General features: G+C 68.7%; 112 protein-coding genes, 4 tRNA genes and 5 pseudogenes (2 of these 121 cut by a window edge). 41 read left to right on the top strand and 80 right to left on the bottom strand.

The genetic code is table 11. The features are described 5' to 3' along the window. The 8 genes from OG972_RS17215 to OG972_RS17250 all read left to right on the top strand — a co-directional run. Window positions 1–406: the final stretch of an ABC transporter permease gene (locus OG972_RS17215; RefSeq protein ID WP_266982558.1), read on the top strand. 554 nt of this gene lie to the left of the window's left edge; the window shows 406 of its 960 coding nt (coding positions 555–960); its start codon lies off the left edge, out of view; it ends in the stop codon at window positions 404–406. Continuing rightward, a complete protein-coding gene (locus tag OG972_RS17220) occupies window positions 403–1,314 on the top strand; it encodes an ABC transporter permease (RefSeq protein WP_266982560.1) in 912 nt (303 codons plus the stop codon). The genes OG972_RS17215 and OG972_RS17220 overlap by 4 nt, the downstream gene beginning before the upstream one ends. Next, the gene (locus OG972_RS17225) at window positions 1,311–3,020 is read left to right on the top strand and encodes an ABC transporter ATP-binding protein (protein WP_266982562.1); all 1,710 of its coding nucleotides are present in this window, start codon (window positions 1,311–1,313) and stop codon (window positions 3,018–3,020) included. The genes OG972_RS17220 and OG972_RS17225 overlap by 4 nt, the downstream gene beginning before the upstream one ends. Next, a complete protein-coding gene (locus OG972_RS17230; protein WP_266982564.1) occupies window positions 3,017–3,952 on the top strand; it encodes an ROK family protein in 936 nt (311 codons plus the stop codon). Before OG972_RS17225 ends, OG972_RS17230 begins: the two co-directional genes overlap by 4 nt. Before the next feature lie 475 nt (window positions 3,953–4,427). Continuing rightward, window positions 4,428–5,039, top strand: a complete 612-nt coding sequence (locus tag OG972_RS17235; RefSeq protein WP_266982566.1) for an RNA polymerase sigma factor — start codon at window positions 4,428–4,430, stop codon at window positions 5,037–5,039. Beyond that, window positions 5,027–6,001 (top strand): CU044_5270 family protein, encoded by a 975-nt coding sequence (locus OG972_RS17240; RefSeq protein ID WP_266982568.1) that lies wholly within the window; start codon window positions 5,027–5,029, stop codon window positions 5,999–6,001. The genes OG972_RS17235 and OG972_RS17240 overlap by 13 nt, the downstream gene beginning before the upstream one ends. Window positions 6,002–6,120: 119 nt before the next feature. Next, a complete protein-coding gene (coaA, locus tag OG972_RS17245; protein ID WP_266982570.1) occupies window positions 6,121–7,116 on the top strand; it encodes a type I pantothenate kinase in 996 nt (331 codons plus the stop codon). A 29-nt stretch (window positions 7,117–7,145) separates the two neighbouring features. Then, window positions 7,146–8,084: a DUF389 domain-containing protein gene (locus tag OG972_RS17250; RefSeq protein WP_266982572.1), complete on the top strand. Its 939-nt coding sequence runs from the start codon at window positions 7,146–7,148 to the stop codon at window positions 8,082–8,084. Between the two features lie 121 nt (window positions 8,085–8,205). On the opposite strand, the gene glmM is transcribed toward OG972_RS17250, so the two are convergent. The 4 genes from glmM to OG972_RS17270 all read right to left on the bottom strand — a co-directional run bounded on the left by glmM (window position 8,206) and on the right by OG972_RS17270 (window position 12,812). After that, complete coding sequence (gene glmM / locus OG972_RS17255) at window positions 8,206–9,564, bottom strand: phosphoglucosamine mutase (protein WP_266982574.1); 1,359 nt, start codon at window positions 9,562–9,564, stop codon at window positions 8,206–8,208. Window positions 9,565–9,786: 222 nt separating this feature from the next. After that, window positions 9,787–10,314, bottom strand: coding sequence for a 30S ribosomal protein S9 (rpsI, locus tag OG972_RS17260; protein ID WP_037688031.1), 528 nt, complete (start codon window positions 10,312–10,314; stop codon window positions 9,787–9,789). A 44-nt stretch (window positions 10,315–10,358) separates the two neighbouring features. Next, the gene (gene rplM / locus OG972_RS17265) at window positions 10,359–10,802 is read right to left on the bottom strand and encodes a 50S ribosomal protein L13 (protein ID WP_037688030.1); all 444 of its coding nucleotides are present in this window, start codon (window positions 10,800–10,802) and stop codon (window positions 10,359–10,361) included. A 381-nt stretch (window positions 10,803–11,183) separates the two neighbouring features. Continuing rightward, complete coding sequence (locus OG972_RS17270) at window positions 11,184–12,812, bottom strand: ABC-F family ATP-binding cassette domain-containing protein (RefSeq protein WP_266990540.1); 1,629 nt, start codon at window positions 12,810–12,812, stop codon at window positions 11,184–11,186. A 58-nt stretch (window positions 12,813–12,870) separates the two neighbouring features. Between OG972_RS17270 and OG972_RS17275 the strand changes: the two genes are divergently transcribed. Next, on the top strand, window positions 12,871–13,725 hold the full coding sequence (locus OG972_RS17275; protein WP_266982577.1) for a hypothetical protein: 855 nt from the start codon (window positions 12,871–12,873) through the stop codon (window positions 13,723–13,725). A gap of 17 nt (window positions 13,726–13,742) precedes the next feature. Then, complete coding sequence (locus OG972_RS17280; RefSeq protein ID WP_266982579.1) at window positions 13,743–15,653, top strand: hypothetical protein; 1,911 nt, start codon at window positions 13,743–13,745, stop codon at window positions 15,651–15,653. Window positions 15,654–15,667: 14 nt separating this feature from the next. Here OG972_RS17280 and truA read toward each other — a convergent pair whose 3' ends face one another. From truA to rpsJ, 32 genes are all read right to left on the bottom strand, one after another. Continuing rightward, a complete protein-coding gene (gene truA / locus OG972_RS17285) occupies window positions 15,668–16,522 on the bottom strand; it encodes a tRNA pseudouridine(38-40) synthase TruA (protein ID WP_266982581.1) in 855 nt (284 codons plus the stop codon). A gap of 87 nt (window positions 16,523–16,609) precedes the next feature. Further along, a complete protein-coding gene (gene rplQ, locus OG972_RS17290; protein ID WP_266982582.1) occupies window positions 16,610–17,110 on the bottom strand; it encodes a 50S ribosomal protein L17 in 501 nt (166 codons plus the stop codon). A 214-nt stretch (window positions 17,111–17,324) separates the two neighbouring features. Next, entirely contained in the window at window positions 17,325–18,347 is a 1,023-nt protein-coding gene (locus OG972_RS17295) for a DNA-directed RNA polymerase subunit alpha (RefSeq protein WP_024755423.1), read from the bottom strand. Window positions 18,348–18,456: 109 nt separating this feature from the next. Further along, window positions 18,457–19,083: a 30S ribosomal protein S4 gene (gene rpsD, locus OG972_RS17300; RefSeq protein WP_266982584.1), complete on the bottom strand. Its 627-nt coding sequence runs from the start codon at window positions 19,081–19,083 to the stop codon at window positions 18,457–18,459. 29 nt (window positions 19,084–19,112) lie between these two features. Continuing rightward, window positions 19,113–19,517 carry a 30S ribosomal protein S11 gene (gene rpsK / locus OG972_RS17305; protein WP_006376016.1) on the bottom strand — a complete coding sequence of 135 codons (405 nt, stop codon included), beginning with the start codon at window positions 19,515–19,517 and terminating at the stop codon, window positions 19,113–19,115. 105 nt (window positions 19,518–19,622) lie between these two features. After that, window positions 19,623–20,003, bottom strand: coding sequence for a 30S ribosomal protein S13 (gene rpsM, locus OG972_RS17310; RefSeq protein ID WP_014047799.1), 381 nt, complete (start codon window positions 20,001–20,003; stop codon window positions 19,623–19,625). 197 nt (window positions 20,004–20,200) lie between these two features. After that, window positions 20,201–20,314 (bottom strand): 50S ribosomal protein L36, encoded by a 114-nt coding sequence (gene rpmJ / locus OG972_RS17315; protein WP_003956441.1) that lies wholly within the window; start codon window positions 20,312–20,314, stop codon window positions 20,201–20,203. Window positions 20,315–20,374: 60 nt separating this feature from the next. Continuing rightward, window positions 20,375–20,596 (bottom strand): translation initiation factor IF-1, encoded by a 222-nt coding sequence (gene infA / locus OG972_RS17320; protein ID WP_003956442.1) that lies wholly within the window; start codon window positions 20,594–20,596, stop codon window positions 20,375–20,377. A gap of 181 nt (window positions 20,597–20,777) precedes the next feature. After that, on the bottom strand, window positions 20,778–21,614 hold the full coding sequence (gene map, locus OG972_RS17325) for a type I methionyl aminopeptidase (protein WP_266982586.1): 837 nt from the start codon (window positions 21,612–21,614) through the stop codon (window positions 20,778–20,780). Between the two features lie 122 nt (window positions 21,615–21,736). Next, window positions 21,737–22,396, bottom strand: coding sequence for an adenylate kinase (locus OG972_RS17330; protein WP_266982588.1), 660 nt, complete (start codon window positions 22,394–22,396; stop codon window positions 21,737–21,739). After that, entirely contained in the window at window positions 22,396–23,715 is a 1,320-nt protein-coding gene (gene secY / locus OG972_RS17335; protein ID WP_037688019.1) for a preprotein translocase subunit SecY, read from the bottom strand. The genes OG972_RS17330 and secY overlap by 1 nt, the downstream gene beginning before the upstream one ends. A 223-nt stretch (window positions 23,716–23,938) precedes the next feature. Next, the gene (gene rplO, locus OG972_RS17340; protein WP_018550610.1) at window positions 23,939–24,394 is read right to left on the bottom strand and encodes a 50S ribosomal protein L15; all 456 of its coding nucleotides are present in this window, start codon (window positions 24,392–24,394) and stop codon (window positions 23,939–23,941) included. 1 nt (window position 24,395) lies between these two features. Then, window positions 24,396–24,578, bottom strand: a complete 183-nt coding sequence (gene rpmD, locus OG972_RS17345) for a 50S ribosomal protein L30 (protein ID WP_266982592.1) — start codon at window positions 24,576–24,578, stop codon at window positions 24,396–24,398. Beyond that, window positions 24,578–25,183: a 30S ribosomal protein S5 gene (gene rpsE, locus OG972_RS17350; RefSeq protein ID WP_030977962.1), complete on the bottom strand. Its 606-nt coding sequence runs from the start codon at window positions 25,181–25,183 to the stop codon at window positions 24,578–24,580. Before rpsE ends, rpmD begins: the two co-directional genes overlap by 1 nt. A gap of 47 nt (window positions 25,184–25,230) precedes the next feature. After that, window positions 25,231–25,614, bottom strand: coding sequence for a 50S ribosomal protein L18 (rplR, locus tag OG972_RS17355; protein ID WP_266982593.1), 384 nt, complete (start codon window positions 25,612–25,614; stop codon window positions 25,231–25,233). A gap of 2 nt (window positions 25,615–25,616) precedes the next feature. Continuing rightward, the gene (gene rplF / locus OG972_RS17360) at window positions 25,617–26,156 is read right to left on the bottom strand and encodes a 50S ribosomal protein L6 (RefSeq protein ID WP_266982594.1); all 540 of its coding nucleotides are present in this window, start codon (window positions 26,154–26,156) and stop codon (window positions 25,617–25,619) included. A gap of 21 nt (window positions 26,157–26,177) precedes the next feature. After that, complete coding sequence (rpsH, locus tag OG972_RS17365; protein ID WP_030977958.1) at window positions 26,178–26,576, bottom strand: 30S ribosomal protein S8; 399 nt, start codon at window positions 26,574–26,576, stop codon at window positions 26,178–26,180. A 224-nt stretch (window positions 26,577–26,800) separates the two neighbouring features. Next, entirely contained in the window at window positions 26,801–26,986 is a 186-nt protein-coding gene (locus tag OG972_RS17370) for a type Z 30S ribosomal protein S14 (protein WP_003948630.1), read from the bottom strand. A gap of 2 nt (window positions 26,987–26,988) precedes the next feature. Beyond that, window positions 26,989–27,546, bottom strand: a complete 558-nt coding sequence (gene rplE / locus OG972_RS17375; protein ID WP_006126888.1) for a 50S ribosomal protein L5 — start codon at window positions 27,544–27,546, stop codon at window positions 26,989–26,991. Then, window positions 27,546–27,869 (bottom strand): 50S ribosomal protein L24, encoded by a 324-nt coding sequence (rplX, locus tag OG972_RS17380; RefSeq protein WP_266982596.1) that lies wholly within the window; start codon window positions 27,867–27,869, stop codon window positions 27,546–27,548. Before rplX ends, rplE begins: the two co-directional genes overlap by 1 nt. Window positions 27,870–27,871: 2 nt before the next feature. Beyond that, window positions 27,872–28,240, bottom strand: a complete 369-nt coding sequence (gene rplN / locus OG972_RS17385; RefSeq protein WP_003966950.1) for a 50S ribosomal protein L14 — start codon at window positions 28,238–28,240, stop codon at window positions 27,872–27,874. Window positions 28,241–28,346: 106 nt separating this feature from the next. Beyond that, window positions 28,347–28,631, bottom strand: coding sequence for a 30S ribosomal protein S17 (gene rpsQ, locus OG972_RS17390; protein ID WP_030977953.1), 285 nt, complete (start codon window positions 28,629–28,631; stop codon window positions 28,347–28,349). Continuing rightward, a complete protein-coding gene (gene rpmC, locus OG972_RS17395) occupies window positions 28,631–28,855 on the bottom strand; it encodes a 50S ribosomal protein L29 (protein ID WP_015035581.1) in 225 nt (74 codons plus the stop codon). Before rpmC ends, rpsQ begins: the two co-directional genes overlap by 1 nt. Next, window positions 28,855–29,274, bottom strand: a complete 420-nt coding sequence (rplP, locus tag OG972_RS17400) for a 50S ribosomal protein L16 (RefSeq protein WP_014047785.1) — start codon at window positions 29,272–29,274, stop codon at window positions 28,855–28,857. The genes rpmC and rplP overlap by 1 nt, the downstream gene beginning before the upstream one ends. A gap of 5 nt (window positions 29,275–29,279) precedes the next feature. Then, on the bottom strand, window positions 29,280–30,116 hold the full coding sequence (rpsC, locus tag OG972_RS17405; RefSeq protein ID WP_030914139.1) for a 30S ribosomal protein S3: 837 nt from the start codon (window positions 30,114–30,116) through the stop codon (window positions 29,280–29,282). Next, the gene (gene rplV, locus OG972_RS17410) at window positions 30,116–30,463 is read right to left on the bottom strand and encodes a 50S ribosomal protein L22 (protein WP_004571827.1); all 348 of its coding nucleotides are present in this window, start codon (window positions 30,461–30,463) and stop codon (window positions 30,116–30,118) included. The genes rpsC and rplV overlap by 1 nt, the downstream gene beginning before the upstream one ends. Before the next feature lie 40 nt (window positions 30,464–30,503). Then, window positions 30,504–30,785: a 30S ribosomal protein S19 gene (gene rpsS, locus OG972_RS17415; RefSeq protein WP_003966956.1), complete on the bottom strand. Its 282-nt coding sequence runs from the start codon at window positions 30,783–30,785 to the stop codon at window positions 30,504–30,506. Between the two features lie 12 nt (window positions 30,786–30,797). Next, complete coding sequence (gene rplB, locus OG972_RS17420) at window positions 30,798–31,634, bottom strand: 50S ribosomal protein L2 (protein ID WP_266982598.1); 837 nt, start codon at window positions 31,632–31,634, stop codon at window positions 30,798–30,800. 40 nt (window positions 31,635–31,674) lie between these two features. Next, on the bottom strand, window positions 31,675–31,998 hold the full coding sequence (gene rplW, locus OG972_RS17425) for a 50S ribosomal protein L23 (protein ID WP_030914135.1): 324 nt from the start codon (window positions 31,996–31,998) through the stop codon (window positions 31,675–31,677). Then, the gene (gene rplD, locus OG972_RS17430) at window positions 31,998–32,648 is read right to left on the bottom strand and encodes a 50S ribosomal protein L4 (RefSeq protein ID WP_266982601.1); all 651 of its coding nucleotides are present in this window, start codon (window positions 32,646–32,648) and stop codon (window positions 31,998–32,000) included. Before rplD ends, rplW begins: the two co-directional genes overlap by 1 nt. Before the next feature lie 4 nt (window positions 32,649–32,652). Continuing rightward, window positions 32,653–33,297, bottom strand: coding sequence for a 50S ribosomal protein L3 (rplC, locus tag OG972_RS17435; RefSeq protein WP_030914132.1), 645 nt, complete (start codon window positions 33,295–33,297; stop codon window positions 32,653–32,655). A 13-nt stretch (window positions 33,298–33,310) separates the two neighbouring features. Beyond that, a complete protein-coding gene (gene rpsJ / locus OG972_RS17440) occupies window positions 33,311–33,619 on the bottom strand; it encodes a 30S ribosomal protein S10 (protein WP_003948644.1) in 309 nt (102 codons plus the stop codon). Between the two features lie 537 nt (window positions 33,620–34,156). Here rpsJ and OG972_RS17445 point away from each other — a divergent pair. The 4 genes from OG972_RS17445 to OG972_RS17460 all read left to right on the top strand — a co-directional run bounded on the left by OG972_RS17445 (window position 34,157) and on the right by OG972_RS17460 (window position 41,505). Then, window positions 34,157–35,806, top strand: coding sequence for an RNA ligase family protein (locus OG972_RS17445; protein WP_266982602.1), 1,650 nt, complete (start codon window positions 34,157–34,159; stop codon window positions 35,804–35,806). Window positions 35,807–35,808: 2 nt separating this feature from the next. Beyond that, the gene (locus OG972_RS17450) at window positions 35,809–38,628 is read left to right on the top strand and encodes a poly(A) polymerase (protein WP_266982604.1); all 2,820 of its coding nucleotides are present in this window, start codon (window positions 35,809–35,811) and stop codon (window positions 38,626–38,628) included. A 254-nt stretch (window positions 38,629–38,882) separates the two neighbouring features. After that, window positions 38,883–39,341 (top strand): GNAT family N-acetyltransferase, encoded by a 459-nt coding sequence (locus tag OG972_RS17455; protein WP_266982606.1) that lies wholly within the window; start codon window positions 38,883–38,885, stop codon window positions 39,339–39,341. A gap of 184 nt (window positions 39,342–39,525) precedes the next feature. Next, entirely contained in the window at window positions 39,526–41,505 is a 1,980-nt protein-coding gene (locus tag OG972_RS17460; protein WP_266990541.1) for a PIG-L family deacetylase, read from the top strand. A gap of 105 nt (window positions 41,506–41,610) precedes the next feature. Here the strand turns inward: OG972_RS17460 and tuf are convergent, their stop codons facing one another. The 4 genes from tuf to rpsL form a co-directional block, all read right to left on the bottom strand. Further along, entirely contained in the window at window positions 41,611–42,804 is a 1,194-nt protein-coding gene (tuf, locus tag OG972_RS17465) for an elongation factor Tu (protein ID WP_266358734.1), read from the bottom strand. 160 nt (window positions 42,805–42,964) lie between these two features. Then, entirely contained in the window at window positions 42,965–45,094 is a 2,130-nt protein-coding gene (fusA, locus tag OG972_RS17470) for an elongation factor G (RefSeq protein WP_030914122.1), read from the bottom strand. 38 nt (window positions 45,095–45,132) lie between these two features. Further along, on the bottom strand, window positions 45,133–45,603 hold the full coding sequence (gene rpsG / locus OG972_RS17475; protein WP_030977935.1) for a 30S ribosomal protein S7: 471 nt from the start codon (window positions 45,601–45,603) through the stop codon (window positions 45,133–45,135). 2 nt (window positions 45,604–45,605) lie between these two features. Continuing rightward, window positions 45,606–45,977, bottom strand: a complete 372-nt coding sequence (gene rpsL / locus OG972_RS17480) for a 30S ribosomal protein S12 (protein ID WP_003948652.1) — start codon at window positions 45,975–45,977, stop codon at window positions 45,606–45,608. 480 nt (window positions 45,978–46,457) lie between these two features. Between rpsL and OG972_RS17485 the strand changes: the two genes are divergently transcribed. After that, window positions 46,458–46,589 carry a hypothetical protein gene (locus OG972_RS17485; protein ID WP_266982610.1) on the top strand — a complete coding sequence of 44 codons (132 nt, stop codon included), beginning with the start codon at window positions 46,458–46,460 and terminating at the stop codon, window positions 46,587–46,589. 233 nt (window positions 46,590–46,822) lie between these two features. Here OG972_RS17485 and OG972_RS17490 read toward each other — a convergent pair whose 3' ends face one another. From OG972_RS17490 to OG972_RS17535, 10 genes and pseudogenes are all read right to left on the bottom strand, one after another. Next, a complete protein-coding gene (locus OG972_RS17490; protein ID WP_266982612.1) occupies window positions 46,823–50,722 on the bottom strand; it encodes a DNA-directed RNA polymerase subunit beta' in 3,900 nt (1,299 codons plus the stop codon). 98 nt (window positions 50,723–50,820) lie between these two features. Further along, a complete protein-coding gene (gene rpoB / locus OG972_RS17495; RefSeq protein ID WP_266982614.1) occupies window positions 50,821–54,306 on the bottom strand; it encodes a DNA-directed RNA polymerase subunit beta in 3,486 nt (1,161 codons plus the stop codon). A 598-nt stretch (window positions 54,307–54,904) separates the two neighbouring features. Continuing rightward, window positions 54,905–55,288, bottom strand: a complete 384-nt coding sequence (gene rplL, locus OG972_RS17500) for a 50S ribosomal protein L7/L12 (protein WP_266982616.1) — start codon at window positions 55,286–55,288, stop codon at window positions 54,905–54,907. An 85-nt stretch (window positions 55,289–55,373) separates the two neighbouring features. Continuing rightward, window positions 55,374–55,934, bottom strand: a complete 561-nt coding sequence (rplJ, locus tag OG972_RS17505; protein WP_037687992.1) for a 50S ribosomal protein L10 — start codon at window positions 55,932–55,934, stop codon at window positions 55,374–55,376. A 275-nt stretch (window positions 55,935–56,209) separates the two neighbouring features. After that, window positions 56,210–56,440 (bottom strand): annotated as a pseudogene (locus OG972_RS17510) (hypothetical protein); the annotation flags it as partial. Between the two features lie 303 nt (window positions 56,441–56,743). Beyond that, on the bottom strand, window positions 56,744–57,466 hold the full coding sequence (gene rplA / locus OG972_RS17515) for a 50S ribosomal protein L1 (RefSeq protein ID WP_037687990.1): 723 nt from the start codon (window positions 57,464–57,466) through the stop codon (window positions 56,744–56,746). 79 nt (window positions 57,467–57,545) lie between these two features. Further along, window positions 57,546–57,980, bottom strand: a complete 435-nt coding sequence (gene rplK / locus OG972_RS17520) for a 50S ribosomal protein L11 (protein ID WP_030914099.1) — start codon at window positions 57,978–57,980, stop codon at window positions 57,546–57,548. A gap of 176 nt (window positions 57,981–58,156) precedes the next feature. Beyond that, on the bottom strand, window positions 58,157–59,029 hold the full coding sequence (gene nusG, locus OG972_RS17525; RefSeq protein WP_266982619.1) for a transcription termination/antitermination protein NusG: 873 nt from the start codon (window positions 59,027–59,029) through the stop codon (window positions 58,157–58,159). A gap of 73 nt (window positions 59,030–59,102) precedes the next feature. Then, the gene (secE, locus tag OG972_RS17530; RefSeq protein WP_037687986.1) at window positions 59,103–59,390 is read right to left on the bottom strand and encodes a preprotein translocase subunit SecE; all 288 of its coding nucleotides are present in this window, start codon (window positions 59,388–59,390) and stop codon (window positions 59,103–59,105) included. 106 nt (window positions 59,391–59,496) lie between these two features. Continuing rightward, window positions 59,497–59,569: transfer RNA gene (locus OG972_RS17535), tRNA-Trp, on the bottom strand. A gap of 225 nt (window positions 59,570–59,794) precedes the next feature. Here OG972_RS17535 and OG972_RS17540 point away from each other — a divergent pair. After that, complete coding sequence (locus OG972_RS17540) at window positions 59,795–61,021, top strand: pyridoxal phosphate-dependent aminotransferase (RefSeq protein ID WP_266982621.1); 1,227 nt, start codon at window positions 59,795–59,797, stop codon at window positions 61,019–61,021. Between the two features lie 121 nt (window positions 61,022–61,142). Then, window positions 61,143–62,162, top strand: a complete 1,020-nt coding sequence (locus OG972_RS17545; protein ID WP_266982623.1) for an adenosine deaminase — start codon at window positions 61,143–61,145, stop codon at window positions 62,160–62,162. 244 nt (window positions 62,163–62,406) lie between these two features. On the opposite strand, the pseudogene OG972_RS17550 reads toward OG972_RS17545, so the two are convergent. Further along, window positions 62,407–63,845: pseudogene (locus tag OG972_RS17550) on the bottom strand (NF041680 family putative transposase). 123 nt (window positions 63,846–63,968) lie between these two features. Beyond that, window positions 63,969–64,574 (bottom strand): TetR/AcrR family transcriptional regulator, encoded by a 606-nt coding sequence (locus OG972_RS17555; RefSeq protein WP_266982625.1) that lies wholly within the window; start codon window positions 64,572–64,574, stop codon window positions 63,969–63,971. An 86-nt stretch (window positions 64,575–64,660) separates the two neighbouring features. Here OG972_RS17555 and OG972_RS17560 point away from each other — a divergent pair, with 86 nt between their 5' ends. Continuing rightward, window positions 64,661–65,296: an NAD(P)-dependent oxidoreductase gene (locus OG972_RS17560; RefSeq protein WP_266982627.1), complete on the top strand. Its 636-nt coding sequence runs from the start codon at window positions 64,661–64,663 to the stop codon at window positions 65,294–65,296. Window positions 65,297–65,309: 13 nt separating this feature from the next. Here OG972_RS17560 and OG972_RS17565 read toward each other — a convergent pair whose 3' ends face one another. From OG972_RS17565 to OG972_RS17600, 8 genes are all read right to left on the bottom strand, one after another. Beyond that, window positions 65,310–66,365, bottom strand: coding sequence for a UDP-N-acetylmuramate dehydrogenase (locus OG972_RS17565; RefSeq protein ID WP_266982629.1), 1,056 nt, complete (start codon window positions 66,363–66,365; stop codon window positions 65,310–65,312). Between the two features lie 93 nt (window positions 66,366–66,458). Further along, complete coding sequence (locus OG972_RS17570; protein ID WP_266982630.1) at window positions 66,459–67,889, bottom strand: MFS transporter; 1,431 nt, start codon at window positions 67,887–67,889, stop codon at window positions 66,459–66,461. A gap of 91 nt (window positions 67,890–67,980) precedes the next feature. After that, on the bottom strand, window positions 67,981–68,529 hold the full coding sequence (locus tag OG972_RS17575) for a TetR/AcrR family transcriptional regulator (RefSeq protein WP_266982631.1): 549 nt from the start codon (window positions 68,527–68,529) through the stop codon (window positions 67,981–67,983). Between the two features lie 155 nt (window positions 68,530–68,684). Beyond that, window positions 68,685–69,113, bottom strand: a complete 429-nt coding sequence (locus OG972_RS17580; protein ID WP_266982632.1) for a MaoC family dehydratase — start codon at window positions 69,111–69,113, stop codon at window positions 68,685–68,687. Further along, complete coding sequence (locus tag OG972_RS17585; RefSeq protein WP_266982633.1) at window positions 69,113–69,565, bottom strand: MaoC family dehydratase N-terminal domain-containing protein; 453 nt, start codon at window positions 69,563–69,565, stop codon at window positions 69,113–69,115. The genes OG972_RS17580 and OG972_RS17585 overlap by 1 nt, the downstream gene beginning before the upstream one ends. Window positions 69,566–69,682: 117 nt before the next feature. Then, window positions 69,683–69,847, bottom strand: a complete 165-nt coding sequence (gene rpmG, locus OG972_RS17590) for a 50S ribosomal protein L33 (protein WP_003956487.1) — start codon at window positions 69,845–69,847, stop codon at window positions 69,683–69,685. A gap of 89 nt (window positions 69,848–69,936) precedes the next feature. Then, window positions 69,937–70,009: transfer RNA gene (locus OG972_RS17595), tRNA-Met, on the bottom strand. A 47-nt stretch (window positions 70,010–70,056) separates the two neighbouring features. Beyond that, window positions 70,057–70,129 (bottom strand) — tRNA-Thr (locus OG972_RS17600). A gap of 371 nt (window positions 70,130–70,500) precedes the next feature. On the opposite strand from OG972_RS17600, the gene OG972_RS17605 reads away from it, so the two are divergent. The 3 genes from OG972_RS17605 to OG972_RS17615 all read left to right on the top strand — a co-directional run bounded on the left by OG972_RS17605 (window position 70,501) and on the right by OG972_RS17615 (window position 72,850). Further along, window positions 70,501–71,772 (top strand): amidohydrolase family protein, encoded by a 1,272-nt coding sequence (locus tag OG972_RS17605; protein WP_266982634.1) that lies wholly within the window; start codon window positions 70,501–70,503, stop codon window positions 71,770–71,772. A gap of 34 nt (window positions 71,773–71,806) precedes the next feature. Beyond that, the gene (locus OG972_RS17610) at window positions 71,807–72,463 is read left to right on the top strand and encodes an SDR family oxidoreductase (protein WP_266982635.1); all 657 of its coding nucleotides are present in this window, start codon (window positions 71,807–71,809) and stop codon (window positions 72,461–72,463) included. Window positions 72,464–72,610: 147 nt separating this feature from the next. Further along, window positions 72,611–72,850: a hypothetical protein gene (locus OG972_RS17615; protein ID WP_266982636.1), complete on the top strand. Its 240-nt coding sequence runs from the start codon at window positions 72,611–72,613 to the stop codon at window positions 72,848–72,850. Window positions 72,851–73,612: 762 nt separating this feature from the next. On the opposite strand, the gene OG972_RS17620 is transcribed toward OG972_RS17615, so the two are convergent. After that, window positions 73,613–73,828: a hypothetical protein gene (locus tag OG972_RS17620; RefSeq protein WP_266982637.1), complete on the bottom strand. Its 216-nt coding sequence runs from the start codon at window positions 73,826–73,828 to the stop codon at window positions 73,613–73,615. Window positions 73,829–75,407: 1,579 nt separating this feature from the next. On the opposite strand from OG972_RS17620, the gene OG972_RS17625 reads away from it, so the two are divergent. Both OG972_RS17625 and OG972_RS17630 read left to right on the top strand, forming a co-directional pair. Beyond that, complete coding sequence (locus tag OG972_RS17625; protein WP_266982638.1) at window positions 75,408–76,007, top strand: hypothetical protein; 600 nt, start codon at window positions 75,408–75,410, stop codon at window positions 76,005–76,007. 191 nt (window positions 76,008–76,198) lie between these two features. Further along, window positions 76,199–76,930 carry a hypothetical protein gene (locus OG972_RS17630; protein WP_266982639.1) on the top strand — a complete coding sequence of 244 codons (732 nt, stop codon included), beginning with the start codon at window positions 76,199–76,201 and terminating at the stop codon, window positions 76,928–76,930. 468 nt (window positions 76,931–77,398) lie between these two features. Here OG972_RS17630 and OG972_RS17635 read toward each other — a convergent pair whose 3' ends face one another. Further along, entirely contained in the window at window positions 77,399–77,833 is a 435-nt protein-coding gene (locus OG972_RS17635; RefSeq protein ID WP_266982641.1) for a DUF5959 family protein, read from the bottom strand. Window positions 77,834–78,267: 434 nt separating this feature from the next. On the opposite strand from OG972_RS17635, the pseudogene OG972_RS17640 reads away from it, so the two are divergent. The 5 genes and pseudogenes from OG972_RS17640 to OG972_RS17660 form a co-directional block, all read left to right on the top strand. Continuing rightward, a pseudogene (locus OG972_RS17640) lies at window positions 78,268–78,663 on the top strand (site-specific integrase); the annotation flags it as partial. Window positions 78,664–79,698: 1,035 nt separating this feature from the next. Continuing rightward, window positions 79,699–79,896 carry a hypothetical protein gene (locus OG972_RS17645; protein WP_266982642.1) on the top strand — a complete coding sequence of 66 codons (198 nt, stop codon included), beginning with the start codon at window positions 79,699–79,701 and terminating at the stop codon, window positions 79,894–79,896. A gap of 113 nt (window positions 79,897–80,009) precedes the next feature. Next, a complete protein-coding gene (locus OG972_RS17650; protein ID WP_266982643.1) occupies window positions 80,010–80,441 on the top strand; it encodes a hypothetical protein in 432 nt (143 codons plus the stop codon). Between the two features lie 107 nt (window positions 80,442–80,548). Next, a complete protein-coding gene (locus OG972_RS17655; RefSeq protein WP_266982644.1) occupies window positions 80,549–80,986 on the top strand; it encodes a hypothetical protein in 438 nt (145 codons plus the stop codon). A 20-nt stretch (window positions 80,987–81,006) separates the two neighbouring features. Beyond that, window positions 81,007–81,618, top strand: a pseudogene (locus tag OG972_RS17660) (site-specific integrase); the annotation flags it as partial. A 178-nt stretch (window positions 81,619–81,796) separates the two neighbouring features. On the opposite strand, the gene OG972_RS17665 reads toward OG972_RS17660, so the two are convergent. Continuing rightward, window positions 81,797–81,878: transfer RNA gene (locus OG972_RS17665), tRNA-Tyr, on the bottom strand. 169 nt (window positions 81,879–82,047) lie between these two features. Between OG972_RS17665 and OG972_RS17670 the strand changes: the two genes are divergently transcribed. From OG972_RS17670 to OG972_RS17680, 3 genes are all read left to right on the top strand, one after another. After that, window positions 82,048–82,536: a YajQ family cyclic di-GMP-binding protein gene (locus OG972_RS17670; RefSeq protein WP_030926258.1), complete on the top strand. Its 489-nt coding sequence runs from the start codon at window positions 82,048–82,050 to the stop codon at window positions 82,534–82,536. A 190-nt stretch (window positions 82,537–82,726) separates the two neighbouring features. Further along, window positions 82,727–83,236, top strand: a complete 510-nt coding sequence (locus OG972_RS17675) for a methylated-DNA--[protein]-cysteine S-methyltransferase (protein ID WP_266982645.1) — start codon at window positions 82,727–82,729, stop codon at window positions 83,234–83,236. Window positions 83,237–83,297: 61 nt separating this feature from the next. Beyond that, the gene (locus tag OG972_RS17680) at window positions 83,298–83,957 is read left to right on the top strand and encodes an alpha-ketoglutarate-dependent dioxygenase AlkB (RefSeq protein ID WP_266982647.1); all 660 of its coding nucleotides are present in this window, start codon (window positions 83,298–83,300) and stop codon (window positions 83,955–83,957) included. A 16-nt stretch (window positions 83,958–83,973) separates the two neighbouring features. On the opposite strand, the gene OG972_RS17685 is transcribed toward OG972_RS17680, so the two are convergent. From OG972_RS17685 to OG972_RS17755, 15 genes are all read right to left on the bottom strand, one after another. After that, window positions 83,974–84,246: a GlsB/YeaQ/YmgE family stress response membrane protein gene (locus tag OG972_RS17685; RefSeq protein WP_266982649.1), complete on the bottom strand. Its 273-nt coding sequence runs from the start codon at window positions 84,244–84,246 to the stop codon at window positions 83,974–83,976. A gap of 99 nt (window positions 84,247–84,345) precedes the next feature. Beyond that, on the bottom strand, window positions 84,346–84,906 hold the full coding sequence (locus OG972_RS17690; RefSeq protein WP_266982650.1) for an SMI1/KNR4 family protein: 561 nt from the start codon (window positions 84,904–84,906) through the stop codon (window positions 84,346–84,348). A 123-nt stretch (window positions 84,907–85,029) separates the two neighbouring features. Further along, a complete protein-coding gene (locus OG972_RS17695; protein WP_266982651.1) occupies window positions 85,030–85,422 on the bottom strand; it encodes a YccF domain-containing protein in 393 nt (130 codons plus the stop codon). Then, entirely contained in the window at window positions 85,419–86,282 is an 864-nt protein-coding gene (htpX, locus tag OG972_RS17700) for a zinc metalloprotease HtpX (RefSeq protein ID WP_266982653.1), read from the bottom strand. The genes OG972_RS17695 and htpX overlap by 4 nt, the downstream gene beginning before the upstream one ends. Before the next feature lie 212 nt (window positions 86,283–86,494). Beyond that, on the bottom strand, window positions 86,495–86,956 hold the full coding sequence (gene mscL / locus OG972_RS17705) for a large conductance mechanosensitive channel protein MscL (RefSeq protein ID WP_266982655.1): 462 nt from the start codon (window positions 86,954–86,956) through the stop codon (window positions 86,495–86,497). A 104-nt stretch (window positions 86,957–87,060) separates the two neighbouring features. Beyond that, window positions 87,061–88,611 (bottom strand): NADH-quinone oxidoreductase subunit N, encoded by a 1,551-nt coding sequence (locus OG972_RS17710; protein WP_266982657.1) that lies wholly within the window; start codon window positions 88,609–88,611, stop codon window positions 87,061–87,063. Continuing rightward, window positions 88,608–90,158 carry a NuoM family protein gene (locus OG972_RS17715; RefSeq protein WP_266990542.1) on the bottom strand — a complete coding sequence of 517 codons (1,551 nt, stop codon included), beginning with the start codon at window positions 90,156–90,158 and terminating at the stop codon, window positions 88,608–88,610. The genes OG972_RS17710 and OG972_RS17715 overlap by 4 nt, the downstream gene beginning before the upstream one ends. A gap of 27 nt (window positions 90,159–90,185) precedes the next feature. Beyond that, a complete protein-coding gene (locus OG972_RS17720; protein ID WP_266982659.1) occupies window positions 90,186–92,186 on the bottom strand; it encodes an NADH-quinone oxidoreductase subunit L in 2,001 nt (666 codons plus the stop codon). Beyond that, window positions 92,183–92,593: an NADH-quinone oxidoreductase subunit NuoK gene (gene nuoK, locus OG972_RS17725; RefSeq protein WP_266982661.1), complete on the bottom strand. Its 411-nt coding sequence runs from the start codon at window positions 92,591–92,593 to the stop codon at window positions 92,183–92,185. Before nuoK ends, OG972_RS17720 begins: the two co-directional genes overlap by 4 nt. After that, on the bottom strand, window positions 92,593–93,147 hold the full coding sequence (locus OG972_RS17730; RefSeq protein ID WP_266982662.1) for an NADH-quinone oxidoreductase subunit J: 555 nt from the start codon (window positions 93,145–93,147) through the stop codon (window positions 92,593–92,595). The genes nuoK and OG972_RS17730 overlap by 1 nt, the downstream gene beginning before the upstream one ends. After that, window positions 93,144–93,731, bottom strand: a complete 588-nt coding sequence (locus OG972_RS17735; protein WP_266982664.1) for an NADH-quinone oxidoreductase subunit I — start codon at window positions 93,729–93,731, stop codon at window positions 93,144–93,146. Before OG972_RS17735 ends, OG972_RS17730 begins: the two co-directional genes overlap by 4 nt. Continuing rightward, window positions 93,731–94,699, bottom strand: coding sequence for a complex I subunit 1 family protein (locus OG972_RS17740; RefSeq protein WP_266982666.1), 969 nt, complete (start codon window positions 94,697–94,699; stop codon window positions 93,731–93,733). Before OG972_RS17740 ends, OG972_RS17735 begins: the two co-directional genes overlap by 1 nt. Next, window positions 94,696–95,967, bottom strand: coding sequence for an NADH-quinone oxidoreductase subunit C (locus tag OG972_RS17745; protein WP_323135875.1), 1,272 nt, complete (start codon window positions 95,965–95,967; stop codon window positions 94,696–94,698). Before OG972_RS17745 ends, OG972_RS17740 begins: the two co-directional genes overlap by 4 nt. Next, entirely contained in the window at window positions 95,964–96,593 is a 630-nt protein-coding gene (locus tag OG972_RS49260) for an NADH-quinone oxidoreductase subunit B family protein (protein WP_323135876.1), read from the bottom strand. The genes OG972_RS17745 and OG972_RS49260 overlap by 4 nt, the downstream gene beginning before the upstream one ends. Continuing rightward, window positions 96,584–96,985 carry an NADH-quinone oxidoreductase subunit A gene (locus OG972_RS17755; protein WP_266990544.1) on the bottom strand — a complete coding sequence of 134 codons (402 nt, stop codon included), beginning with the start codon at window positions 96,983–96,985 and terminating at the stop codon, window positions 96,584–96,586. Before OG972_RS17755 ends, OG972_RS49260 begins: the two co-directional genes overlap by 10 nt. A 178-nt stretch (window positions 96,986–97,163) precedes the next feature. On the opposite strand from OG972_RS17755, the gene OG972_RS17760 reads away from it, so the two are divergent. From OG972_RS17760 to OG972_RS17785, 6 genes are all read left to right on the top strand, one after another. Beyond that, window positions 97,164–98,363, top strand: a complete 1,200-nt coding sequence (locus tag OG972_RS17760; RefSeq protein ID WP_266982668.1) for a sensor histidine kinase — start codon at window positions 97,164–97,166, stop codon at window positions 98,361–98,363. Between the two features lie 249 nt (window positions 98,364–98,612). Further along, window positions 98,613–99,968 (top strand): sensor histidine kinase, encoded by a 1,356-nt coding sequence (locus tag OG972_RS17765; protein ID WP_266982670.1) that lies wholly within the window; start codon window positions 98,613–98,615, stop codon window positions 99,966–99,968. Window positions 99,969–100,174: 206 nt separating this feature from the next. Then, on the top strand, window positions 100,175–100,834 hold the full coding sequence (locus OG972_RS17770; protein WP_037693221.1) for a response regulator transcription factor: 660 nt from the start codon (window positions 100,175–100,177) through the stop codon (window positions 100,832–100,834). Window positions 100,835–101,095: 261 nt separating this feature from the next. Next, window positions 101,096–103,069, top strand: coding sequence for a 2-oxoacid:acceptor oxidoreductase subunit alpha (locus tag OG972_RS17775; RefSeq protein WP_266982672.1), 1,974 nt, complete (start codon window positions 101,096–101,098; stop codon window positions 103,067–103,069). Further along, window positions 103,062–104,141 carry a 2-oxoacid:ferredoxin oxidoreductase subunit beta gene (locus OG972_RS17780; protein WP_266982674.1) on the top strand — a complete coding sequence of 360 codons (1,080 nt, stop codon included), beginning with the start codon at window positions 103,062–103,064 and terminating at the stop codon, window positions 104,139–104,141. Before OG972_RS17775 ends, OG972_RS17780 begins: the two co-directional genes overlap by 8 nt. Window positions 104,142–104,303: 162 nt before the next feature. Next, the gene (locus OG972_RS17785; protein ID WP_266982676.1) at window positions 104,304–106,259 is read left to right on the top strand and encodes an APC family permease; all 1,956 of its coding nucleotides are present in this window, start codon (window positions 104,304–104,306) and stop codon (window positions 106,257–106,259) included. Here the strand turns inward: OG972_RS17785 and OG972_RS17790 are convergent. Further along, window positions 106,247–106,630, bottom strand: a complete 384-nt coding sequence (locus tag OG972_RS17790) for a helix-turn-helix domain-containing protein (RefSeq protein WP_266982678.1) — start codon at window positions 106,628–106,630, stop codon at window positions 106,247–106,249. The two genes, OG972_RS17785 and OG972_RS17790, sit on opposite strands and share 13 nt — an antisense overlap. A 110-nt stretch (window positions 106,631–106,740) precedes the next feature. On the opposite strand from OG972_RS17790, the gene OG972_RS17795 reads away from it, so the two are divergent. Continuing rightward, window positions 106,741–107,601, top strand: a complete 861-nt coding sequence (locus OG972_RS17795) for an SDR family oxidoreductase (RefSeq protein WP_266982680.1) — start codon at window positions 106,741–106,743, stop codon at window positions 107,599–107,601. A 184-nt stretch (window positions 107,602–107,785) separates the two neighbouring features. Next, window positions 107,786–108,778 (top strand): EamA family transporter RarD, encoded by a 993-nt coding sequence (rarD, locus tag OG972_RS17800; RefSeq protein ID WP_266982682.1) that lies wholly within the window; start codon window positions 107,786–107,788, stop codon window positions 108,776–108,778. On the opposite strand, the pseudogene OG972_RS17805 reads toward rarD, so the two are convergent. Continuing rightward, window positions 108,753–110,117 (bottom strand): annotated as a pseudogene (locus tag OG972_RS17805) (MFS transporter); the annotation flags it as partial. The gene rarD and the pseudogene OG972_RS17805 sit on opposite strands and share 26 nt — an antisense overlap. A 105-nt stretch (window positions 110,118–110,222) precedes the next feature. Here OG972_RS17805 and OG972_RS17810 point away from each other — a divergent pair. Next, window positions 110,223–110,672 (top strand): helix-turn-helix domain-containing protein, encoded by a 450-nt coding sequence (locus tag OG972_RS17810; protein ID WP_266982684.1) that lies wholly within the window; start codon window positions 110,223–110,225, stop codon window positions 110,670–110,672. A gap of 72 nt (window positions 110,673–110,744) precedes the next feature. Then, on the top strand, window positions 110,745–112,135 hold the 5' portion of the coding sequence (locus OG972_RS17815) for an FAD-dependent monooxygenase (protein WP_266982686.1). Its footprint extends 169 nt past the window's final position; only the first 1,391 of its 1,560 coding nucleotides appear in the window; it begins with the start codon at window positions 110,745–110,747; its stop codon lies beyond the right edge, outside the window.

Genomic DNA, 112,135 nt, shown 5'->3' on the forward strand with positions numbered 1-112,135 from the left:
GCTGCCGGTCGTCGCCGGTGCCGCCTCGATGATCGCGGTGTTCAGCCGCTACATGCGGGCGGCCACCCTGGAGAACCTCTCCGAGGACTACGTCAGGACGGCGCGGGCCGGCGGCTCCCGCTCCCGCTCCATCCTGTGGCGGCATGTGTTCCGCAACTCGCTGACACCGGTGATCGCCATGCTCGGCTACTACGTGCCGGTGCTGTTCGGCGGCGCCCTGGTGGTCGAGCAGCTCTTCAACTACCCCGGCATGGGCCTGCTCTTCTGGACCGCCGCGCAGTCCTCCGACTACCCGGTGCTGCTGGGCTGTGTGCTGGTCATCGCGATCGCCACGGTGGTCGGCACGCTGCTCGCCGACATCGTCCAGCGGATCATCGACCCCCGAGTGAAGGCAGGTCGGGCATGAGCGCCGTCATCCAGCCGGGTCAGGCGCCCGGCACGACCACCGCCACCGCCATCGCCACCGGTGCGGTGTCCGGCTCCCGGCTCGCCGTCCGGCGCTTCCTGCGCAACCGGCTCGCCGTGGTCGGGCTCGGCGTCGTGGTCTTCTTCTTCCTGTTCTGCTTCCTCGGTCCGCTGGTGTACTCCACCGACCAGACCCACACGATGCTCCAGCAGGTCAACCTCGGCCCCAGCGGTTCGCACTGGCTCGGCACCGACGCGGTCGGCCACGACGAGCTGGGCCGGCTGATGTACGGCGGCAAGGTGTCGCTGATCGTCGGCCTCGCCGCGGGCATCCTGGCCACCGTGATCGGCACCCTGTGGGGCGCCGCCGCCGGCTACGCGGGCGGCTGGATCGACGCGGTCATGATGCGGATCGTGGACGCGGGGATCGCCATCCCGGCGCTCTTCATCCTGCTCGTGGTTTCGGCCATCACCACCCCGGGCCTGACCGGGCTGATCGTCATCCTGGGCTTCGTCTCCTGGCTGGTGCCTTCCCGGCTGATCAGGGCCGAGACGCTGACCCTGAAGAACCGCGACTACGTCCTGACCCTGCGGGCCATCGGCGGGACGCACTCCCGGGCGATCACCCGGCACATCCTGCCGAACTCGGTCTCGACCATCATCGTTGCGACCACCTTCCAGATCGCCGACGCCATCCTGCTGGTCGCCTACGTCTCCTACCTGGGCCTGGGCGTCCAGCCGCCGGCCACCGACTGGGGCGGCATGCTCTCGGCCGGTCTCACCGCCGCCTACTCCGGCTACTGGTGGCTCATCCTGCCGCCGGGCCTGGCCATCATCCTGGTGGTGTGGGCGTTCAACGCGATCGGGGACGGGCTCCGCGACGCATTCGATGTGAGGGGACGCGGATGACCGCCACCCAGGGCACCGCCGCCCCGTCGGCCGGGCCGATTCTCGAACTCGACGACCTCGGCGTCATCTTCACCACCGAGACCGGCGAGGTGCCGGCCGTCCGGGGCGTCTCCCTGCACGTCAGCCCCGGCGAGACGCTCGCCCTGGTCGGCGAGTCGGGCTCCGGCAAGTCCACCATCGCGCTGGCCGCGATGGGCCTGCTGGCCGGCAACGCCCGTGCCACCGGCTGCGCCACCATCGCCGGCACCCAGGTGGTCGGTGCCCATGAGGCCGACCTGGTGGCGCTGCGCGGCCGGACCGTCTCCATGGTGTTCCAGGAGCCGGCCACCGCGCTGGACCCGCTGACCCGGATCGGCAAGCAGATCGCCGAAGTGATCCGCAACCACCGCGAGGTGTCCGCCAAGGACGCCGCCACCGAGGCCGTCGAACTCCTCCGCAGGGTCGGCATCCCCGAGCCGGAGATGCGGGCCACTGCCTACCCCTTCCAGCTCTCCGGCGGACAGCGCCAGCGGGTGGTCATCGCCATGGCCATCGCCAACGAGCCCGCCCTGCTGATCGCCGACGAGCCGACCACCGCGCTGGACGTCACGGTGCAGGCCGAGATCCTCGACCTGCTGCGCCGGCTCGCCGTCGAGACCGGCACCGGCGTCCTGCTGGTCACCCACAACATGGGCGTGGTCGCGGACTTCGCCGACCGGGTCGCCGTGATGTACCACGGCGAGATCGTGGAGACAGGAGCGGTCGAGGACGTGCTGCTCCGCCCGTCCCACGACTACACCAAGCGGCTGCTGGCCGCGGTGCCCCGGCTGTCGGTCGCCGAGGCGGGCCGGCCGGCGGCGCCGGCCGCCACCACCCGCCCGGACACCGAGCCAGTGGTCGAACTCCGCGACATCTCCGTGGTGTTCGGCCGTGGCAAGGGCGCCGTTCGGGCTCTGGACGGGGTCTCGCTCGCCGTCCACGCCGGGGAGACCCTGGGCCTGGTGGGCGAGTCGGGCTCCGGCAAGTCCACCGCGTCCCGGGTCGCGCTCGGTCTGATCCCGCCGACTTCCGGCACCGTCTCGCTGTTCGGCACCGACCTGGCCGGCACCCGGTCCCGGGCCCGCCGGGCGCTGCGGGCCGGTATCGGCGTGGTCCTCCAGGACCCGGTGGCGTCGCTGGACGCCCGGATGACGGTCGGCGAGTGCATCGCCGAGCCGCTCAGGGTGCACCGCCGCAAGCTCTCCGCCAAGGACCGCCAGAGCAAGGTCGCCGCCGTACTCGACCGGGTCCGGCTGCCGCGTGAACTCGCCCGGCGCGCCCCCCGGGAGCTGTCCGGCGGTCAGCGCCAGCGGGTCAGCCTGGCCCGCGCCCTGGTCCTGGAGCCCCGGCTGCTGGTCGCCGACGAGCCCACCAGCGCGCTCGACGTGAGCGTGCAGGAGGCGGTGCTCGACGTGATCTCCGAGCTCCAGGACGAGCTGGGCTTCGCCTGTCTCTTCGTCTCCCACGACCTGGCCGTCGTACAGCACTTCGCCCAGCGCGTCGTGGTGATGCGGGCCGGCCGGGTCGAGGAGCAGGGCGCCACCGGCGCGACCCTGCTGCACCCGGAGACCGACTACACCCGCCGGCTGCTGGCCGCCGTGCCGGTGCCCGACCCGGTGATCCAGCGCGGCCGCAGAGCCGAACGCCTGGCCACCCTCGCGGCCGGCCGGACGGGGGCCCAGGGATGAGCTCCCATGACCGTACGCTCTTCGCCGGAGTGGACATCGGCGGCACCACCACCCAGGTGGTGCTCTGCGCCGAGGACCTGACCGTGCTGGACCGCGCCGAGGTGGCGACCCCGGCGACCGACGGCGGCCAGGCCATGATCGGCGCGGCCCTGGGCGCGCTGGCCCCGCTGCTGGAGCGCACCCCCGGCCGCCTCGCCGGTTGCGGGGTCGGCGCAGCCGGTGTGGTGGACTCCGCCACCGGCCGCATCCTGGTGGCCAGCGACTCCTTCACCGGCTGGGCCGGCTTCGCGGTGACGGACGCCGTCGAGGAGGCGCTGGGCGTCCCGGCCTTCCTGGACAACGACGTCAACGCCTTCCTCTACGGGGAGGTGTTCGGCGGCGCCGTGCGCGGCGAGTCGGACGTCCTCGGGATGACCCTGGGCACCGGGGTCGGCGGCGCGCTGTGGACCGGCGGAGCGCTGTTCGCCGGGCCGCACGGCGCGGCCGGCGAGATCGGGCACATCCCCGGCTTCGGTGATCTGCTCTGCTCGTGCGGCGGCCGGGGCCATCTGGAGACCCTGGCCTCCGGCCGTTCCATCGGCGCCCGTTACGCGGACCGCACCGGCCACCGGCTGACCGCCCGCGAGGTCGCACAGGCCGCCGACCGCGGTGACCAGGACGCCCTCGATGTGTACCGGGCCGCCGGTGCCGGGATCGCCCGGGCGATCGTGATGACGGCCGGCGTCGTGGACATCACCACGGTGGTGGTCGGCGGCGGGGTCAGCCGCGCCTGGCCCCTGCTGGAACCCCTCATCCTGGCGTCGCTGGCCGCCGACCCGCCGGTCAGCGGTCACCCGGTCCGGCTGGTCAGGGCAGCCCTGGCTGCCGACGCGGTACCGGTCGGCGCCGCGGCCCGGGCCCGACGGGAGCTGGCGGCGAAGGTCGGGGTCTGAGGAAGCCCGGTCGAAGGCGCCACGAGTGCGCTCCGATGCTACGAGCCCCTGTGCGTCGTAGCGTCGGAGCAGGCTCTTCACCGACCCTCCTCCGACGCAGGACGATCACCGTGTCGTCCAGGAGATCGAGGCCTTCCGTGCCGAGTTCCGGACATCAGCTTGCCCGCCCAGCCGACCGGCTCTGAGGTTGATCGACGCGGGGGTACCGGCCACCGCGGTGGTACGGATGCCGGAGCGCGACGCCGACTCCATCCCCGGTCGGCGTCCTCGCCGGGAGCGGGGGGGCTGAAGAGCCGGACCGGGTCCGTGCTGAGGTTGCTGCGGATCGGCCGCCGCGGCTGATACCGGGCTCGTACAGGGGCTGAGGGCGCCCGCCCGGCGGCCTGCGCCCTCAGCCCCTGCGCACCGTGAACCTTTGTGCGCCCTGCGGGGAACAAGGGGTGACACGCTCACCGACCGAGCCCCAGGAGCCCCTGTGACCGGACCCCCGACCGGACGGCCCATCAGCGAAGTCGACGACGCCGAGATCGTCGCCCAGTCGCTGGAGCAGCCGGAGATCTTCGCCGGGCTCTACGACCGCCACGCGCCCGACATCCACCGGTACGCCGCCCGCCGCCTCGGGGAGGGTGCGGCGGACGACATCACGGCGGAGACGTTCCTCATCGCGTTCCGGTCCCGGCGCCGCTACGACACCACCCGCCGGGGCGCCCGGCCCTGGCTGTACGGCATCGCCGCCAACCTCATCGGCAAGCACCGGCGCGGCGAGGAGCGGAGTCTGCGGGCCCTGGCCCGTACCGGACAGGACACGGTCGCCGCGTCCTGGAGCGACCGCTCCGACGACCGGATCGCCGCCCAGGTGCCGCTGGCCGGAGCGCTCGCCGCGCTCTCCCCCGGCGACCGCCATGTGCTGCTGCTCGTCGCCTGGGCGGACCTCGGGTACGAGGAGGTCGCGCAGGCACTGGGCATCCCGCTCGGCACCGTACGGTCCCGCCTCAACCGCGCCCGTCGCAAGGTCCGCGAGGCGTTGCACACCGACCCCGCGTTCACATCCGACGTCATGGAGCTGAGCCCGTCATGGACGAAATGACCCGGCTGCGCGAGCTGCGCGCAGATGCCCCCGTCCCCGACCGTGCCGCGCTCGCTCCCGGCCGGCAGCGGCTGACGGACTCCCTTGCGGGCGGCCGGCGCACCCGCCGGCTGCGTGCCGACTGGCGGATCGCGTCGATCGGCGCCGCGGCGGCGATCACCGCGGCCGCTCTGCTGACCACGCAGATCGGCGCGGACGGTCCCACCCACGGGGCGACCGCGGCGGCCCCCCTGACCCTGGACAGCCCGGCCGAGGTACTGAACCGGGCCGCCGACGAGCTGGCGAAGCAGCAGGCCGCGCCGGAGCCGCGCGACGACCAGTGGATCTACACCCGGACAAAGATCGCCCAGCGGGAGCCCAAGGCGGGCTCGGCCGCCGTGGGGCGGTTCTCGTACGACCCGGATTCCTGGGTTCCGTACGACAACTCCGCGGCGGCGAAGAACGGCAAGGACAGCGACTACCGCACGGCCCGCCAGGTCTACCGGGCCGCCGATGAGCTGCCCGACGATCCGGCGCGTCTCCTGGCGAAGGTCCGCTCGTTCTATCCGACGGGCAGCACCGCCGAGAGCCCTCCCGAGGCCGAGGCCCAGCACAGCTTCCGCGCCATGGGTCTGATGGTCGAGACGTACCCGATCGCCCCGGACGCCCTCGCCCGGATCTACCGTGCGCTGGCCACCGTCCCGGGGGTGAAGGTCACCGACCACCTCGTGAAGGACGCCGCCGGGCGCGATGCCATTGCCATCACACGGAAGGAGGACGGCTCGCACGAGCAGCGCGAGATCCTCATCAACCCCCGCGACTACAGCTACGCGGGCATGCGCTTCGTGGCCGCCGAGGACTACGAGATGAAGGCTCCCGCCGGGATGAAAGTACCCACCGAGAAGTACAAGGCCGGGGAGGTCCTCACCAGCGAGGCGCGGATCAGGGCCGCCGTCGTCGACGCCGAGGGCCAGAAGTCCTGACCGCAGGGTGGTACGAAACGGGCCGGTGTCCGCTACAGGGGTGCGGACACCGGCCCGCAGCCCTTCCACGTGACCGACCCCACCCCCCACTGCGTCAAAACTCCCGCAACAATGAACTCGTGATCACTTCGCCGCCACGGAGCACCCACCGACGCGCCGAGCACGCTTCGACGCCGTACGTCGACCTGTCGCGCGCCGAGTGGAGCGCCCTGCGCGACAAGACGCCGCTGCCGCTGACCGCCGACGAGGTGGAGCAGTTGCGCGGGCTCGGGGACGTCATCGACCTCGACGAGGTACGCGACGTCTACCTGCCGCTCTCCCGCCTCCTCAATCTCTACGTCCAGGCCACCTCCGGCCTGCGCGGCGCCCTGAACACCTTCCTCGGGGACGCGGGCAACGGCCATGGCGCGCAGCGGGGCACCCCGTTCGTCATCGGGGTCGCCGGCAGTGTCGCCGTAGGCAAGTCCACCAGTGCCCGAATCCTCCAGGCGCTGCTCGCCCGCTGGCCCGAGCACCCCCGGGTGGAGCTCGTCACCACGGACGGGTTCCTGCTGCCGATGAAGGAGCTCCGGGCGCGCGGGCTGATGTCGCGCAAGGGGTTCCCCGAGTCGTACGACCGGCGTGCCCTGACCCGTTTCGTCGCCGACATCAAGGCCGGCAAGGACGAGGTGACGGCGCCCGTCTACTCGCACCTGATCTACGACATCGTGCCGGGCGAGCGGCTCACCGTCCGCCGCCCCGACATCCTGATCGTCGAGGGCCTCAACGTGCTGCAGCCCGCGCTCCCCGGCAAGGACGGCCGCACCCGGGTCGGGCTCGCCGACTACTTCGACTTCAGTGTGTACGTGGACGCGCGGGCCGAGGACATCGAGACCTGGTACCTCAACCGCTTCCGCAAGCTGCGCGAGACGGCCTTCCAGAACCCGTTCTCGTACTTCCGCAAGTACACCCAGGTCTCCGAGGAGGAGGCCATGGAGTACGCCCGCACCATGTGGCGGACCATCAACAAGCCCAATCTGCTGGAAAATGTGGCACCCACACGCGGCCGTGCCACTCTGGTGCTGCGCAAGGGCCCGGACCACAAGGTCCAGCGTCTCTCGCTGCGCAAGCTCTGAGTCCCCCGAGCCTCCCCGGGAGTATCCGCGTGCTGCATCTGCGCCTGATCGTCCCTCAGGACCGCACGGACGAGGTGGTGCACCTCGTGCGGCACACCGTCGGCACCACGCATCTGGTGGTCATGCCCGGTGTCGCCCTTGACCCCGCGGGCGATGTCGTGACGTGCGACGTGGCGCGCGAGGCGGGCGACGAGCTGATCACATCACTGCGCGAGCTCGGCATCGACGAGTCCGGCTCGATCACCGTCGAGGAAACCGACCTGACGCTCTCCGCGCATGCCGACCGGGCCGAGGAGGAGGCGCCGGGCGAGGGCGCGGACGCGGTGCTGTGGGAGGAGCTGGCGGACGCGACCCACGAGGAGTCGACGTTCAGCGTCACCTACCTGGCGTTCCTCTCGATCGCCACGATGCTCGCGGCCTGCGGTGTGATGCTGGACAACGCGATCCTGATCGTGGGGGCGATGGCGGTGGGCCCGGAGTTCGGGCCACTGGCCGGCATTTCCACGGCGCTGGTGCAGCGCGTCCCGCGCCTGGTGTGGCGGTCGCTGTGGGCGCTGGTCGGCGGGTTCGCCGTAGCGATGGTGCTGACGGCCGGATTCGCCTGGATGATGAACGGCCTCGGGCTGTTCACGGGGGCAATGATCGAGGCGGAGCGGCCCAACACGGCGTTCATCTGGCAGCCGGACTGGATGTCGTTCGTGGTGGCGTTCCTGGCGGGCATCGGTGGCACGCTCTCCCTCACCTCGGCGAAGTCGGGGGCGCTGATCGGCGTCGCGATCTCGGTGACGACGGTGCCCGCGGCCGCCAATGCGGCCGTGGCCTTCAGCTACCAGGACCTTGCGCAGACGTGGGGTTCGGTGGGCCAGCTGGCGGCGAACCTCGGCGGGATCGTGCTCGCCGGCACGCTGACACTGCTGGTCCAGAAGGCGCTGTGGGCGATGCACCGCCGCCGGATCCGGGCTGCCTGACACGATGGCCCGGGGCCGGCGACGGTCCTCCGGCTGTCGCCCGGCACCACCCGCACACGACGCCGCCCGGCGCCCCTCCAGGAGGAACACCGGGCGGCACCTCACCCTCGTACGGCGATGGTCACCCCAGGGCGGACTTCACCACGTCGGCCAGCCGCCCGGCCACCGACCGTGCCTGCTCGATGTCGGCCGCCTCGACCATGACCCGAACCAACGGCTCGGTGCCCGACTGGCGCAGCAGTACGCGCCCGGTGTCGCCCAGCTCGCGCTCGGCCTCCTCGACCGCGGCGGCCAGCTCCGGGGAGGTGGAGACCCGGGACTTGTCGACGTCCCGGACGTTGACCAGGATCTGCGGGAGCCGCTGCATGACACCGGCCAGCTCGGCGAGCGTACGGCCGGTGGCGACGACCCGGGCCGCCAGCAGCAGGCCGGTCAGCGTGCCGTCACCGGTCGTGGCGTGGTCGAGGACGATGACATGGCCGGACTGCTCGCCGCCCAGCGCGTAGCCCTCCGCCTTCATCGACTCCAGGACGTACCGGTCACCGACGGCGGTCTGGACGAGGTGGATGCCCTCCCGCTCCATGGCGATCTTGAAGCCGAGGTTGGACATGACCGTGCCGACCACGGTGTCCTTGCGCAGCTGCCCGGCCTCGCGCATGGCGAGGGCCAGCACGGCCAGGATCTGGTCGCCGTCGATCTCCTCGCCCGAGGCGTCCACGGCGAGGCAGCGGTCGGCGTCGCCGTCGTGCGCGATGCCGAAGTCGGCGCCGTGTTCGACGACGGCGGCCTTCAGCAGGTCCAGGTGGGTGGAGCCGCAGCCGTCGTTGATGTTCAGGCCGTTCGGATCGGCCCCGATGGTGACGACCTCGGCGCCGGCCCGGGCGAATGCCTCGGGCGAGACCCGGGCGGCCGCGCCGTGCGCCTCGTCGAGGACGACCTTCAGCCCGTCGAGCCGGTTCGGCAGGACCGCGACGAGGTGGGCCACGTACCGGTCGAAGCCCTCGGTGTAATCGGTGACCCGTCCCACCCCGGCGCCCGTCGGACGCGCCCAGGGCTCACCGGTGCGGTGCTGCTCGTAGACCGTCTCGATCCGGTCCTCCAACTCGTCGGCGAGCTTGTGACCGCCGCGGGCGAAGAACTTGACACCGTTGTCCGGCATGGCGTTGTGGCTGGCGGAGAGCATCACGCCGAGGTCGGCGCCCAGCACGCCGGTGAGGTACGCCACCGCGGGGGTGGGCAGCACACCGACCCGCAGGACGTCCACGCCCGCGCTCGCCAGACCGGCCACCACGGCGGCCTCCAGGAACTCTCCGGACGCACGTGGGTCGCGTCCCACCACGGCGGTCGGCCGATGCCCCTCAAAGGTGCCCGCCTCGGCAAGCACATGCGCCGCAGCGACCGACAGACCGAGCGCGAGCTCGGCCGTCAGGTCCGCATTGGCGACGCCGCGCACACCGTCCGTGCCGAAGAGTCGTCCCACTGGTGTCCTCCGAAGATGCTCCGAAACCGAACTGCAAAAACAAAACAAGTCATGACAGGCATGACCCAGAACGACGCAAGGCAACATAAAGAGCCATGCCGAGCCACGGCGGGCCTATGAACGTCTGATGCCGTTATACGCCCGAGGGTGCCAATAAACGAACGCCCCGGGGGCACAGGGAGTGCCTCCGGGGCGAACGTGTACAGCAGGTGAGCAGGCGGATTAGCGCTTGCTGTACTGCGGGGCCTTACGGGCCTTCTTGAGACCGGCCTTCTTGCGCTCGACCGCACGGTCGTCGCGGGAGAGGAAGCCGGCCTTCTTCAGCGGGGCGCGGTTGTTGTCCACGTCCGCCTCGTTCAGCGCACGGGCGACACCGAGGCGCAGGGCACCGGCCTGACCCGAGACGCCGCCACCCGAGATACGGGCGATGACGTCGTAGCGGTTGTCGAGCTCGAGCACCTTGAAGGGCTCGTTGACTTCCTGCTGGTGCACCTTGTTGGGGAAGTAGTCCTCAAGGGTGCGACCGTTGATCTTCCACTTGCCGGTGCCCGGAACGATCCGGACGCGGGCAATGGCGTTCTTGCGACGGCCAAGGCCGGCGGCAGGCTGCGGCTCGCCGAAGCGGGACGCCAGCGACTCGCTGGTGTACTCGCCCTCGACGGGAACCTCGGACTCGAAGGTGGTCACCTCGGCGAAGACCTCTTCGCCCTCGGTGCCCTCGATGGGGTTCTCAACAGTGGTCTCGGCCACGATTCTCCTCAGATCTTTCTTTACGTCTTAGGGGGAGGCCGGAACTACTGCGCGACCTGGGTGATCTCGAACGGGACCGGCTGCTGCGCAGCGTGCGGGTGCTGGTCGCCCGCGTAGACCTTGAGCTTCGAGAGCATCTGACGGCCCAGGGTGTTCTTGGGAATCATGCCCTTGATGGCCTTCTCGACAGCCTTCTCCGGGTTCTTGGAGAGGAGCTCGTCGTAACGCACGGAGCGCAGACCACCCGGGAACCCGGAGTGGCGGTACGCCATCTTCTGGGTCTTCTTGTTGCCGGAGAGGTGAACCTTCTCGGCGTTGATGATGATGACGAAGTCGCCCATGTCCATGTGGGGGGCGTAAATCGCCTTGTGCTTGCCTCGGAGGAGGTTCGCAGCCGTGGTGGCCAGACGACCCAGGACGATGTCCTGCGCGTCAATGATGTGCCACTGGCGCGTCACATCGCCGGGCTTGGGGCTGTACGTACGCACGGTCGTAGCCTTCGCTTCTTCAGTGAGTGAGTCCTGACAAGGCCACCCGGACGATCGCACCAGCCCTGGCGGCGCTACGGGGACGCAACCCGAGTGCCTGCCGCTGGTCATCGGCCCGGTGGACCGGCGTAAGGGCCCCTCGCGTGAGAACGACCAAGCCAATACGCATAACAAACCAGAAGAATACCGTTGCTCCCCCGCGCGGGTCAAAACGCGCCGCAGACCCCGCCTGTCAGGGCGCCGATCGGTGTCCGGACGGGCGCCGGATCCGGCCCCTGCGGACCGCCGTTCCCACCTCTCCCGGCGCCGGATCCGGCCCCTCCAGCTTGAGGAGCGGGGCCCGGGGGCAGATCCCCCGCAACACACCCGCCCGTTCATCCTCTACCGCACGCGCTCCACCCGCCGTTCGTCCCACACCGGCTCCGCCGTCTCCCGCACCACCCCGTCCGACCCGAACACCAGGTACCGGTCGAAGGACTTCGCGAACCACCGGTCGTGCGTGACGGCCATCACAGTCCCGTCGTACACCTCGAGCCCGTCCTGCAGCGCCTCCGCCGACTCCAGGTCCAGGTTGTCGGTCGGCTCGTCCAGCAGCAGCGCCGTGGTTCCCGCCAGCTCCAGCAGCAGGATCTGGAACCGTGCCTGCTGCCCGCCGGACAGCTTCTCGAAGGGCTGGTCGCCCTGCCGCTCCAGTTCGTACCGGCGCAGTACGGACATCGCCCCGCCCCGGTCCTTCGCGTGCTCCGTCCACAGGATCTCGACGAGCGTGTGCCCCATCAGCTCCGGATGGGCGTGCGTCTGCGCGAAATGCCCGGGCACGACCCGCGCGCCGAGCTTCCACTCCCCCGTGTGTGCGACCGGTTCCCCGGCCAGCAGCCGCAGGAAGTGCGACTTGCCCGAGCCGTTCGAGCCGAGGACGGCCACCCGTTCCCCGTAGTAGATCTCCAGGTCGAACGGCTTCATCAGCCCGGTCAGCTCCAGCCCCTTGCAGGTCACCGCCCGCACCCCGGTCCGGCCGCCGCGCAGCCGCATCTTGATGTCCTGCTCGCGCGGCGGCTCCGGCGGCGGTCCCGCGTCCTCGAACTTCTTGAAGCGGGTCTGCATCGCCCGGTAGCGCGACGCCATGTCGGGGCTGATCGCCGCCTGCTGCCGCAGCCGGTGGACCAACGCCTTCAGCCGGGCATGCTCCTCCTCCCAGCGCCGCAGCAGCTCCTCGAACCGGGCGAACCGGTCCTTCCTGGCCTGGTGGTACGTATCGAAGCCGGCGCCGTGCACCCACACATCGCTGCCCGCCGGGCTGGGCTCCACGCTCACGATCTTCTCGGCGGCCCGGGACAGCAGCTCCCGGTCGTGCGAGACGAAGAGCACCGTCTTCCGCGTCTCCTTGAGCTTCCCCTCCAGCCACCGCTTGCCGGGGACGTCGAGATAGTTGTCCGGCTCGTCGAGCAGCAGCACCTCGTCGGGCCCGCGCAGCAGCGCTTCGAGCACGAGCCGCTTCTGCTCGCCACCGCTGAGCGTGCGGACTTCGCGCCACTGCGCCTTCTCGTACGGGACACCGAGCGCGGCCATGGTGCACATGTCCCAGACGGTCTCGGCCTCGTACCCGCGGACCTCCGCCCAGTCGCTGAGGGCCTGTGCGTACGTCATCTGCGCGGCCTCGTCGTCGACGGTGAGGATCAGCTCCTCGGCCTTGTCGACGGCCTGCGCCGCCTCCCGGATACGTGGCTGGGCGACGGAGACGAGGAGGTCCCGGACCGTACGGTCGTCCCGCACCGAGCCCACGAACTGCGGCATCACCCCGAGTCCGCCGCTCACCGACACCGTGCCGCCGTGCGGCTGGATCTCCCCGGACAGCAGCCGCAGCAGCGTCGTCTTCCCGGCGCCGTTCGCCCCGACGAGGGCGACCACGGCCCCGTCCGCGACCCGGAACGAAGCATCGCCGAGCAGCACCCGCCCGTCCGGTAGGTAGTACTCGAGATGGCCTGCTTCAAGATGTCCCATGCACAGCATTGTCACGGGCCGCGAAGCCCTGGCCCAACCGGTTTACGCCTCCTCTAGGATTCGCCGCATGAGCTTTGGGCAAGGGGGGCCCTCCTGGGGGCCCGGAGGCAATCACACTCCGGACTGGGCAGCGCTGGCCGATGAATCCGCCGCGCGGAGCCGTCGCAAAAAATGGCTGATGATCGGCGGCGGCGCGCTCGCCACCGCCGCGATCGGGGCGATCGTCGCCACAGCGGTCATCTCGACCAACAACAACGGCGGCTCCACCGGCTCGGGCAAGAACGCGAGCCAGCTGCCGGGACCTGCCGATCTGCCGACCGACTCGGCGGAGCCCGAGCCGTCCTTCTCCACGGTGGCCCCTCCGCCCCCGCCGGACCCGAAGGACTACATATCCGATGTGAAGAAGGACAGGGCGCCGATCTCCATCGACTCGTTCTACCCCGGCAAGAAGCTGACGATGGGCGACCGCGTCTACGCCAAGGGCGCCACGCACCGCACGACGAACTGCGCCGCGACCACCCAGGGCGCGCTCGGCTCGATCCTCACGAACAACGGCTGCGACCAGGTCATCCGCGCCACGTACAGCAGGGCGGGGGTCGCCGTCACCGTCGGCGTCGCGGTCTTCGAGACGGAGGCGCAGGCCAAGAAGGCGGCGCAGCAGGCGTCCGGCGGTCTGGCGTCGCTGAGCGGCGCGGGCGTGCCGACGTTCTGTCGCGGCGGTTCCGTCTGCCGCCGCACCGCCAACTCGTACGGCCGCTACGCCTACTTCACCATCGGGGGCTTCACGAACGGCAAGAACGTCACCAAGGCCGACAAGAACGTCTTCGCGGTCGGCGACGACCTGACTAACTTCACGTTCCGTCAGATCCGCCACCGCGGCGAGGTCCAGGCCTCGGCGGCGGCGACCGCACCCACCAGCTGACCCGGCCCGGGGATCTCGTGCGTCTTCCGTTCCTCCTCGCCCTTCCCCGCGTGCTGCGCCACAGCGCGGCCATCGGCGCCGACCTGCCGCCGGACGAGGCCGTGGTCGTCGACGCCCAGGACCCCGCGCTCCGTGCCGCCCTGACCTCGGCCGCGGCAGGCGACCACAGCCCCGCCCGCGAACTCCTCGCGGCGACCCGTGTGCACGCCCAGTGGGAGCTGAGGGACGGATACGTATCGGGTCTCGCCGAGGCCGCCCTGCACAACCCGGGCTGGCTGGACGGCTGGCTGGCCGACTCCCCCGAGGACCCGGACGCGGCTCTGGTCAAGGCGGCCCACTGCATCGGCCAGGCCTGGGAGATACGTGCACCGGCCCGCGCCGGGCATGTCTCGCGCGACCGGTTCCAGGCCTTCTTCGCGCTCCTGCACGACGCCGTCCCGGTCATCGAGACAGCGGCCCGCCTCAACCCCGCCGACCCCGTTCCGTGGCGCATCGCCCTGACCCACGCGATGGGCAGCCAGGCGCGCCGCGATGTCTTCGACGGCTACTGGGCGCAGGCCCGCGCACGCGACCCGCACCACTACGGATGCCACTTCGCGGCGCTCCAGTACCTGTGCGCGGCATGGCACGGCTCGCACCAGGAGATGTTCGACTTCGCCGAGAGCGCGGCCGACACGGCCCCGCCCGGCTCGAAGCTGCACGCACTGCCGCTGTTCGCCGCGCTGGAGTACGCGGTCCTGTCCCCCGGAACACCGGCCGTCCCCGACCCGTACGCGCCGCGCGTCTCAGCGGCCGTCGCCCGCGCTCTGGATCTCTCGGCCGCGTACGAACCGGGCAGCCACGAGGCGGCCGGATTCCGCAACCACCTGGCCCTGATGCTCCTGCGCGCGGAACGCTGGGACGAGGCCCTGGAAGCGTTCCGCAGTATCGGCATCCACGCCACCGCGTACCCGTGGGCGTACTTCGGCGACGACCCGCGCCAGGAGTTCCTGGACACGCGCTCGGGTGTCCGTATCCACGTGGCGACCAGAACCCCGTTCTTCGCCCGCCCTCCGCAGCCCCGCTCCGGCCCCGGCCCGGCTCCCGCCTGGACGGAGGATGCCCCCTGCGCGCTCGCGATAGCCGCGGCCCGCCCGGCGGAGGTGGCGCAGGCGGCCCTGATGTGCGGCGTCTCCCTGCGTACGGCAGCGGCATCGGACACGCACACATACATCGAAGCCGTCCCCGACCCCAAGCCCACCACACGCTCGATCCTGTCCACGGCGGACCGGCTGACCACAGCGGTCGACAACTTCACGACCGGCGAGAAGTGGCCGACTCTGGTCCTGCGCCGCACCCACGAACGCTGTGGCTTCACCCTGTTCCACAAGGGCCGCCCCCTGGCCGCGCACGAGTGGAACACCACCTCGCCCGCCCCGGACCACGCCACGGTCACCGCCACGGCCGCCGTCCTGTCCCGCTTCTTCGCCCTCGCGGACCCCCGCCCGCTGACCCAGATCCTCCGCTCCACGGGCAGCCCGCACCGGCACCAGTCCGACCTCCTGGCAGCGCTGTCCCTCCCCCCGCTGCCCCCGGATTTCGGCACCCGCCCGGAGGTCCTGGACGCCCTCCCCGGCGCCCGCGTCCTCACCCGCCGCAGCCTCCTCGCCGGCATGTGCGGCACGATGACGACCGAGGTCGGTGCCCACCCGCAGACCTCCGGCACCTGTGCACCCCGCCCGGCCCGCTGGTGGCTGCTCCGCGCCCTGGGCCTGCTGTTCTTCATATCGAGTGCGGTCCTCTCGTGGTGGAGCCCGGGCATCGGCCCGATCCTCTCGACGCTGCCGGCCCTCGCGGCGCTGGCGATGGCGGGACAGCCGGCGGGGGCGTGGCGGCAGCGGCGGGCGCAGGCGACACCCGCGGCCCTTCCGTCGAGAACACGGCTCTGAGCCAGGTCAGGCTCTCAGCAGCAACCGCCCCCCGGCAGCGTCCGCATGTTGCGTGCCTCCTTGTTGCGCGCGGCGAGCAACTCGTCGACCGGGTAAGCGACTTCCTCCAGCGTCAGCCCGTGCGGCCGCACCACGTGCACCCCTGGGTCCCGCACCCCCGCCGCCAGCACCTGGGCCGGCCACGGGTCGGGGCGGCGTCCGTCGCCCACGAACAGCATGGCGCCGACCAGCGCACGCACCATGTTGTGGCAGAAGGCATCGGCCTGCACGGTCCCCGTGATGACTCCGGACGCCTCGTCCCGTACCCAACTCAGCTTCTGCAACGTACGGATGGTCGTCGCACCCTCACGCTTCCTGCAGTACGCGGCGAAGTCGCGCTCCCCGAGCATCCTGGCCGCGGCCGCGTTCATCGCATCCACGTCCAACGGCCGGTCGTGCCAGAGCACATGACCACGGGTCAGAGGATCCGCGCCACCGGGCCGGTCCGAGATCCGGTAGGCGTACCGCCGCCACAGCGCCGAGAAACGCGCGTTGAACCCCGCCGGAGCCTCGGCCACCCGCCAGATCCGTACATCGGGGGCCATCCGGCCGGCCATCCGACGCAGCAGCAGCGCCCCGTGCTCGGCCCACACCCCGTCCGGCAGATCGACGTGCGCGACCTGACCGCGGGCGTGCACCCCGGCGTCGGTGCGCCCGGCGACCGTCAGGTCGTACGTCCGCTCGGACCGCGTCACGGTACGCAGCGCGTCCTCGATCTCCCCCTGCACCGTGCGCCGCGCCGTCTGCTTCGCCCAGCCGGAGAAGTCCTTGCCGTCGTAGGCCAGGTCCAGCCGCACCCGTACGAAACCGGGCTCTACTTCGTCACTCACCCAACGATCCTCTCAAGCCTGAACATACGGAACGGGCCCGCACCGCCCCGAAGGGTGATGCGGGCCCGTCCAGTGGTCTCAGAACGCTCAGGCGTCCTTGGACTCCGCGTCGGCCTCGGCCGGCTTGGCGTCCTCGACGACCTCGGCGGACTCGTCCTTCTTGAGGGAGTCCTCCTTGACCGCACGCTTCGTCGCGGCCTCGGCCTCACCGGTGGCCTGCTGCGCCACGGTCAGCGCCTCGACCAGCTCGATGACGGCCATCGGGGCGTTGTCGCCACGACGGTTGCCGATCTTGGTGATGCGCGTGTAACCACCGGGGCGGTTCTCGTAGCGCGGGGCGATCTCGGTGAAGAGCGTGTGCACGATGCTCTTGTCCGTGATCGTCTGCAGAACGAGGCGACGGTTGTGGATGTCGCCCTTCTTCGCCTTGGTGATCAGACGCTCGGCGACCGGACGCAGGCGGCGGGCCTTGGCCTCGGTCGTCGTGATGCGGCCGTGCTCGAACAGCGACTTCGCGAGGTTCGCGAGAAGCAGACGCTCGTGCGCGGCGCTGCCGCCCAGACGGGCACCCTTTGCGGGACGCGGCATGGTGTTTCTCCTTGTGTGCTGCACCGGCCGTATCAGGTACCGGTGTCAGTTCCCGTGAAGCGGCCGCCTCACGGAAGTCCATGGGCCATCCGGACACCATCCCGGCCGATGAGATCAGTCATCGGCCGAAATCGAGCCCGTCCGGCGATTGAGGACCAAGTCCTCACCCGGTCCGGGGCGCCCCGGAAACCCGGGCGCCCCGGCCGGAGGCGTACTAGTACTGCTCGGTCTCGACGAAGCCCGCGTCCGCGTCGTCGTCGGCGCCGAAGGCGTCGGCGGCAGCGGTCGGGTCGAATCCGGGCGGGCTGTCCTTGAGCGCCAGGCCCATACCGGCCAGCTTCGCCTTGACCTCGTCGATCGACTTCGCACCGAAGTTGCGGATGTCGAGCAGGTCGGCCTCGGAGCGCGCCACGAGCTCACCCACGGAGTGGATGCCCTCACGCTTGAGGCAGTTGTACGAGCGGACCGTGAGCTCCAGCTCCTCGATCGGCAGCGCCAGATCGGCAGCGAGGGCGGCGTCCGTCGGCGACGGGCCCATGTCGATGCCCTCGGCGTCGATGTTGAGCTCGCGGGCCAGACCGAACAGCTCGACCAGGGTCTTACCGGCCGACGCCATGGCGTCACGGGGACGCATGGCCTGCTTGGTCTCGACGTCGACGATCAGCTTGTCGAAGTCGGTGCGCTGCTCGACACGGGTCGCCTCGACCTTGTACGTGACCTTGAGCACCGGCGAGTAGATGGAGTCGACCGGGATACGGCCGATCTCCTGGCCCGCCTGCTTGTTCTGGACGGCGGAGACGTAGCCGCGACCGCGCTCGACGGTCAGCTCCATCTCCAGCTTGCCCTTGCCGTTCAGCGTGGCGAGGACCAGGTCCGGGTTGTGGACCTCGACACCGGCCGGCGGGGCGATGTCAGCAGCGGTGACCAGGCCGGGACCCTGCTTGCGCAGGTACATCACGACCGGCTCGTCGTGCTCCGAGGAGACGACCAGCTGCTTGATGTTGAGGATGAGGTCGGTGACGTCCTCCTTGACGCCCGGCACGGTGGTGAACTCGTGCAGGACACCGTCGATCCGGATGCTGGTGACAGCAGCGCCGGGGATCGAGGAGAGGAGCGTGCGGCGGAGAGAGTTACCGAGGGTGTAGCCGAAGCCCGGCTCCAGCGGCTCGATCACGAACCGGGAGCGGAACTCGTCGACGACCTCTTCGGTCAGCGACGGACGCTGAGCGATAAGCATGCTGTGGTCCTTCAGTCGTGGGCGCCCACTATTTGACGCCCCCAGATACTGACAAGGGTACGGGCGGCACGACCCGAAAGAGCCGTACCGCCCGGACCCGCGAGCTCTCCTACTTGGAGTAGAGCTCGACGATCAGCTGCTCCTGCACCTGGGTGTCGATCACCTGGCGCTCGGGCAGGGAGTGCACGAGGATCCGCAGCGTCGACGGCACGGCTTCGAGCCATGCCGGGACGGTGCGCTCGCCGGCCTCGGCCTGGGCCACCTGGAAGGGGGTCAGGGCCTTGGACTTCTGGCGGACCTCGATGACGTCGTTCGCGGCGACGCGGGCCGACGGAATGTCGGTCTTCGTGCCGTTGACGGCGATGTGTCCGTGACGCACCAGCTGACGGGCGTGGTCGCGGGACTTGGCAAAGCCGGCCCGGTAGACCACGTTGTCGAGGCGGGTCTCAAGGATGCGCAGAAGGTTCTCACCGGTCTTGCCGGTCTTCTGGTTCGCTTCCTTGTAGTAGTTCACGAACTGCTTCTCAAGGACACCGTAGATCCGCGAGCACTTCTGCTTCTCACGAAGCTGAAGAAGGTACTCGCTGTCCTTGGTGCGCCCGCGTCCGTGCTCACCCGGGGGGTAAGGACGGATCTCGATCGGGCACTTCGCGCTCTCGCACTTGCTGCCCTTAAGGAACAGCTTCTGCTTCTCCCGACGGCAACGCTTGCAGTCGGCCCCGGTGTATCGCGCCATTTTCCAGTTGTCTCCGTTGCTTCAGTGCGTCAGACGCGACGGCGCTTGGGCGGCCGGCATCCGTTGTGCGGAGTGGGGGTGACGTCCTGGATCGAACCGACCTCGAGGCCAGTGGCCTGGAGGGAGCGGATCGCGGTCTCGCGGCCGGAGCCCGGACCCTTGACGAAAACGTCAACCTTGCGCATGCCGTGCTCCTGCGCGCGGCGGGCGGCCGACTCGGCGGCCATCTGCGCGGCGAAGGGGGTGGACTTGCGCGAGCCCTTGAAGCCGACGTGGCCGGCAGAGGCCCAGGAGATCACGTTGCCCGCGGGGTCCGTGATCGAGACGATCGTGTTGTTGAACGTGCTCTTGATGTGCGCGTGGCCGTGAGCAACGTTCTTCTTTTCCTTGCGACGCACCTTCTTGGCTGCGCCCTGACGTCCCTTGGGGGGCATGTCTTTACTCCAGATGGAGAGGGGAGGTGATCGGTCCTACAGCGAAGACCGCTGGATGCTGCAACGGCCCGGGGATCCGGACTGCCGCAGTGCGTCCGCTGAGGACTACTTCTTGCCCGGCTTCTTCTTACCGGCGATCGCGCGACGCGGGCCCTTGCGGGTACGGGCGTTCGTGCTGGTGCGCTGGCCGTGGACCGGCAGACCACGACGGTGGCGGATGCCCTGGTAGCAGCCGATCTCGATCTTGCGGCGGATGTCGCCCTGGATCTCGCGGCGAAGGTCACCCTCGGTGCGGAGGTTGGCGTCCACGTACTCGCGGATCTTGACCAGGTCCTCTTCGGCCAGGTCACGAACGCGGGTGTTCGGGTTCACGCCGGTGGTGGCGAGGATCTCCTTGGACCGGGTGCGCCCGATACCGAAGACGTAGGTGAGGGCAACCTCCACGCGCTTTTCGCGCGGGATGTCAACACCTGAAACGCGTGCCATTCAATGGCTCCAGTTGTTATTTCGGGGGTCTTCCGCAGTGCCACTCCCGGCCGCCGACCGCTCCATGGAAGGAGAGGTGGTACGTCCGGGTCCCCGGCCCCCGCCGGAGGTGTCGTCAGCCGAAGCTTGGACGGGCTCTGCGTATGTACGTATTACGTGCGTCGCGCGAAGTACTGCGAGATGCAGGGGGTCGTGCGTCAGCCCTGGCGCTGCTTGTGGCGCAGGTTGTCGCAGATGACCATGACCCGACCGTGACGGCGGATCACCTTGCACTTGTCGCAGATCTTCTTGACGCTCGGCTTGACCTTCATGGGATGTCAGGTTCTCCGGGTCAGTGCCACCACCCCGCCGAAGCAGGGCGTGGGCAAGATCTACTTGTATCGGTAGACGATCCGGCCACGCGTCAGGTCGTACGGAGAGAGCTCCACCACGACCCGGTCGTCCGGGAGGATTCGGATGTAGTGCATCCGCATCTTGCCGGAGATGTGCGCGAGGACCTTGTGACCGTTCTGGAGCTCCACCTTGAACATGGCGTTCGGGAGGGACTCGATCACGGTGCCCTCAATTTCGATGGCACCTTGCTTCTTGGCCACGCTTCGCCTTTCGAATCGGCTACCTTGATCGACCCTCCGCCCCGTATGTGGACACACGGATGCACGAGAGCCGACGAGTCAGTCTACGTCAGCGGACCCCAAAAGACGAATCCGTCAAGTTTGCCCATCGGAGTAGATCCTTAGACCTGCCCGGGGGGGCGTTCTCAGCCGGTGGGGCCCCTCAGCCCAGCGGGTCCGGCGCGGCCTGGATCCCGTACTCCGCCAGCTTCGCGCGTCCGCAGTCGGGGGCCGTCAGGACCAGGGGGCCCTGCTCGGTCAGGGCGATCGAGTGCTCCCAGTGGGAGGACCAGGTGCCGTCGGTCGTGATGACCGTCCAGTTGTCCTCGAGCACCTCGGTCTGCGGCGTACCGAGCGAGACCATCGGCTCGATGGCCAGGCAGACGCCGGGAACCAGCTTGATGCCCTTGCCGCGCTTTCGCGCGACGTAGTTCAGCAGGTGCGGGTCCATGTGCATCTCGGTGCCGATGCCGTGGCCGCCGTAGTCCTCGATGATCCCGTACTTGCCGGTGGCCGGACGCGGCTGTCGGCGGATGAAGGACTCGATCGCCTTCGAGATGTCGACGAGGCGGTGGTTCACCTTCATCGCGGCGATCCCGGCCCACATGGACTCCTCGGTCACCCGGGACAGCTCGATGAGCTCCGGAGCGTGACCGGTCCCGACGAACGCCGTGTACGCCGCGTCGCCGTGCCAGCCGTCCACGATCGCGCCGGCGTCGATGGAGATGATGTCGCCGTCCTTGAGGACGGTCTTCTCGTCCGGGATTCCGTGCACGACGACCTCGTTGACCGAGGTGCAGATGGTCGCGGGGAACCCGCCGTACCCGAGGAAGTTCGACTTCGCACCGTGATCGGCGATCACCTTGCGCGCGACCTGGTCCAGGTCATGGGTGGTGGCGCCGGGCACCGCCGCCTCGCGGGTGGCCGCGTGAATGGCAGCGACCACCAGCCCCGCCTCACGCATCTTCGCGATCTGCTCGGGGGTCTTGATCTGCACCATTGCGCGGCGCCTCTCTGCATCGAAGGGGATCGGGTGCGGCGTACTCCACGATACGGCGCAAACAGTCGGCCGCGGCGCCCAAGGACGCCGCGGCCGTCTGTACAGGTATTACGGGGTTTTCCTCAGTCCTCGCGGTCCTTCTTGAGGGCTTCCATCGACCGCTTGGTCACGTCCTCGACCTTGCCGAGCGCCGAGATCGTGACTACCAGGCCCTGGGCCCGGTAGTAGTCGATGATCGGCTCGGTCTGGGTGTGGTAGACCTCGAGCCGGGTCCGGACCGTTTCCTCGGTGTCGTCGTCGCGCTGGTACAGCTCGCCGTCGCAGGTGTCGCAGACGCCTTCGGTCTTCGGCGGGTTGTACGTCACGTGGAAGACGTGCGCGCTGTCGTTGCGGCAGATGCGCCGTCCCGCGATGCGCTTGACGACCTCGTCCTCGGGGACCTCCAGGTCGAGAACCGCGTCCAGCATCACGCCCTCGCTCTTGAGCATCTCGTCGAGCGCCTCGGCCTGGCCCACGTTGCGCGGGAAGCCGTCGAGCAGGAAGCCGTTCACGGCGTCCGGCTGGGACATGCGGTCCTTGGCCATCGCAATGGTGACCTCGTCCGGCACCAGCTGCCCCGCGTCCATGTAGGCGCGGGCCTGCTTGCCAAGGTCAGTGCCCTGGCTGATGTTGGCGCGGAAGAGATCGCCCGTGGAGATGTGCGGAATCGACAGGTTCTTGGCAAGGTACGCAGCCTGCGTTCCCTTGCCGGCACCGGGCGGTCCGACGAGGACGATTCGCATCAGCGGAGGAACCCTTCGTAATTGCGCTGCTGGAGCTGACTCTCAATCTGCTTCACGGTCTCCAGACCCACACCCACGATGATGAGGATGCTCGTCCCGCCGAACGGGAAGTTCTGGTTAGCGCCACCGAAGCCTGCCAACGCCATCGTCGGCACCAGAGCGATCAGACCCAGGTACAGCGAGCCCGGCCAAGTAATCCTGTTCAGCACGTAGCTCAGGTACTCGGCAGTAGGTCGACCAGCCCGGATACCCGGGATGAAGCCACCATACTTCTTCATGTTGTCGGCGACTTCCTCGGGGTTGAACGAAATCGCCACATAGAAGAAGGCGAAGAAGACGATCAACAGGAAGTACGCCGCGATGTAGTACGGGTGGTCACCCTTGACGAAGTGGTCCTTGATCCATGTGGCCCAGCCCGCAGTGGAGTTGGAGAACTGGACGACCAGGGCCGGAATGTAGAGCAGCGAAGAAGCGAAGATGACGGGAATCACACCCGCCTGATTCACCTTCAGCGGGATGTACGTGGACGTACCGCCGTACGACCTGCGGCCGATCATGCGCTTCGCGTACTGCACCGGGATACGGCGCTGGGCCTGCTCGACGAAGACCACGAGGCCCACCATGACGAAGCCGACCAGGATGACGGTGCCGAACTCGATCCAGCCGTCCGCCAGCTTGCCGCTCTGCTTGATGGCCCACAGGGCGCCGGGGAAGCTGGCGGCGATCGAGATGAACATCAGGATCGACATGCCGTTACCGATGCCGCGGTCGGTGATGAGCTCACCGAGCCACATGACGGCAGCGGTGCCCGCGGTCATGGTGATCACCATGACGATGGTCGTGAAGATCGAGTGGTTCGGCACGATCTGGTCGGCGACCGGGCAGCCGCTGAACAGCGCGCCGCTGGTGGCGGTGGCCACCAGGCCGGTGCCCTGGAGGATGGCGAGTGCGACGGTCAGATAACGCGTGTACTGCGTGATCTTGGCCTGGCCGGACTGCCCCTCCTTCTTGAGCGCCTCGAGTCGGGGAATGACCACGGTCAGCAGCTGAAGGATGATGCTGGCCGTGATGTACGGCATGATGCCGAGCGCGAAGATCGTGATCTGCAGCAGTGCACCACCGCTGAACATGTTCACCAGGCCGAAGAGGCTGTTATTGCCCTTACTTGCCTGGTCAACACAGGTCTGGACGTTCTCGTAGCTCACTCCCGGTACCGGGATGTGCGCCCCGAGCCGGTAGAGCACGATGATGCCGAGCGTGAAGAGCAGCTTCTTGCGCAGGTCGGGCGTCTTGAACGCCCGGGCGAACGCGGTGAGCACGGTGCCTCCTGCGACCCCCGCGCAGAGCGAGAGGTGACGGTCTTGAGGATCGACGAATACGAAAGAGTCAAAGATTCCCGGGCATGCGCCCAGGGGTTACCACAGCAACAGTGCACGCCACCTTACCGGCGACCATGCCCCCCTAGGAACGACCAACCGGGGATGCCCCAAATAAGAGGCATCCCCGGTCGGATGTTCAAGCCATCGAGTTGTCCGAGTTGTCTCAGACGAGCTCAGTGACGGTGCCGCCGGCGGCGGCGATCTTCTCCTTGGCGGAGCCGGAGACGGCGTCAACCGAAACCTGCAGCGCCACGGAGATCTCGCCCTGTCCGAGGACCTTGACGAGGTGGTTGTTGCGCACCGCACCCTTGGCGACCAGGTCGGCCACGGTGACCTCTCCACCCTCGGGGTAGAGCGTCGCGAGCTTGTCCAGGTTCACGACCTGGTACTCGGTGCGGAACGGGTTCTTGAAGCCCTTGAGCTTCGGGAGACGCATGTGGAGGGGCATCTGGCCACCCTCGAAGCGCTCCGGAACCTGGTAGCGGGCCTTCGTGCCCTTGGTACCACGACCAGCGGTCTTACCCTTGGACGCCTCACCACGACCCACACGGGTCTTGGCGGTCTTGGCGCCCGGGGCAGGCCGGAGGTCGTGGGCCTTCAGCGGCTTGTTCTCCGCCATGTCAGTCGACCTCCTCAACCGTCACAAGGTGGCGGACGGTGTGAGCCATGCCGCGGAACTCGGGACGGTCCTCCTTGACAACCACGTCGTGCAGGCGCTTGAGCCCGAGCGAACGAAGGGTGTCGCGGTGGTTCTGCTTGCTGCCGATGTACGACTTCGTCTGCGTGATCTTGAGGCGAGCCATTACGCACCCGCTCCCGCACGTGCACGAAGCAGAGCCGCGGGGGCGACGTCCTCGAGGGGCAGACCACGGCGAGCCGCGATCTCCTCGGGACGCTGCAGGCCCTTGAGGGCCGCCACGGTCGCATGCACGATGTTGATCGCGTTGGACGAGCCAAGCGACTTCGACAGGATGTCGTGAACGCCGGCGCACTCCAGAACGGCGCGCACCGGGCCACCGGCGATAACACCGGTACCGGGGGAAGCCGGCTTCAGCAGCACGACACCCGCGGCCCGCTCACCCGTGATCGGGTGAGGGATGGTGCCCTGGATACGCGGAACCTTGAAGAAGTTCTTCTTGGCTTCTTCCACGCCCTTGGCAATGGCCGCGGGAACTTCCTTGGCCTTGCCGTAACCGACACCGACGGTGCCGTCACCATCGCCCACCACGACCAGCGCGGTGAAGCTGAAGCGACGACCACCCTTCACAACCTTGGCGACGCGGTTGATCGCGACAACGCGCTCAACGTACGCGGTCTTCTCGGCGGCAGCTGCGCCGCCGTCACGGCCCTTCCGGTCCCGCCGCTCGCCGCCACCGGCACCGCTTCCGCGGCGCTGGGGTCCAGCCATTGGATTTACCTCTCTCTGTTACGTCCGCTGTGCGTAGGAACCGGGGCTTAGAACTTCAGCCCGGCTTCACGGGCGGCGTCAGCCAGAGCGGCAATCCGCCCGGCGTACTGGTTACCACCGCGGTCAAACACGACGGCCTCGACGCCTGCGGCCTTGGCACGCTCGGCGACCAGGGCCCCGACCTGCTTGGCCAGGGCGCTCTTGTCACCCTCGCCACCACGGATGGACACGTCCAGGGTCGACGCCGACGCGAGCGTGTGGCCCGCGATGTCGTCGATGACCTGAGCGACCATGTGGCGGTTGGAACGCGTCACGACCAAGCGCGGACGCTCCGGCGAACCGGAGATGTGCTTGCGGACACGAATGTGACGACGCTTGAGGGCTGCACGCTTGTACGCGTCGCCCTTGGCGATCTTTACACCGTATGCCATGGCTACTTACCCGCCTTTCCGACCTTGCGGCGGATGACCTCGCCGGCGTACTTGACGCCCTTGGCCTTGTACGGGTCAGGCTTCCGCAGCTTGCGGATCTTGGCCGCGGTCTCGCCGACCTTCTGCTTGTCGATGCCCTCGACGGAGAACTTCGTGGGGGACTCCACCTTGAAGGTGATGCCCTCCGGGGCCTCGATCAGGATCGGGTGGCTGTAGCCCAGGGCGAACTCCAGGTTGGAGCCCTTCGCCTGGACGCGGTAACCGACACCACTGATCTCGAGCGCCTTGATGTATCCCTGGGTCACACCGGTGATCATGTTCGCCACCAGCGTGCGGGACAGGCCGTGAAGGGCCTTGTTCTGACGCTCGTCGTTCGGGCGGACGACGTTCAGGACGCCGTCCTCACCCTTGGTGACCTCGATCGGCGATGCAACGGTGTGCGAGAGGGTTCCCTTGGGGCCCTTCACCGCGACCGTGCGGCCATCGATGGTGACGTCCACACCGGCGGGAACCTGGATGGGGAGCTTGCCGATTCGCGACATGAGCTATTCCTCCGTTCCCGACTACCAGACGTAGGCGAGGACTTCCCCACCTACGCCCTTCTTCTGAGCCTGCTGGCCGGTCAGGAGACCGTGGGACGTGGAGATGATCGCCACGCCCAGGCCGCCGAGGACCTTCGGCAGGTTGGTGGACTTTGCGTATACACGCAGACCCGGCTTCGAGATTCGCTTGATGCCGGCGATCGAGCGCTCGCGGTTCGGGCCGAACTTCAGCTCGAGGACGAGGTTCTTGCCGACCTCGGCGTCCTCGACCTTCCAGCCCGTGATGAAGCCCTCCTGCTGGAGGATCTCCGCGATGTGCGACTTGATCTTGCTGTGCGGCATCACGACGTCGTCGTGGTACGCCGAGTTCGCGTTACGCAGACGCGTGAGCATGTCTGCGATGGGATCAGTCATGGTCATGAATTGGCCTTCGGCCTCTCTCGCCGGGGTTTCCTGTATGCGCCATCCCTCTCCCCACTCAGTGGCGGGACGGGTGCGGTGCGGGGACCTACGGCGTAGTAAGTCGGTCTAGGGCGGCAGGCGCCCAACCCTTCAAGCCTACGGCATGAAGAGCCGGGCTCCTGCCGACCAGATACTTACCGAGAGCTTCCGGGTATTCCCAACGCCCAGTGGGCGAAGGAGATTTACCAGGAACTCTTGGTCACGCCCGGCAGCTCGCCACGGTGAGCCATCTCACGAAGGCACACGCGGCACAGGCCGAACTTGCGGTAGACGGAGTGGGGCCGGCCGCAGCGCTGGCAGCGGGTGTACCCGCGCACGCCGAACTTCGGCTTACGGGCGGCCTTAGCGATCAGAGCCTTCTTCGCCACGGTCAGTTCTCCTTGAACGGGAAGCCGAGGTGACGAAGGAGGGCACGACCCTCGTCGTCATTGGTCGCCGTGGTGACCACGGTGATGTCCATGCCCCGGACCCGGTCGATCTTGTCCTGGTCGATCTCGTGGAACATGACCTGCTCCGTGAGACCGAAGGTGTAGTTGCCACGGCCGTCGAACTGCTTCGGCGACAGGCCACGGAAGTCACGGATACGCGGCAGCGCGAGCGACAGCGTACGGTCCAGGAACTCCCACATCCGGTCACCACGGAGGGTGACGTGGCAGCCGATCGGCTGACCCTCGCGCAGCTTGAACTGCGCGATGGACTTGCGGGCCTTCGTGACGGCCGGCTTCTGGCCGGTGATCGTGGTGAGGTCGCGCACGGCGCCATCGATCAGCTTGGAGTCGCGGGCGGCGTCGCCCACACCCATGTTGACCACGATCTTGACCAGACCGGGAACCTGCATGACGTTCTCGTACGAGAACTCCTCACGCAGCTTGCCGGCGATTTCCTCGCGGTAGCGCGTCTTCAGACGCGGCGCAGTGGTGGCAGTCATCAGATGTCCTCACCGGTCCGCTTGGCAACGCGGATCTTCTTGCCCTCGTCGTCAAAGCGGTAGCCGACGCGGGTGACGACCTTCTTGCCGTCCTTCTCCACGATCAGCTGAACGTTGCTGACGTGAATCGGGGCCTCGGTGGTGACAATGCCACCGGTCTGCGAGCCGCGAGCCGTCTGACCGGCCTTCGTGTGCTTCTTGACCCGGTTGACACCCTCGACGAGGACACGGTTCTGCACGGGATAGGCCACGATGACCTTGCCCTGCTTGCCCTTGTCCTTACCGGTGATGACCTGAACCAGGTCGCCCTTCTTGATCTTCATGCTTACAGCACCTCCGGCGCGAGCGAGATGATCTTCATGAACTTCTTCTCGCGCAGCTCACGGCCCACCGGGCCGAAGATACGGGTGCCGCGGGGGTCGCCGTCGTTCTTCAGAATGACGGCTGCGTTCTCGTCGAAGCGGATGTACGAGCCATCCTGACGACGACGCTCCTTGACGGTGCGAACGATGACGGCCTTGACGACGTCACCCTTCTTCACGTTGCCACCGGGGATCGCGTCCTTGACGGTGGCGACGATGACGTCACCGATGCCCGCGTAGCGGCGACCCGAACCACCGAGAACACGGATGGTGAGGATTTCCTTCGCACCCGTGTTGTCGGCGACGCGAAGTCGCGACTCCTGCTGGATCACGTCTATCTCCTGATCGTCTGCCGGTTCCCGGCGGGGTTCGAACCCTGAACGGGTCGAACCCCACCGAGCCTGGCGGAACTTGCCTGAGGGGAATGCCCCTCAGGAATTACTTGGCCTTCTCGAGGATCTCGACGACGCGCCAGCGCTTCGTCGCAGACAGCGGCCGGGTCTCCATGAGGAGGACACGGTCGCCGACGCCCGCAGCGTTCTGCTCGTCGTGAGCCTTCAGCTTGTTCGTACGGCGGATGACCTTGCCGTACAGGGCGTGCTTCACGCGGTCCTCGACAGCGACGACGACAGTCTTGTCCATCTTGTCGCTGACGACGAGACCCTCACGGGTCTTGCGGAAACCGCGGTCGGTGTTCGTCTCAGTCACAGTCTTCTCGCTCATCAGGCGCTCTCCACCGTCTCGATGCCCAGCTCGCGCTCGCGCATCAGGGTGTAGATCCGGGCGATGTCCTTACGGACGGACTTGAGCCGACCGTGGTTCTCGAGCTGCCCGGTCGCCGCCTGGAAGCGGAGGTTGAACAGCTCTTCCTTGGCCTCGCGGAGCTTGTTGAGGAGCTCCTCGTTGCCCAGCTCGCGCAGCTCGGACGCCTTGGTACCGGCCGACATCACGACTCACCTGCCTCGCGCCGAACGATCCGGCACTTCATCGGAAGCTTGTGAGCAGCGCGGGTGAGCGCCTCACGAGCAATCTTCTCGTTCGGGTAGGACAGCTCGAACATCACCCGACCGGGCTTGACGTTCGCGATCCACCACTCGGGAGAACCCTTACCGGAACCCATGCGGGTCTCGGCAGGCTTCTTCGTCAGGGGGCGGTCCGGGTAGATGTTGATCCAGACCTTGCCGCCACGCTTGATGTGGCGGGTCATCGCGATACGAGCTGCCTCGATCTGGCGGTTCGTCACGTACGCCGGGGTCAGCGCCTGGATGCCGTACTCGCCGAACGCAACCTGCGTGCCACCCTTGGACATACCGCTGCGCTTCGGGTGGTGCTGCTTGCGGTGCTTGACCCTACGGGGGATCAGCATTTCGGTCAGGCCTCCGTTCCGGTGCTCTCAGCCGGAGCAGCGGCGGCGGGAGCCTCGGCCTTGGGGGCCTCGGCTGCCGGCGCGGACTGCTGCGGCTTGCGACCGCGACCGCCACGCTCGCCACCGCGGCCACCGCGGCCGGCCGGGCGGTCAGCGCCGCCACGGGCCGGGCGGTTGCCAGCGCGGGCAGCAGCGTTCTCGGCGCGGACCTCGGCGATGTTCTTGACGTCGCCCTTGTAGATCCAGACCTTCACACCGATGCGGCCGAAGGTCGTCTTGGCCTCGAAGAAGCCGTAGTCGACGTTCGCACGGAGCGTGTGCAGGGGCACACGGCCCTCGCGGTAGAACTCCGAGCGGGACATCTCGGCGCCGCCGAGGCGGCCACCGCACTGGATCTTGATGCCCTTGGCGCCGGCCTTCATCGAGCTCTGCATGCTCTTGCGCATCGCACGACGGAAGGAGACGCGGGAGGAGAGCTGCTCGGCGACGGCCTGGGCCACCAGCTGAGCGTCCACCTCGGGGTTCTTGACCTCGAGGATGTTCAGCTGGACCTGCTTGCCGGTCAGCTTCTCCAGCTCGCCACGGATGCGGTCGGCCTCGGCGCCACGGCGACCGATGACGATGCCCGGGCGGGCGGTGTGGATGTCAACGCGGACGCGGTCGCGGGTGCGCTCGATCTCAACCTTCGAGATGCCGGCCCGCTCCATGCCCTTCGTCATCATGCGACGAATGGCGACGTCTTCCTTGACGTAGTCCTTGTACAGCTTGTCGGCGTACCAACGGGACTTGAAGTCCGTGGTAATGCCGAGCCGGAACCCGTGCGGGTTTACCTTCTGGCCCATTACCGGGTTCCTTCCTTGCTGCTGACGACCACGGTGATGTGGCTGGTCCGCTTACGGATCCGGTAGGCACGGCCCTGAGCACGCGGACGGAACCGCTTCAGGGTCGGGCCCTCGTCCACGTACGCCTCGCTGATGACCAGCGAAGAGGCGTCGGTGTGGTCGTAGTTGTGTGCAGCGTTGGCAATGGCGCTGTCCAGCACCTTGCCAACCGGCACGCTCGCGGCCTGCGGGGCGAAACGCAGGACCGCCTGAGCCTCCGTGGCATCCATGCCACGGATGAGGTCCACCACGCGGCGGGCCTTCATGGGCGTGACGCGGATGTACCGCGCCTGGGCCCTGGCTTCCATGGTTGTCCCTTCGGTGTAAGTCATAGTCAGTCACCCCGCGTTAGCGGCGCTTCGACTTCCGGTCGTCCTTGACGTGGCCGCGGAAGGTGCGAGTCGGCGAGAACTCGCCGAGCTTGTGGCCGACCATCGACTCGGTGACGAACACCGGGACGTGGATCTTGCCGTTGTGCACCGCGATGGTGTGACCCAGCATGGCCGGGACGATCATCGAGCGACGGGACCAGGTCTTGATGACGTTCTTGGTGCCTGCCTCGTTCTGTACGTCCACCTTCTTGATGAGGTGGCCGTCGACGAAGGGCCCCTTCTTGAGACTGCGCGGCATCTAAACCCGCTCCTAGCGCTTCTTGTTCGTCTTGCGGCGGCGGACGATGTACTTGCTCGATGCCTTCTTCGGCGAGCGAGTACGACCCTCCTTCTGACCCCACGGCGAGACCGGGTGGCGACCACCGGAGGTCTTGCCCTCACCACCACCGTGCGGGTGGTCAACCGGGTTCATCGCGACACCGCGGACGGTCGGGCGAACGCCCTTCCAGCGCATGCGGCCGGCCTTGCCCCAGTTGATGTTCGACTGCTCGGCGTTGCCGACCTCGCCGATCGTGGCGCGGCAGCGGGCGTCGACCAGGCGGATCTCACCCGACGGCATACGAAGGTGGGCCATGGTGCCCTCCTTCGCCAGCAGCTGCACGGAGGCACCCGCGGAACGGGCGAACTTCGCGCCGCCGCCGGGCCGCAGCTCGATGGCGTGGATGGTCGTACCGACCGGGATGTTGCGCAGCGCCAGGTTGTTACCGGGCTTGATGTCGGCCGTCGGGCCGTTCTCGACCCGGTCGCCCTGCGTCAGTCCACGCGGCGCGATGATGTAGCGCTTCTCGCCGTCCGCGTAGTGCAGGAGCGCGATGCGCGCGGTGCGGTTCGGGTCGTACTCGATGTGCGCGACCTTGGCCGGCACGCCGTCCTTGTCGTGACGACGGAAGTCGATCACTCGGTAGGCGCGCTTGTGGCCACCGCCCTGGTGGCGAACGGTCACACGACCGGCGTTGTTACGGCCGCCCTTGCTGTGCAGGGGGCGGACCAGCGACTTCTCCGGCGTGGACCGCGTGATCTCGACAAAGTCGGCGACGCTGGAGCCACGACGGCCCGGGGTCGTCGGCTTGTACTTGCGGATACCCATTTCTCAGTCCTCGTCCGATTTCGGACGATCCAGACCGCCCTTAGGCGGTCGGACCGCCGAAGATGTCGATACGGTCGCCCTCGGCGAGGGTCACGATGGCGCGCTTCGTGTCGGCGCGCTTGCCGAAACCGGTCTTGGTGCGCTTGCGCTTACCCTGCCGGTTGATCGTGTTGACCCCGGTGACCTTGACCGAGAAGACCGCTTCCACGGCCTGCTTGATCTGGGTCTTGTTGGAGCCGGGCGCGACGATGAACGTGTACTTGTTCTCGTCGAGCAGCGCGTAGCTCTTCTCGGAAACGACCGGCTTGACGAGAACGTCGCGCGGGTCCGTGAAGGTCTTGCTGGTTACGGTCGCCTCGCTCATCAGGCGTCGCTCCCTTCGGTCTCATCGGCCTTGGGGCCAGACACGAAGGACTCGAGGGCGGCCTGAGTGAAGACCACGTCGTCGGAGACGATCACGTCGTACGTGTTGAGCTGGCCCGGCTCCAGGATGTGCACCTGGGGCAGGTTGCGGGCGGACAGCCACGCGGCCTCGTCGGCGCGCTCGACGACCAGGAGCAGGTTCTTGCGCTCCGAGATCTTGCCGAACAGCGTCTTGGCGGCCTTCGTGGAGACTGCACCGTCGACCACGCCGGTGACGACGTGGATACGGGAGTGGCGTGCCCGGTCGGAGAGGGCACCGCGCAGGGCGGCGGCCTTCATCTTCTTCGGGGTGCGCTGCGAGTAGTCACGCGGCTGCGGACCGTGGACGACGCCACCGCCGACGAACTGCGGTGCGCGGGTCGAACCCTGGCGGGCGCGGCCGGTGCCCTTCTGGCGGTACGGCTTGCGGCCACCACCACGGACTTCGCCGCGACGCTTGGTCTTGTGCGTGCCCTGGCGGGCAGCAGCCAGCTGAGCGACAACGACCTGGTGGATCAGCGGAACGCTGGTCTTCGCGTCGAAGATCTCCGCGGGGAGTTCGACGGTACCGGCCTTGTCGCCTGCCGGCGAAAGGATGTCAATGGTGCTCATTACCTCAAGCCCCCTTGGCCGCGGTACGGACCAGGACGAGGCCGCCGTTCGGACCGGGGACTGCGCCCTTGATGAGGAGCAGACCCTTCTCCGCGTCAACCGCGTGGATGGTCAGGTTCTGGGTGGTGACACGCTCGTTGCCCATGCGACCCGCCATGCGCATGCCCTTGAAGACACGGCCGGGGGTGGCACAGCCACCGATGGAGCCGGGCATACGGTGCACACGGTGGGCACCGTGGGACGCCTTGCCACCCTTGAAGTTGTGACGCTTCATCACACCGGCGAAGCCCTTGCCCTTGCTCTTGCCCGTGACGTCAACCTTGACGCCGGACTCGAACACTGCGGCAGTGACCTCCTGGCCCAGCGTGTACTCGCTGGCGTCAGGGGTGCGGAGCTCCACCAGGTGGCGGCGCGGGGTCACGTCGGCCTTGGCGAAGTGGCCCTTGAGGGGCTTGTTCACCTTGCGCGGGTCGATCTCGCCGAAGGCGATCTGGACCGACTCGTAGCCGTCGCTGTCGTTGGTGCGGACCTGGGTGACGACGCAGGGCCCGGCCTTGACGACGGTCACCGGGACGACCCGGTTGTTCTCGTCCCAGACCTGGGTCATGCCGAGCTTCTCGCCCAGGACGCCCTTAATGTTCTTAGCCATCTCGCGCGTCACCTCAGAGCTTGATCTCGATGTCGACGCCGGCCGGCAGGTCGAGACGCATCAGCGAGTCAACCGTCTTCGGCGTGGGGTCGAGGATGTCGATGAGGCGCTTGTGCGTGCGCATCTCGAAGTGCTCGCGCGAGTCCTTGTACTTGTGCGGCGACTTGATGACGCAGTACACGTTCTTCTCAGTGGGCAGCGGCACCGGGCCCGCGACCGACGCACCAGTGCGGGTCACCGTCTCGACGATCTTCTTCGCCGAGGAGTCGATGACCTCGTGGTCGTAGGCCTTGAGCCGGATGCGGATCTTCTGTCCCGCCATGGCTACTAGTAGTCCTGTCTCTCGTAACGCTCTGGAACCCGGGGGTTCTGGTAACTCCTCCTCCGACCCACGCGGTCGGGCGTGTCGCATCCCCTCTACGCAGATCTCCCGAAGGATTTCCCAACCAAGGGGGTGCGGGCCGTGGACCGCGCTGTGCTCAATCAAGAGCGTCGGGGGTGGAACACCCACCGGGTGCCTGGCCGGCGCCCCACTTACGCTTCCCGAAAGATTCCCGTACGTCCGGCCCTCATGGGGCCGACGAGTACTGTGGGACTCGCTTCCGGTCCTCCCGGCGGGAGGCGCGCAGCATTGACACTCAACCGAGCAACCTGGTCAGTGTGCCATACGCGGCGGGAGCCTGGCCAATCCGGCCGAAGAGATTACCCCGCGGGTGTTGCGTGTCAAACCGCGGCTCAACCAACGCCCTGCGACGCGGCGGCAGGGCGCCGGGAGAACAGCAGGAGGAATATCCGCTGGAACGCCGCTCCCCCACCCTCCTACGCTGACCACGTCATCGACACGGGGGCCTCGACCGTCATGCGTACGCACTATCCACGGACACCGCATCTGCCGTGGTCCCCAGGGGCGACCACGGACGATGTACGGGTGACCGGCCTGTGCGGGTTCCGTGGCCGCGAGGTCGTCGCCACCGAGAAGCTCGACGGCGAGAACACCACTCTGTACGCCGACGGCCTGCACGCCCGTTCGCCGGATTCGGCGCCTCATCCGTCCAGGACCTGGGTCAAGGCCCTGCAGGGGCGGATCGGGCACGCTGTCCCCGCGGGCCGGCGGGTGTGCGGCGAGAACATGTACGCCCGGCACTCGATCGCGTACGAGGACCTGGACAGCGACTTCTACGGCTTCTCCGTGTGGGAGGCGGACGGGCGCTGCCTCGACTGGGACGAGACGGTGAGCTGTCTGCGCGCACTCGGCATCCCCGTGCCCAGGGTGCTGTGGCGGGGCACGTTCGACGAGCGGGCGCTGCGGGCGCTCAGCGTCGACCGGGACCGCCAGGAGGGGTACGTCGTCCGGACCGTCGAAGGATTCGCCGACGACGACTTCGCGCGGCGGGTCGCGAAGTGGGTCAGGCCCCACCATGTACGCACCGGTACGCACTGGATGCACGCGGCCGTCGTCGAGAACGGTCTGGGCCCGCACGCGCCGCTGTGGGCGGTGCGGGCGGGCGCCGGCACCGACGCGCAGGCTCTGGCCGCCGCGCTGGATGTGCCCGGCGGGGACGCGGATGCCCTCGGTCGGCTGGCCGTCGGGCAGTCGGGGGACGTCCGTCTCTCCGGCGTACTGGCTGCGCTGCTGCACGGCAGCCGGCGGTCGTGGCTCGCGCCGAAACTCGCCCCGGCGCTGGGCATGCCACTTGCCAGGCGCGTCGCCGACCTCGTCGGGCTGCATCCGGCCCTGCACCGGCCCTACCCGGACGAGGAACGGCACGCCGGTCTGGTGCGGCTGTCGTACGCCGCCGACCTGGGCGTCCTCCACGCCGTCGCACGCGCGACCGCCCGGGACGACGAGGCGCGCGATCAGGTGGAGTGGTCCGCGCTGCACGCGCAGGACGCCGGGCCGCTCGCCGGGCTGCGTGAGCAGTTCGCCGGGCTGGACACCGACACCTCGGTCCGTTGCCTGGCCGAGGCACGCGAGGCGTACGCGCTCGGACGGATCCGCACGGCCGGGGAAGCGGTCGCGGCCACCTGGCGGTGGCGGTCGGGCGCCTTACCGAAGCTGATTCAGATGGTCGGCCCGTCAGGCAGCGGCAAGAGCACGTTCGCACGGGAGCTGGCCGGGGTGGACACCCGCATCTGCCTCGACGAGCTGCGCGCGGCCCGCGGCTCCCGCGCCGACCAGAGGGCCAACGCGGATGTCCTGCGCACCGGACTCGACCGGCTGGACGCCGCGCTGGCCGCCGGCGGGACCGTGGTGTGGGACGCGACCTCACTCAATCAGCAGCAGCGTTCCCTGGTGCGCACCGTCGCCCGGCGCCGGGACGCACTCGTCACCCACGCCGTGATGCTCGTCGACGAGGACGAGCTGACCCGGCGCAACGCGGGACGCGAGCACCCGGTGCCGCCCGGCGTTCTCGCCGCCCAGCTGCACCGCTTCGCCCCGCCGTACCCGGGCCAGGCGCACCGCACCTGGTACATCGGGGCGAGCGGGACGATCGAGGAGGAGGCATAGCCGTGCGCACCAGCGAGGAGATCTACCACCGGGTGCGCTGGGACGCGCGCTTCGACCCCGCCCGCTTCGTCGTCGGCGTCAACCAGCGCGGGGCTCCGCCCGAGCGGGTCCCGCTGCCCATGTTCGTGCCGGGCGGCGACATCCCCTGGCACCGGGTGCTGTTCTTCGAGGCCGACGGCGAGGTCGTATGGGACCGGACCACGGGCGTCGACCGGATCGACGACACGGACGCCGGGCGGGTGCGGGAGGCACGCAGGCTGCGGGCGCCGTTCTTCACCGCCCGCACGCCGTACGCCTGGGACGGCGCCGACTGGGTCCCTGCACGGACGCCCCGGGGCGCCGGACCCGCGGGACGGCTGCGCGTACTGACCTGGAACACCCTGTGGGACCGCTACGACGCCGACCGCATCGACACGGCCACGCGCAGACCGCTGCTGATCGCCGCGCTTTGCGAGGCCGACGCCGACGTCATCGCGCTCCAGGAGGCCGAGCCGCAGCTGCTCACCCTGCTGCTGCGGGAGCCGTGGGTGCGTGAGGCGTACACCCTGGGGACGGCGGCGCGGGACGTCGACGCGTGCGGTCTGCTGCTGCTGTGCAGGCTGCCCGTGCGGGAGGCCGGCCACCACGAGCTCGGCCCGCACAAGGCGGTGGCGGCCCTCGTCGCGGAGACCGGCGCCGGGCCGGTCACGGTAGCCACGACCCACCTGAGCAGCGACCACTCGGAGAACGGCACACAGCGGCGCAACGCCGAACTGGCCCGGATCGCCGAGGGGCTGGCATCCCTGGACGGTGACCTCGTCCTCATGGGCGACTTCAACGACGGCACCGACGCGCCGGGCACGACGCTCGGAATGCGCGACGCGTGGAGCGAGGTCCACGGCCCGGATGACGCGACACCGACGTTCGACCCGCGCGTCAATCCGCTGGCCTCCGTCGCCTCGCTGACCGGGCGGGCGTCCCGGCTGGACCGGGTACTGCTGCGCGCGGAGGGACTGCGGGTGCGGCGCGCCGAACTCCGTGGCGACGTCCCCACGGCCGAGGGTCTGTACATCTCCGACCACTACGGCGTGCTGACCGAACTGGCCCCTGTGGACGCGGAGAGCGCCGAGGCCCTGGACATGAAGCCCACGCCCCGTACGGCACTGGCATGGATTCCGCCGCAGGAGCTCTGGCCGCCGCTGCAGGCGATCCGGCGGGACCACGACCCGCAGATCCGCCGCTGGCCGCCGCACGTCAATCTGCTCTTCGGCTTCGTCCCCGAGTACGCCTTCGAACAGGCCGCGCCGCTGCTCGCCGCCGCTGCCGCCGGGTGTGCGCCCTTCGACGCGCTGCTGGCGGGTGTGCAGTGGTTCGGGCACCGCGAGGGGGCCACGGTGTGGCTGGACCCGGCGGCCGGGGGCGGGGAACCGTGGGCCGGCCTGTGGGAGGAGCTCGTACGGCGGTTCCCCACCTGCCGCGGCCACCACGGGGGATTCACCCCGCACCTCAGCCTGGGCCGGACCAGGGACCCGCACGCCCTGGCCGCCGAGTGCGGTTGGCGGCTCGATCCGATGCCGGTCCGGGTCGGGGAGCTGGCGCTGCTGTCGCGGCGCGGCGACGAGCCGATGCGGGTACGGGCGACAGTGGCGCTGGGAACGGGCGAGGTGCGTTGGGTACCGGACGCACAGCCGACGGACGAGCCCCTCACGCCCGGACACGGAAACCCCGGACACGGGAACCCCGGCCCGGCCTCGGGCGGCGCCCGACCGGTCGCGGACGCCACCGGTGTCGTACGCCGCGTCCGCGAGGCGCTGACCGGCGGGGTCGTTCACGTCGCCGGCTCCCGGCGCATGGGCTGCGCCCTGCCCGGCGCAGATCTGGATCTGGTGGCGGCGCTGCCGGGCGATGCCGAACTGACCGTTGTACAGGCCCGGTTGGCGGCGGCGCTGCCGCACGCGGCGGACGTCCGGGAGGTGGCCGGAGCGCGGGTCCCCGGCCTGCGGGCGGACGTCGACGGCCTGCGCGTGGACCTGGTCGTGGTCCCCACCGGTCCGATGGACCCGGCGGATGCGATCGAGCGCCGAGCGGAGTTGGGCGAGGCGGCGGCGGTCGCGCTCAGCGCGGTGAGCGACGCGGAGGCGGTGCTCACCCTGGCGGGCGACCGGCAGGAGACTTTCGCGCGACTGGCCCGGGAGGTCAAGGCGTGGGCGAAGGCACGCGGCCTGGACTCGGCGCCGTTCGGCGGACTTCCCGGCCTGGCATGGGCCGTCCTGGCGGCCCGTACGGTCCGCGGGGCGGATGACCTGTCGCCCGACGGGCTGCTGCGGCACTTCTTCGCGACCTGGGCGGCCTGGGACTGGCGCGTGCCGGTGGGTACGGCGGTGCCGCAGGCACCGGAACCGCCGGTCACGATCACGACTCCGTCGGAGCCCGTACGCTCCTGCACCGACCAGGTCACGCCGGGCATGCGCGACCTGCTCACCCAGGAGCTGTTCCGCGCCTGGGAGCTGCTGGAGACGGGATCCTCCGGGCTGCTGCTGTCGCCGCCGCCGCTGCACCGCCGCCACGCGGCCTGGGCTGTCGTGGCCGTACGCCCGGGACCGGACGAGGGCCGGGTGCGCGGCCGGATGCGCGCCCTGCTCGGCGACCTGTCGGACATGGCCCCCGAGTCCCACGCCTGGCCCCGCCCCTTCGGCATGGACCCGGTCCGCTACGCGATCGGCCTCGGTCCGGTCCCTCCGGACAGCGCACTGGTCGAAGGGGTCGCGGAGCGCCGACTGCGGGGACTCACCGGGGTCACGCTCACGCGCGTCGCCGGCGGGGACGTGCCGACCCTGCGCTGACCGGGCCGACCGGTCCGTCCCACGCAAGACGGTGTGCCGGAACGCGGCCACCCGTGCGCCCGGCGGTACGGGCGGCCTTTTCCACGTAACGGGAGAGAAGAAGGAACCCCACCGGACCCCACCCCTCCCGCCCAACGTGCCGCATCACCCGCAGGGGTGAACATCGCCAACGTCACCGGTGGGGAGCCGGGCGCGGTGCCCCGGGCGTGCAGCGCCCTCACGGCGGCCGCGAACGGCCCTGAGAGAATCCGGCCATGTCTACGCTTACAAACCGGGGCTGGGCCCTGCGCCCCGCGGACCCCGCCGACGTCGAGCAGATGGCGGAGCTCCGGGCCGTTGTCATGCGCCCCGACCTGGAGCGCCTGGGCCGCTATGACGAGCATCGCGTGCGGCAGCGGCTGCGGGACATCTTCGCGCCGGAGCACACCTCCGTCGTGGTCGCCGACGGCATGTTCGCCGGCTGCGTCACCCTGCGCCCGGTCGAGAGCGGCTGGTGGCTGGAGAACTTCTACCTCTCCCCCGCCCTCCAGGGCCGTGGGATCGGCACCGCCGTCCTGCGCGGCCTGCTGGAACGCGCCGACGCCGCAGGCGTGGACGTCCGCCTGGACGTCCTCCAGGGCAGCACCGCCCGTCAGCTGTACGAACGCCACGGGTTCACCCTGGAGCGCGAGGACCCGATCGATGTCTTTATGGTGCGCCGGTCCGGCGTGTAGCCGCGACAAGCAACGCGACCGCTCCGATCCCCGTCTAATCTGCCGCGGGAAGCGGCACTGACCGGCCGCTTCGACGGGGTGAACGGACGGAGCACGGAGCGTGAGGGATCGATTCGGCCTGGGACGGGGCGGTGCCGGGGTGCGACGGCGCAGCGTCGTGGCGGCCGCCGCCGCAGCCGCCCTGATGGGCGTCGGCGCCTGTTCCGTACCGGCTCCCCGGCGCAGTGACACCATGGCGGATCCGGCACCCGGAATGGTGATCGGCGACGCCCGGCAGTCCCTGCTGATGCAGATCCTCGCCCACCCGGACGACGACCTGTACTTCATGAATCCGGACACCCAGCAGGCTCTGGACGCCGGGACCCCGGTGGTCTGTGTGTATCTCACCGCCGGTGAGGCCGTCGGCATCAACCGGATTCCCGGCGCGCCACGGCCCGCCGCCGACAAGGCGGCATACTCCTCCGCCCGGCACCAGGGGCTGCGCCAGTCGTACGCGATCCAGCTCGGGCTGCCGATGTTCACCGCCTGGCAGAAGTCCGTCATCGCGCCGGCTGACGGGCTCCGGGCCGAGATCAACACCCTGACGCACCATGGACGTCGGGTCGAGCTGATCTTCCTCAATACGGCGATGCACACCGGCCGCGGCAGACTGGGCCTGCCCAGCCTCTGGCACGACCGGGAGCTCGGCCTGCCCACCGTCGTCGCCGAGGGCTCGCCACTGAAGCGGGTGGGCTGGTACACGTACAACAGGATGATCGACGTCCTCGTCGGGCTCCTCGACCACTACCGGCCGACCCTCGTCCACACCATGGACCCGGACCCGGACATCCAGCACAGCACCGAGGCCGTCCGCCGCCGGGACAGCGAGCAGCCCGGCCACTCCGACCACCCCGACCACACCGCGACCGCCTCGTTCACCTGGGCGGCGTTGATCCGGTGGGTGGCCCGCGCCACCGGCGGCGGTGGGCCCGTGCCGCGGTTCGTCACCACGGCGTACCGCGGCTACTACAACCGGCACTGGCCGAAGAACCTGCCGTACCGCGTGCTGAAGGAGAAGGCGGCGCACCTCGTCCCGTACGGGGGCGAGGCCGACTGGCGGTGCGGGAACGTGGCGGGCTGCGGGGACTACAACGTGGGCGGCGACAGGCCGCTGACCAACCGCAAGGGCTGGGTCCGCTCCACCCATTACCGCTACCCGGGCCCCCGCCCCGCCCTCGCCGCCGGAGCGGACGGGCGGCTCACCGCGTACGGAGTCCTCGGACTGCGGGCGGTGCGGTGGCGCGAGAGCGCACCCGGCAGCGGGGTCTGGGACGATCCCGACGATCTCGGCGGCGGACCGCTGGCACCGGTGCTCGGCGGGGCGACGACGGCGGACGGCAGGCAGCTGCTGTTCGGGCTGCGCTTCGCGGCGCTCGGTGGACACGGGGCGGCCGACGAGCGGGAGATCGTGCTCCTCGAACAGAGCTCCCCGGACGGCGCCTTCCGCGCCTGGCGGGGGCTGGGCAACCCGGAGCGGGACGAGGACCGTGGCCGCAGGATCGGCGTCCCGGTGGCGGTGACGGCGTCCGACGGGCGGGTCCATCTCTTCGTACGGAACGCGGACAAGGGCGTGAGCACGCGGGTGCGGGAACCGTCCGGGCGGTGGAGCGACTGGCGGGACACGGGCGGCGGCGAGGTCCAGGACGGACTGAGCGCCGTGGTGGACGGACAGGGCCTGGTCCATGTGTTCGCCGCCGGGCATCACACGGTGCACCACTGGACGCAGGAGACACCCGGAGCCGAACTGACCGCCCATCCGCAGATCGACGGGGCGCCGGTGCCGGGCGACGGGGCGGCCGCGCAGGTCGTCGCGGACGGGTCCGTGGAGCTGCTGTACCGGGCGGCGGCGCGGGCCGCACTGACGGTCGTACGCGCGGGGGCGGCGGAGGAACGCACCGACTTCGACGGGTACGGGCCGGTGACCGTGGCCGGCTCGCCGTTCGGCCAGGTGCTGCTGGGCCGCAACGAGAAGGGCCAGATCCAGCTCCGTACCGGCGCCGGGCTGTCCGTACGCACGCGGGGAGCGGTGGCGCTCGACGGTCCCGCGCTGTACGCGGAAGGCGTGGGTCGCCCGGTGGTGGTGGGGCTGGGGCCGGACGCCCGCCCCTGGTTCTGGCGCCCGTGACGCCGCACCGGGACACGGCGAAGGGCCCCGGTCCACCGCTTGCGCGGCGGGCCGGGGCCCTTCTTGGTGCTCTGTGCGGAGCTACCAGGTCAGACAGTCAGGTAATTACTTGACGATCTTGGTGACCTGGCCGGCGCCCACGGTCCGGCCACCCTCACGGATGGCGAACTTCAGGCCCTCTTCCATGGCGACCGGCTGGATCAGCACGACGTTCATGACGGTGTTGTCGCCCGGCATGACCATCTCGGTGCCCTCGGGGAGGGTCACAACGCCCGTTACGTCCGTGGTACGGAAGTAGAACTGCGGGCGGTAGTTGTTGAAGAACGGGGTGTGACGGCCACCCTCGTCCTTCGACAGGATGTAGGCCTGGGCCTCGAACTCGGTGTGCGGCGTGACCGAACCGGGCTTGATGATGACCTGGCCGCGCTCGACGTCCTCGCGCTTGATGCCACGGAGGAGCAGACCGACGTTCTCACCGGCCTGGCCCTCGTCGAGCAGCTTGCGGAACATCTCGATGCCGGTGACCGTGGTGGTGGTCTTCTCCTGCTTGATACCGACGATGTCGACGGTCTCGTTGACCTTCAGGACACCACGCTCGATACGACCGGTGACGACGGTGCCACGACCGGTGATCGTGAAGACGTCCTCGATCGGCATCAGGAACGGCTTGTCGACGTCGCGCTCGGGCTGCGGGATCGACTCGTCGACGGCCTTCATCAGGTCGAGGACGGTCTGGCCCCACTCCTTGTCGCCCTCAAGAGCCTTGAGCGCCGAGACCTTGACGACCGGCAGGTCGTCGCCCGGGAACTCGTACTCGGAGAGGAGCTCACGGACCTCGAGCTCGACGAGCTCCAGGATCTCCTCGTCGTCCACCATGTCGGCCTTGTTCAGGGCGACGACGATGTACGGAACGCCGACCTGGCGGGCCAGGAGCACGTGCTCCTTGGTCTGCGGCATCGGGCCGTCGGTGGCGGCGACCACGAGGATGGCGCCGTCCATCTGCGCCGCACCCGTGATCATGTTCTTGATGTAGTCCGCGTGACCCGGGCAGTCGACGTGCGCGTAGTGACGCGACTCCGTCTGGTACTCGACGTGCGCGATCGAGATCGTGATACCGCGCTGGCGCTCCTCAGGAGCCTTGTCGATCTGGTCGAAGGCCGAGGCCTCGTTCAGGTCCGGGTACGCGTCGTGCAGCACCTTGGTAATGGCGGCCGTGAGGGTCGTCTTACCGTGGTCAATGTGACCGATGGTGCCGATGTTGACGTGCGGCTTAGTCCGCTCGAACTTCGCCTTCGCCACTGGGTCCTCCTGTGGAGTGGTTCTGTACGCCTTGCTTCATCGGCGCCAGGTGATCTTTGCTGGGATGCCGGGGCCGGGGGCATTCACCGCATTGCTTGCGCTCTGCGACGAATGCCCCACCAGGCTCCGGTGACAAGCCTAAAGCGTGAGCTCGGGAGAGTTACTCGCCCTTGGCCTTCGCGATGATCTCCTCGGCGACGTTCCGCGGAACCTCGGCGTAGGAGTCGAACTGCATCGAGTAGCTTGCGCGACCCGAGGTCTTGCTGCGGAGGTCTCCGACGTAGCCGAACATCTCCGAGAGGGGCACGAGGCCCTTCACGACGCGAGCGCCGCTGCGCTCCTCCATGGCCTGGATCTGGCCACGGCGGGAGTTGAGGTCGCCGATCACATCACCCATGTAGTCCTCGGGCGTGGTGACCTCGACGGCCATCATCGGCTCGAGAAGCACGGGGGACGCCTTGCGGGCACCCTCCTTGAACGCCTGCGAACCGGCGATCTTGAAGGCGAGCTCGGAGGAGTCGACCTCGTGGTAGCCACCGTCGAGAAGGGTGACGCGGACGCCGACCATCTCGTAACCGGCCAGGATGCCGAACTGCATGGCTTCCTGAGCACCCGCGTCCACCGAGGGAATGTACTCACGGGGGATGCGGCCACCGGTGACCTTGTTGACGAACTCGTAGGACGCGTCGCCACCCTCGATGGGCTCAAGGGCGATCTGCACCTTCGCGAACTGGCCGGTACCACCAGTCTGCTTCTTGTGCGTGTAGTCGATGCGCTCGACGGCCTTGCGGATCGTCTCGCGGTACGCGACCTGCGGCTTGCCGACGTTCGCCTCGACGCGGAACTCGCGCTTCATGCGGTCGACGAGCACCTCGAGGTGAAGCTCGCCCATACCACCGATGATGGTCTGGCCGGTCTCCTCGTCGGAGTGCACCTGGAAGGACGGGTCCTCCTCGGAGAGGCGCTGGATGGCGACACCCAGCTTCTCCTGGTCACCCTTGGACTTGGGCTCGATGGCGACCTGAATGACCGGCGCCGGGAAGTCCATGGACTCCAGGATCACCGGGTTCTTGTCGTCACACAGCGTCTCACCGGTGGTGGTCTGCTTCAGGCCCATGACGGCGATGATGTCACCGGCGCCCACCGACGCGATCTCCTCACGCTTGTTCGCGTGCATACGGTAGATCTTGCCGATGCGCTCCTTCTTGCCCTTGACCGAGTTCAGCACCGCGGTGCCGGCCTCGAGGCGACCGGAGTAGATCCGGACGAAGGTGAGCTTGCCGAGGTGCGGGTCGCTCGCGATCTTGAACGCCAGGCCGGAGAACGGCTCGTCGTCCGAGGGCTTGCGCTTGACGACAACCTCGGGGTCCTTGACGTCGTGGCCCTCGATGGCCTCGACGTCCAGGGGGGAAGGCAGGTAGCGGACGACCGCGTCGAGCAGGGGCTGGACACCCTTGTTCTTGAACGCCGTGCCACAGAACACCGGGGTGACGGTGACGGAGCCCGCGCCGCCCTTCGATGCGAGGGTGATCCGACGGATCGCCTCGTGCAGCTGCTCCTCGGTGGGCTCGACGCCCTCCAGGTACAGCTCCATCATCTGGTCGTCGTTCTCGGAGACGGCCTCGAGCAGCTTGCCGCGCCACTCCTGAGCTGCCTCGATGTGGGTGTCCGGGATGTCGACGGTGTCGTACATCTCGCCCTTGACGGCCTCTTCCGGCCACACAAAGGCCTTCATCGACACGAGGTCGACGACGCCCTTGAAGTCGGCCTCGGCGCCGATGGGGAGCTGCATGACGAGCGGGACCGCACCGAGGCGGTCGACGATCATGTCGACGCAGCGGTGGAACTCGGCACCCGTGCGGTCGAGCTTGTTGACGAAGCAGATACGCGGCACGCCGTAGCGGTCCGCCTGACGCCAGACAGTCTCGGACTGGGGCTCGACGCCCGCCACACCGTCGAACACGGTGACAGCGCCGTCGAGGACGCGGAGCGAACGCTCCACCTCGACGGTGAAGTCGACGTGACCGGGGGTGTCGATGATGTTGATGGTGTGGTCAACATCATTGAGCGGCCAGTGGCAGGTCGTCGCGGCGGACGTGATCGTGATGCCGCGCTCCTGTTCCTGCTCCATCCAGTCCATCGTGGCTGCGCCGTCGTGGACTTCACCGATCTTGTAAGAAACACCGGTGTAGAAGAGGATCCGCTCAGTGGTGGTCGTCTTGCCCGCGTCGATGTGGGCCATGATCCCAATGTTGCGGACCTTGGCCAGGTCAAGCGAAGTGGTGGCCATAAGGCTCAATCTTCTCTCGGTCTCGATGTGGGTAGCGACTACCAGCGGTAGTGCGCGAAGGCCTTGTTGGACTCGGCCATCTTGTGGGTGTCCTCGCGCTTCTTGACAGCAGCGCCAAGACCGTTGGAGGCGTCGAGCAGCTCGTTCATGAGGCGCTCGGTCATCGTCTTCTCGCGGCGGGCGCGGGAGTAACCCACGACCCAGCGCAGCGCGAGGGTGGCGGCGCGACCGGGCTTGACCTCGATCGGCACCTGGTAGGTGGCGCCACCGACACGGCGGGACTTGACCTCGAGCGAGGGCTTGACGTTCTCAAGCGCGCGCTTCAGCGTGATGACCGGGTCGTTGCCGGTCTTCTCGCGGAGGCCTTCCATGGCGCCGTACACGATCCGCTCGGCAGTGGAACGCTTGCCGTTGAGCAGGATCTTGTTGATCAGCGAGGTGACAAGAGGAGAACCGTAGACCGGGTCGATGATGACCGGGCGCTTCGGGGCGGGGCCCTTACGAGGCATTCTTACTTCTCCTTCTTGGCGCCGTAGCGGCTGCGGGCCTGCTTGCGGTTCTTGACACCCTGGGTGTCAAGGGAGCCGCGGATGATCTTGTAACGAACACCCGGCAGGTCCTTCACACGGCCACCACGCACGAGCACGATGGAGTGCTCCTGCAGGTTGTGTCCCTCACCCGGGATGTAGGCCGTGACCTCGATACCGGAGGTCAGACGCACACGCGCGACCTTACGGAGGGCCGAGTTCGGCTTCTTCGGGGTGGTCGTGAACACACGCGTGCAGACGCCGCGGCGCTGGGGCGAACCCTCAAGCGCGGGCGTCTTGTTCTTCTCGACCTTGTCCTGCCGGCCCTTCCGGACCAGCTGCTGGATCGTAGGCACTACTTCTCCGGTTTCTGTGTGCCGTTCGTGAAACTAACCTGGAACGTCACCGACCCACGCGGTCGGGTGTGTCGAATACTGCGGACTCCCGCCCGAGGACAGAAGGGGTACAGATCGCGGTGGCCACTGACGGACTCGCCGTGCGGTTGAGGACACGCACACGAGCCCAGGCACACCCCAGGCACAAGGTCTGAGCGTACCTACCTCACGGACTCCGGTCAAAACAAATGCTGTCCGCCGGGACACGCAGAACAGAGCGTTGCGCCCCGTTCACCACCTGGTGCAAACCAGTCGTTCCCCGCACATGCCCCGGTCACTTTCATCAGCCTCACATACTCACCGGCCGACGCGGCGCACCCCATGACGCCCCGGGCCCGCCCTGTGCACACCGTCACACCTCTTGTGCGCCATCTTCCCTCGCGGCAGTGGGCCTCCTGGCGCCAGGCTGCTGCCGCACGGCGTCCCACCGAGAGGCAGAGCATGACCGCCCCTGTGAGCCGCACGATTCTGCTGCTCGACATCGAGAAGTACAGCAACCGGGACGACTGGGGGCAGACCCATCTGCCGTCCTGTACGGGCTGCTGCTGCTCCTGCTCGTCCTCCCCTACCTGATGGCCGCCGCGCCGACTCGCGCGCCGACCGGCTCGCCGCCGCGCTCGGCTTTGCGCCGATGCTCGCCGAGGTGCTGCGCACCATCCACCTGGGTGAGAGCCAGGACGACCCGGCTGCACCACCTGCGGCCCTGTCTGCAGCCCGGACGCCGACCCCACGCACGCCGAAGGGCGGTCACCCCGTACGCAACGGGGTGACCGCCCTCCAGTCGTTCAGACCTTCGAACGACTCGCTTACTGGTTGTACGGACCGTAGTCGTAGTCCTCCAGCGGAACGGCCTGGCCGGAGCCCGTGCCGAACGGCGAGTAGTCGATGTCGTCGTAGCCGACGGCCGAGTACATCGCGGCCTTGGCCTCCTCGGTCGGCTCGACCCGGATGTTGCGGTAGCGGGCCAGACCCGTACCGGCCGGGATGAGCTTACCGATGATGACGTTCTCCTTGAGGCCGATCAGGGAGTCCGACTTGGCGTTGATCGCCGCGTCGGTCAGAACCCTGGTCGTCTCCTGGAAGGACGCCGCCGAGAGCCACGACTCGGTGGCGAGCGAGGCCTTGGTGATACCCATCAGCTGCGGACGGCCGGAGGCGGGGTGACCGCCCTCGGTGACCACACGACGGTTCTCGGTCTCGAACTTCGACCGCTCGACCAGCTCGCCCGGCAGCAGCTCCGCGTCGCCGGACTCGATGATCGTCACGCGGCGCAGCATCTGCCGGATGATGATCTCGATGTGCTTGTCGTGGATCGACACGCCCTGCGAGTTGTACACCTTCTGGACTTCGCCGACCAGGTGGACCTGGACCGCGCGCTGACCGAGGATGCGCAGCACGTCGTGCGGGTTGGTGGCACCCACGGTGAGCTTCTGGCCCACCTCGACGTGGTCGCCCTCGCCCACGAGCAGACGGGCACGCTTCGAGATCGGGAACGGCGTCTCGTCGCTGCCGTCGTCCGGGGTGACGACGATCTTCTTGGTCTTCTCGGTTTCCTCGATACGAATGCGGCCGGCCGCCTCCGAGATCGGGGCGACACCCTTGGGCGTACGGGCTTCGAAGAGCTCGACGACACGGGGCAGACCCTGGGTGATGTCGTCACCGGCCACACCACCGGTGTGGAAGGTACGCATCGTCAGCTGGGTACCGGGCTCACCGATGGACTGGGCGGCGATGATGCCGACCGCCTCACCGATGTCGACCAGCTTGCCGGTGGCGAGCGAGCGTCCGTAGCAGAAGGCACAGGTGCCGACCGCGGACTCACAGGTCAGGACCGAACGGGTCTTGACCTCCTCAACGCCGGCGCCCACCAGGGCGTCGATCAGGACGTCACCGAGGTCGACGTTGGCAGGCGCGATGACCTTGCCGTCGACGACGACGTCCTCGGCGAGCATGCGGGCGTAGACCGAGGTCTCGACGTCCTCCGTCTTGCGGAGCACACCGTCCGCACCCTTGACGGCGATCTTCAGCTTGAGGCCACGGTCGGTGCCGCAGTCCTCCTCGCGAATGATCACGTCCTGCGAGACGTCCACCAGACGACGGGTCAGGTAACCCGAGTCGGCGGTACGCAGGGCGGTGTCCGCCAGACCCTTACGGGCACCGTGCGTGGAGATGAAGTACTCCAGAACGGTGAGGCCCTCACGGAAGGACGCCTTGATCGGACGCGGGATGGTCTCGTTCTTGGCGTTGGACACCAGACCACGCATACCGGCGATCTGACGCATCTGCATCATGTTTCCTCGGGCACCCGAGTCAACCATCATGAAGATGGGGTTCGTCCGCGGGAAGTTCGCGTTCATCGCCTCGGCAACCTCGTTGGTCGCCTTGGTCCAGATCGCGATGAGCTCCTGCGTGCGCTCGTCCTTGGTGATCAGACCGCGCTCGTACTGCTTCTGGACCTTCTCGTCCTGAGCCTCGTAACCCGCGACGATGGCCTTCTTGGCCTCGGGCACGACGACGTCGGAGATGGCCACGGTGACACCCGAGCGGGTCGCCCAGTGGAAACCGGCCGCCTTCAGGTTGTCGAGCGTCGCCGCCACGATGACCTTGGGGTAGCGCTCGGCCAGGTCGTTGACGATCTCGGAGAGCTGCTTCTTGCCCACCGAGTAGTCGACGAACGGGTAGTCCTCGGGCAGCAGCTCGTTGAAGAGCGCGCGGCCCAGGGACGTACGCAGCCGGAACGTGTCGCCCTGCTGGTACTCCTGCTCGCCCTCCTCGGCGACCGGCGGCACCCAGCCACGCGGCGGGATGGTGCCCACCGGGAAGCGGATGTCGACCTGCGCCTGGAGCGACAGCTCGCCGGCGTCGAAGGCCATGATCGCCTCGGCCGTGGAACCGAAGGAACGGCCCTGGCCGATGACCTTGCGCTCCTCCTCGTCCGTGGTGAGGAAGAACAGGCCCAGCACCATGTCCTGGGTCGGCATGGTGACGGGACGACCGTCGGCCGGCTTCAGGATGTTGTTCGAGGACAGCATCAGGATGCGGGCCTCGGCCTGCGCCTCCGCGGAGAGCGGCAGGTGCACGGCCATCTGGTCACCGTCGAAGTCCGCGTTGAACGCGGTGCAGACGAGCGGGTGGATCTGGATGGCCTTGCCCTCGACCAGCTGCGGCTCGAAGGCCTGGATGCCGAGGCGGTGCAGGGTCGGTGCACGGTTCAGCAGCACCGGGTGCTCGGCGATGACCTCTTCGAGGACGTCGTACACCACGGTGCGGCCGCGCTCGACCATGCGCTTGGCCGACTTGATGTTCTGCGCGTGGTTCAGGTCGACCAGGCGCTTCATCACGAACGGCTTGAAGAGCTCCAGCGCCATCGCCTTCGGCAGACCGCACTGGTGCAGCTTCAGCTGCGGACCGACGACGATCACGGAACGCGCGGAGTAGTCCACACGCTTACCGAGAAGGTTCTGACGGAAACGACCCTGCTTGCCCTTGAGCATGTCGCTCAGGGACTTCAGCGGGCGGTTGCCCGGACCGGTGACCGGGCGACCACGGCGGCCGTTGTCGAACAGCGCGTCGACGGCCTCCTGCAGCATCCGCTTCTCGTTGTTCACGATGATCTCGGGGGCACCGAGGTCAAGGAGACGCTTGAGGCGGTTGTTGCGGTTGATCACACGGCGGTACAGGTCGTTCAGGTCGGAGGTCGCGAAGCGGCCACCGTCCAGCTGCACCATCGGACGCAGGTCCGGCGGGATGACCGGCACGCAGTCGAGCACCATGCCCTTGGGGCTGTTGCTGGTCTGCAGGAACGCGGAGACGACCTTGAGGCGCTTGAGCGCACGGGTCTTCTTCTGGCCCTTGCCGGTACGGATGATCTCGCGGAGGCGCTCGGCCTCCTCGTCGAGGTCGAAGGACTCCAGGCGCTTCTGCAGGGCAGCGGCACCCATGGAGCCGTCGAAGTACGTGCCGAAGCGGTCACGGAGTTCGCGGTAGAGCAGCTCGTCGCCCTCGAGGTCCTGGACCTTGAGGTTCTTGAAGCGGTTCCACACCTCGTCGAGACGGTCGATCTCGCGCTGCGCACGGTCGCGCAGCTGCTTCATCTCACGCTCGGCACCTTCGCGCACCTTGCGGCGCACGTCGGCCTTGGCGCCCTCGGCCTCGAGCTCGGCCAGGTCGGTCTCGAGCTTCTTGGCGCGGGCCTCCAGGTCGGAGTCGCGACGGTTCTCGACCTGCTGACGCTCGACGGAGACGTGCGCCTCCAGCGAGGGCAGGTCACGCGTACGGCGCTCCTCGTCCACGAACGTGATCATGTACGCGGCGAAGTAGATGACCTTTTCGAGGTCCTTCGGCGCGAGATCAAGCAGGTAGCCGAGGCGCGACGGGACGCCCTTGAAGTACCAGATGTGGGTGACGGGAGCGGCAAGCTCGATGTGGCCCATGCGCTCACGACGCACCTTGGCGCGCGTGACCTCCACGCCACAACGCTCACAGATGATGCCCTTGAAGCGGACACGCTTGTACTTGCCGCAGTAGCACTCCCAGTCCCGGGTCGGACCGAAGATCTTCTCGCAGAAGAGTCCGTCCTTTTCGGGCTTGAGCGTGCGGTAGTTGATGGTCTCCGGCTTCTTCACTTCGCCGTGCGACCAGGTCCGGATGTCGTCCGCGGTGGCAAGGCCGATCCGCAGCTCGTCGAAGAAGTTGACGTCGAGCACTTGTCGTCAATCCCTCTTTCGGGGTCGAGTCTCAATCAATGGTCTGAACGGGTCCGGGGAGAGCCGGCCGCCCCTGAGCAGGGCGGCCGACCAGCCCGTCAGACCTCTTCGACGCTGCTCGGCTCGCGCCGGGACAGGTCGATACCGAGCTCCTCCGCCGCGCGGAAGACGTCCTCGTCCGTGTCGCGCATCTCGATGGACATGCCGTCCGAGGAGAGCACCTCCACGTTGAGGCAGAGCGACTGCATTTCCTTGATGAGCACCTTGAAGGACTCGGGAATGCCCGGCTCGGGGATGTTCTCGCCCTTGACGATGGCCTCGTAGACCTTCACGCGGCCGGTCACGTCGTCGGACTTGATCGTCAACAGCTCCTGGAGGGCGTAAGCGGCGCCATATGCCTCCAGCGCCCACACCTCCATCTCACCGAAGCGCTGTCCACCGAACTGAGCCTTACCACCCAGCGGCTGCTGGGTGATCATGGAGTACGGCCCCGTCGAGCGAGCGTGCAGCTTGTCGTCGACGAGGTGGTGGAGCTTGAGGATGTACATGTACCCGACCGAAACCGGGTCCGGGAACGGCTCACCGGAGCGGCCGTCGAACAGCTTGGCCTTGCCCGAGGGCTGGACCAGGCGGTCGCCGTCGCGGTTCGGGATCGTGGCCTCGAAGAGACCGGAGATCTCGTCCTCGCGCGCACCGTCGAAGACGGGCGTGGCGACGTTGGTGCCGGGGGCGACCTGGTCGGCGCCGATGGCCTGCAGGCGCTTGGCCCACTCATCACCGAGGCCGGAGACGTCCCAGCCGCGGCTGGCGAGCCAGCCGAGGTGGATCTCCAGGACCTGTCCCGGGTTCATTCGGGACGGGACACCCAGCGGGTTGAGGATGATGTCGACCGGGGTGCCGTCCTCCAGGAACGGCATGTCCTCGATCGGGAGGATCTTCGAGATGACGCCCTTGTTGCCGTGACGGCCGGCGAGCTTGTCACCATCGGTGATCTTGCGCTTCTGCGCGACGTAGACGCGGACCAGCTGGTTCACGCCCGGCGGCAGCTCGTCGCCCTCTTCGCGGTCGAAGACGCGGACGCCGATGACCTTGCCGATCTCACCGTGCGGCACCTTCAGCGAGGTGTCGCGCACCTCGCGCGCCTTCTCACCGAAGATCGCACGGAGCAGGCGCTCCTCGGGGGTCAGCTCGGTCTCACCCTTGGGCGTGACCTTGCCGACGAGGATGTCACCGGCGACGACCTCGGCACCGATACGGATGATGCCGCGCTCGTCGAGGTCGGCGAGGACCTCTTCGGAGACGTTCGGGATGTCCCGGGTGATCTCCTCCGGGCCGAGCTTGGTGTCACGGGCGTCGACCTCGTGCTCCTCGATGTGGATCGAGGAGAGGACGTCGTCCTGCACGAGGCGCTGCGACAGGATGATCGCGTCCTCGTAGTTGTGACCCTCCCACGGCATGAACGCCACGAGCAGGTTCTTGCCGAGCGCCATCTCACCGTTCTCGGTGGCCGGCCCGTCGGCGAGGACCTGGCCCTCGATGACCCGGTCGCCCTCGGAGACGACGACCTTCTGGTTGACCGAGGTGCCCTGGTTGGAGCGCGAGAACTTGGCGATGCGGTACGTGGTGTACGTGCCGTCGTCGTTGGTGACGGTGATGTAGTCCGCGGAGACCTCCTGGACGACACCGTCCTTCTCGGCCTTCAGGACGTCACCGGCGTCGGTGGCGCAGCGGTACTCCATGCCCGTGCCGACGAGCGGAGCCTCCGACTTGATCAGCGGCACCGCCTGACGCATCATGTTCGCGCCCATGAGGGCACGGTTGGCGTCGTCGTGCTCCAGGAAGGGGATCATCGCGGTGGCGACGGACACCATCTGGCGCGGCGAGACGTCCATGTAGTCGACGTCGTCGCCCGGGATGTAGTCGACCTCTCCGCCACGACGGCGGACCAGGACGCGGGGCTCGGTGAACCGCATGTCCTCGGAGAGGGTCGCGTTCGCCTGGGCGATGACGTAACGGTCTTCCTCGTCGGCCGTGATGTAGTCGACCTCGTCGGTGACCTGGCCGTCGACGACCTTGCGGTACGGCGTCTCGATGAAGCCGAACGCGTTGACACGTCCGTACGAGGCGAGCGAACCGATCAGACCGATGTTCGGACCTTCAGGGGTCTCGATCGGGCACATGCGTCCGTAGTGGGACGGGTGCACGTCACGGACCTCGAAGCCGGCCCGCTCACGGGAGAGACCACCCGGGCCAAGTGCCGACAGACGGCGCTTGTGGGTGAGACCCGACAGCGGGTTGTTCTGGTCCATGAACTGCGACAGCTGGCTGGTGCCGAAGAACTCCTTGATGGAGGCGACGACCGGCCGGATGTTGATCAGGGTCTGCGGCGTGATCGCCTCGACGTCCTGGGTCGTCATGCGCTCACGCACGACGCGCTCCATACGGGCGAGACCCGTACGGACCTGGTTCTGGATGAGCTCGCCGACGTTGCGCAGACGGCGGTTGCCGAAGTGGTCGATGTCGTCGGTCTCTACGACGATCGTCCGGCCGGACTCGCCGACCGTCTCGGTCTCCCCGGCGTGCAGCTTGACCAGGTACTTGATGGTCGCGATGACGTCGTCGGTGGTGAGCACCCCGGCGTCCAGCGGCTCATCGGCGCCGAGCTTCTTGTTCACCTTGTAGCGTCCGACCTTCGCGAGGTCGTAGCGCTTCGGGTTGAAGTAGAGGTTCTCGAGCAGCGTCTGAGCAGCCTCGCGGGTGGGCGGCTCGCCCGGGCGCAGCTTGCGGTAGATGTCGAGCAGCGCGTCGTCCTGGCCCTGGGTGTGGTCCTTCTCCAGGGTGGCACGCATGGACTCGTACTCGCCGAACTCCTCGAGGATCTGCTCGGTGGTCCAACCGAGAGCCTTCAGGAGAACGGTCACGGACTGCTTGCGCTTGCGGTCGATGCGGACACCGACCATGTCGCGCTTGTCGATCTCCATCTCGAGCCAGGCACCCCGGGACGGGATGATCTTGGCGGAGAAGATGTCCTTGTCGGACGTCTTGTCGATGGAGGAGTCGAAGTAGACACCCGGCGAGCGGACGAGCTGCGACACGACGACACGCTCGGTGCCGTTGATGACGAAGGTGCCCTTGTTGGTCATGAGCGGGAAGTCGCCCATGAAGACCGTCTGGGACTTGATCTCGCCGGTCTCGTTGTTGGTGAACTCGGCCGTGACGAAGAGCGGGGCGCCGAACGTGAAGTCGCGCTCCTTGCACTCGTCGATCGAGTTCTTCGGGGGCTCGAAGCGATGGTCGCGGAACGTAAGCGACATCGACCCGGAGAAGTCCTCGATCGGTGAAATCTCCTCGAAGATTTCCTCCAGGCCGGACTTGGTGGGGACGTCTTGTCCACTGTCCAGAGCAGCCTCGACGCGAGCCTTCCAGGCGGCATTGCCGAGGAGCCAGTCAAAGCTCTCGGTCTGCAGCGCGAGGAGGTTCGGAACCTCGAGGGGCTCCTTGATCTTTGCAAAAGAGATGCGCAGCGGGGCGGTGCTGGCACCGTTGTTCGTATTCGCGGTCGAGGCGTTGCGCGAGGCGGCCAAGAGGGGGTCCTTCCGAGGGCTCGGACTCACTACGCGCGTACCGGTCCCAAGTTGGACACGGAGACAGAAATCCCAGGTCAGGGAGGATCGGCCATCGGTGCTCAAGCGTGGGCATGCCCCTGGTGACGGGCAGGAGGCAGCTAACAGGCAGCGCAAAGGGTCAGTGTAGCCAAACGGCACACTGATGTCCAGTCCGGGTTCTCAGAGACCCTTGTAGCTCGCAACAGCTGTTCTCAACACCTATGAATCGCCCTCGCGCGGAACGCGCTCTTCTTTACTGCCCTCTTCGTCACCGATCCATGCCTCGGATTCGGATCGATGTGACGACGCGTCCTGAGAATTGCGCGCCGCGTGCGGTTCGTCAAGGCCCCCCTGCCAGGACAGGGCCCCCGAGACCGTCACCCGCCGCATCTCGGCATCGGCCGACGGCCCCGAGAGGCGTACGGCGAAGATCACCATACTCGTCAACCACGGAAGAGCAAGGCAACCGTCTCGGGTACGCCGAAGGGCGACCACCCGTACGGGTGGTCGCCCTTGGCGATGTGACGTCCGTGCCGTGCGGCACGAGCAGTCCAGACGAGTCAGAAGACTCGCAGGGTCACTTGACCTCGACCGAGGCGCCAGCGGCCTTGAGGGACTCGGCAGCCTTCTCGGCGGCCTCCTTCGCGACCTTCTCGAGGACCGGCTTCGGGGTGCCGTCGACGAGGTCCTTGGCCTCCTTCAGACCCAGGGAGGTCAGCTCGCGCACGACCTTGATGACCTGGATCTTCTTCTCGCCGGCGCCGGTGAGGATGACGTCGAACTCGTCCTGCTCCTCGACGGCCTCGGTGGCGGCAGCAGCGCCACCGGCGGCGGCAACGGCGACCGGAGCGGCAGCCTTGACGTCGAACTTCTCCTCGAACGCCTTGACGAACTCGGAGAGCTCGATGAGGGTCAGGGTCTCGAACTGCTCGAGCAGCTCGTCCTGGGACAGCTTCGCCATGATGGCGTCCTTCCACTAAGTCGGCAGGTGCCGGGTGTATATGAAGGCGGGCGTACGGGCCCGCTGCGAGCCGTGGGGCGGAGTGTTACTCCGCCACCTCGGCGTCGGCGGGAGCCGGCGTACCGGCACCGCCCTGCTCGACCTTGGCGCGAAGGGCGTCCGCAGTGCGGACGAACTCCGACAGCGGGGCCTGGAACGTCGCCGCGGCCTTGGCCATCGACGCCTTGATTCCACCGGCCACCTTGGCGAGCAGAACCTCGCGGGACTCGAGGTCCGCAAGCTTCTTGATCTCATCGGCGGACAGCGCCTTACCGTCAAGGACACCGCCCTTGATGATGAGGTTCGGGTTGTCCTTGGCGAAGTCACGAAGACCCTTCGCCGACTCCACCGGGTCACCGGTGACGAAGGCAACCGCCGTCGGACCTGCGAACAGGTCGTCCAGCGTGTCGATCCCGGCCTCGTTGGCCGCAATCTTGGTCAGCGTGTTCTTCACCACGGCGTACTGGGCGTTCTCACCGAGCGAACGGCGCAGCTCCTTGAGCTGTGCCACGGTGAGACCCCGGTACTCGGTCAGCACAGCGGCGTTCGAGCTGCGGAACTGGTCCGCGAGCTCGGCTACCGCGGCAGCCTTGTCGGGCCTTGCCATGAGCGTCGGCCTCCTTCCGGGTGATGAGGACCGCTCAGAAGGGGCCGGGAAAGACGAAACGCCCCGGCACAAGTGCCAGGGCGCAGCTCGACCGGACAGAGTCCGGGAGCTTTCCACAGTCACCTGCGCAGGTCGTCCGCACTCAACGGATCCTTCGGTCACTGCTCCCCCTTGCGAGAGCGCAGCAACGACCAGCGGTCTTTGGCTTCTGTAGGAGAGTACGCGACCGGGGTCGCGCCGAGCAAATCCGTCCCGGTTCGGGCGGTGCGGGAGGTTTAAGACGCGCCCGCGGTGCTGCCCTGCTGCTGCTCCACGAGCTTCTGGAAGTCGACCGTGACCCGGGTGCCGTAGTCGCTGCAGAACACCGCCCGATCCAGCTCTCCGGTCTTCATCCGGCCGCGCTCGGTCTTCTTCACCAGCAGGTCGTTCTTGTCGACCCAGATGTCGACCTTCTCCGTCGCGATGCCCGCGCCGCTGAGCTGCTTCTTGACGGCGGCGATCGGATCGACACGCACACAGGCCGTTGCCGCGGTCCCCGCTCTTCCCGCCGCCGGCGTCGTCCCCTGCGCCACAGGCCGCGACCGATGTCAGCGCCGCTGCCACCGCGTCTGCCACCGCGTCGACAGTCCCACGCGCCGCACGGTACTTGTCCTCATGTCCGTTCCCCCCTCGTCGCACTGTCGCCCCGTACCGGCGCGGGGCCGGACAGCTGCTCGTACGTACGGACACGAGGACGGGCCCCGCACCTCGAAAGGTTGCGGGGCCCGTCAATGTCACACGTGACACGGCTTTCGTACGAGCGCGGAGGCTCAGACGGCGGCCGGGTCCTCCTCGACGAGGAGGTTACGGGTGCGGTTGGCGTCCAGCGGGATGCCGGGGCCCATCGTGGTGGCCAGGGTGGCCTTCTTGATGTAGCGGCCCTTGGCGGCGGACGGCTTCAGACGGAGGATCTCCTCCAGCGCCGCGGCGTAGTTCTCGACCAGCTTCGTGTCATCGAAGGAGACCTTGCCGATGATGAAGTGCAGGTTCGAGTGCTTGTCGACGCGGAACTCGATCTTGCCGCCCTTGATGTCGTTGACAGCCTTCGCGACATCGGGGGTGACCGTACCGGTCTTCGGGTTCGGCATCAGACCACGCGGACCGAGCACGCGGCCGAGACGGCCGACCTTGCCCATGAGGTCCGGAGTGGCGACGACGGCGTCGAAGTCCAGACGGCCCTTCGCCACCTCGTCGATGAGCTCGTCGGCGCCGACGATGTCGGCGCCCGCGGCTTCCGCGGCCGCAGCACGGTCACCGGTCGCGAAGACCAGGACCCGGGCGGTCTTGCCGGTGCCGTGCGGGAGGTTCACGGTGCCACGGACCATCTGGTCGGCCTTGCGCGGGTCTACACCCAGGCAGAACGCGACCTCGACGGTGCCGTCGAACTTCGTGGTGGCGGTGTCCTTGGCGAGACGGACGGCCTCGAGGGGGGCGTAGTTCCGCTCCCGGTCGACCTTGGCGTCCGCAGCGCGGAGGTTCTTGCTGCGCTTCACTTCTGCTCCTGTGGTTTCAGGTATGGAGGCGTGGTACGGGCCAGCGCTTGGCCCTGCCACTGAAGGACTACGGGGCTGATCAGCCCTCGACCGTGATGCCCATCGAACGGGCGGTGCCGGCGATGATCTTCGACGCGGCGTCCAGGTCGTTGGCGTTCAGGTCGGGCAGCTTGACCGTGGCGATCTCGCGGACCTGGGCGCTCGTGAGCTTCGCGACCTTGGTCTTGTGCGGCTCGCCGGAGCCCTTGTCCACACCTGCGGCCTTGAGGATGAGCTTGGCAGCCGGCGGGGTCTTCGTCACGAAGGTGAAGGAGCGGTCCTCGTAGACCGTGATCTCCACCGGCACGACCATGCCACGCTGCGACTCGGTCGCGGCGTTGTAGGCCTTGCAGAACTCCATGATGTTGACGCCGTGCTGGCCGAGCGCGGGGCCGACCGGCGGGGCCGGGTTGGCCGCACCGGCGTTGATCTGGAGCTTGATAAGCCCCGTGACCTTCTTCTTCTTGGGAGGCATTGCTCTCTCCGGGTCCTAGTGAGAGTTTTTCGCCGTCATCCGGTCATCCGGATGCAGGCATACCGCACAACGATAACGGGTATAGCTGCGCGACCAAAAACCGAGCAGGTCAGAGAAGCTGCGAAGCCTCTCTGACCTGCTCGGGTAGGCATGTGTCCAGGAGTCGGCGGAAACCGCTAGTTCTTCTGGATCTGGTCGAAGCTGAGCTCGACCGGGGTCTCGCGGCCGAAGATCTCGACGAGACCCTTGACCTTCTTCGAGTCGGCGTTGATCTCGTTGATCGTCGCCTGCAGCGTCGCGAACGGGCCGTCGGTGACGGTGACGGAGTCGCCCACCTCGAAGTCCAGCACCTGGACCTCGACCTTGCGGGACGGAACCGGCTTGCCCTCGGCCTCCGCGGCCTCGCGGGCGGCCTTCTCCTCGGCCTCCGGGGCGAGCATCTTGACGATCTCGTCCAGGGTCAGCGGGTACGGGTCGTAGGCGTTGCCCACGAAGCCGGTCACGCCGGGCGTGTTGCGGACGACGCCCCAGGACTCGTTCGTCAGGTCCATGCGCACCAGGACGTAACCCGGGAGCTTGTTCTGACGGACGTTCTTCCGTTCGCCGTTCTTGATCTGGACGATCTCTTCCTCGGGCACCTCGGCCTGGTAGATGAACTCCTCGACGTTGAGCGAGACGGCGCGCTGCTCCAGGTTGGCCTTCACACGCTTCTCGTAACCGGCGTAGGTGTGGATGACGTACCACTCACCGGGGAGACCGCGGAGCTCGTCACGGAGCGCGGTGACGGCGTCGACGGGAGCGGCCGGCTCGGCCTCTTCCTCGGCCTCCTCGTCGCCCTCGGACGCGCTGTCCTCGTCCTCGGAGTCGGTCTCGTCCTCGGAGTCGGTCTCGTCCTCGACGTGCAGGGCGACCTGCTCGGCGGCCTCGTCGGCTTCGGCCTGGTCCGGCTCCACAGCGTCCGCCGCCTCGACGATCTCGAACTCGTCCTCGGCGGACTCGACGTCGCCCGCCGTCGCGTCGACGGCGTCGTTCAGGTTCGGGTCAGACACGGTGGCTGCTTCTTCCTGGATACAAATGGGTGGAACATGCGAAAGGGGCGCCCTTGGGGCGCCCTCCGCGGGATCAGCCGAAGACGTACTTGATGACCCGCTGGAACCCGAAGTCAATCACGGTCACAAGACCGATCATGACGACGACGAATACGATCACCACGGACGTGTACGTCGTGAGCTGGTTGCGAGTCGGCCAGACAACCTTGCGCAACTCGGCGATGATCTGGCGGTAGAACAGCGCGAGGCGGCCCAGAGGACCCTTCTTGCCGCGCTTGCCGCCCTTCCGAGTCTTCTTCTTCGACTCGGGCACTTCATCCTCAGCATCAGGCATGTCGATGGAGCCCACGGCGTCCGTCACGCTTCTCACCTGATTCCGGGTCATGGCCGTGCCGCGCCCGGTGGAGCCGCACGGCGGTGCATTGAAGTACGTACATGCGCACACATCCTGGCGAAGGAGTGTGTAGCAGGGCCGGAGGGACTTGAACCCCCAACCGCTGGTTTTGGAGACCAGTGCTCTACCAATTGAGCTACGACCCTTTGTGGTTTCCACCAACCTACCGCATCTTTCCCGGTAACCCGGGTGCAGCAACGGTGTGGCTGGTGAAGGCCAACGACAGGTGAGTGTACGTGCTCAGCGGCCCGGCGTCGAACAGACAGCTCCCGACAACTCCTGGCCGCATGTTGTCCGCATGCTGTCCGAGTCCTGTCCGGTCCCTGAAACCCGTGTGCCCACGGGGATCGGGGTCTGGGACGATGGGGCCCATGAGCGCTGCAACTTCTCCCTCCGAGCGCCGGGTCTCCGCCCGCATCGGTGCAATTTCCGAGTCCGCCACCCTCGCCGTCGACGCCAAGGCCAAGGCCCTCAAGGCCGCCGGCCGCCCGGTGATCGGCTTCGGTGCCGGCGAGCCCGACTTCCCGACCCCCGGCTACATCGTCGACGCCGCGGTCGAGGCCTGCCGCAACCCGAAGTACCACCGCTACACCCCCGCCGGCGGGCTCCCCGAGCTCAAGGCCGCCATTGCGGAGAAGACGCTGCGCGACTCCGGTTACGAGGTCGACGCCTCCCAGATCCTGGTGACCAACGGCGGCAAGCAGGCCATCTACGAGGCGTTCGCCGCGATCCTCGACCCGGGCGACGAGGTCATCGTCCCGGCGCCGTACTGGACCACCTACCCCGAGTCGATCCGTCTCGCCGGCGGTGTCCCGGTGGAGGTCGTGGCCGACGAGACCACCGGCTACCGGGTCTCCGTCGAGCAGCTGGAGGCGGCGCGCACCGAGCGTACGAAGGTCGTCCTGTTCGTCTCCCCGTCGAACCCGACCGGTGCGGTGTACAGCGAGGCCGACGCCAAGGCGATCGGCGAGTGGGCCGTCGAGCACGGCCTGTGGGTGCTGACCGACGAGATCTACGAGCACCTGGTCTACGGCACCGCGAAGTTCACCTCGCTGCCGGCGCTCGTGCCCGCCCTGCGCGAGAAGTGCATCGTGGTCAACGGTGTCGCCAAGACGTACGCGATGACCGGCTGGCGCGTGGGCTGGCTCATCGGCCCGAAGGACGTCGTCAAGGCCGCGACCAACCTGCAGTCGCACGCCACGTCCAACGTCTCCAACGTCGCTCAGATCGCCGCGCTGGCCGCCGTCTCCGGGAACCTGGACGCGGTCGCCGAGATGCGGACCGCCTTCGACCGCCGTCGTCAGACCATCGTGCGGATGCTGAACGAGATCGACGGCGTGCTGTGCCCGGAGCCCGAGGGCGCGTTCTACGCCTACCCGTCGGTGAAGGCGCTGCTCGGCAAGGAGATCCGCGGCAAGCGCCCGGCCACCTCGGTCGAGCTGGCCGCGCTGATCCTGGATGAGGCCGAGGTCGCGGTCGTTCCGGGCGAGGCCTTCGGCACACCGGGCTACCTGCGGCTGTCGTACGCGCTGGGCGACGAGGACCTCGTCGAGGGCGTGTCGCGGCTCCAGAAGCTGCTGGGCGAGGCGAAGGACTGACCGTCCCGGATCCCGCCCCTGTGACCCCCGGCCGCGGCCGGGGGTCATTTCTTTGTTCGGGGATCGACTCGATGGGGAAACCGGCTACCGCGAGGACCCGCGGGTGCGGCAGGATCTTCGAATGGAGCGTGATGTACGGCTGTTGCCCAAGGCCCATCTGCATTTGCATTTCACCGGGTCGATGCGGCCCACGACACTGCTCGAACTCGCCGACAAGTACGGCGTACGCCTGCCGGAGGCACTGACCGGCGGCGAACCGCCCCAGCTGCGGGCCACCGACGAGCGCGGCTGGTTCCGCTTCCAGCGGCTCTACGACATCGCCCGGTCCTGTCTGCGGGCGCCGGAGGACATCCAGCGACTGGTGCGCGAGACGGCCCAGGAGGACGTCGCCGACGGCTCCGGCTGGCTGGAGATCCAGGTCGACCCCACCTCGTACGCCCCGCTGCTCGGCGGGCTGATCCCGGCGATCGAGATCATTCTGGACGCGGTGGACGCCGCCGCCCGCGAGACCGGCCTCGGGATGCGGGTGGTGATCGCCGCGAACCGGATGAAGCACCCGCTGGACGCGCGGACTCTGGCACGGCTCGCGGTCCGCTACGCGCACCGGGGCGTCGTCGGCTTCGGGCTCTCCAACGACGAGCGGCGCGGAATGGCGCGCGACTTCGACCGGGCCTTCGCCATCGCCAGGGAGGGCGGCCTGCTGGCGGCCCCGCACGGCGGGGAGCTGGCCGGCCCGTCGAGCGTGCGGGACTGCGTGGACGACCTCTACGCGGCCCGGATCGGCCACGGCGTACGGGCCGCCGAGGACCCGCGGCTGCTGCGCAGACTGGCGGAGCGCGGGGTGACCTGCGAGGTGTGCCCTGCGTCGAACGTCGCACTGGGCGTCTACGAGAAGCCGTCGGACGTACCCTTGCGCACTCTGTTCGAGGCCGGGGTGCCGATGGCGCTCGGCGCGGACGACCCGCTGCTCTTCGGCTCCCGGCTGGCCGCGCAGTACGAACTCGTACGCCGCCACCACGCGTTCACGGACGAGGAGCTGGCGGAGCTGGCGCGGCAGTCGGTACGGGGGTCGGCGGCGCCGTCCGACGTACGGGAGCGGCTCCTCGGCGGGATCGACGACTGGCTGGCGAAGCCGGCCTGACAGCGCGACGGCCGGGAAGAAGACAGGCTCACCGCGGGACCCGGCCGGCATTTTCGTTCGGACCGATGCCGAGCGCGCCGCCCTGGAGCCGGCGGAGCAGGGCACCCGCATCGGATGCGGTGCATCGCAAGGCGGAGGAGCGTCCTCATATGGGGCGTATTCAGGCGTTCCGACAACGCAGCGAGGTGCCGTAGCTGTCGTCGTGCGCCCGCCCTCCATTTGCCGGTCGGTCTGAGCTTGATCTTTAAGGCTGCTGCTCGGCCCCGCCGCGTCTAGGCATATCCGTTTTGCGCTGTTTCTTGCCGACTGGGTGGCGGGGTGCGGGGGTGGAGGTGCGGCCCTTGGGGCGGCCTGGGCCGGGGTGGGAGGCTTTCGGCGCGCGGGCCGGGGTGCCCAGGATCCGCCGGATGCGGGGATAGCCGCGCCGGACCCGGCCGGGGTGAGCCGATCCGGTGTCAGGGGCTTTTCCCAGGGGCGCCGGAGGTCCTCGGTCAGGGGGCGGGCGAGACGGAGTTGCGCGTAGGCGGCGAGGATCAGCCACACCCACCGGTCGGCCTGTTCGGGGGTGCGCAGGCGGGGTCGGGTCAGGCCGAGGGTCTGCTTGAAGAAGCGGAAAGTGTGCTCGATATCGAACCGTCGAAGGAAGATCCGCCAGAGGCGGTCGACGTCGTGCGCGGTGGCGTCGGGGTCGCTGTGCCACAGCCATAGCGGCTTGGGGGCGCGGTTGCCGGGCAGGTGCTCGACCGCCAGATGGACCAACGTTCCCTCGACGAGGGGGAGTTCGCCTTCGTGGTGGGCCCAGGAGCCGCGCCGGTCCAGCTTGGGGTGCAGGCGGCCCCAGCAGCGGGCGAGGACCTGGCCGAAGCGGTCGTGGACGCCGGCCGACTCCTGGACCGGGGCCGGGTGGGCGGCGGGGTCGGCGAGGCGGAACTCCGCTCCATGTCGGGGCGGGCGCCCGGGGTTCGTTCCGCGGCGCTTGCCGGCCGGGGCGCGCATCACCCGGTCGGCGCGGATGCGGCCCAGCAGCCGCACCGGCTCCTCGCGCAGCAGCCAGGTCAGGCGCACGAGGTCGTAGCCGGAGTCCAGGACGAACAGCACCGGCAAGTCGCCCGGTCGCCACTGCCCGGCCCGCTCCAGGCGGGCGACAAGGTCGCGGATCTGGGCGGCGGTGACCTCGGTGGGATCGTCCTCGGGCCCCAATCGCACCGCGTCCAGCGGCCCGGTCCACGAGGAGCGGCCGCCGCCGAGGGCCGCCGCGACCTGGTAGGGCCAGCCCGGGATGGTCTGACGCACCCCGTCGCACCGGCACGGACGGTGGCAGTGCAGCCGCTGGGGCGAACACTCGGCATCCGGACGCGGCCACGGAGTGACGTCCAGCGCGATGGACAGCTGCCCGTCCGCCCCGCGCGGCAGTACGAGCCCCGCCAGGGCCATCCGAAGCCGGGACACGTTGATGTGCCCCTGGGCCAGCGCGTCGTACATCGCTCCGTGCCCGCGCCGATGCACCCCCGACAGCGAGAGTTCCGGCAGGGACGTCACCGGCCCGTCGGCGCACAGCACCGCGTCCATGAGCTCGAACAGAGCATCCGCCCGCAACGTCAGGCACTCGTACAGCTCACGGCGAAACCGGGACAACCCGGCCAGGGCCTCGACGCGCACGGCGCCGTCTTGCAGACTGTCCATCACGGCCTTTGGTTGATCAACGTGTCTCTTGGCGGAAACACATGATCAAGCAGAGGCCGCCCAGCTGTCAGGCGAACGACAAACCCCACCAAGAAATGATCTTGGTGGGGTTTAAAGCCAAGCTTAGGCGCCGATTCCGTGCAGCACCGTCCGCGCCACGGATGCGGCGAACTCGTCGAGTGAGTGCGGGGGCCGGCCCTCCTCCGTCGCGTCGTAGGCGAACGCGCGCTGGACGCAGGCGCCGAGCAGCAGCGACGCGGCGGCATAGGTGTCGGCGCCGGGCCGGACGCGCCCCGCGGACTGCTCGCTGCGGAGGTAGGCGGCGACGCCCTGGATCGGCATGTGCGGGCCGGTGCCGAGCTCGCGCATGACCGCGTCGTGGCGGCTCTTGAGCCGCGGCTCGGCATAGAGGGAGGCGGCGATCGGGAAGCTCTGGGCGTAGAAGAGCGCGGCCTCGCGGGCGATCTCGGTGAGGTTCTCCTCGACCGTCCGCTCCCCCGCCGCCGGGTCGGCGGTCAGCCGCCGCAGGAGCGGGTTGAGCTTCGGCAGCCGCTCCTTGAGGACAGCCACGAACAGCTCCTCCTTGCTCGGGAAGTGCTTGTAGAGGGCCGCCTCCGAACAGCCCGCCGCCCGGGCGATTTCCTTGGTGGTGGCCCGGGCCAGGCCGATGGTGAGCATCAGCTGGTGGGCGGCGTCGATGATGCGGACGCGGGCCGGCTTCTGCTCCATGTGCACTCCAATGAGGCTTGACGCGTGGTGAGTATCCACTCACTCTAGAGGTGAGTGAATACTTACCCACCCGGGGAGGGTGCGCAATGAGACTCACGGTGTTCGGCGCGACAGGCGGCATCGGCCAGGAGATCGTCCGCCAGGCGGTGGCCGCGGGCCATGACGTGACGGCAGTGGTCCGCGATCCGGCACGGCTGCCGGTCCCGCTCTCCGACGTCACGGTCCGTACAACGGCGCGGATCGACGATCCGGAGGCGCTGCGCGAAGCGGTCGCCGGGCGGGACGCGGTGCTCTCCGGACTCGGCTCGCGCGGCCGGAAGGCCGACGGGATCGCCGAACGGCTCACCGGCTCGGTGCTGCGGGCGATGGAGGCTGAGGGGACGCGGCGGCTGCTCGTGGTGAGCGCGGCCCCGGTCGCGCCGAAGCCCGCGGACGATCCGTTGCTGGACCGGATGATGCTGAAGGCGATCGGGGCGATTCTCAAGGAGGTCTATGCCGACCTCACGCTGATGGAGGCCGCACTGGCCCGCAGCGCGACGGACTGGACGTCGGTCCGGCCGCCGAAGCTCACCAACGGGCCGCTGACCGGGACGTACCGGACGGTCTACGGCAGCAATCCGCGCAGCGGCCGGTCCATCTCGCGGGCCGATGTGGCGCACGCGATGCTGGCACTGATCGACGATCCGGCGGCGGTGAAGCAGGGCGTGGGCGTGGCGTACTGACACCACACCCGCGTCAGAGGGTGACGCCGACCGTCACCGGTTCGTTGACGAGCGTGACGCCGAAGGCGTCGTGAACGCCCGCGACGACCTCGCGGGCGAGCGCGAGCAGGTCCTCGGTGGTCGCCCCGCCGCGGTTGGTGAGGGCGAGCGTGTGCTTGGTGGAGATGCGGGCGGGCCCGGATCCGTACCCCTTGGTGAAACCGGCCCGGTCGATGAGCCAGGCCGCCGAGGTCTTGGTGCGTCCCCCGTCCGCGGGGAAGGCGGGGGGCGTCACCTCGGGGCCGAGCCGGTCCTTGGCACGGGCGAGGAACGCCTCGTACTGCGCACCGTCGAGGATCGGGTTGGTGAAGAAGGACCCCGCCGACCAGGTGTCGTGGTCCTCCGGGTCGAGCACCATGCCCTTGCCGGCCCGGAGCCGCAGCACGGTCTCACGGGCGGCCGCCGCGGGCACCCGGTCGCCCTGCTCCACACCCATGGCACGGGCCGTTTCGGGGTACTTGATGGGCGCGGAGAGACCGCCCGCGTCTTCCAGCTCGAAACGGACACGCAGCACCACGAAGCGGTCGGGTTCGGCCTTGAAGCGGCTGTGGCGGTACGAGAATGCGCACTCGGCATTCGGGATGGTGACCGTTTCGCGGGCGTACCGGTCATAGGCGACGACCTCCGTGATGGTCGACGCGACCTCCTGGCCGTACGCACCGACGTTCTGGATCGGCGTCGCACCCGCCGAGCCGGGGATTCCGGCCAGGCACTCGATGCCCGCGAGACCGGCTTCGACCGTGCGGGCGACGGCGTCCGTCCAGATCTCTCCGGCGGCCAGTTCCAGCGTCGTACCGGAGAGCGCGAAGCCCTTGGTCGCGATGCGCAGGGCGGTGCCGTCGAAGCCCTTGTCGCCGATGACCAGGTTGCTGCCGCCGCCGACGACGAGGAGCGGAGTGCCGTCCTCGTCGGCCTCACGCACGGCTGCGACCACCTCGGCGTCCGTCGTTGCCGTGAGGAGGCGGGCCGCGGGGCCGCCGAGCCGGAAGGTGGTCAGAGGGGCGAGGGGGGCGTCGTGGAGTTCCTGCACGGGGACAAGAGTACGGTCCGCGGCGCCACCGCTCGGGCGGGGCCACGGACCGTGCACACAGGGCAGCCGGGTCGGACGGGACCGGGCCACGGATCAGGCGGCGACGGCGGCCCGCTCCACGGCCGGCTCCGGCTCCGCCGCCGGCGCGGGGCGGCGGCCCGGGATCAGCAGTGCCACGAGCGCGGCGAGCGCCACGAAACCGGCCCCGATCCAGACCGCCGGGACGGTCCCGTCCGTGAAGGACTGCGCGGAGCCGTAACCGCCCTGCGCGGAGAAGACCGAGGCGAGCACCGCGACCCCGAGGGCGCCGCCGACCTCACGCAGGGCGTTGTTGGCGCCGGAGGCGATGCCCTGCTCGGCGGGCCGGACACTCGACATGACAAGGCTGGCGGCCGGCGCGAAGTAGAGCGCCATGCCGACACCGCCGATCATCAGGGCGGGCAGTTGCGCGGTGTACGAGGCGTCGGGGGCGATGACCATGGCGAAGAGCGCCAGCCCGACGGCCTGGAGCGCGAGACCGGTCACGACAACCGGGCGCCCGCCGAACCGGTCGGAGAGATACCCGGCAATCGGAGCGACCAGCATCGGCATGCCGGTCCAGGGCAGCATCCGCAGCCCGGCCTCGGTCGGCGAGTAGCCCAGCACGCCCTGGAGGTACTGGCTGAGCAGGAAGATCGATCCGAACATCCCGAGGAACATCAGCAGGCCGGCCATGTTGATCCCGAAGAACCCGCGGTTGCGGAAGAGCCGCATCGGCAGCATCGGGTGCTTCGCCCGGAAGCCGTGGTGGACGAAGCCGCCCATCAGCGCGGAGCCCGCGATCAGTCCGGTCAGGACCGTGGCGCTGGTCCAGCCGTCGGTGTTGGCGTTGACCAGCCCGTAGACGATGCCGAAGAGACCTCCGCTGACGAGGAGCGTGCCGGGGATGTCGAGCCGGGCGTTCGGGGCGTACGACTCCGCCAGGCGCAGCCGGGCCAGCGGCAGCAGGACCAGGCCGACCGGCACGTTCAGCCAGAAGATCCACTGCCAGGAGATGTGCTCGGTCAGGCTGCCGCCGATCAGCGGGCCACTGGCCACGGCGAGTCCGGTGACGGCGCTGAAGATCCCGAGGGCCATGCCGCGGCGGGCGGCCGGCACGGCGGCCGTGAGCAGGGTGAGCGTCAGCGGCATCATGATCGCCGCGCCGATGCCCTGGACGGCCCTGAAGGCGATCAGCTCGTTGATCCCGGACGACAGGGCAGCCGCGGCGGAGGCGCCGGTGAAGACGGTGAGCCCGGCGAGGAAGAGCCGTCGCCGACCGAACCGGTCGCCGAGAGCGGCACCGAGCATCAGCAGGACGGCGAAGGTCAGGGTGTACGCGTTCACCGTCCACTCGAGCTCCGCCAGCTCGCCGCCGAGACTCTTGCGAATGGAGGGCAGAGCGGTGGTGACGACGAGATTGTCGAGGGCCGCCATGAAACCGGCGACGCTGGTGATGACGAGGGCCCAGACCACTCCTGAGCGGCCTGTCGTGTGCTGATTCACTGCTCCCCCTGGGGGTTAGTTATTAATGACTAACTTTCATGGGCAGAGAACCGGGCCGAACCCGGGTCGCACTGTTCGGGTGGCCGGCCGCTCAGGCCCTCGGCTGCGCCGAGGGATAGAAACCGGACCAGACACGGTGACCGGCCGGGAAGCCGAGCGAGGCCAGGGTGTTGACGAGCATGCCGTACGCGAGGAAGGTCGTGGTCCCGCCGGGATCGGCGCCGAGCGCGAGGTGGATCTCGTCCCACATCTGCAGCCAGCCGGCCCGAGCCGACTCACCGAACTCGTGGTCCCCGGAGGCCTCGGCCGCCGCGACCGCCGCGTACATCTGCATCTGCATCAGCAGTTTGTCGGGGTCGTCGACGATGAGGCGCTGATACGCCGCCGCCATGGCCAGGAGCGCCTCCTGCCCCTCCAGGCCCTCGCCGGCCTCGGCGAAGATCTTCCGGGTGTCCGCCAGGCAGCGGTCGGAGGCGGCGAGGAACATGGCCTGCTTACTGGGGAAGAGACGGAAGAGATACGGCTGCGACACGCCGACCCGCTTGGCGATCGCCTCCGTGGAGGTGGCGTTGTACCCACCGCGGGCGAACTCGGTGATCGCCGCGCGGATGACGCTCTCGCGCCGCTCCTCTGCACTCATCCTGACCATGCAGATAAGTTAGTACTCAATCACTAACTTGGTCAAGCGGTACGGGACAGCCGCTCCGGAACATGACGCGAGGGCCTCGCGAGTACGGGTGAGGGGCACCCCCGGCGGAGAGTGCCCCTCACTCATGAACGTGGCTCGACAACGGCTCAGGCGAGCCGCACAACGGCGCGGGACATCCCCAGCACCTTCTTGCCCTCGCTCATCGCCGTCAGGTCCACCCGCACCTGCTTGTCGTCCAGCAGGGCCGCCACCTTGGCACTGACCTCGATCAGCGCACCCTTGTCGTCGTTCGGCACGACGACCGGCTTGGTGAACCGCACCCCGTACTCGACGACCGCACCCGGGTCACCGACCCAGTCCGTGACCACCCGGACCGCCTCGGCCATGGTGAACATGCCGTGCGCGATCACATCCGGCAGCCCGACCTCGAGGGCGAACTTCTCGTTCCAGTGGATCGGGTTGAAGTCACCGGAGGCGCCCGCGTACTGCACGAGCGTCGCGCGGGTCACCCGGAAGGACTGCGCCGGCAACTCCGTACCGACCTCGACCGATGCGTAATTCACCTTCGCCGTCATCACGCCTCCTCGGCGGCGCGCGCCACCAGCTTCGTCCACGCGGTCACGACATGCTCGCCGGCCTCGTCATGGACCTCACCACGGATGTCGAGAATGTCGTTGCCCGCCATGGACTTGACGCCCTCGATCGTCGAAGTGACCGTCAGCCGGTCCCCCGCCCGCACCGGACGCACGTATGCGAACTTCTGGTCACCATGCACCACACGGCTGTAGTCCAGGCCCAGCTGCGGGTCCTGCACCACCTGCCCCGCAGCCTTGAAAGTGATCGAGAAGACAAAAGTGGGCGGCGCGATGACATCGGAATGTCCGAGCGCCCGGGCGGCCGCCGGATCGACGTACGCGGGATTGGTGTCCCCCACCGCCTCGGCGAACTCACGGATCTTCTCCCGGCCGACCTCGTACGGCGCGGTGGGCGGATAAGTCCGCCCGACGAAGGACTGGTCGAGCGCCATGGGCTCGCTACCTCCTGATGAAAGACGAAAAGGCCGATGAACAACCCTGTACGGGACAGTCCTATACAACGACACGAGGCCGCCCCCAGTGGGGACGGCCTCGTGTACGAGCCTGATTCAGCGGGTTTCGCGGTGCGCAGTGTGCGAGTTGCAGCGCGGGCAGTGCTTCTTCATCTCAAGACGGTCCGGGTTGTTACGCCGGTTCTTCTTGGTGATGTAGTTCCGCTCCTTGCACTCCACGCAGGCCAGCGTGATCTTCGGGCGGACGTCGGTGGCAGCCACGTGAGTGCTCCTTGGACGGACGGATGGACGGATGAACGCAAAAAAGAGTAGCCGATCGAAGGACCGACCCCACAATCGGCTACCGTAAGTAGCGGTGACCGGACTTGAACCGGTGACACAGCGATTATGAGCCGCTTGCTCTACCGACTGAGCTACACCGCTTTGATGACGGATCCCCCCGCCGCGAGGCGGGGTTCTCCGATCACCAGAGCCCCAATACGGAATCGAACCGTAGACCTTCTCCTTACCATGGAGACGCTCTACCGACTGAGCTATTGGGGCGAGCGATGAAGACATTACACGGTCCTCCGCCGATCGCCCAAATCCGTTTCGGAGCCCCCCGCCCCAGCGATGACCGGCCCCGCCCCGATCCCCCGACCGACCCCCGGTCCACGACCGGCAGACGACCCGGCCGGGAGCCCGACCTGCGGCCGCAACCGCCGCCTGATCAGCAACGTGACCGGCAACCCGACCAGCGCCGTGAGCCACGCCCGGCCGACCCAGGAAGAGCCACCGCGCAGGCCCCTCCCACCCGCCGCGCACACCTCACGAGGCCACACCGGTACGACTATTTCCCTCCTCCTCGAACCGGGACGAACGCACCCCTAGGCTCGACTCACTCTGCGTGATCTTGTAACCCTCCCAGGAGCGCGATGCCCGACAGCCGGCCGCGGCAGCCCGACAACCACGCCGCCGACGCCGCCACCGAAGCCAACGCCCTGATCCTGTGCGGCGCCCGGCTCACCGACGGCCGCATCGTCGACGTACGGCTCGGCCGCGGCCGCATCGAGGCCGTCGGCACCACAGGCAGCCTGACCGCCCCCGGCCCCCGCATCGACCTGCGCGGCTATCTGCTGCTCCCCGCCCCCGCAGAACCCCACGCCCACAGCGACACCGCACTCACCGCGGACAGCACCGGCCCCGACAGCTCCGGACCGGCCTCGCACCACCCCGAGGACATCCAGCGCCGCGCCACCGAAGCCGCCCTGCTGCAACTCGGCCACGGCGCCACCGCCCTGCGCTCACACGTACGGATCGGGGACGTCACCGGACTCGCCGGCCTCGAAGCAGTACTCCAGGCGCGCCGCTCCCTGCACGGACTCACCGAACTGACCTCGGTCGCCGTACCCCGCCTGCTCACCGGAATCGCAGGCGCCGACAGCCTCGCCATGCTGCGCGACGCAGTGAAAACAGGAGCCGACGTGATCGGCGGCTGCCCCGAGCTCGACCCCGACCCGGCCGGATACACCGAAGCCGTCCTGGAGGTCGCCGCCGAACACCACTGCCCCGTCGACCTGCACATGGACGGCGACGACCCCGCCCGCCTCGCCCGGCTCGCCGCCATGGCCGCCGGACACAGGCCCGGCGTCTCCATAGGCCCGTGCGCCGGCCTCGACCGGCTCCCCCCGGAAACCGCGACCCGCACCGCCGACCAGCTCGCCGCCGCCGAAGTGACCGTGATCTGCCTCCCCCAGGGCGGCTGCTGCGGCGCCGAACGCGGGGGCGCCGCCCCCGTACGGCTGCTGCGCGCCGCCGGAGTGCGCGTAGCGGCAGGCAGCGGGGCACTGCGCGACGTCGCAAACCCCGTGGGCCGCGGAGACCCGCTGGAGGCCGCCTACCTGCTCGCCTCACAGAGCGGCCTCCGCCCCGAGGAGGCATACGACGCCGTCTCCACGGCCGCCAGAAAGGCCATGGGACTGCCCGAGGTCCGCGTCGAGGCAGGCTTCCCCGCCGAACTCCTCGCCGTACGGGGCGAACAGCTCTCCGGCGCGCTCTCACTCGCGTACAGCCGGATCGTCGTGCACCGCGGACGCGTGGTGGCCCGCACCAGCGCGGTCCGCGAGTACTGCGACTCCGAGACCGTCGTCGCACTCGATCTGCCCCGCCAGGGCCGCCCTGATCCCGGACCGGGCGGCGGGTCCTGAGCGGGGCGGCGCGCCGCGGCGTACGGTCGTGACTATGCGCATTGTCATCGCAGGTGGACATGGTCAGATCGCGCTGCGGCTGGAGCGGCTGCTCGCTGCGCGCGGAGACGAAGCGGTCGGCATCATCCGCAACCCGGAACAGGGCGAGGACCTCCGGTCGGCAGGCGCCGAACCGGTCGTCCTGGACCTCGAATCGGCCTCCGTGGAGGACGTGGCCGAGGTGCTGCGCGGCGCCGACGCGACGGTCTTCGCGGCCGGCGCGGGCCCGAACAGCGGTACGGCCCGCAAGGACACGGTGGACCGCGGCGCGGCAGTGCTGTTCGCGGACGCGGCGGAACGGGCGGGCGTACGGCGCTACGTCGTGGTCTCCTCCATGGGCGCCGATCCGGACCACCCTGGCGACGAGGTCTTCGACGTGTACCTGCGGGCCAAGGGCGCCGCCGACGCCTACGTGCGCTCCAGGACCGCACTCGACTGGACGATCCTGCGCCCCGGAATGCTCACCAACGACGCGGGCAACGGGCAGGTTCTGCTGGCAGCCTCGACGGGGCGCGGAACGGTACCGCGCGACGACGTGGCGGCGACGCTGCTCGAACTGCTGGACACCCCGGCGACAGCGGGACTGACCCTGGAACTGATCTCGGGGAACGTGCCGCTGACGGTGGCGATCAAGGACGTCGCGGGGAACTGAGCGGGCGACGGGGAGGAGCACAGAGCCCGACACGCCCCTCCCCCCGCTCTCCCTCGTACGAGGTTTCTGCGGCCGAACGGGTGACCATCCGCCGCCCGCGTCGTTGATCCTCCCGACGGCTCGTAAGCCCCGCCGGGAGGAGGACCCATGCGTCGCTCAACAGCCCTGATCCGCACAGCCACCTGCCGTGTCGCGCGCGGCCTCCGCGAGGACACCGGCGAGCAGTTGACCGTGCGCCAACTCGCGCAACGGGTGGGCCGGCTGTGGGGCCCGGCCGCGCTTCCCCCGGGCACGGCCTGCTCGTCACGCATCGCCTGCATGGGCGCCGAACTGGCCGCACGTCAATTGCGCGCAGCGGCCCACCGGCGGGCGCCGGAGCATCGGTGAAGGCGGAGACCAGGCCGACACGCTGCGCGTCAGGAAACCTCGAAGTCCAAGCGGCCCGGCTCGCAGGGCCGGGCGCTGTACGCCCGGTCGCCTCGCCTCTTCCCCCGGCTGTGCGCCGGGGCGGAGGACACCGTTCGGCGGGGGCCGGTCCCAGGCTTGAGCTCCACCAGGCCGGCAGGCAGCGAATGCGGCAACCCCGATCTCCGGCCAATCGGCTGGAGACCCTGCTCCGCACCCACCGGACCGTACTGCGGGCCACCGGATCCCCACGGGGCCGGGCCGGCTCGGCGCAGCATGGAACGCTCGGAGCGAACAGGGCAGGCGTAGCGGTAAGCAGCGGTTCGAACCACGGTGGGAAGGCTCGCGAAGGGGGCAGAAAATGACTGAGCCCCCGACCATTTGTGCTGGTCAGGGGCTCTGTTCGAGTGGCGGCGACAGGGTTCGAACCTGGGTAGGCTGAGCCGGCAGATTTACAGACCGCGCGATCACTCCGCGCTGAGCTGACCGTTCCCGCAGTGCGCCGCTCCGTGCCCCACGATGCGCCCCACGATGCGCCCGGAAGCGTCGCCCTCGCGTTCGGGCGGAACCTTGTTGCTGCGTGGACTTCCTCGACTTGCCACGCGTCAACCGGCCTCAGACTGAGGCCGGGATCGGGTGGCGTCTAGGGCGTGTCTGACGGGTCGGCACAGTCCCTGCGACTCTCCCGGCTACGCTCGCGCGGGAGCGCCCCGCGGCGCGTGACTGCGGGGCGCCTTGTGGGGTTTAGTCGACCGGCTCGCCGTCGTACATACCGCCCTTGCAGGGGTTGCCCGGCTCATTGATCGCGGGCATTCCGCCGCCCTGCCTGCACTCAGAAGGGGAGACGGAGGATGGGGCACCCTGTGCCGTGGCGGCGGTGGCGGTGGCGGCGCCTGTGAGGCCGAGTCCGGCGAGGGCTGCCGTGGCGATTACGGCGGCGAGGATTCGTCGAATGCGCATTTGGTTTCCCTTTCACGGATTGCCTCGGTTGGGGCACTACCCAGCTTGATCTTCGCCCATGTGGGTGGCACATCATGTTGCGCCATTCAGGTGACATGGCTGTCGGGAGCGGGGCCGCTGACCCGGCCCGCCCAAGCCGGAGGGGTGCCCGCCCTCGCTCCCAGGTACCAAGCGACCATCGAGCGGCGGCGCGCCCGGACTGCTGAGCCGCCGCCTGTATGCCGCGGCTGCTTCGTCCAGCTCCCGGCAACTGGCGTCTGCGACTCCTGCAGCTAGGCGACAGATTTACTGAGGGCTCCCCTTAACCCATTTCACCTGCAGCTTCTCCGTCGCTGGACACCCCTGGGGGAAGGGGCCCCAAGAACACCGCGGGAGACCCTCGCCCGTTTCGAGCGCTGGTCGGCCGTTCGACCAAGGCCGCTCACATTTCACTTGGCGACTGACTTAGTTGGCGACGCTTTGCTGACACGCCACCTTCCGCCCACCCCTCGGGTCGGCTGCGTCGAGCGCGCCAGCTCCACACTGTGTGCCCGACGAGAGCGACAGCGGAAATGATTGCAGCAACGCGAATCGTGTTCCAGGTTATGGAGAACGTTATCCCTTGCGAGTCAGCCTCTGTGCTCAAGCGCTGAGTGGCCTCAAAGAAGGCGATCAATGGAACAAGCAGGCGGAACAGAAGGCCACCAACTCCGGGCGTTCGCGCTACATTCCCCACGAGTCCCACAGGCGCACCAAACACGAAAGCCGCTATTCCCCACACGAGAATTTGCCCCTCGCTGGAGGCGCCAGATTCCATTCCGACCGGAACGGAGGCGGCAGGTTCCATTCCGGCCGGAATGGTGGGGTTCATGCCCTTAAAAAGGTAGTATGTGACTACGCCGATAGCCAACCCCAAAGACGGCAGCAACGCTGACTCGATTTTGGATCGGCGGAAATAGCCCACCAGGAATGCATAACAGGCCCACGGCCAACCACTAGAAAAAACAGTACTCACGGCGACGCAAACGGGATTATCCCATTTCCCAGCCACGGGGCCCACTAGGCCAAGTAGCAAACCCGCCCCGAGAGACACAGTGACCGGCACAACGCGAGTGCGCAGGAAGCGCATGTTCTCTCCTCCCCGTTCAGTGGGCAATCAGAGTTGGAGATGGCGCCACTCTGAGGCTGCGCGGGCAACCGAACGGCCCCCGAGCGGCGCACCAACCTACCGCACCTTCCGAGGAGTTACCGCTTGGTGCGGGGATCAGAACCTGCAGCCTCCAACTGTGGTCGATGGCTGATACTTAACGCTCGGCTCAGGGCAACGTCGTTCCTATAACAGTGGACTTAGGCTTTTAGGTTAGTTCCGAAAACCCCGCCGAAGCGGTGAGTCACCTCTTGGACCTCACCGCATTTCCCTACGGGGGCTATATTTCGCTGGCGATGCGAGAGGATTTGCCTGCTGTTCCGCCGGAAGAAACTACTCGGAGGATTGACTGTACTATCGCGAGAGCGAAGGTGCACGTAAAGGGATTGACTGTTCGCTTTCATGGTATAGTCCTAATGAATTTACAGGGCGCCACGAAAAAAGGGGAATGGCGTGAATACCGAGAAGGTTACGGCTCGACGTCTTACGGTCGGAGAGGTTTCGGAATTGGGCCTCCAGGACGGCATCTTCGTCTCGGCGGAGATGGATGGTCTTCCTCTCGACTGCTACGCCCCGGCTTTCCTTACGAGGCCGGGTAAGAATTTCGAGGGAGGGTCCTTCACTGCAAGGACGATCTTCGGTAAGGAAATACATGTTCTCCCGGACAATGCCGAAGAGTGCGGGATCTGGATTGCCGACAAGGCAGGGGAAGAAATCGAGGTTCTCCAGAGTGCCGGCGTCCTCCTGAACCTCGCCCTCTTCGTGCCTGACGGGAATAAGGAATCCCTGGAGTCGCTCTACTCCGCCGCACGGGACGCGTTCGGCGCGGGGATCGTTCAGCGCTGGAGCGAGGAGACCGTCGCGGTGCCGGACGTCAAGGTCGACCTGTACGAGGAGCCGGCCCGGGGGCGGAAGAACACGAACAGCCAAAACCGCGACCGCCGTGCCCTGGACATCTACCCGACCCGAGTGCGGTTCCTGGAGCCCAGCGATGGCTGGAGGTTCATTGTCGAACCGCACAAGGAGATCGTCGATGACACACCGACGATCTGATCTGATGGCAGGTTAGCCTCGATCTTTCGCGGGAGCCCGTCAGCTTGCTGACGGGCTCTTCTTCGCTTGTTGGGGCGTGTGGGCAGACCGCTGGCCCGATTTTCGCGTTGGGTGGGCTTCGCCGGGGTTCATGTTTACAGCGGGCTCCCCCTGGTACGTCTGAGCTGCGGTTCCTCCGCCGGTGCAAGCTCTTGGGGCACACCTGGGGGAAGGCGTGGCCCGAGAGGCTGCACGCGCGGCTGGCGAGGAGCCAGAAATACCTTCATCCGTCTCGTGCCGACGGAGAACAATGCCGGGCATGGGGACAGACATTCACGGCTTCATCGAGTTGCCGCTGGGATCGCTGGCTGGACGAGGACGATCGCGCGTGGAACCAGGTCATCGACCTTTCGCATCTCTACAACGGGCGCGACTACGTTGCCTTCGGGTCCCTGTTCGGTGTCCGCGACACCACCTCATTCCGCGCACTTGCCGATCATCGAGGCCTCCCTCATGACGTGTCGAAAGAGGTCCTCGCTGACTTCGAGCCCTGGAGTGATGAGCTGCACGGCGAGTCCTGGATCTCCTGGGCGGAGCTGACAGCCGCCGACTGGGACGAGGTCGCAAACGAGGTCGATGGCTGTGTTCACGAGTACCGCCGAAGCCCTGACGGCAGCTGGAAGATGCACGGACGGAACTCCAGCCTCACCCGCTTTGCCGAACTCTCCGGCCTCACCGATGCCCGGCACCTCTATTGCGCAGGCAGCGTCTATCCCGAGAACACCGAGTGGCCAGACGGCGACCGGCTCTTCCGCATCGGCCGCCTACAGCGGAAGCATGCCGTGCCCGACAGCGAATGGGGTTCCATCTGGTCGGTCATGCGCACGCTGGCAGACCTGCACGGCGACGAGGGCGTCCGTCTGGTCGTCTGGTTCGACGGCTGACACCACCAGATCTGAGCCCGATAGCTGGCTGAGTCAAGCAGGTTGGCCATCGCTTCCAGCGGGGCACGATCGGACGGGCTGCCCCCGGACTCGGGAGCAGCCGGCTGAACTGGGCCTTAGCCCGGCTGTGGCGGACCTGCGGTGGCATCACTGCCACGACGGTTTTCAAGACCGCCCGCATACGCGAACACCTGAGCCCCTGACCTGCGCATTCGCTACGACTGGCCCCCGGGGGCGCTTCGATGGCCCACACATGGCCCACAGCCCGCTGAGGGGCCATGCCCTTGAGGGCGCACCAGGCAGACCGACACCCGCTTTAGGAGCGAGGCGGAGCGAGGCTGTCGCTGACCTGGGTAACTTCGACTTCGGGGCCTGCGGCACCTGAGTCCCGCTGACCGCCGCTTTTCCCCGTGAGTCCCCGCGCAATCTGGCATGCCTGTGGCACGGGCTGACCCTCTCTGAAGCTCCTCAGTCCGCGGGGATCAGGTGCGCCCGGACGGCGCGGACCCTCTCGAGCAGGGCGCGCTGCTCGTCGATCCAGCCGCGGTCCATGGTGAGGGAGACGGCCAGCCTGGTGGTCTGCTGGTCTGCGATGGTGACCGTGATCTCATCGTGGTCGTCCTCCCGCCAGTTCAGGCGGATGCCGATCTCGGCGACTCGCGCAGCCTCACGCCAGACGGCGTCGTGCCCCGCGGCGACCTCGTCCAATACGTGCGCCCAGCCGGCCAGGTCACTTGGATCCACATAGGTGTCGAGGACACCGGCCACGAAGTCGTTGTGGACCAGGAGCTGTCCCTTCTCGTCCGGGATGCCCGGGGCATAGGAGTCGTTCAACTCGACCACGACACTGCCGCCGAACTTACCGGTGATCCGCAGCAGTGCGGACCGCTCGGGCTCCTTCATGTCCCACCCCTGGGTGTTCGATCCAGTGCTGATGCTGCGCACTCTAGGCGGCACCACTGACGATGCCTGCCGCGCTCAACGTCTCAATGGGCGACTCAAGGCCTGCCATCTCGCCCTGGGTCTTCCCAACCGCTCCGCCGACCTGGAATCTTGCCCGGCCACCCATGCCCTACCTGCGACCGAGCGGCCTTTGTTGGTCGTCCTGGGTCACCCCTGGCTGTCCCCTGACGGCCCACGGACGGCCCGAGAGTGGGATCAGCGAGCACAGAGCATCGAATCCGGAGCTGGGGTTTCGTCATTAGCCGAGGCGCGTAAGGGCGTCAGCTACGGACTCCATCGAGAGCGTGACCGCTTCGGCCAAAGCCCGCTCTTTCGTGGGCTTGTTGGCGTATCCGACGCTGCGGGCGTCGGTGGCGAGCGCAGTGGCGGTCAAGGACTCCCGGCCTGTACCGATCCCGCCGCATTTCGTACGGTTGCTGCGCCAGCACATCGCCACGCATGGCGTCGCTCCGGATGGTCGGCTGTTCCGGACGAGCCGTGGGGTGCTGCTCCAGGAGACTGGATACGGCGAAGTCTGGGCGCGGGCCCGCAAGGACGTGCTGACCGAGCAGGAGGCCGCGTCTTTGCTCGCACGGCGTCCTTATGATCTTCGCCACGCCGGGGTCTCGTTCTGGCTCAGTTCCGGGGTGGATCCCATGGAGTGCGCGCGGCGGGCGGGGCACACCATCGCCGTTCTGTTCCGGGTGTACGCGAAGGTGCTGGCACAGACGCAGGAGCGGGCCAACCATCGAATCGATGCGGCGCTGCGTGAATGGAACGAACCGGAGTGAGGATGCCACCTGTCCCCCGGGGACAGGTGGGGGACACGGCCTGATCAAAGGCGGGATACCGGCGGTATGAGGTGAGACAAGCCGCCCATTTCGGCCCCCTCCCCCAGACATGTCCGGAGCATGCAGAAACCCCCGCTGATCTGCTGTGTTAGCAGGTCAGCGAGGGTTTCCCGTTCTGTGGCGGCGCCAGGGTTCGAACCTGGGTAGGCTGAGCCGGCAGATTTACAGAGGGCTCCCGTTAGCCCCTCTCACCTGCGGCTTCTCCGTTGCTAGATGCTCCTGGGGCACACCTGGGGGAAGGGTCCCCAGGAACACCGTTTTAGGAGTTCCTTCCGGCGGCCCAAGGGCCGGGTATGCGGCTCGCTAGCGTCCTGCGCAGCGTCCGGCATCGACTTTCCTGGTACGGCAGGGTGCACCGGTGTTGCCGTCAAAGACTGCAGTCAGACCAGCGGTCTCGATGTCCTCCGGCGACAGAGTTTTTCAGGTGGTCACGTCACCTGAATGGCTGCCGCGAATCCCGACCATTCCGATCACGTGCCCGAGGGTCGTGGCACCCCGCTCCGATGCTGCCCGAGGGTCGTGGCACCCCGCTCCGATGCTGCCCGAGCGCGGTCCCATAGCGGGCGGCGGTCAACGGCGCATCCCGTCCGACGACACATGATGTGGCGTCAGTCTGTATTTGGCGAAGGGCTACTGAGTTCACGTCAGGCATTGATCTCACAGCCTCAAAGGCAGGTTCGGCAGCCGTCTGGCGGCGCCGCGAACTGGGTCGCTTCTCTACCGCCCTCGGGAGACATCCGCCGAGGTGTCACACACCCACACGAGGGCTGTCACTGTTTGTGCATGAACGAGCACTCTTAGGCTGATCTAGGTACGTTCATAGAGGGTTCTGATCGATCACCCCAGTCCACGCCGGATTGCCCAAGGGGTCCCACCCCAGCTGCATGAATGTCTTCGGTGCCGTTGAGGCCGATCTCAGGCAACCAATGGGCTGCGAAGTCCTTCCGGCACATCCAGTCACACAGGAGGTACGTCATGAGCGCTTTCTCGATATTCAACGGCCGCGGTGGCCGAGGTGGTGGCCGCGGTGGCCGCGGTGGTGGCCGTGGCGGCTACGGCGGACGTGGCGGCCGTGGCGGCTACGGCGGCCGTGGCGGACGTGGCGGCTACGGCGGCGGCTACGGCGGCGGCTACGGCGGCGGCTACGGCGGCGGCTACGGCGGCGGCTACTAAGCATCGCCGCCTCACCCGAGGATCGTCATCGGGGGGCGACGGCGCGTCCCGTCCGTCGCCCCCCTTCCGCCGCATGCCCCCACCCGGCTCCCTCCCCGAGAAGGTGACCCCGCTTGGCGGACGCGACACCCGCCGACTCGGCTCACATCAAGCCCGTGGCCCCGGCAGCCGAGGACAGTCCAGTGCCCCTTGCGGCGGCCGTGTCTTCGGCCGACGCGTTCCGCCGCTTCTGGCCGTGGGCACGCCCCGACCGGTACCGGCTCGCCACGAGTGTCGTCCTCCTCATCGCGGGGTCCGCGGGTGAAGTCGCTTCGGTGTGGCTCTTCAAGAACCTGGTCGACCAAGTCCTGATCCCCCACCGGTTCACAGCGTTCCTGCCGCTGGCCGGACTCATGGCCGCCGTGGCTGTGGTCGCGGCGCGCCACGGCATCCGCTTCGACCATTCGCAGGAAGCGAGCGATCTTCCACAACGCGCTCGGCTACGCGGTCGACGCCGGGCTTCTGCCCCAGAACCCTCCCGCCCAGGTCCAGTGGAAGGCACCTGAGCAGGCGGAAGAGGAGCTGGACCCCGCGACGGTGCCTGACCCTCGACAGGCGCTCGCGCTGCTCGAACCCGTAGAGAAAGTTGTAACTCAGTGGTCTAGGAGATGCCTTGAGCACCGGACAGCGAGGCTATGGGGTGCATCGCGCTGTGATCACGCAAGTCCTGGCCGCAGTTGGCGATGCGGCGGTTGTGCTCTCCTATGAGGAGGATCGCTCCTTCGCTGCTGCCAGCCTGAGCCGCTTCAGTGCTGTGGGGTCGACGCGGCTGGACTGGCAGGCTGCCGAGGTTCTGGAGCGTTCCACCGGTTTTGATGGTGCGGAACTCCGGCGCCTGCTGCACAGCCACGGGGACAAAGGTGAGCTTGTCGTCGTTTTCTGGGGGAATCTCGCCGTGCCATCGGTGGGACTGGCGGCCGCTGTGGCGGCACTCCATGCTGAGACGTTGTTGGACTGCTCCCCTCAATGCTGGATCTACCTCACCGACAGCAGGGTGTTGATCGAGTTCCAGGACGGTGAGGGATTCACGGTCGGTCGGGTGCCGTCCTGACTCATTTGGGTGCGGGGCTACCGCGCGGCGCGCACCTGGAAGCATTCTTCGGTTGCCTGTACTACGCGGCCATGCGGCCAGCCGAAGCAACCGCCCTTCGGCGCGAGCAATGCCACCTGCCGGAGACGGGATGGGGCACTCTGACGCTGCGCCAGGGGGCCACTCGGGCCGGGCGGAATTGGACCGACGACGGGCGAGCCCACGAGATGCGGCATCTCAAGGCGCGGGCGGTCAAGGACTCCCGGCCTGTACCGATCCCGCCGCATTTCGTAAGGCTGCTGCGCCAGCACATCGCCACGCACGGCGTCGCTCCGGACGGTCGGCTGTTCCGGACGAGCCGTGGAGGGCTACTCCAGGAGACTGGATACGGCGAGGTCTGGGGGCGGGCCCGCAAGGACGTGCTGACCGAGCAGGAGGCCGCGTCTTTGCTCGCACGGCGTCCTTATGATCTTCGCCACGCTGGGGTCTCGTTCTGGCTCAGTTCCGGGGTGGATCCCATGGAGTGCGCGCGGCGGGCGGGGCACACCATCGCCGTTCTGTTCCGGGTGTACGCGAAGGTGCCGGCACAGACGCAGGAGCGGGCCAACCATCGGATCGATGCGGCGCTGCGTGAGTGGAACGAACCGGAGTGAGGATGCCACCTGTCCCCCGGGGACAGGTGGGGGACACGGCCTGATCAAAGGCGGGATACCGGCGGTATAAGGTGAGACAAGCCGCCCATTTCGGCCCTCTCCCCCAGACATGTCCGGAGCATGCAGAAACCCCCGCTGATCTGCTGTGTTAGCAGGCCAGCGGGGGTTTCCCGTTCTGTGGCGGCGCCAGGGTTCGAACCTGGGTAGGCTGAGCCGGCAGATTTACAGTCTGCTCCCTTTGGCCACTCGGGCACACCGCCTCGAACGACGCGTTGGAACTCCGTTGAGCGGGGCTCCTTGGCGACGACGTAAACGATACCTGATGACGTGGGGTGCTCCGCCACCTGATTGATCAGTGCTCGTGGCGGTGGGCGATGGCTAGGCTTTACGTCGTACCCCACAAGCATTCGACGCAAGGAGCCACACGTCATGGCCGACTCCAGTTTCGACATCGTCTCGAAGGTCGAGCGGCAGGAGGTCGACAACGCCCTCAACCAGGCCGCCAAGGAGATCTCGCAGCGCTACGACTTCAAGGGCACGGGCGCCTCGATCTCCTGGTCGGGCGAGAAGATCCTGATGGAGGCGAACGGCGAGGAGCGGGTCAAGGCGATCCTCGACATCTTCCAGTCCAAGCTGATCAAGCGGGGCATCTCGCTCAAGTCGCTGGACGCGGGCGAGCCGCAGCTGTCCGGCAAGGAGTACAAGATCTTCGCCACGATCGAGGAAGGCATCTCCCAGGAGAACGCCAAGAAGGTGGCGAAGATCATTCGCGATGAGGGTCCGAAGGGCGTCAAGGCGCAGGTCCAGGGCGATGAGCTGCGGGTCAGCTCGAAGAGCCGGGACGACCTGCAGGCCGTGCAGGCGCTGCTGAAGGGCCAGGACTTCGACTTCGCGGTGCAGTTCGTGAACTACCGGTAGGTCCGTCCTTCGGTCGTCCGTCCGGGCGCGGGTGGGGCAGGCCGGGAGGTGCGCACCGGCCCGCCTCGCACCTCACCGGACGTGATGTCCGAATACCGCCGGTCGCAAGTGGCGGGCGGTCGCAGACTTGTCCGTATGGAACGGCGATTCGGTGATTCGTCGCCCTGTACGGAGAAGAGAGGGACCGGCCATGACCATGTACGCGACCGTCGACAGCCCGCTGGGTGAACTGCTGCTGGTCGGCGAGGAATCACCAGCCGCCGCCGGCGGTGTGGCGCTCGCCTCGCTCTCCCTGCCGGGCCAGAAGGGTGCCGAGGTCGTCCAGGACGGGTGGATCCATGCGCCGGGGGCCTTCGCCGGGATCACCGCGCAGCTGAGGGCGTATTTCGAGGGGCGGCTGACCCGCTTCGACATCGCGTACGCGGAGGGTCGGGGCACGGAGTTCCAGCGGCGGGTGTGGAGCGCGCTGGACACCGTCCCGTACGGGGAGACGGTGTCCTACGGGCAGATCGCCGAGCGGATCGGCGCACCCGGGGCGGGTGTGCGGGCCGTGGGGACGGCGATCGGCCGCAATCCGCTGCTGATCGTGCGCCCGTGCCACCGGGTGATCGGGGCGGACGGGGCCCTGCGGGGTTACGCGGGCGGGCTGGAGCGCAAGGAGCAGCTTCTCGGGCTGGAAGGCGCTCTGGCGGCGCGCTGAGCGGCCTGCGTGCCGAGCGGTTGCGCGCTGAGCGGCTGTGTACGGATGGGCGGTGGGCGACATGGCGGGTCTCTTCCCGAGGCCGCGGGCTGTCGTGGCGCCGGGTGCCGTGCATGTGCCGGAGTGGTTGCCGGTGGAGCGCCAGCGGGCGCTGGTCGAGGTCTGCCGGGAGTGGGCGCGGGGGCCGGTGCCGCTGCGGCACACGGTGTTGCCGGGCGGCGGGGTGATGTCCGTCCAGACGGTCTGTGTGGGGTGGCACTGGCAGCCGTACCGGTATTCGCGGACCGCGGATGATGTGAACGGGGCGCGGGTCGCCGATTTTCCGGACTGGCTGGCGGAGTTGGGGCGGGCGGCGCTGGTCGAGGCGTACGGGGAGGAGAGTCCGGTCGGGACGTACGCGCCGGACACCGCGCTGATCAATTTTTATGACGGCGCGGCGAGGATGGGCATGCACCAGGACAAGGAGGAACGGTCCGGTGCGCCGGTGGTCTCGCTCAGCATCGGTGATACATGTGTCTTCCGCTTCGGCAACACGGAGAACCGTGGACGGCCTTATACGGATGTGGAGTTGGCTTCCGGTGACCTGTTCGTCTTCGGTGGGGAGTCACGTTTCGCGTTCCACGGTGTGCCGAAGGTCTGTCCGGGGACGGCCGATCCCGCGACGGGCATGAGCAGGGGCCGGCTCAATCTGACCCTGCGCGAGACCGGGTGGGGTGTCTGAGGCGTGGACGGGGTTGTCAGTGGCGGTCCCGGGAGTTCCCGAAGAGCAGCCGGTAGACGATGAGCAGGACCAGTGAGCCGCCGATGGCCGCGATCCATGTCGTGGTGTCGTAGAAGTTCTTGGATATGGGGTGGTCGAGGAAGCGTGAGGAGATCCAGCCACCGATGAAGGCGCCGGCGACTCCGATGAGGGTGGTGCCGACCAGCCCGCCGGGGTCGCGGCCCGGGAGCAACACCTTGGCAATGACTCCGGCAAGCAGTCCGAGAATGATCCAACCGATAATGGTCATGCTGCCGAACCTACCCTTCGCTTGGTTGTAGAACCCAAGACGTCGGGTGGGCATGGACGGTTGCTGGTTGAGCGGGATGAGCGGCAGGTCACAGCCTGTTCATATGCGGGTGTTGTAGTCCGGCCAGGGCTGCAGGTGGTCCATTGCTTCGTCGTCGGCGTCCTCCCCGTACCAGCCCGCTCCGTCCAGCCATGTGCGCAGCCAGGTGGCGAGATCGGGCTGGTCGATGTACCAGGCGTGCTGCGGTTCGTCGGCGTTCGGTTCGAAGAGCAGGACGGTGGTGCGCTCGGTGCGGCAGTCCACGCAGCTGTACATGCCGCAGCCCAGGCTGCATATCGGCAGTACGCCTTCCGGCCACGGCCACTGCCCCTCCTCGCTCGCGGATCTGCGGTGGGCGAGGTATTGGTCGACGGCAGAGTGCTCGCCGTCGGGGGCGGGGTCGCCGGTCAGGGGCAGCAGGCCGTACGCGGGGCCGAAGCCGCCGTTGGCGATCCGGGTGTGGAGGGCGGTCAGCAGGGGCGGCAGTGCGAAGCCGAGGGTCGCTTCCGCCTGGGCGATGTCCTGGGTGGACAGAGCTGCCGGGAGGGGGTACTTCTCCCACCGTGGGGTGGCGTGCGCTGTCTTCTCCACGGCTGCCAGCAACTGCTCGGTGTCGTTCATGGGTTCATGGTGGAGGACGGCACTGACAGTCGGTGGTGGGCGGCCTGATGCCGTCCTGGGTGACGTGGGCGTTTCGGCGGGTGCGCCGCCCAGCTCCCGTTGCCTCCTGGTCGTGCTGTCGGCCTATCGGGTGGCGAACGGCTGGTCCGTGCGGACGATTTCCTTGCCGAAGGGCATGAGGGAGACCGGGAGCATCTTGAAGTTCGCGATGCCGAGCGGGATGCCGATGATTGTGAGGCAGAGGGCGATTCCGGTGGTGATGTGGCCGAGGGCCAGCCACCAGCCTGCGAGGATCAGCCAGAGGACGTTGCCCACGCAGGAGGGTGCGCCGGCGTCGCGGCGGTCGACGACGGTGTAGCCGAAGGGCCACAGTGCGTAGATGCCGATGCGGAAGGCTGCGAGGCCGAAGGGGATGCCGATGATGGTGATGCACAGCAGGACACCGGCGACCAGGTAGCCGAGGAACATCCAGAATCCGCACAGGACCAGCCATATGACGTTCAGGATTGTCTTCATGGGCGATGACCTGCCATCTGCTCAAGTCGGGCAATACGCTCCGCCATCGGCGGGTGCGTGGAGAACATCTTGGACATGCCCTGGCCTGGGCGGAAGGGGTTCGCGATCATCATGTGACTCGCGGTCTCGATCTTCGGCTCGGGGGGCAGGGGGAGCTGTTTTGTTCCGGCGTCCAGTTTGCGCAGGGCGCTGGCGAGGGCCAGGGGGTCGCCGGTCAGTTGGGCGCCCGAGGCGTCCGCCTCGTATTCGCGGGAGCGGCTGACGGCGAGTTGGATGACGCTGGCGGCGAGCGGGCCGAGGATCATGATCAGCAGCATGCCGAGGATGCCGGGGCCTTCGTCGTCGTTGGACCGGCCGACCGGGATCAGCCATGCGAAGTTGACCAGGAACATGACGACGGAGGCGAGTGCTCCGGCGACTGACGAGATCAGGATGTCGCGGTTGTAGACATGGCTGAGTTCATGGCCGAGGACGCCTCGCAGTTCGCGTTCGTCCAGGATCTGCAGGATGCCTTCGGTGCAGCACACTGCGGCGTTGCGCGGGTTGCGGCCGGTGGCGAAGGCGTTGGGTGCCTGGGTCGGGGAGATGTAGAGCCGTGGCATGGGCTGGCGGGCCGTGGTGGAGAGTTCGCGGACCATGCGGTAGAGCTGTGGCGCCTCGAATTCGCTGACCGGGCGGGCCCGCATGGCCCGTAGTGCGAGTTTGTCGCTGTTCCAGTAGGCGTAGGCGTTGGTGCCGACGGCTACGAAGAGCGCGACGATCAGGCCTGTACGTCCGAAGAAACTGCCGATGACGATGATGAGTGCGGACAGGCCCCCGAGGAGTACGGCGGTTCTCAGCCCGTTGTGCCGGCGGTGCACGGTACGCCCTCCAAGTGGTGCAGCAGGGGAACCCTTGCTGGGTGGTGCTCCACTCCCCAGTGGAGCCTCCCGTACTGGTCAACGCCAGGCGAGGAGAGCTAGTTCCCTTGTGCGTGCGGCCGGAGGGCAGGGCCTGTCCGGCCGTTCGGGCCGGAGCAGGCACTGGGCCGTACGGGTGTCGCGTGTCGGTGCGGGCGGTCGCCAGGGGTGGGTCAGCGCTGGGCGGGGAGTCCGGCGAGTGCGAGGGCCTCGGGGTCGGGCTTGATCTCGCTGGTGCAGTGGGCGCAGCGGGAGGCGATGGCCGGGATGGCCGTGTAGCAGCGGGGGCAGTCGCGCAGGGCGGCCTTGATGTCGGCCTTCTCCTCGGCCTTGACCGTGAAGCGGTTCTGGACCTTCGTCATGGGGACGACGACGCAGAAGTAGAGAACGGCGGCGGTGATCAGGAAGGCGATGGAGGCGCTGACGAACAGTCCGTAGGGGAACTTCACGCCGTCGACCTGGAAGGTGGCCCTGCTGAAGTCTCCGGTGCCTCGGGTGATGACTCCGATCAGCGGCACGATGAATGCGTTGCTGAATCCTGTGACGACTGCGGTGAACGCGGCTCCGACGGCGAGTCCGATCGCCATGGAGATCACGTTTCCGCGCAGGATGAAGTCCTTGAACCCGTTGAGCACTGCCCTGGCTCCTCTTTTGTGTGTACGTATGCGTGGTGTGCGGGCATGACCCTGCCCTGTGCGGCCCGGCCGGGGCAAGCCGATCTTGGGCGGTCGGTGCGTGGTCAGAAGAGGTTGACCGCGGCGAACCTGAGCACGAGCTGCGGGGCTCCGGAGAGCACGATGCCGACGGCGGCGGTGAGGGCGATCGCGGCGGTGAGGGACGTCGGTGCGGCCACGCGCAGGGTGGGTGTCGTGCCCGCTGTGCCTGCCGGGGCTGCCGCCGCCTCGGGCTCTTCCGGTGCGCGGAAGAGTACCGCCGTCCACTGGAGGTAGTAGTAGAGCGCGATCACGACGTTGACGGCCATGACGACCGCGAGCCAGCCGAGGCCTGCGTCGACGGCGGCGGAGAAGACCGTGACCTTGGCGAAGAGGCCGACGATGCCTGGCGGCAGTCCGGCGAGGCAGAGCAGGAAGAAGGCCATGGCGAGGGCGGCGAGGGGGCGGGTGGCGTACAGGCCGCGGTAGTCGGAGAGACGGTTGTCCGGGCTCGTGCGGGAGACGAGGGCGGCCACCGCGAAGGCGCCGAGGTTCACGACGGCGTACATGAGGGCGTACGCGACGGTGGAGCCGATCTGGTCGTCGCTGGAGTACGCGGCGGAGGCGATCGGCACCAGGAGGTAGCCGGCCTGGGCGACGGACGACCAGGCGAGCAGGCGTACGGCGCTGCGGGCGCGGGTGGCGGTCTGGCGGAGCGCGGCCACGTTGCCGATGGTCATGGTGAGTGCGGCGACGACGGCGAGTGCGGGGCCCCAGACGTCGGCGTACGACGGGAATCCGATCACGGTGACGAGGATGAGCCCGGAGAAGCCGACTGCTTTGCCGACGACCGAGAGATAGGCGGCGACGGGGAGCGGGGCGCCGACGTAGGTGTCGGGGACCCAGAAGTGGAAGGGCGCGGCGGCTGTCTTGAAGGCGAAGCCGACGAGGGTGAGGGCGACGCCCGCCTGGGCGAGGGTGTCGAGCCGGCCGGGGACGTCGTCGAGGCGGGTGGCGAGTTCCGTGAGGTGGAGGGTGCCGGTTGCGGCGTACACGAAGCTGACGCCGAGGAGCGTGACGGCGGTCGCGACGACGGAGGAGAGGAAGAACTTCAGGGCCGCCTCGGAGGAGCGCCGGTCGCCGCGCTTGATGCCGACGAGGGCGAAGGCGGGCAGGGAGGCGACTTCGAGGGCGACGACGAGGGTGGCGAGGTCGCGGGCGGCGGGCAGGAGTGCGGCACCGGCCGCGGAGGACAGCAGCAGGAACCAGAACTCGCCCGCGGGGAGCTTACGGGTGTCGCCGAGGGAGAGCAGTGCGGTGAGAAGGGCGCCGCCGAGGACGAGGAACTGGATGATCAGGGCGAAGTAGTCGGCTGTGTAGCTGCAGGCCGTGGCGGTGCCGGTGCCGGTGGTGAGGCAGAAGGTGGAGTGATCGCCGTCGCGCAGCGGGACGAGGAAGGCGAGTGCGGCGACGAGTCCGGCGATGGTCGCCCAGCCGAGCAGCGGCTTGCGCTCCTGGGGGAGGAAGAGGTCGGCGACCAGAATGATCAGGGCGACCGTCGCGACGATGACGGGGGGCGCGACGGCGAGCCAGTCGACGGACTGGACGAGGCTGGTGGTCTCGGCCGCTGTGGTCACGACTTGCCTCCTGCGAGGAGCTTCTGCACGGCCGGGTCGGTGAGGCCGAGGAGGACGGCGGGCCACAGGCCGGCGAGGACGGTGAGGGCGGCGAGCGGGGTCCAGGCGGCGAATTCGTACGTCTGGATGTCGGCCATGCGGTGCGGTCCCTCGCGCTTCTCGCCCATGCAGACGCGGCGTACGACGATGAGCATGTACGCGGCGGTGAGCAGGGTGCCGAACGCGCCGATCGACATGAAGGTGAGGAAGGCGGGGCGGCTGAGGCCGTCGGCCGGGTCGAAGGCGCCGAACAGGGCGAGCATCTCGCCCCAGAATCCGGCGAGGCCGGGCAGGCCGAGCGAGGCGACGGCGGCGAAGGCGAGGAGACCGCCGAGGCGGGGGGCGCGGCCGTAGAGGGCGGCCCCGGTGGCGCCGGAGAGGGTATCGAGGTCGGCGGTGCCGTAGCGGTCCTTGACTGCGCCGACCAGGAAGAACAGCAGGCCGGTGATGAGGCCGTGGGCGATGTTGGCGAAGAGCGCGCCGTTGACGCCGGTGGGGGTCATGCTCGCGATGCCGAGGAGTACGAAGCCCATGTGGCCGACGGAGGAGTACGCGATCAGGCGCTTGAGGTCGCCCTTGGAGCCGGGGCGGGCGAGCGCGAGGCAGGCGAGGGATCCGTAGATGATGCCGACGACGGCGGAGGCGGCGAGGTAGGGCGCGAAGGTCTGCATCCCGTCGGGGGTGATGGGGAGCAGGATGCGGACGAATCCGTACGTGCCCATCTTCAGCAGGACGCCCGCGAGGAGCACCGAGCCGACGGTCGGGGCGGCGGTGTGGGCGTCCGGGAGCCAGCTGTGCAGCGGCCACATCGGGGTCTTGACGGCGAGTCCGATACCGATGGCGAGAACGGCGATGACCTGCACGGACGAGGTGAGTCCACGGCCGTTGTCAGTGGCGAGTGCCACCATGTCGAAGGTGCCGCTCCTCAGTCCGATGAGGAGCAGGCCCAACAGCATGATCACTGAGCCGAGCAGTGTGTAGAGGATGAACTTCCAGGCGGCGGCCTGCTTCTGTGCGCCGCCCCAGCGGGCGATGAGGAAGTACATCGGGATGAGGACCATCTCGAATGCCAGGAAGAACAGCAGCAGGTCGAGGACGGCGAAGGTCGCGAGGGTACCCGACTCGAGGACGAGGACGAGTGCGACGAAGGCCTTCGGGGAGGGGCCCTCGGGCATTTTGAAGTAGCTGTAGAGCGCGCAGAGGAAGGTCAGCAGCGCGGTCAGTACGAGGAGGGGGAGCGAGATGCCGTCGATGCCGAGGTGGATGCGGACGTCGAGCGCCGGGATCCAGCTGATGTCGGTGGTGGCCTGCATTTTCGACGGGTGGTCGTGGTCGAAGCCGAGGGCCAGGACGATCGCTGCGATGAGGATCGCGCCGGTGACGGTCACGCCGTGGCGGAGCACGGCCTGGTCGGGGCTCTTTCCCTTCAGCCCGGGCGGGGCGGGCAGGAGAGCGGCGACGGCGCCGATGAGCGGGCCGACGACGATGAACGCGAGAAGGAACTGCATCACGGATTCGCTGATATCGATCACGGCTCACGACCCGGCGTTGACGTTGGCAAAAACGACGGCGGCGATCGCCAGGACAAGGGAACCGGCGAGCAGGGCGCTGAGGTAGGTCTGCACGTTGCCGGTCTGGGCGCGGCGGACGGCGGTGCCGAGCCAGCGTGCGCCGGTGCCGGAGCCGCGTACGTACGTGTCGACGACCTCGCGGTCCAGGAAGCGGACGAGGCTCGCTGCCGCCTGGACGGGGCGGACGAACAGTGTCGCGTAGAGGGCGTCCAGGTGGAAGCCGGTGGCGGCGTGGCGGTGGAGGGGGCCGAGCAGGAGCCGTCCGGGGTCGGCCGGGTCGGGGGTGCCCGGGGCGTCGCCGTATCCGGCGGTGTGGTGGGTCATGGCCTCGGCCTCGATGAGTGCGGGTTCGGCCTCGGGGTGGGCGACGACGGCACCGGCGGGGGTGCGGGCGGCGAGGGCCATGGTGTGGTGCCAGGCGCCGTAGGTGACGAGGCCGCCGACGAGACCGACGCCGGTGGAGAGGACGGCGGTGGTCACGGACGGAGTGAGGCTGTGGCCGTCGAACCAGTCGGTGATCACGCCGACGGTGAGTCCGAAACCGATGGTGGGGATGGCGAGGACCCAGAGGACGGTGGTCATCGCGGCGGGCTGCCTGCCGTGGTCGGGGGCCTCGGCGCCGCGGCCGCGGAAGGCGAGGAGCCAGAGGCGGGTGGCGTACGCGGCGGTGAGGACGGCGGCGAGCAGTCCGGCGACGAGGACGGTCCAGCCGGCGGCGGCCGGGGCGACATGGCGCTCGCCCAGGGCGGTGTGTTCGGCGGCGACGAGGATGGCTTCCTTGGAGAAGAAGCCGGCGAACGGCGGGATGGCGGCGAGCGCGAGGAGGGCGACGGTCATCGTCCAGTAGGCGTCCGGGATGCGCCTGGCCAGGCCGCCCATGCGCGACATGGCGGTGAGCGAGTTGGTCCCGGCGGCGTGGATGACCACACCGGCCGCGAGGAAGAGGACGGCTTTGAACGCGCCGTGCGAGAGGAGGTGGAAGACGGCGGCCCCGCGGTCGCCGACGGCCAGGGCGCCGGACATGTAGCCGAGCTGGCCGATGGTCGAGTAGGCGAGGACGCGCTTGATGTCGTCCTGGGCGAGCGCGGCGAGTCCCGATCCGATCATCGTGACCGCCGCCATGACGGCGAGGACGACGAGGGCGGCGCCGGATTCGGCGAAGACGGGGAGGAGCCGGGCCACGAAGTAGATGCCGGCGGCGACCATCGTCGCGGCGTGGATCAACGCGGAGACGGGGGTCGGGCCGGCCATCGCGTCGGGCAGCCAGGTGTGCAGGGGGAACTGCGCGGACTTGCCCGCGACGCCGGCGAGGAGCAGCAGGGCGATGAGAGTGGGGTGGTCGAGCCCGCCGTTCGCGACAGCACCGAGGATGCCGGTGATCCGGAATGTGCCGGTGTCGGCGGCAAGCGCGAACAGGCCGATCAGGAAGGGGACGTCGCCGAGCTTGGTGACCAGGAACGCCTTGAGGGAGGCGGCGCGGGCTTCGGGTGTCTCCCAGTAGTGACCGACGAGGAAGTACGAGCAGATGCCCATGACTTCCCAGCCGACCAGCAGCACCATCACGTCGCCGGAGTAGACGACGAGCAGCATCGCGGAGGTGAAGAGGGAGACGAGGGCCGCGTACGACGGGTAGCGGGGGTCGTGGCGCAGGTAGGCGGTCGAGTAGATCTGCACGCAGGTCGCGACGAGGCCGACCAGGACGGCGACGAGGACCGCGAAGCCGTCGAGGTGGAGGGCGAGGTCGATCGGGACCGAGCCGGTGGGTGTGAGCCGGGTCGACGCGTCGATGGCCGGGCCGCCGCCCTGGCGTGCGGCGACGACGACGGCGATCACGGCCGCGGCGAGGGTGGGAAGGATCGCGAGGGGGCGTACGTAACCGGGGGCGGTGCGGCCGAGGAGCAGGCCGGTGGCGGCGCCCAGGAACGGAAGGAGGGGGACGAGGACGGCGAGGGTCGTGGTGGTCACGCGGTGGCCTCTGCCTTCTTTGCCTTCCCTGCCGGAGCAGTGGCCTGGTCTTCGGTGCCGGTGGTGTCGTCCTCGTCACCGGGGAGGGATTCCGCGGCGTCGGTCTCGGCGGTGTCGCGGAGGCGGTCCACGTCCGAGCTGCCGCGGTTGCGGTGGACGGCGAGGACGATCGCGAGGCCGATGCCGATCTCGGCTGCCGCGATGGCGATGGTGAAGAGGGTGAGCGCCTGGCCGGAGTGCAGGGCGTCGCGGAGCCAGACGTCGAAGGCGACCAGGTTGAGGTTGACGGCGTTGAGCATCAGCTCGACGGACATCAGGACCAGGATCGCGTTGCGGCGTGCGAGTACTCCGTACAGCCCGGTGCAGAAGAGGAGGGCGGCGAGCACGGCGGGATAGGCGAGGTGCATCAGCTCTGCTCCTTACTGCGCTTGCGGGACAGGACGATCGCGCCGACGAGGGCGGCGAGCAGCAGGACGGAGAGTGCTTCGAAGGGCAGTACCCACTGCCGGAAGAGGAAGGCGCCGGTGGTTTCGGTGGATCCGTGGGCCGGTCCGTCCAGGTCGATCCAGGTGGTGCGGAAGGCGTCCACGACGACCCAGACGAGGGCGGCCGCGGCGGCGACCGCGACGCCGAGAGCGGCCCAGCGGTTTTCGGAGTCGGCATCCGGGGAGCGGCCGATGGGGGCCTTGGTGAGCATCAGCCCGAAGAGAAGGAGGACGACGACGGAACCGACGTAGATCAGTACCTGTACCCAGGCGATGAACTCCGCGGTCAGCAGGAGGTACTCGACGGCGAGGCCGCCGAGCGCCACGACCAGCCAGAGGGCGGCGTGAACCAGCTGCTTGGTCGTGACGGTGATGAGGGCTGCGCCGATGGTGGCGACGCCGACCAGGACGAAGGCGATCTCGATGCCGGTCGGGGAGAGGAATCCGGGGTGGGCCGCGGCGGCTGCGAGGGTCACTCCTTTCCTTCCTCTTCTTCCTGCTGCGGGGTCTGCTGGGCTTGCTGGGCTTCTTGGGCGCGCTGGGCTTCGAGCTTCTCCGCCGTCTTGCGGGCGGCGGCGATCTCCTTCGGTTCCTCCGCACCCGGGTCGAGTGCGGGTGGCTCGGGCACCGTCCACATCCATTCGCGGAGCTTGTCCCGCTCATGGGTGAGTTCGAGGATGTCGGTCTCCGCGTACTCGAACTCCGGCGACCAGAACAGCGCGTCGAAAGGACAGACCTCGATGCAGATACCGCAGTACATGCAGAGGGAGAAGTCGATGGCGAAGCGGTCGAGGACGTTGCGGCTGCGTTCGCGGCCGCCCGGTGCGGCGGCGGGCACCGTCTCCTTGTGGGAGTCGATGTAGATGCACCAGTCCGGGCACTCACGGGCGCAGAGCATGCAGACCGTGCAGTTCTCCTCGAACAGCCCGATGACGCCGCGGGAGCGCGGCGGGAGTTCGGGCTGGACGTCGGGGTACTGGGCGGTGACCGTCTTCTTCGTCATCGTCCGCAGGGTGACGGCCAGGCCCTTGGCAAGGCCGGAGCCGGGGATCGGAGGCATCAGCTGATCGCCACCTTCACGATGCCGGTGAGCGCGATCTGCGCGAGAGCGAGCGGGATGAGCGTGGTCCAGGCGAGCCTCTGCAGCTGGTCCTCGCGGAGGCGGGGGTAGCTCACCCGCAGCCAGATGACGACGAAGGCGAGGACCGCGATCTTGAGGAGCGTCCAGACCCAGCCGAGTCCGTCGGCGCCGAGCGGGCCGTGCCAGCCGCCGAGGAAGAGGACGGTGGTCAGTCCGCACAGGACGACGATACCCGCGTACTCGGCGAGCAGGAACAGGGCGAAGCGGAGGCCGGTGTACTCGGTGTACGCGCCGAAGATGATCTCCGAGTCGGCGATCGGCATGTCGAACGGCGGGCGCTGCAGTTCAGCGAGTCCGGCCACGAAGAAGACCAGGCCGCCGACGATCTGCCAGGGCAGCCACCACCACTCGAAGGCGTTGACGATGCCGGGAAGGGAGACGGTGCCTGCGGCCATCGCGACTGAGGCGGCGGCGAGCAGCATCGGAAGTTCGTACGCGAGGAGCTGGGCGGCGGTGCGGAGGCCGCCGAGGAGGGAGAACTTGTTGGCCGATGCCCAGCCCGCCATCAGTGAGCCGAGCACTCCCACGCCCATGACGGCGAGGACGAAGAAGATGCCCGCGTCGACGACCTGGCCGACCGCGCCCTCGCTCGGGCCGATCGGAATGGCGACGAGTACGAGGAGGTACGGGAGGAGGGCGACGGCGGGGGCGAGCTGGAAGATGCGGCGGTCGGCCTCGGCCGGGACGATGTCTTCCTTCTGCGCGAATTTCACGCCGTCGGCGACGAGCTGGGCCCAGCCGTGGAAACCGCCCGCGTACATGGGGCCCAGGCGGCCCTGCATGTGGGCCATCACCTTGTGTTCGGTCTGGCCCACGACGAGGGGGACGACCATGAACACCGCGAAGACGATGATGAGCCGGAGGGCGACGTCGAGTACGTCGTTCACGCGGTATCGCCTCCGGCGCGGTGATCGGGGGTTTCAGGGGTTTCGGGGTTCTCGGGGGTGGCCGCGGGTTCGGTGCCTTCGGGGGTGGGGCCGCTGCGCGGGGCCTCTCCCCCGTCCGCCCCTTCCCGAACCGGGGGCTCCGCCCCCGGGCCGCCGCTCCTCGGGCGCCGGGTGGGCTGGGAGGTGTCCTGATCGGGGGTCGGGTCGAAGGCGGGGCGGGCGTGGTGCCAGGGCGCGTCCGCGCCGCGGGGCTTGGCCTGCTCCGGGGCTGCCGCCTCCGGCGTCGGTCCGGGGGGCTCGGCCTCCGAGGGCGCCGTCCCCGGCGCTGCCTCCTTCGGCGCTGCCTCCTTCGCCGCTGCCGACGGGGAGGTTGTCGAGTCCGGCGCCGCAGTGCCCGGCGCGTCGGACTTCGGCGTGGCCGCCGGTTCCGTCGCTGCCGACGTCTGCTCCACCGGCGCCGCCTGCTGGCTCGCCGAGCCCTGGGACGCGCTGCGGGTGCGGCGCGGAGTCGCGGTCGGGGTGGCGGCCGGCGGTGTGGTCCCGGTACCAGCGGAGGCGGGGGCTGCCGGCTCGGGCTGCTGGCTTGCCGAGCCCTCGCTCACGCTGCGGGCCCGGCGCACGGGGCGGTCGCCCGCGGGGCGGGCTGCTCGGGCCGGGCGGGCCGGGGCAGGTGGGAGCTGGCCCTTGAGGGGGCCCCATTCGTTCGGGTCGGGCACGCCCGGCGGCAGCATCGTGCGCCGCTTAGGGCCGCCGTGCTCGGATTCGCCCGGTTCCTTGGCTCCCGGCCATGCTTTGGCGACCCTCGCCGCCAGGACGAAGTCCTTGCGCAGCGGGTGGCCCTCGAAGCCTTCCGGGAGGAGAAGGGGGACCAGGTGCGGGTGGCCCTCGAAGCCGATGCCGAACATTTCGTGGGTCTCGCGCTCGTGCCAGGCGGCGCCCGCGTAGACACCGATGGCGGTCGGCAGGACCGGGGCGTCGTGCGGAACGGTCGTACGGAGCAGGAGCCGGCGGACCTTGCCCGGCGCCGGGGCGGCGACATGGGCGCAGACGCGGAAGCCGGTGCCGGGTTCGTCGACTGCGCTCAGCCAGTCGAAATAGGTGCAGCCCAGCAGGTCGCGGGCCGTTTCGAGGGCGGTGGTCCAGGCGGCCGGCGGGACGTCGACGGTCAGCAGGCCGTAGGCGTGCTCCGCCACGGCGTCCTCGCCGAAGAGTTCGGTGACGGCTTCCGGCAGGCGGTCGTAGGCCTGCGCCGTTTCCGGATCGGTCACTTCTGCTCCTCCCCCGGGGCCGGCGGGGCGGCGACCAGGCCGCTGCGGAGTGCGGCGGTGGAGGGGCGGCTGCCGCCGGTCGCGTACCGCTCGCCCAGCGACTCGCGGGCGATCTTCTCCTGGAGCTTGAGGATGCCCTGGAGCAGGGCTTCCGGGCGCGGCGGGCAGCCCGGTACGTACACGTCGACGGGGATGATCTGGTCGACGCCCTTGGTCACGGAGTACGAGTCCCAGTACGGGCCGCCGCAGTTGGAGCAGGCGCCGAAGGAGATGACGTACTTGGGCTCGGGCATCTGCTCGTACAGCCGCTTGACGGCCGGGGCCATCTTGTCCGTCACCGTGCCGGAAACGATCATGAGGTCGGCCTGGCGGGGTCCCGGTGCGAACGGGATCACGCCGAGGCGGATGAAGTCGTGCCGGGCCATGGAGGCGGCGATGAATTCGATGGCGCAGCAGGCGAGCCCGAAGTTGAAGACCCAGAGGCTGTAGCGGCGGCCCCAGTTCAGAACCACCTTCATGGGCTCGGGTGCGAGCCGGGAGAGCACGCCGAGCCGTTTCGGTTCGGGCAGCAGCGTCGGTTCGGGCCGGTGCTGCGGCTCGGGGGTCTGCGGGCTCGTCACGTCCATTCGAGGACGCCCTTCTTCCATGCGTAGAGCAGTCCCACGGCGAGGAATCCGAGGAAGATGAACATTTCCACCAGGGTGGTCGCGCCGTATCCGGGTGCTGCAAATACGGTCGCCCAGGGGAACAAAAAGATCGAGTCGACAGCGAAGATCACATAGAGGAATGCGTAGACGTAGTAGCGAACCTGGGTGTGTGCCCAGCCCTCGCCGACGGGGTCCACGCCGCATTCGTAGGTGAGGAGCTTCTCCGGTGTCGGCACCACGGGGCGCAGCAGCCGGCCTGCTCCGAAGGCGACGGCGACGAAGAGCACGCCGATCACGGCGAGCAGTCCGACGACCGAGTAGCTCTGGAAGTAGTCCGACGCGAGAACGGTCGATTCCGGCAGGTCCGCCACGTAGGCCACGTCCGCCCCTCCGCTCCCTCATGCCTGTTCGACGTCTGTACGCACGGGAGTCTAGGCCCTGTTAAAGAGGCGGTAAGCAGCCGCGTCGGGCAAAGGGTGGGGTTATCCCTACTTCGCCCCGCCCATGAACCCCATGGCGTGCGCAGGCCCGGCCCGGCAGGCTGGGCGCATGACCTCGAGCCCCCCGGCGCCCGACAACGACCGGCCGCCGCCCGCCCGCTTCGCACTGGATCCGTGGACGTGGAAGGAGATCTGCTATCTCCTGTCCAACCTGCCGGTGGCGGTTGCCGGGTTTGTTTACACAGTTTTCATGATCGGTGTCGGCGTGGGGCTTTCCCTCACGGTGGTGGGTCTGCCGCTTCTCGCCGGCGGGCTGCAGGGGGCGCGACTGCTCGGCAGGGCGGAGCGGGGCCGGGCCCGTGCGCTGCTCGGGGTGCGGATCGACGAGCCGAGCGCGACCGCGCTGGGCCGCCGTGACCGCGGCGTCCTTCCGTGGCTGTGGTCGAGTCTCAAGGATCCGGTGGGCTGGCGGGCGGTGCTGTATTCCTTCATGCGGCTGCCCTGGGGCGTGCTCACGTTCACGGTGACGTTGGTGAGTCTGTTCGTCCTGTGGCCCGTGCTGCCCTTCACGGCGCGGCTGCTGACCAACGCGGACCGGGCGATGGCGCGGGGGCTGCTCTCGCCCTCGGACGAGCTGGAGCGCAGGATCGCCGAGCTGGAGTCGGACCGGGGTGTGGTCGTGGACACCGCCGCCGCCGACCTGCGGCGCATCGAACGCGATCTGCACGACGGCGCGCAGGCCCGGCTCGTCGCCCTCGCCATGGATCTGGGTCTGGCGAAGGAGAAGCTGGCGCAGGACCCCGAGGCCGCCGCCCGCATGGTCGACGAGGCGCACGGCGAGGTGAAGGTCGCCCTGCAGGAGCTCCGCGACCTCGCCCGGGGGATCCATCCCGCCGTCCTCACCGACCGCGGCCTGGACGCCGCGCTCTCCGCCATCGCCTCCCGCTGCACCGTCCCGGTCACGGTGGGCGTGGATCTGCCGTCGCGCCCCGCGGAGGCGATCGAGGGGATTGCGTACTTCACCGTGTCCGAGCTGCTGCAGAACGTCAGCAAGCACAGTGGTGCGCGTTCGGCGTCCGTCGAGGTGTGGCGGTCGGGGGAACGACTGCTGATCCAGATCAGTGACGACGGCCGCGGCGGGGCGCGGATGGACGGCGGTACGGGGATGTCCGGGCTGGCGGAGCGGCTGGGGGCGGTGGACGGGCTGTTCGTCCTGACGTCACCGGTCGGCGGGCCGACGACGGTGGTGGCCGAGCTGCCCTGGCGGGACCGGGGCGGGGACGGCGCGGGCGTCGCGAAACGGCCGTAGGACCCTTCCTGCGGATCGTGCCGGGCTCGCGGGGTGCGGGTACGCGCGTCGGACCCGGCTCCCTGCTCCGGTCCGAATTCCGCAGGAGGGGGCCCAGGCCGCAGTCGGGGGTGGGGAAAACCCCCGGTCGAAAAGGGATACCGGCCTCATGGTGAGGAGTCCCGCCGGGCAGCACTCTTGAGGTGGCGGCCTGGACGGGCCGTCGAAGAGGAACCACTCCACCCGCCGAGCAGAGAAACGGACGGCACCATGGCCACGGCATACGGACCGGACACTCGCGACCCTCAGCGGTCCGGTTCCGGCCCCGAGGACCACTCCTCGGTGAAGCACGTCGTTCCTGCGGTGCTGCGCGCGCCGTTCGAGGCGAGGACCTGGCGCGAGTTCGGCTATCTGTTGCTGAGTCTGCCCATCAGTGTGGTGCTGTTCAGCCTCGCGGTCACTCTGACCTCCGCCAGTGCGGGTCTGCTGATCACGTTCCTCGGCATTCCGCTCCTTGCCGGCACCCTGGCCATGTGCCGCGGTTTCGGTGCCATGGAGCGGGTCCGGGCGCGGGGGCTGCTGAGGCTCCGCGTGGCGGATCCGGCGCCGGTGCGCGGCAGGACCGGCGGGCTGATGTCCTGGGTCGGCGCGGTGCTGAAGAGCGGGGCGTCCTGGCGGCACCTTCTCTATGCGCTGCTGCACTTCCCGTGGGCGGTCTTCGCGTTCATCGTCTCGTTGACGTTCTGGACGTACGGGTGGGCTGCCCTCACGTATCCGTTGTGGCAGTGGGTCTTCCCGGCGTACGCGGGGATCGACGGCATCCAGCTGTACGGCGACGCCACGCACGACGTCTATCTCGACTCGTCCTTCGAGCTGGCCGTGACCAGTGCGTTCGGTCTGATACTCGTGCTCGTCACCCCGTGGATCATCCGTGGTCTGACGTCCGTGGACCGGGTGATGGTGTACGGGCTGCTCGGGCCGTCCCGGCTGGCGTCGCGCGTTTCGGAGCTGGAGTCGGACCGGGGTGTGGTCGTGGACACCGCCGCCGCCGACCTGCGGCGCATCGAACGCGATCTGCACGACGGCGCGCAGGCCCGGCTCGTCGCCCTCGCCATGGATCTGGGTCTGGCGAAGGAGAAGCTGGCGCAGGACCCCGAGGCCGCCGCCCGCATGGTCGACGAGGCGCACGGCGAGGTGAAGGTCGCCCTGCAGGAGCTCCGCGACCTCGCCCGGGGGATCCATCCCGCCGTCCTCACCGACCGCGGCCTGGACGCCGCGCTCTCCGCCATCGCCTCCCGCTGCACCGTCCCGGTCACGGTCGAAGTGGACCTGGCGTCACGGCCCGCGCAGGCGATCGAGGGGATTGCGTACTTCACCGTGTCCGAGCTGCTGCAGAACGTCAGCAAGCATGCGTACGCGACGCGTGCGACGGTTGATGTGTGGCGTACGGCCGACCGGCTGATGCTGCAGGTCACTGACAACGGGCGGGGTGGCGCGGACCTGTCGGCGGGCAGCGGTCTGGCCGGTCTGACCGAGCGGCTGGACGCGGTGGACGGCATCCTCGTCGTCGACTCCCCGGTGGGCGGGCCGACGCGGGTCACGGCCGAGCTCCCGTGGCGCGGCTGAGAGCCTGACCACCCGGCCCGCTGCCGCCGTCCCCTCCCGTCCCCCTCACGGGCGTTCCCTCGCCCTACCTGTGCCCTCAAGCATTCGGCACAGTCCCCATCGGCAGGCCGATGCTGGGATGCTGGAGGGGCCAGGGGACGGATTTCCGTCGGCCACGGGCCGGCGGACCAGTGCAGTGGGGGAAAAGCGTCGTGGTGGAGGACAGGGTGCGGGTGGTCATCGCCGAGGATTCGGTACTGCTTCGGGAGGGACTCACCCGGCTGCTGACCGATCTCGGACATGACGTCGTCGCCGGGGTGGGGGACGCCGAGGCGCTGATCAAGACGGTGAGCGATCTCGCCGCACAGGACGAGCTGCCGGATGTGGTCGTCGCCGATGTGCGGATGCCTCCGACCCACACCGATGAGGGCGTACGGGCGGCGGTGCGGCTGCGCAAGGAGTATCCCGGCATCGGGGTCCTGGTCCTTTCGCAGTACGTCGAGGAGCAGTACGCGACCGAGCTGCTGGCCGGCAGCAGCCGGGGGGTGGGGTATCTGCTGAAGGACCGGGTCGCCGAGGTCCGTGAGTTCGTCGACGCGGTGGTCCGAGTGGCACAGGGCGGTACTGCGCTGGACCCTGAGGTAGTGGCCCAGCTGCTGGGCCGGAGCCGTAAGCAGGACGTCCTGGCCGGGCTGACGCCGCGCGAGCGCGAGGTGCTCGGCCTGATGGCGGAGGGGCGGACGAACTCCGCGGTCGCCAGGCAGCTGGTGGTGAGCGACGGCGCGGTGGAGAAGCACGTCAGCAATATTTTTCTGAAGCTCGGGCTCTCGCCCAGTGACGGGGATCACCGTCGCGTGCTGGCCGTTCTGACCTATCTCAAATCCTGAGAACCTGACACCCTGTCAGGTCATCTGTGGCCGATCGAGGGCCTGGGACCAAAGGATGAGCGCCGAGAAGCAGCGAACGACGTCGACCGACAGCCCAGGGGGTTCGCGGAATATGGCAAAGCGGTACAAAAATGCGTCTCATAGTGGCGTCCACCATGTGACCGTTCCAGGGAAGGCGACCCTTACCGACGTAGGGTGGCATTGGGGACCGCCGGCGGGCCGGACGGTCCCGAGCCGCCGCCCCGAGGGAGGTCCAGTTCAGTGACCAGCCAGGTCAGTAGCCCAGCCGGACAGGCCGACGAGGCCAACGACGCCGATCAGGCCGACGAGACTGTTCTCGGGGGACAACGCGCCCCCCATTCCGAGAAAGCGGGCGTCGGCGAGAAGGAGATCCGCCGCCTGGACAGGGTGATCATCCGTTTCGCGGGTGACTCCGGAGACGGCATGCAGCTCACGGGTGACCGGTTCACCTCGGAGACGGCGTCGTTCGGGAACGACCTGTCGACGCTGCCGAACTTCCCGGCCGAGATCCGGGCCCCCGCAGGCACCCTGCCGGGCGTCTCGTCGTTCCAGTTGCACTTCGCCGACCATGACATCCTCACGCCGGGCGACGCCCCGAACGTACTGGTCGCGATGAACCCCGCGGCGCTGAGGGCGAACATCGGCGATGTGCCGCGCGGCGCCGAAATCATCGTCAACACCGACGAGTTCACCAAACGCCCGATGGCGAAGGTGGGCTACGAGACCAGTCCGCTGGAGGACGGCTCGCTGCAGGCGTACAACGTCCACCCGGTGCCCCTGACGACGCTGACGATCGAGGCGCTGAAGGAGTTCGGGCTCTCCCGCAAGGAGGCCGAGCGCTCGAAGAACATGTTCGCGCTCGGGCTGCTCTCCTGGATGTACCACCGGCCGACCGACGGCACCGAGGCGTTCCTGCGGGCGAAGTTCGCCAAGAAACCGCAGATCGCCGAGGCGAACGTGGCGGCGTTCCGGGCGGGCTGGAATTTCGGTGAGACCACCGAGGACTTCGCGGTCAGCTACGAGGTGGCGCCTGCGACGCAGACGTTCCCCACCGGTACGTACCGGAACATCTCCGGGAACCTGGCCCTGTCGTACGGGCTGATCGCGGCGGCCCGGCAGGCGGACCTGCCGCTCTACCTGGGCTCGTACCCGATCACCCCGGCCTCCGACATCCTGCACGAGCTCAGCAAGCACAAGAACTTCGGCGTCCGCACCTTCCAGGCGGAGGACGAGATCGCGGGCATCGGTGCGGCGCTCGGTGCGGCGTTCGGCGGTTCGCTCGGGGTGACGACGACGTCCGGTCCGGGTGTGGCGCTGAAGTCGGAGACCATCGGCCTGGCCGTCTCGCTCGAACTGCCGCTGCTCATCATCGACATCCAGCGCGGCGGCCCGTCGACCGGTCTGCCGACCAAGACCGAGCAGGCGGACCTGCTGCAGGCGATGTTCGGACGCAACGGCGAGGCCCCGGTGCCGATCGTGGCGCCGAAGACGCCGGCGGACTGCTTCGACGCCGCGCTCGACGCCGCCCGGATCGCACTGACGTACCGCACACCGGTGTTCCTGCTCTCGGACGGTTATCTCGCCAACGGCTCCGAGCCGTGGCGGATCCCCGACGTCGACGAACTCCCCGACCTGCGCGTGCAGTTCGCCTCCGGACCCAACCATGAGCTGGCCGACGGCACCGAGGTCTTCTGGCCGTACAAACGCGATCCGCAGACCCTGGCCCGCCCGTGGGCCGTCCCCGGCACTCCCGGTCTCGAACACCGCATCGGCGGCATCGAGAAGCAGGACGGCACCGGCAACATCTCGTACGACCCCGCGAACCACGACTTCATGGTCCGCACCCGCCAGGCGAAGGTCGACGGCATCGAGGTCCCCGACCTGGAGGTCGACGACCCCTCCGGCGCCCGGACCCTGGTGCTCGGCTGGGGCTCCACGTACGGCCCCATCACCGCCGCCGTCCGCCGGCTGCGGGCGGAGGGGCAGTCGATCGCGCAGGCCCATCTGCGCCACCTCAACCCCTTCCCGCGGAATCTGGGCGAGGTGCTGGAGCGTTACGACAAGGTGGTCGTCCCGGAGATGAACCTCGGCCAGCTCGCCACGCTGATCCGGGCGAAGTACCTGGTGGACGCCCACAGTTACAACCAGGTCAACGGAATGCCGTTCAAGGCCGAGCAGCTCGCCACAGCTCTCAAGGAGGCCATCGATGCCTAACACCGACCAGGCACTCCCCACCGGGCTCCCGGCACTGCAGCTGGTGCCCAAGGCCGAGGCCAAGCAGTCCATGAAGGACTTCAAGTCCGATCAGGAAGTGCGCTGGTGCCCCGGTTGCGGTGACTATGCGGTCCTCGCCGCCGTGCAGGGGTTCATGCCCGAGCTCGGTCTGGCGAAGGAGAACATCGTCTTCGTCTCCGGCATCGGCTGCTCGTCCCGGTTCCCGTACTACATGAACACGTACGGGATGCACTCGATCCACGGCCGGGCCCCGGCCATCGCGACCGGGCTGGCGTCCTCGCGGCGCGACCTGTCCGTCTGGGTCGTCACGGGCGACGGCGACGCGCTGTCCATCGGCGGCAACCACCTCATCCACGCGCTGCGGCGCAATGTGAACCTGAAGATCCTGCTGTTCAACAACCGGATCTACGGGCTCACCAAGGGGCAGTACTCCCCCACGTCCGAGGTCGGCAAGATCACCAAGTCGACGCCGATGGGCTCGCTCGACGCCCCGTTCAACCCGGTGTCGCTGGCCCTCGGCGCGGAGGCGTCGTTCGTTGCCCGCACCGTCGACTCCGACCGCAAGCACCTCACCGGCGTGCTGCGCGAGGCCGCCGCCCACCCGGGCACGGCGCTGGTGGAGATCTACCAGAACTGCAACATCTTCAACGACGGCGCCTTCGAGGTCCTCAAGGACAAGGACAAGGCCGAGAACGCGGTGATCCGGCTGGAGCACGGGCAGCCGATCCGCTTCGGCACCGGACAGTCCAAGGGCGTGGTGCGCGACCCGGCCACCGGCGACCTCAAGGTCGTCGAGGTCACCGCGGAGAACGAGTCGCAGGTCCTGGTCCACGACGCGCACGCCGCCAGCCCCACCACGGCGTTCGCGCTGTCCCGGCTCGCCGACCCCGACACGCTGCACCAGACCCCGATCGGGGTGCTGCGCAGCGTCGAGCGGCCGGTGTACGACACGCAGATGGCCGAGCAGCTGGACACCGCGGTCGAGCAGAACGGCAAGGGCGATCTGGCCGCGCTGCTCGCGGGCAACGACAATTGGACGGTCGTCGGCTGAGAGCCTCTCGGGTGACCCGGCGGATCGGGGTCGGACCGTTCCACTCGTCGCGGCCCCGGCTGATCCGCCGGACACCCCCTGGGACGTCGTGAGGCGCACCGTACGGGTGCCCGGCCGGGGAGTCTTCACCGCTCCCGGCCCGGCACCCGTTCTCATGTGCCCATGGCCCTGGACCGTCCCGCGTACCGCATCAAACGACGCCTGCTCGGCAAACCCCTCACCACCGAGCGCATCAGTGACGAGAAACTGAACAACCGGACGGCGCTCGGGGTGCTCGCCTCGGACTGCATCAGTTCGTCCGCGTACGGCTCCGAGGAGATGCTCCGGGTCCTCGTGCCCGTCGTCGGGGCGGCTGCCTTCACCCTCCTCATGCCGGTGACCGGCGCGATCCTGCTGGTCCTGCTGCTTCTGACGCTCTGCTACAGCGATGTCGTCATGATCTACACGCGGGCGGGCGGCTCGTACGTGGTCGCCCGGGAGAACTTCGGGCCGAACGTCGCGCAGATCGCCGCCGTGGCGCTGCTCGTCGACTACATCGTGACCGTCGCCGTCCAGGTGTCGGCCGGCACGAACGCCCTCATCTCCCTCGCCCATCTGGCCGGGGGCGGCTGGACCGGCCTGGACCATCTCCAGCTGCCGGTCTCCGTCGCGGTGATCGTGCTGCTCGCGTACGGGAATCTGCGCGGCATCCGCGAGGCGGGCCGGACCTTCGCGCTGCCCGCCTATCTGTTCATGGCCGCGGTCGGTCTGGTGCTGCTCGTCGCCGCGGTGCGCGGGCTGACGGTCGGGCTGCCGCACGCCGATCTGCATGCGGCCGGGGTGGTTCCGCTGGGCACGCCGGGCAGCGGCTGGGCGTACGGCGCCTCGCTCTTCATCGTGCTGCGCTCCTTCGCCAACGGCGGCTCGTCGCTCACCGGACTCGAAGCGATCTCCAACGGCATTTCCGCGTTCCGCGAACCGCAGGGCCGCAACGCCCGCCGCACCCTCATCACCATGAGCTGTGTACTCGGCGTCCTCGTCCTCGGCGTCTCCACGCTGGCACACTTCACGCATGCCGTCCCGTACACCGACGGCACACCCACCGTCATCGCGCAGGAGGCTCATCTCGCCTTCGGTGCCGGCCCGCTCGGGACGGCCGGGCTGGTCTTCGTCCAGCTGGCGACGGCGCTGGTCCTCTACACGGGTGCCAACACGCCCTTCACCGGCTTCCCGTTCCTCGCCAGTTTTGTCGCCGAGGACCGCTTTCTGCCGCGGGTGCTGACCCGGCGCGGGCACCGGCTGGCGTTCTCCAACGGGATCATCGCGCTCACCGTCGTCTCGCTGGCGCTGCTGCTCGTCACGGGCGCCAGTGTGGACAAGCTGGTGGCGCTGTACGCGATCGGCGTGTTCACCGCGTTCGCCATGGCGGGGTCCGGGCTCACCGCGTACCACCTGCGCCGCCGCGAGCGGTACCGCCGGCTGAAGATCGCGGTCAATGGGCTGGCCGCGGCCGTCTCGGCGGCCGTGGTGCTGATCTTCGCGGTCACCAAGTTCACCGAGGGCGCCTGGCTGGTCGTGATCGTCTTCCCCCTCGGCGTCTGGGCGTTGATGCGGATCAACCGCGAATACCGGCGCGAGGCCGCCGCACTGCGAAGCCTCCAGGCACCGGGCGCGGACCGGCCGCGGGTCCGGCGTCATCTGGTGTTCGTCCTCGTGGAGACGCTGGACCTGGCGACGCTGAAGGCACTTCGGTACGCCCATGAGCTGCGCCCGGACGAGATCCGGGCGGTGCACTTCGCAATCGACGAGGCGCACGGCAGGCGGCTGGCCGCCCGCTGGGGGGCGACGGCCGCGACCTCCGTGCCACTGGAGCTGGTGGCCTGCCCCGACCGGCGGCTGCGCCATGCGATGCGGGAGCTCGCGACCCGCACCACGGCGGACGGGGAGACATCGCTGACGGTCCTGGTGCCGCGGCGGCTGTACCGGAACGCGCTCGGGAAGATGCTGCACCGGGGCACCGGCGAGGCGATGTCGAAGGCACTGGCGCAGCTGCCGCACGTGGCGGTGACGATCCTGCCGTTCGATGTCTCGCGGGCGCTGCGGGAGCTGGAGGAGGGACGAGCGCCTCAGCCGGACTGATCCTGCTTCCGGGCGTCGTACGACTCGCGGGCGGCGTGTACGGCGTCGACACGCCGCTCCGTCCAGCGCGCCAGCCCCCACACCTGCTCGGCGGCCTCCTTGCCCAGCTCGGTGAGCGTGTAGTCCACCCGCGGCGGGATCACCAGCTTGGCATCCCGGTGCACGAAGCCGTCGCGCTCCAGCGTCTGGAGGGTCTGGGCCAGCATCTTCTCGCTGACGCCGCCGACCTCGCGGCGCAGTTCGCTGAAGCGGTAGGAGCGCTCCAGCAGGGCGGCCAGGACGAGGACGCCCCAGCGGCTGGTGACGTGTTCGAGCACCAGGCGGGAGGGGCACATCTGCCGGTTCACATCGGGCACCTTGCTTACGCTCATACCAGTACCTTACTTCAAAGTGGGTACTTTCTCTTGGTTAGTGCATCCCCTAGGGTGAGCGACAGAGAGCACGAACAAGGACCAGAGCAGCCAAAGAGGAGAAACCCCCCATGAGCATCGTCGTCACCGGAGCCACCGGAGAGCTCGGCAGTCTCGTCGTCGACCGACTGCTGGAGACCGTGCCCGCGAGCGGGATCGCCGCCGTCGTCCGCAACAAGGAGAAGGCCGCCGGCCTCGCCGCCCGCGGTGTCGAGCTCCGGGTCGCCGACTACGACCGCCCGGAGACCCTCACCGGCGTCTTCAAGGCCGGGGACCGCGTCCTGCTCATCTCCGGCAGCGAGGTGGGCAGGCGCGTGCCGCAGCACACGGCGGTCATCGACGCGGCGAAGGCGGCGGGTGTCGCGCAGCTCGCGTACACCGGAGTGCTGGGCGGCCCGGACGCCGACTTCCAGCTGGCCGCCGAGCACAAGGTCACCGAGCAGCTGATCCTCGACTCCGGCCTGCCGTACACCTTCCTGCGCAACGGCTGGTACACGGAGAACTACACGGCGAACCTCGCCCCGGTCCTGGAGCACGGCGCCGTCGTCTCCAACGCGGGCGACGGCCGGGTCGCCTCCGCCACGCGCGCCGACTACGCGGCTGCCGCGGCCGCCGTACTGACCGGCGAGGACCACCTCGGCAAGGCCTACGAGCTGAGCGGCGACGTCGCCTGGTCGTTCGCCGAGTACGCGGCCGAGGTGTCGAAGGCCACTGGCAAGGAGATCGCGTACAACAACGTCCCGGCCGCCGTGCACCAGGAGATCCTGGTCGGCGCCGGTCTGCCCGAGGGCTTCGCCGCGATCCTCGTCGACGTCGACGAGGCGATCGCGCGCGGCCTGCTCGCCGGTACGAGCGGTGACCTGGCCCGTCTGATCGGCCGCCCGACGACGCCGATGGCCGAGACGGTGGCTGCCGCGGTCGCCGCCGCCTGAGAGCCTGTCGGGTGACCTTCGATCGCCCGGTCAGAGGTCACCCGACAGGCTCTGAGCCCTCGCTCCGCACCGGAAGGGCCCGGCGTCATGACCGTATTGCGATACGGCTATGACACCGGGCCCTCCCGGCGATACCGTCGTGCAGTCGACGGAGCAGTTGACGCGAGGGATGCCGGGAGGGCCCGTGAAGGGGACAAATGAACAGCGGGCGGGCTTGTTGTCCGGCATCGGCGCCTATGGCCTGTGGGGGATCGTCCCGCTCTTCTGGCCGCTGCTGAAGCCGTCCGGCGCCATCGAGATCCTGGCCCACCGCATGGTCTGGTCGCTCGCCGTCGTCGGCATCGCGCTGCTCGCGCTGCGCCGCTGGGCGTGGATCGGCGAGCTGATACGCAGGCCGAAGAAGCTGGGGCTGATCACGGTCGCCGCGGCCGTGATCACCGTCAACTGGGGTCTGTACATCTGGGCCGTGAACAACGGCCACGTCGTCGAGGCGTCGCTCGGCTACTTCATCAACCCCCTGGTCACCATCGCCATGGGCGTCCTGCTCCTCGGTGAGCGGCTGCGCCCCGTGCAGTGGGTGGCGGTCGGCACGGGCGTCGCGGCCGTGCTTGTTCTGGCGATCGGTTACGGACGTCCGCCGTGGATCTCGTTGACGCTGGCGTTCTCCTTCGCGACGTACGGCCTGGTGAAGAAGAAGGTCAACATGGGCGGCCTGGAGTCGCTCACCGCCGAGACCGCGGTGCTGTTCGTCCCCGCGCTCGGCTATCTGCTGTGGCTCGGTGCGCAGGGCGACGCGACGTTCGTCTCCGGCGGCGCCGGCCATGCGGCGCTCCTCGCCGCGACGGGTGTCGTGACGGCCACGCCGCTGGTCCTCTTCGGTGCGGCGGCGATCCGCGTCCCGCTCTCGACGCTGGGCCTGCTGCAGTACCTGGCGCCGGTCTTCCAGTTCATCCTCGGCATCCTCTACTTCCACGAGGCGATGCCACCGGAGCGGTGGGCCGGGTTCGCGCTGGTGTGGCTGGCGCTCACGCTGCTGACGTGGGACGCGTTCCGGACGGCGCGGCGGACGAGGGCGCAGGCCGCGCGGCTTGCGGCGACGGCGGCGACACCGGCGTTGCCGGAGCGGACGTCTCCGGCAACCGGCGCGGACTCCTCGTACGCAGCCCGAGAGCAGTGATCAGCGCGCCCAGCGTCACCATCGCCACCGGCACGACGAGCGCCGCACGGAAGGCGTCCAGGGTGGCTCCGGGCCCGCCGTCCGTGCCCGCCGAGGCGAGCCCGTACACCGCCGTCACCGCGGAGATGCCGACTGCGGAACCGAACTGGGTCGAGGTGTGCAGCAGCCCGCCCGCCAGCCCCTGCTCGCTGTCCGGTACGCCGTCGGTCGCCGCGATCGTCAGCGGACCGTAGGCCAGGGCGAAGGCGGTGCCGGTGAGGAGCAGCGTCGGGAACATCGCCGCATACGACCAGTCCGGCCCGACCTGCAGGAAGAGTCCGTACGAGACGATGGCGACGACGAATCCGCCGAGGACGACCCGCGCATTGCCGTAACGGTTCACCAGCCGAGGGGTGAGCGTCGGTGCGATGACCGCGTCGGCGCCCATCACCACCAGGGCGAGGGCGGTCTGCAGTGCGGACCAGCCGCGCAGCTCCTGGAGATACAGCGTCACCACGAACTGGAACCCGAAGAAGGACCCCACGAAGAGCAGGGCGCCGAGGTCGGCCCGGACCATCGAGGCCCTCCGCAGCAGGGAGAGCCGGACCAGCGGGGCGGGCGAGCGGCGTTCGATCAGGACGAAGACGGCGATCAGGAGAAGCCCCGCCGCGAAGGCCCCGGCGGTCCACGCCCAGTCCGTCGTACCGTGTTCCAGGCGCACGATCCCGTACGCGAGCAGCAGCATCGCCCCGGCGGCAGCGGCGGCACCCGGCAGGTCGAAGCCGCCGGTGCGGACCGGGCGCGCCTCCGCGGGGACGGTGCGGAGCGCGGCGATCAGGATCCCGCCGGCCAGCAGGACGGGCGCGAAGAACACCCAGCGCCAGCCGAGCTGGGTGAGCAGCCCACCGATGACGAGCCCGAGCGAGAAGCCGCCCGCCGCGGTGCCCGCGAAGACCAGCAGCGCCCTGTTGCGCTGCGGCCCCTCCTCGTACGAGGTGGTGATGAGCGCCATGGCGGCGGGCGTCATGAACGCGGCGGCCACCCCGGTGACGAAGCGGGCGACGATCAGCATCCAGCCCCGGTCGGCGAAGCCTCCGAGTCCGGAGAAGACCAGGAAGACGGAGAGCCAGACGAGGAACATCCGGCGCCTGCCGAACAGGTCGGCGGCGCGCCCGCCGAGCAGGGTGAACCCGGCGTAGCCGAGGACGTAGGCACTCATCACCCAGGCGGTGGCACTGGTCGGCAGGGAGAGATCGGATCTGATCGAGGGGACCGCGACGGCAAGCATCGCGACATCGATGCCCTCCAGAAAGATCGTGCCGCAGAGGACGAGGAGCAGGGCCCGGGCGCGCGAGGGCATGGTGGACACAGGTGTCTCCTTGAATGGGGCGGGCATGGGGAGTTACTCGGAAGCGGGTCGGTTCCCTCTTGTAACCACTGGCATCGTGCGCCAGCATCAACGGCCATGGAAGAAGGCACTTCGAAGTCACCGAGTCACCTCAGAGGCACCGTTGACGACGCGGCCCTCGTCGGCGACCCCGACCCGTTCCAGTGGGACACCCGCGAGGGCTGCGAGGTACGGCAGATCCTGGACCGCGTCGCCGACAAGTGGTCGCTCCTCGTCATCGCCCTGCTCGACCGCCGCAAGCTCCGCTTCACCCAGTTGCGCCGCGAGATCGACGGCATCAGTCAGCGGATGCTGACCGTCACGCTGCGCCAGCTGGAACGCGACGGCCTGGTCGAGCGCACGGTCCATGCCGTGGTGCCGCCCCGCGTGGAGTACGAGCTGACGCCGCTCGGCGGCACGCTGCACACCACGATCCGGGCACTCGTCACCTGGACCGAGGAGCACCGGGGTGAGATCGCGGCGGCGCGCGCCGACTACGACGCCCGCGAGGCCGCGGACACACATTGATCTTTACTCGGTTGCTTTCTTAACCCAGTTACGCTTTCCTGGGGGCAGTGGAACCGTACCCGAGGAGCAGGCATGACCGACGTACTGATCGTGGGAGCCGGACCGACCGGACTGACCCTGGCGTGCGATCTCGCCCGGCGTGACATCGCCGTACGGATCGTCGACAAGTCCCGTGATTTCCCGCGCAGTTCGCGGGCGAAGGGCCCCAATCCCCGCTCCCTCGAGGTGCTTGAGGATCTCGGCGTGGTCGACGAGGTCCTGGCAGCGGGCTCGACGCCGCCGCCGATGCGCAAGTACCGGGGCGGAGTGGCGATCGCCGACGCCGACCCGTTCGAGGGGTCGGGGCCGACGCCGGACGCCCCGTACGACCGCTCGTGGCTCATCGCGCAGTGGCGGCTGGAGGAGATCCTGCGGGCCCGGCTCGCGGAGTACGGGGTACATGTCGAACTGGGCGCCGAGGTGACGGGGCTGGTGGAGACGGACGCCTCGGTGACCGTCACCTTCGCCGACGGCAGCGAGACCGGGACGGCCTACGTGGTGGGCTGCGACGGCGCCCACAGTGCGGTGCGCAAGCTGCTCGGGGTGCCGTTCGAGGGGCGGACGACGCAGGAGCAGATGATGGTCTGCGGCGATGTCGAGGTGGAGGGTCTCGACCGCGGGATCTGGCACCAGTGGTTCGACGAGGACGGCGCCGTGATGCTGTGCCCGATCCCGGGTACCCGGTCGGGCTGGTGGTTCCAGGCCGGACCCGAGACGGACGCCGCAGGGGCCCCCGTACCGCCCTCGCAGGAAAGCTTCCGGCGGCTCTTCGCCAAGCATTCCGGCCTCCCGGGCACCCGCCTGTCGAACGCCACCCTGCTGTCGACGTACCGGGTCAACGAGCGCATGGCCGGCCGCTACCGGGTGGGCCGCGTCCTCCTCGCGGGCGACGCCGCGCATGTGCACGCGATCGCGGGCGGGCTGGGCATGAACACCGGCATCCAGGACGCGTTCAACCTGGGCTGGAAGCTCGCCCTCGTGGCGACCGGACGGGCGGGTACGGGCCTGCTCGACACCTACGAGGAGGAGCGGCTGCCCGTCGCCGCCCGGACCCTCGACCTCGCCTCCGACCGACTGCGGGAGACCCTGGAGGCGATCAAGAAGCCGGGCGGCGGACTGGATGCGGCGAACGCCGCGGAGACCATGGGGCTGGACGGGAACTACCGCTGGAGCTCGCTCGCCCGGGACGGCGCGGCCGACGGTCCCCGCGCCCGGCTGCGGGCGGGCGACCGCGCCCCGGACGCCCCGTGTCGCGACGCGGGGACGGGGACGCGGGTCCGCCTGTTCGAGACGTTCGCCGGGCCGCACTTCACGCTGCTGGGCTTCGGTGCGGCCGCGGCGCAGGCGCTGCGGGAGGTGGCGGCGGAGTACGGCGACGTGGTGCGCGTGCACTCGGTGGACGGCGGCGGCCACGAGGGCCTCAC

The organism is Streptomyces sp. NBC_01669 (assembly GCF_026339735.1).
In the GTDB taxonomy this organism is placed as follows: Bacteria; Actinomycetota; Actinomycetes; order Streptomycetales; family Streptomycetaceae; genus Streptomyces; species Streptomyces yanii.

Coding starts and splice junctions, on each gene's coding strand:
- fusA (WP_030914122.1), bottom strand. CDS start 45,094: ATGGCCACCACTTCGCTTGACCTGGCCAAGGTCCGCAACATTGGGATC.
- OG972_RS17690 (WP_266982650.1), bottom strand. CDS start 84,906: ATGAACGACACCGAGCAGTTGCTGGCAGCCGTGGAGAAGACAGCGCAC.
- rplL (WP_266982616.1), bottom strand. CDS start 55,288: ATGGCGAAGCTGTCCCAGGACGAGCTGCTCGAGCAGTTCGAGACCCTG.
- rplP (WP_014047785.1), bottom strand. CDS start 29,274: ATGCTGATCCCCCGTAGGGTCAAGCACCGCAAGCAGCACCACCCGAAG.
- OG972_RS17295 (WP_024755423.1), bottom strand. CDS start 18,347: ATGCTTATCGCTCAGCGTCCGTCGCTGACCGAAGAGGTCGTCGACGAG.
- rplV (WP_004571827.1), bottom strand. CDS start 30,463: ATGGAAGCCAGGGCCCAGGCGCGGTACATCCGCGTCACGCCCATGAAG.
- rpsM (WP_014047799.1), bottom strand. CDS start 20,003: ATGGCACGCGTTTCAGGTGTTGACATCCCGCGCGAAAAGCGCGTGGAG.
- rpmJ (WP_003956441.1), bottom strand. CDS start 20,314: ATGAAGGTCAAGCCGAGCGTCAAGAAGATCTGCGACAAGTGCAAGGTG.
- OG972_RS17795 (WP_266982680.1), top strand. CDS start 106,741: ATGAGCATCGTCGTCACCGGAGCCACCGGAGAGCTCGGCAGTCTCGTC.
- OG972_RS17555 (WP_266982625.1), bottom strand. CDS start 64,574: ATGGAGCAGAAGCCGGCCCGCGTCCGCATCATCGACGCCGCCCACCAG.
- OG972_RS17445 (WP_266982602.1), top strand. CDS start 34,157: ATGCGTACGCACTATCCACGGACACCGCATCTGCCGTGGTCCCCAGGG.
- rplO (WP_018550610.1), bottom strand. CDS start 24,394: ATGGCGGAGAACAAGCCGCTGAAGGCCCACGACCTCCGGCCTGCCCCG.
- OG972_RS17560 (WP_266982627.1), top strand. CDS start 64,661: ATGAGACTCACGGTGTTCGGCGCGACAGGCGGCATCGGCCAGGAGATC.
- rpsE (WP_030977962.1), bottom strand. CDS start 25,183: ATGGCTGGACCCCAGCGCCGCGGAAGCGGTGCCGGTGGCGGCGAGCGG.
- OG972_RS17680 (WP_266982647.1), top strand. CDS start 83,298: ATGGCGGGTCTCTTCCCGAGGCCGCGGGCTGTCGTGGCGCCGGGTGCC.
- OG972_RS17455 (WP_266982606.1), top strand. CDS start 38,883: ATGTCTACGCTTACAAACCGGGGCTGGGCCCTGCGCCCCGCGGACCCC.
- rpsD (WP_266982584.1), bottom strand. CDS start 19,083: ATGGCGCGATACACCGGGGCCGACTGCAAGCGTTGCCGTCGGGAGAAG.
- OG972_RS17610 (WP_266982635.1), top strand. CDS start 71,807: ATGCGCATTGTCATCGCAGGTGGACATGGTCAGATCGCGCTGCGGCTG.
- OG972_RS17545 (WP_266982623.1), top strand. CDS start 61,143: ATGGAGCGTGATGTACGGCTGTTGCCCAAGGCCCATCTGCATTTGCAT.
- OG972_RS17220 (WP_266982560.1), top strand. CDS start 403: ATGAGCGCCGTCATCCAGCCGGGTCAGGCGCCCGGCACGACCACCGCC.
- OG972_RS17675 (WP_266982645.1), top strand. CDS start 82,727: ATGACCATGTACGCGACCGTCGACAGCCCGCTGGGTGAACTGCTGCTG.
- OG972_RS17460 (WP_266990541.1), top strand. CDS start 39,526: ATGGGCGTCGGCGCCTGTTCCGTACCGGCTCCCCGGCGCAGTGACACC.
- OG972_RS17785 (WP_266982676.1), top strand. CDS start 104,304: ATGGCCCTGGACCGTCCCGCGTACCGCATCAAACGACGCCTGCTCGGC.
- OG972_RS17575 (WP_266982631.1), bottom strand. CDS start 68,529: ATGAGTGCAGAGGAGCGGCGCGAGAGCGTCATCCGCGCGGCGATCACC.
- OG972_RS17240 (WP_266982568.1), top strand. CDS start 5,027: ATGGACGAAATGACCCGGCTGCGCGAGCTGCGCGCAGATGCCCCCGTC.
- rplR (WP_266982593.1), bottom strand. CDS start 25,614: ATGGCATACGGTGTAAAGATCGCCAAGGGCGACGCGTACAAGCGTGCA.
- OG972_RS17620 (WP_266982637.1), bottom strand. CDS start 73,828: ATGCGCATTCGACGAATCCTCGCCGCCGTAATCGCCACGGCAGCCCTC.
- rplD (WP_266982601.1), bottom strand. CDS start 32,648: ATGAGCACCATTGACATCCTTTCGCCGGCAGGCGACAAGGCCGGTACC.
- rpmC (WP_015035581.1), bottom strand. CDS start 28,855: ATGTCGGCCGGTACCAAGGCGTCCGAGCTGCGCGAGCTGGGCAACGAG.
- OG972_RS17230 (WP_266982564.1), top strand. CDS start 3,017: ATGAGCTCCCATGACCGTACGCTCTTCGCCGGAGTGGACATCGGCGGC.
- rpsK (WP_006376016.1), bottom strand. CDS start 19,517: ATGCCCCCCAAGGGACGTCAGGGCGCAGCCAAGAAGGTGCGTCGCAAG.
- rplE (WP_006126888.1), bottom strand. CDS start 27,546: ATGACTGCCACCACTGCGCCGCGTCTGAAGACGCGCTACCGCGAGGAA.
- OG972_RS17810 (WP_266982684.1), top strand. CDS start 110,223: ATGGAAGAAGGCACTTCGAAGTCACCGAGTCACCTCAGAGGCACCGTT.
- rpsH (WP_030977958.1), bottom strand. CDS start 26,576: ATGACCATGACTGATCCCATCGCAGACATGCTCACGCGTCTGCGTAAC.
- OG972_RS17580 (WP_266982632.1), bottom strand. CDS start 69,113: ATGACGGCGAAGGTGAATTACGCATCGGTCGAGGTCGGTACGGAGTTG.
- rplB (WP_266982598.1), bottom strand. CDS start 31,634: ATGGGTATCCGCAAGTACAAGCCGACGACCCCGGGCCGTCGTGGCTCC.
- rpsQ (WP_030977953.1), bottom strand. CDS start 28,631: ATGAGCGAGAAGACTGTGACTGAGACGAACACCGACCGCGGTTTCCGC.
- OG972_RS17225 (WP_266982562.1), top strand. CDS start 1,311: ATGACCGCCACCCAGGGCACCGCCGCCCCGTCGGCCGGGCCGATTCTC.
- OG972_RS17585 (WP_266982633.1), bottom strand. CDS start 69,565: ATGGCGCTCGACCAGTCCTTCGTCGGGCGGACTTATCCGCCCACCGCG.
- OG972_RS17695 (WP_266982651.1), bottom strand. CDS start 85,422: ATGAAGACAATCCTGAACGTCATATGGCTGGTCCTGTGCGGATTCTGG.
- OG972_RS17605 (WP_266982634.1), top strand. CDS start 70,501: ATGCCCGACAGCCGGCCGCGGCAGCCCGACAACCACGCCGCCGACGCC.
- rpsG (WP_030977935.1), bottom strand. CDS start 45,603: ATGCCTCGTAAGGGCCCCGCCCCGAAGCGCCCGGTCATCATCGACCCG.
- rplK (WP_030914099.1), bottom strand. CDS start 57,980: ATGCCTCCCAAGAAGAAGAAGGTCACGGGGCTTATCAAGCTCCAGATC.
- OG972_RS17330 (WP_266982588.1), bottom strand. CDS start 22,396: ATGCGAATCGTCCTCGTCGGACCGCCCGGTGCCGGCAAGGGAACGCAG.
- OG972_RS17715 (WP_266990542.1), bottom strand. CDS start 90,158: ATGCAGTTCCTTCTCGCGTTCATCGTCGTCGGCCCGCTCATCGGCGCC.
- OG972_RS17790 (WP_266982678.1), bottom strand. CDS start 106,630: ATGAGCGTAAGCAAGGTGCCCGATGTGAACCGGCAGATGTGCCCCTCC.
- rplW (WP_030914135.1), bottom strand. CDS start 31,998: ATGAGCGAGGCGACCGTAACCAGCAAGACCTTCACGGACCCGCGCGAC.
- rpsC (WP_030914139.1), bottom strand. CDS start 30,116: ATGGGCCAGAAGGTAAACCCGCACGGGTTCCGGCTCGGCATTACCACG.
- OG972_RS17615 (WP_266982636.1), top strand. CDS start 72,611: ATGCGTCGCTCAACAGCCCTGATCCGCACAGCCACCTGCCGTGTCGCG.
- rpmD (WP_266982592.1), bottom strand. CDS start 24,578: ATGGCTCGCCTCAAGATCACGCAGACGAAGTCGTACATCGGCAGCAAG.
- OG972_RS17635 (WP_266982641.1), bottom strand. CDS start 77,833: ATGAAGGAGCCCGAGCGGTCCGCACTGCTGCGGATCACCGGTAAGTTC.
- rplX (WP_266982596.1), bottom strand. CDS start 27,869: ATGAAGATCAAGAAGGGCGACCTGGTTCAGGTCATCACCGGTAAGGAC.
- rplQ (WP_266982582.1), bottom strand. CDS start 17,110: ATGCCGCGTCCCGCAAAGGGTGCCCGTCTGGGCGGCAGCGCCGCGCAC.
- OG972_RS17685 (WP_266982649.1), bottom strand. CDS start 84,246: ATGACCATTATCGGTTGGATCATTCTCGGACTGCTTGCCGGAGTCATT.
- OG972_RS17760 (WP_266982668.1), top strand. CDS start 97,164: ATGACCTCGAGCCCCCCGGCGCCCGACAACGACCGGCCGCCGCCCGCC.
- rplJ (WP_037687992.1), bottom strand. CDS start 55,934: ATGGCAAGGCCCGACAAGGCTGCCGCGGTAGCCGAGCTCGCGGACCAG.
- OG972_RS17765 (WP_266982670.1), top strand. CDS start 98,613: ATGGCCACGGCATACGGACCGGACACTCGCGACCCTCAGCGGTCCGGT.
- OG972_RS17270 (WP_266990540.1), bottom strand. CDS start 12,812: ATGCTGTGCATGGGACATCTTGAAGCAGGCCATCTCGAGTACTACCTA.
- rpsS (WP_003966956.1), bottom strand. CDS start 30,785: ATGCCGCGCAGTCTCAAGAAGGGGCCCTTCGTCGACGGCCACCTCATC.
- OG972_RS17485 (WP_266982610.1), top strand. CDS start 46,458: ATGACCGCCCCTGTGAGCCGCACGATTCTGCTGCTCGACATCGAGAAG.
- map (WP_266982586.1), bottom strand. CDS start 21,614: ATGGTGCAGATCAAGACCCCCGAGCAGATCGCGAAGATGCGTGAGGCG.
- rpsJ (WP_003948644.1), bottom strand. CDS start 33,619: ATGGCGGGACAGAAGATCCGCATCCGGCTCAAGGCCTACGACCACGAG.
- rplF (WP_266982594.1), bottom strand. CDS start 26,156: ATGTCGCGAATCGGCAAGCTCCCCATCCAGGTTCCCGCCGGTGTGGAC.
- OG972_RS17645 (WP_266982642.1), top strand. CDS start 79,699: ATGAGCGCTTTCTCGATATTCAACGGCCGCGGTGGCCGAGGTGGTGGC.
- rplC (WP_030914132.1), bottom strand. CDS start 33,297: ATGGCTAAGAACATTAAGGGCGTCCTGGGCGAGAAGCTCGGCATGACC.
- OG972_RS49260 (WP_323135876.1), bottom strand. CDS start 96,593: ATGGACGTGACGAGCCCGCAGACCCCCGAGCCGCAGCACCGGCCCGAA.
- OG972_RS17670 (WP_030926258.1), top strand. CDS start 82,048: ATGGCCGACTCCAGTTTCGACATCGTCTCGAAGGTCGAGCGGCAGGAG.
- OG972_RS17735 (WP_266982664.1), bottom strand. CDS start 93,731: ATGCCTCCGATCCCCGGCTCCGGCCTTGCCAAGGGCCTGGCCGTCACC.
- OG972_RS17540 (WP_266982621.1), top strand. CDS start 59,795: ATGAGCGCTGCAACTTCTCCCTCCGAGCGCCGGGTCTCCGCCCGCATC.
- nuoK (WP_266982661.1), bottom strand. CDS start 92,593: ATGCACCTCGCCTATCCCGCCGTGCTCGCCGCCCTCCTCTTCTGCACC.
- OG972_RS17780 (WP_266982674.1), top strand. CDS start 103,062: ATGCCTAACACCGACCAGGCACTCCCCACCGGGCTCCCGGCACTGCAG.
- OG972_RS17275 (WP_266982577.1), top strand. CDS start 12,871: ATGAGCTTTGGGCAAGGGGGGCCCTCCTGGGGGCCCGGAGGCAATCAC.